We start from the raw sequence: 110664 nt of genomic DNA on the forward strand, positions 1-110664 counted from the left end.
CCGGCGGCCGGCGATATGGCCGGTCACGGACCGGCGTACCCGGGCACGCCCGCGGGACCGCCCCCGCCGCCACCCGTACCGCCGACCGTCCCCGCGTACGGCGCCGACGCCGGCGCGCAGGGCTGGGGCGCGCACCCGCAGGGCGCGGCGCAGGGGCCGGGAGCCTACGGCACCACCGTCATGGGGATGCCGCCCGCCGGCGTACCGGGCACGGCGACCACCGCCCAGCCCCGCAAGCGCTCCGGCGGCCTCATCGCCGCCGTCCTGGTCGCCGCCCTCCTCGCGGGCGGCGTCGGCGGCGGCATCGGCTACTGGGCGGCGGACCGGCAGGGCGGCCTGACCGGCAGCTCCACGGTGGCGGCGGCCGGAGAGGCCCCTGCCGGCTTCAAGCGCGACCCCGGCACGGTCGCCGCCGTGGCCGCCCAGGCGCTGCCGAGCGTCGTCACGATCGAGGCCAAGTCGAGCACGGAGGGGCAGGGCGGAGGCACCGGCACCGGCTTCGTCTACGACAAGGAAGGCCACGTCCTCACCAACAACCACGTGGTGGCCTCGGCGGCGGACGGCGGCCGGCTGCGCGTGACGTTCCCGGACGGCAAGAAGTACGAGGCGGAGGTCGTGGGCCGGGCGCAGGGCTACGACGTGGCGGTACTGAAGCTGCGCGACGCGCCCGCCGGGCTCGCCCCGCTGCCGCTCGGCGACTCCGACAAGGTCGCGGTGGGCGACTCGACGATCGCGATCGGTGCGCCGTTCGGCCTGTCCAACACGGTGACGACGGGCATCATCAGTGCGAAGAACCGCCCGGTCGCCTCCAGCGACGGTTCCGGCAGCCGCAGTTCGTACATGAGCGCCCTGCAGACGGACGCGTCGATCAACCCCGGCAACTCCGGCGGCCCGCTGCTGGACGCGCGTGGCGCGGTCATCGGCATCAACTCGGCGATCCAGTCGCCGGGCTCGGGCCCGCTCGGCCAGTCCCAGGCCGGGTCGGTCGGCCTGGGCTTCGCGATCCCGATCAACCAGGCGAAGAACGTGGCACAGCAACTGATCAGGACCGGCCAGCCGGTGTACCCGGTGATCGGCGCCACGGTGAACATGGCGGAGAAGGGACAGGGCGCCAGAATCGTCGAGGAAGGTGCGAGCGGCTCGCCGGCGATCAGCCCCGACGGCCCGGCGGCGAAGGCCGGCCTGCGGCCGGGCGACGTGATCGTCCGGTTCGGTGACCGGGAGATCGACAGCGGGCCGACGCTGATCAGCGAGATCTGGACGTACCAGCCGGGCGACACGGTGGCGCTGACCTACGAGCGCGACGGCAAGGAGCAGGAGGTCAAGGTCACCCTGGGCGAGCGCAAGGGCGACTGACGAACCGCCCCCGCCCGCAACCCCGCACCCCGCCCGGCGGCCACGCCGCCAGGCGGGGCTCTTGCGTCATGCCCGTCCCAACGGTTGGCCCGGCTCCCGCGTCGAGGCCGGCTCCCGCGAGAGGGCGCCCCAGGAAGAGCCGCCAGCCGGTAGGCTGTAGCCGCTCCGCGCCAGGTGAGGCGGGGCGCGGGTGGGTTGCCCGAGCGGCCTAAGGGAACGGTCTTGAAAACCGTCGTGGCGCGAGTCACCGTGGGTTCAAATCCCACACCCACCGCGCATGTCGAAGGCCTCTGACCAGGTGAAAAGGTCAGAGGCCTTCGTGTTGCGAGTTGTCCGTGACTACCCTGGGTTCCCCGATGTATCCCGCACGATCGGGCACGGGAGGGGCACGGCGCTGTCACAAGGCCATCCTCGATCTCAAGCCCTTCGATCCGCTTCACTGCGGTATCTCGGACGAATCTCCCCGCTTGGATCGCTCACCCTGTTACGGTCGCTCGATGGCCGATCTTGTGGGGATCCTGCAACTTCTTGGGGCGGGCAGCGTGGGTGCTGTCGTGACCCAGTACGTCGGCGCTGGACCCGAGCGTCGTCAGGCTCGTGCCGCCGTTCGAAGCGCGATGACTGAGCTGGACGAGGCCGTTTGGTCTCAAGGGGAGACGGATGAGTGGCCCCGACTCCGAAAGGGCCTTCACGCATTCGAGTCCGCCGCCATGGTTGCTGGCGTGCGTCGTGAAGTTTCGGACTGGTACGTGACGACCAGGATCGCCTTCTTCTACGAGAGCCGACGGAGCTACGAGCAGCATCCGGATACGGACTTTGGCGGTGGCATCGTCTCCCGGTACGTACGCGGCCTCAACGAGGCGAACTATGTGGTTTATCAAGCTCTCTGGCATCCACAACGCTCACGGTTTCTGTGGAGACGACGACTCAAGGCTGCCAAGACAGCTGCTCGTACGGCTGCAGCAGACTCGCCCTCGCTGCTTCGACGCCTGGACGAGAGCGAGAGACCCCTCTGACTTGTATGTACTGCGAGAGTTCCGGAAAGGGCGTTGTGGGCCTGAACATGCTCTACGCCTGCACAACGTCTACCCCCGACTCCCATCCCGTCTGCCGTCGACCCACACACCGTGGAGCAGGCGCGGTGCCGGGCGTCCAGGTGGAGCGCGCCACTGTACGAACGACCTGGACGCCCGGTGCCGTGTCTGCTCGGCTCTGCCTGGGTCGACGGCAGACGGGATGGGAGTTCCCCACCGCCACACCCCACGGCCGGCACCCGCGCACGGGCCCCCTCCATCCCGGAGCCTGAGCGCCCCCGCCGGAGGCATCGTCCTGAGCCGCACCCACGTACCGCCTCGGCCGCGTCGTGGTTCCCCACCCATCAACCCGAGCTGTCAGGCGTGCGGACGGCGCCCGGGCTGGAGCGGGGCGGAGACAGGAGCGCAGGCCCGGGCGACGGGCCGCGCGCGCCGCGCTGTGCGCGGCGGGTGCCTTGATGAGGTAGAGAAACCTGTAACAGCCAGCCTGGTCAGGTCTTCCGGCCGCTGGCGTCGTAGCTCCAAGTTCGGCCGGTGCCTCGGTACTCGGAGACGGAGATCGGGTCTACTCCGGGGCGCATGCGTGTGGTGTACAGGATGCCGTCGATGTGGTCGATCTCGTGGGCGACGAGACGGGCGACCCCGTACTCAAAGATTGTGATGCGCTGCTCGCCGCTGATGTCCGTGTGCTCCACCGTGATGCTCAACGGTCGGGGGACTTTTCCGCGTACGTCGAAGAAGCTCCAGCACCCCTCGTACTGCTCGTCCGTGTCCGCTGACTCCTCGATCACCCGCGGGTTGAGGAGAGTGATGGTCTCCCCATCCGGCGTTCGAACGATGGCGGCTGCTCGGTCGATCCCGATCTGTGGTGCTGCGCACCCCATCCCCTTGCTGAACAAGTGGATTCCTGCGGCTCGCTCCGATGCTGCGTTCAGCTCGGCCACCACCCGCCGCGCGTCCTCAGCCTCTGTCGGCAGATTGAACCGCCGGGCCTGCCCGGTCAGGATCGGGTCTCCCGCCTGGACGATGCCGATGGATCGCATCTTCTCGCTGGCGCTCTGGGGCATGGCTGGACTGCTCTCTTCCTGACTACTGCGGCTTCGGAACTTCCACTCCAGCCGGTATCGAGCGTGAAGCGGCGGGGCATCGGTGCTCCAGGAGAAGATCCGTCGATCGCTGGCCGCCTCCTGGTGGATCGCTGTGCGGAAGGGGAACGCCGCGGCGGTCATCGTCGTCTCGGTGCCCCACACTGCAGGGTCAAGTTCCACCGGGAAGTTCAGTCGGACGCTGAGCCGCTCAGTCGGAAGCCGGACTGCTCGCTGGAACCAAGTTCCCCACTTCTCGTCGCCGACCGTGTATGAGTACTCGATCCAGGTCGTCTCACCTGGGTACAGCGGGTATCGCCCATACTCGTTCTCGAACAGGAGCCACAGTTCCTTGAAGGCGTCGCGGTCGTGCTGGACGCGCCATCCGACCGGCTCGTTCCCGACTTGGGCGCTGAGCCCGATCTCATCCCAGGTGAGCGGATTCTCGCGATAGAGCTGGTTCGACCGCTCAGGACTTCCCGGGTAGCGATCGACCGAGATCCGGATGAGGTACTGCGTAACAGGGTTGGGGCTGGCGTTATAGATCTGTCGACGCTGAGTGGCTCGGTACGTCCGGCCGTCGTAGAACAGCTCCGCGTCATCGTGCTTCACGATCAGACTGTGTGCCTGAGACTCGGGCCCTGGCTGATCGGGTGTGTGCTGGTGCGGGAGAGTGGGCTCCGGCCGGCCGTTTGCCTCCAGCTCGGCGAAGGCGCGTCGTAAGGCACCGCCCGCCGAGAGTGCCCGGTCGGCTTGCTCCGCAAAGGCTTGGCTGGGGCGCTGCTGTCCACCTTCGACCTTGGAGACGTACGAAGGTGTGTATCCCACCCGCTTCGCCAGTGCCGACTGGGACATGCCCCGTACATCGCGCCAGCGCTTCAAGTCAGCGATGAACGCTTCTGCCGTGTGACCCTCGCTTGCCATCCCGACTCCCCGTGTGACTGTGCCTGTGAGTGAGCTATGAGTGATCGGCTCTCAGGCTGTAGTCATCGCCCTGATCTGCGGTGTGCTCTCCGTGCTGGGTCGGAAGCTACAGGAGCGGAGGCACTCTGGTGTCCCTCACACCGGATGAACTGGCGGAAGTCTTGAATCAGTTGGCTGGAATCACAGCACGGGTGCAAGACCTCTCCCGAGATGTGGACCGGGTTGTGGTCAGGCTGTGTCCCGAGCCTTCGACTGCTCTTCGAGCCGAGCGAGCCGTTCCGCGAGACTCTCGACCGTCGAACTAAGTTCGCTGAGGCGCTGGGTGAGAGCGATGAACTCGGCTGAAGGCGCGGCGTCAGTAGGAGCCTCAACCTGGTCGCGGACGAAGCTGCCTCGCCCTGGACTGGTGTAGATCAGGCCGTCTCCACGGAGAATCTCCACTGCGCTCTGCGCCGTCATGACGGCTACGGAGTACTGCTTTGCCAGGTCGCGAACGGACGGGACCTTGGCACCCGGCGCCAGGGCCCCCGAGAGGATCTCGGCTCGAATGGCGTCTGCCACCTGTCGAGAAGCGGGTCGGGGGTCCTCAGCGCTCAGCGTCATGGAGCGAGGGTATCGCTGAAACCCGTCCTAGGTCACCCAAGACTCTTGACGCAGCCAACCCAAGCTGTACTGTGACACCTAAGACACGCAATATGGCTTCCGGGGGTGGCGCCCTACCGCCAAGCAGATCGCCGCCCCCGGTCCCTCGAAGGGAGCTTCCATCATGCCTGCTCTGTCCTCGTCCGCACTGCTCTCCTGGTCCGAGCTGGAAGCTCGGGACCGGTGCCCGAAATGCTCGGCTCGGGTTCCTGCCTGGCGGTGGGTCCGCCTGGAGGGCCTGCGCGTCCTCACCCACGACGGTGACCTCATCTGCCCGAAGGACGCGACCCTCGGATACGAGCTGCTGCCCGCGCCGCTGTCCCGGACCGAGCACGCGGAGCTTGTCCCCTCCTCGTGCATGGGCTGCCGCCAGCACGTGAACGGCTGGCGCTGGGTCCAGGTCGACGGGGACGGCGTGCTCTCCCACGACACGCCCGACGGCCCCCGCGCCTGTCCCTCCGGCGCGCGTTTCGACTGGGCGACCGGTGCGACCCTGCCCGCTGCCGCCTCGGTGGTGGCCGCGTGACGGTCTTCCCCGTGGCCCCGGCCGCTGTCGCTGATATGGCGGCGGCCGTGGGCACCGACCCGCTCACCCTCGCCGACCTGCTGCGAGTGGCGAACGCCCCCGGCTTCGACCGGTGGCGCGAACAGGTCCGCAGTACCGGCGGCTGCTCCGACCCCATCCACCTCCAGGGCCAGACCGTCACCCGCGATGCCCGCACCGGTGAGGTCCTCTACTCCTACTCCACGGCTGACGAACCGGGCGGCCGGTTACGGGTGGCCTGCGGCAACCGGCGCGCCTCGCGCTGCCCCTCGTGCGCCTGGACCTACGCGGGCGACACCTACCACCTGATCCGCGCCGGGATCACCGGCGACGACCGCAAGAACGTTCCCGCCACCGTCCGCGACCACCCCCGCGTCTTCGCGACCCTGACCGCGCCGTCGTTCGGGCCGGTCCACAACCGCCCGGCCTCCGGCCGCTGCCGCTGCGGTACCACCCACCCGGACGGCGACCCGCTGTTGGGCACCGCGCTGGACCCCGAGCGCTACGACTATGCGGGCGCGGTGCTATGGAATAACCACGCGGGCCAACTCTGGCAGCGCTTCACCATCTACTTGCGCCGCGAGATCGCCCGCCGCGCCGGACTCTCCCAACGCGCCCTGGCCGACTCCTGCCGGGTGTCCTTCGGGAAGGTCGCCGAGTTCCAAAAGCGCGGCGCGATCCACTTCCACGCCGTGGTCCGCCTCGACGGACCCGACGGACCCACCACCGAACCCCCGGCCTGGGCGACGGTCCCGCTGCTCGACGACGCCATCCGCGCTGCCGCCGCCCGCGTCGCTGTAACCGTCCCGCCCGCAGGCACCTTCCCTCAGCACACCCTGCGGTGGGGCGACCAGGTCGACGTCCAGCCCATCGGCGGCCTGGCGGACGACGAGCTGACCGAACAGGCGGTTGCCGCCTACGTCGCCAAGTACGCCACCAAGGCCGCCGAGACCACCGGCACCATCGACCGCCGTATCGGCGAACCCGCCGAACTCGACCGGCTCGACCTCCCAGATCACACCCGCCGCCTCATCAAAGCTTGCTGGGACCTCGACGCCCACTACCCGGACCGGCTGCTCGCCCGCTGGTCCCACATGCTCGGCTTCCGCGGCCACTTCTCCACCAAATCCCGCGTCTACTCCACCACCCTCACCGCCCTACGCCAGACCCGCGCCGACTACCGCGCCGCCCAGGAACGCCGCGAACGGGGCCTGCCCGACCCGGACGACGACCCGGAGGGCTCCACGCTCGTCCTGGCGCACTGGACCTACGCGGGACACGGCCACAGCCCCGGCGAGTCCTGGCTCGCCGCCAGCATCGCCCGCGACATCCGAACCAACCGCGAAACCGCACGCGAGGCACTGCACGACCTCGACACCCAAGGGGAGGACCGAACATGGACCGACTGCTGACCGTTGGCCAGGTCGCGGAACTGCTGGGGACCACGGTGCGTTTCCCCCGTCGGCTGATTGAGGAACGGCGGATCGAGTTCGTCAAGGTCGGCCGACACGTCCGCATCCGGGAGAGCGCTGTCACCGCGTTCGTCGCGGCGAACACGGTCCAGCCGGTAGCCCTCCGTCCGTCCCGTCTTCGGTCGGTGGCCTGATGGCCGGGAAGCGCAAGGCACGCCGCAGCTTCGGACGGGTGCGCAAGCTGCCCTCGGGCCGGTACCAGGCTCGGTATCCGGGCCCGGACGGCATCCTGCGGCCTGCTGACCGGACCTTCGCCACCACGACCGACGCTGATCTGTGGCTCGTCAAGAAGCGCGTCGAGATCGAGGAAGGCCGCTGGCTCGACCCGGCCGAAGGGCAGACGACTGTTCGGGATTGGGCGGCACGCTGGTTGGCATCGGTCGCCCCGCAGCTCAAGCACAAGACGCAGGCGTCGTACCGCTCGCTGATCAAATCGCGCATCAACCCGGTGCTCGGGGACCGCGAGCTGGCCAGCCTGCGGCCCATCACGGTCGCGGAGTGGGTCGCTGCCATGAAGACGCAGGGGCTCAGCGCGTCGCGGATTCGCCAGGCGTACCGGGTCATGTCACAGATCATGGGCTCGGCGGTCGACAACGGTCTGATCGCTCAGACTCCGTGCCGTGGCGTGCGCCTGCCTCGTATGCCTCAGACAGAGCCGCACATCCTCACACCTGTGGAGGCATCCCGGATCGTCCGGAACGCCGACGCTCCGCATGACCTCCTGATCGCGCTCCTTGCCTTCGCGGGCCTACGGGTCGGGGAAGCCTTCGCGCTGCGTCGGAGGGACGTAGACGTTCCTGGCCGCCTCCTGGTGGTGGACGAGAACCTGGCGGAAGCGAATGGGGCTCTGGTCTTCGACACCCCGAAGTCCCACCAGCGACGGGTCCTCTCCCTGGCTCCGTCCCTGGCCAAGCGGCTCGGTGCCTACCTCGACGGCCTGCCCGGAGGGGATGACGCGCTCCTCTTCACGAACCGGTCCGGCCGACCGCTGCGCTACAACCAGTGGCGCAAGGCGTACTTCGACCCTGCGGTCTCGGCGGCCCGGCTGACGGACGTGACACCCCACGACCTTCGGGCTTCGCACGGGACCTGGGTAGCCGACCGATACGGCGTCATGACCGCCGCCCACCGCCTCGGGCACTCCAACGCGAGCGTCACCACCCGCCACTACGCTCGGCCCGTTGCAGGACGTGACGCAGAGGTGGCTACCGCTTCGGACGCCTGGCTCACGGGGCACGACGGGGTTCATGGGGCACGCAGAGGGCACGGCGAGGACGACGACGGCTCGGCTGGGGCCCTTGTGCCACTCTGACCAGCAGCGGAACCGGTAGTGGCCCGGAAGATCGAAAGGTCTTGAAAACCGTCGTGGCGCGAGTCACCGTGGGTTCAAATCCCACACCCACCGCTTGCAGGTCAGCGTCTGCGCTGGTCAGAAGGGGCGCCTCCGGTTCGGGGGCGCCCTTGTCGCGTGGTGCCTGTCTCGCCGGTGATCCATCGGCGACCAGTGGCCGACCCTCAGGCGTTCCCCAGCAATTGGGCAGCGGGGAACTGTGCCTGCGGCGCCCTTTGAGGTACAGCCGCTCCACAGGTTTCAAGGCGGCTCGCTCCGCTCACCGCGCCCGGCCCGGCCCCCGGGCCGGCGATCCTGTGTCCGGCCCCGCTCCGGCCCGGCCGGCGCCCATGCCGCGCACGAAGCATGCAGCCACCTGACGCTGCGGCATCGTATGGGAGTACTCCAGCGCCAAGGCCGCCGTCGGCAAGGGGCCCGAACCCGCGCTGCCTGCCGGTCAGGTGCCGGTGTCGGCGTCAGGCTCTCGACGCCTGGGTGCGGCGGGGGCGTAGGAGAGGAGGGCGGCGACCGTGCCGAGGGCCAGGGTGACGGGTGAGTACAGGGCCAGATCCCAGAAGCGGTACGCGGACGGACCCTGGCCGATCGCCCCGGACAGGAGCAGGCCCGCGACACCCCGGGTGAGGAGTACGGCGGCGGCGGTCGCGGTCGCGGCGTTCAGGAGGCGGTGGGGGAGGAAGCCGCGTACGTAGCCGGCTCTGGCCAACAGGAGCCACGCCGCTGCGGCGAGGAGGCACGCGACGGCCAGTGTCATCCACGGCGGAGGACTCTGGGCGGGCGAGGTCTGGCCGACGACCGTTTCGAGGAACTCCTCCCGTGTGGACAGCGGCCAGGGGGACCGCAACCAGACCAGGTGAAGGAGGGAGAAGGCGGCGAGGACGACGGCGGCTGTGGCCGCCGCGGTCCGGTACGGCGTGTGGGGCATGGGCCGTGCTCCTTTGGCGGGTCCCTGTCGTGGACGCAGGTCCGGATCGGTCGGGATGGGGTGGCGCTCTGGTGCCGCGGCCGCTTGGGCGGAAGGGCACGGTCCACTTGGGTGCTGGGTGCTGGGTGCTGGGTGCTGGGTGCTGGGTGCTGGGTGCTGGGTGCTGGGTGGTGCGGTGGTGCGGTGGTGCGGTGGGGCGTCGCGGGGGTGCGTGGCGGGTTTGTTGCGTGGTGGTTCCGCGTGGCCCGGCCTGGGCTCAGGGGGTCGGACGCAGCGGCGGGCGGTTTCGTCCCTTGCGGTGTCCGGTGTGGGGTGTCCCGTTGCGCGGGTGCGCCAGTGGGGTGTCGGTTCCGCTCTGGTGCGCACCGGGTGCCGGGCAGGCGGGAGGCGCGGGGCGGTTCAGGGTGTGCGCAGCAGGGCCAGGGCGGGCGCCACGAGTGCGCGGTGCTGCCGGCCGGCGGCGAAAGGCAGGCGCAGCGCCGTGTCGCGCAGCGCGCGGGCCGGGCGGTTGTGCCAGTGGGAGATGCTCCCGATGTGCCGGGAGGTGAGCTGCATGCGGCGGACGCGGCGGTGGCGCAGGGAGCGGTAGCGGGTGAGGGCGCCGTCGGCGCCGGGGCGCAGGCTGAGCGCGAGGGCGTAGGCGTCTTCGATGGCCATGGCTGCTCCCTGCCCCTGGTTGGGGGTGATGGCGTGGGCGGCGTCTCCGAGGAGCAGGACCCGTTCCGAGCCCCATACGGGGGCGTCGAGTTCCTCCAGGTCGTGGCGGAGCGGCGGCGCCGCGGTCAGGACGTCGAAGAGCCGCGAGGGCTCGCCGCGGTGCCGGCCGAAGACGCGGTGGAAGCCTTCGGGCCAGTCCGGCTCCGGAGCACGCCTGGGCGCGGTCGCGACGAGGTAGTAGTAGAGCTGTGCGCCGGGCAGGGGTACGGCTCCGATGCGGGTGCCGGGGCCCCAGGACTCCACGGCGCCGGTGAATCCGGGGTTGTCCGTGATCCCCCGCCAGCAGGTGGTGCCGCTGTAGCGCAGTGGCCGCGGACCGGTGAGCTGTTCCCGTACGGTCGAGCGCAGCCCGTCGGCACCGACGACGAGGTCGTGGACGTGGGCGGCGGTGTCCTCCGCGAAGCGGACCTCTACGGCCGTCCCGGTGTCCCGTACGGAGGTGACGGTTCGTCCCGGGAGGAGGCGGACCGCGTCGGGCAGGTGCTCGTGGAGGACGGTGTGCAGCGCTGGGCGGCTGAGCGACCGGGAGGCGTCGTGGTGCCCGGTGGGGTGCTGGGGGCGTAGGCGCTGCAGTACGGACCCGTCGGCGTTCACGAGGTCGAACGAGGCCAGCTGGTGGCTGCGTTCGGTCACGTCCACGTCCAGTGCGGCGAGGACGTGCAGCGCGTTGGGGGCGAGGATGATCCCGGCGCCGCTCGCGGGAGGGTGCGGGCTCCGCTCGGCGACGGTGACGTGGTGTCCCGCCCGGTGCAGGGCCAGGGCCGCGGTCAGCCCGCCTATGCCGCCACCCGCAACGAGGATGTCGAGCGGTTTCATACGGGCTCCTGGCGGGGTCGCGGGGTGAGGAACCGGCTCAGTGACTGTTCCAGCAGGCGCAGTTGGCTCGGGCGGTCCAGGTCTCCGCGCAGACCGGCGACGAGGATCCCGAAGTAGAGCGAGAAGAACACGGTGAACACCAGCTCAGGGTCCAGTGGGGCGACCGTGCCCGTGGATTCGGCTTCGTGCAGTTCCCGTGTCACCCAGCGGCGGAACTCGGCCATGCGTTGTTCCGCGGGGCCGTCGGGCCGGGTGGGGAAGAGCGAGGCGGACAGGTACTGCCGGGCGAGGTCGGGCTCGCGGTCGTAGCTGGCGTAGAGCTCTCCGGCCACGTGGACGAGTCGGGCGACGAGGTCGCCGGCCGGGGGCAGGGTGGGCATCGCGGTGTGGAGGGCGCGTCCGACGTGCTCGTCGAGAAGGGTCTCGATCAGCGTGTTCACGTCCGGGAAGTGCACGAAGAACGTCCCGGTGGCCACTCTCGCCTCGGTGGCCACTTCCCGGGTCGTCAATCCCGCGAGCCCTCGCCGTTCCAGCATACGGCGGGCTGCTGCGAGCAAGGCCTGCCGGGTCTCTTCCTTGCGCTGTGCGCGCAGGCCGCCGGAGGGCGGGCGCGCTGAGGTGTCGGGCATTTCAGTGAGCATACTCAGTGAGCGTGCTCAGTCAATCGGGCTGGGGGTGTTCCCCTCTCCGTGCGCCGCCGCGTCCGCTGTGCGGCAGGTGGCGGCAGGGTCGGCCCCGTGATGCGTTGGCCGTGCCCGGGTGAGGCGTTGGCCGTGCCCGGCGCCGTCCGCCCGGACGCGGGGTCGAGGGCGGGAGCGGGCGGCAGGCGCCAGGGGTAAGGGGGCAGGGGGCGGGGGCGTCACGGCCCTGGGGTGTCGGCGCGGGCGCCTCGGGAAGCGTCTTCCGCGGGCAGGCGTCCACCGCTTCGGCCGCTCGTGATGTCCGGTGCCTCAGGTCGGCAGGCAGTGCCGGAAGCGTCGCAGCAGGTCGAGGGCGGCTGGGCTGTCCCCGTCGAAGGGCTGGTCGCGATGACGCGCCGACATGTCCGCCTCCCCCACATGCGGGCACTGCGGCACCGGGAGCAGAATGCCACTTCGAAGAGGACGCCGGTCGGGCCGTGCGCGCGGATGCCCCGGCCGGGGAGGAGGCAGCGGTACGGCTCGCTGTCCGGCACCGCGGTGACGAGGGCCAGGGCCTGCTGTGCCGGGTCCCAGAGGGCGACGGTGTCCCCCGTCAGGGACGGTGACGACAAGTGGCGGACGGGGTCGGTGATCCGTACGGCCTCGACCAGTTCGGCGTCGGGGCGGGTGTCGGGTAGCAGTACGGGGGCCATCGTGGCCGATCCGGGACGCGCCGGGAAGGCGCGCGGGTATTCACGGGCGCGGCGCCCCGCGAGGGGGGCGATGTGATCGGCGTCACAGTGGAGGGGGGTGGGGTGGCGATGAGTTCCGGGCGCGGGGCTGGTCTTCTTCCTGTACGGACTGCTGCGGCAGAGGTGAGGAGAGGGCCGGAATGCGTGTGGTGATCAGTGAGTTCATCAGCCTGGACGGCGTCGTGCAGGCGCCAGGGGGGCCCGGGGAGGACACCGACGGCGGGTTCGACCACGGGGGGTGGACGCATCCGTTCTTCGACCCCGAGGTCGTGGGCGGCGCGTTCGACGAGGCACTCGGCGGCGCGGAGGCGCTGCTCTTCGGTCGGCGGACCTGGCAGACCATGGCCGCGGCGTGGCCCGAGCGCGCCGGCGACCCCTTCGCCGACCGCATGAACGCGCTCCCGAAGTATGTCGTGACCGACACCCTCCGCGACGACGAGCTGCACTGGAACAGCACGCGCATCGCGGGCGGGGATGTCGTCGCCCGGGTCCGCGCGCTGCGGGAGGCGCCCGGCGGTGACGTGCTCGTCATGGGCAGCTCCGCCCTCGTGCGCACGCTGCTGGGCGAGGGGCTCGTGGACGAGCTGCGGCTGATGGTCATGCCGGTCCTGCTCGGCGGAGGCAAGACGATCTTCCCCCGCGACGGGGGGCTGCGCACGCTCCGGTTGGTGTCGGCGGTCACGAGCGGCACCGGCGTTCAGGTGTGCACGTACCGGGTCGTCCGCGATGAGGAAGAGGGGGGCGGCGAGGGCTGAGAGTCGGCGGTTCACTCGCCCCGGGCGACGCGGGAATCGCCTGTCGCCGCCGCTGAGCGGCAGGGTGGGCGCGGTGCGCCGCGGTCCGGTGGCGGCTGCCCCGCTCGTCGCGTCGGCCGCCTCGGGACACCACCCCGCCCGCTCGTCGCGTCGGCCGTCGTGGGACGCGCCCGCCGCGGGGCGCGCCAGCCGTGGGACGCGCCTCGCAGTACCGCGCAGGCCCCGAGCGCTCCCGGTGCGAGTGGCTGCGCCGCCGGCCGGTCCGGAGCCGGCGTCGCCCCCCGAAGCGCTCCGTCCGCCGGGCGCCTTTCCCCGGGCGCTCGCCTGCCGTGCCCCTCCCGGGGGCGCTCCGTCCGCCTGGCCCTCTCCCGGGAGCCCCGCCCGAGGCGACGGTGTCACCCCGTCCGACTGCCCGGTGCCCCGGCTCATGCGCGGAGTCTCTCGGGCGGGGGCACCTCCCGGACCAGGCGGGATGTCCAGGGGCACCAGTGGCCGCCCGGGAGAAAGGCACCGCCGACCTCGGCCACGTGCTCCTCCACGTACGGGATGGTCGCGTCGCAGACTTCGACGGCGTAGTGGAAGAAGTTGATGGTGTCCGGTGCGAGGTGGTAGCTCCAACGGGCGTTGTACGGGGCGCGGCGCTTCACGATCCTGCCCATGACGTGTTTGTCCTCGCCGCTGCTCAGCAGGGCCCGTGCCTCCCCGATACGGGCGGGGTCGGTGAGTTTGATGACGAACCGCTGCCGGGACGTGTCGGTGAACTCGAAGTACGCGGCAGCCGCCTGCGCCCTGCTCTGTGCCGGGGATGACGACGTGAACGCCATGAGCGCGGTGGCTGTCAGAGTGCTGATCCTCTGGGTGATACGACGCATGAGCGGGCACCTCCGAATGCGGGTTCTCACGGAACGTAGGCGTTCGGCTGCGCTAGGTGTTGACGGTGGTGGCTAAACCGCACCATCGGTGGAAAGCGCCGAACCGGCGGCACTGCGCCCTCCGTGGAGGCCGTGCGCCCGCGCGCGCCGCGCCCTCGCTGGAGGCCGCGCACCGACCGCCGCGCCCTTGGTGGAAGTGCGCCGGCGGCACCGAGCCGGCAGGGGGAAGCCGTGCACCGGCGGCACCACACCGTCGGGGGGAAGCGCAAACCGCCGTCGTCCCGTTTGCGTCCTTCCCGTCGTCAGAGCGGGGGCGGGCGACCCGCGGAAGCTGGACGGGCGAGGGCGGCGGTGTCATGCGCGACGACGAGGTGGATGAGGGCGCACGGGTGCCGGGATGCCCGGTGCGTCCCGCGGTGGCTCCGGTACGAGGGCGGGTACCGGACCGGACAGGAGGCCGGGCACGGGACCGGCGTGGAAGCCGTGGTGCACGGCATCAGGTGCGGGGCTCGCTCCGCGCCCGTACGTGCCGTGGGGTGCGGGGCCGGTCACGGATGCGGGCGTGTGACCACGGGCGGGGCCGGGTCGGCGGTGGTGCCGAGGCGGGGTGGGGGTGCGGGCGGTGGCCTGGGAGCGTTCTCGCACGGCGCCGGCGGGCAGGGGCGAGGCATGGCTGAGCGCGGGCCGGTGGCCCGGGGGATCGCCGTGGCGTGGTGGCGACTCGTGCGGTTCGGTGTCGTGCAGCTGCGCTGCTGCGCTTTCGCCGTGGCGCTGGTCGCGGGGATCGGGGTGTCCCGGCTCCTGCCCGAAGGGCTTCCCGTGGCCCGCTACGACCTCGTCTTCCTCTACGGCGTGCTGCTGACCGTGCTCGCCCGGCGGGTGGGCTGGGACAGCGCCCGCGACACCGGTGTCATCGCGGTGTGCCACGTGGTCGGGCTGCTCTTCGAGCTCGTCAAGGTCTGGCTGGGCTCGTGGAGTTACCCCGAGGGGGCCGTCCTGAAGATCGCCGGGGTGCCGCTGTACGGCGGGTTCCTGTACGCGGCGGTCGGCAGCTACGTCTGCCGGGCCTGGCGGCTGTTCGGGCTGAGGTTGTCCGGCTACCGCGCAAGGGCCACCGCGCTCCTCGCAGCCGCCGTCTACGTCAACTTCTTCACCCACCACTGGCTGCCCGACGCGCGCTGGCTGCTCGCCGCGGGGCTGCTGGCCGCCACCGCGGGCACGTGGGTGTGGTTCACCGTCGGCGACCGGGACTACCGGATGCCGCTTGCGCTCTCCTTCGGCCTGATCGGCTTCTTCCTCTGGGTCGCCGAGAACGCCGCGACGTACGTCGGCGCCTGGAGCTACCCGCACCAGTTGGGCGGTTGGGAGCCCGTGGCGCTGTCGAAGTTCGGTGCCTGGGCGCTCCTGATCAGCGTGACCTTCGTCCTCGTCGAACGGGCCGCCCGGCGGGACGCCCCCACCGCTGCCGGGTAGGCGCGGGAGGAGACTCGGCTGGGGCGCCCCGGCCTCGGACCCCGTCCCGCCTCGGCCCCGCCCCGCCCGCCCCGGCCTCACCTTCGCCCAGCCCCTGGCCTTGCGAAGGTGAGCCGGCCGACCGTGTCCGGCCTGCCGTCGCCGCGTGGTGAGCCGGCCCCGGGCCCGGCCTGCCGTCCACCGTGACGAGGCGGACGGCCCTGGTCCCAGGAGCCCCAGCGCCGGCGCAGCACCCGCCGTGGGGGCGCGACGACGGCGGAGGCCCTACGGCCCCCGCGACCGTGCCGGCTGGTCGCGCCGCGCGGGCCTTACGCCCTGCATGGGGAGCTACGCCCCCGCCCTCCGGAGGAGCCGTCCCTGACCCCGCCCCGCCCCGCCCTCCACCTACAGGAGGTGGAGGGCGCTGCGCCCCTCCGACCTGAGGGGGACGCCGGTTCGGGACCTGGGGGCGATCCGGCGGGCCGGGCCCGCTCCTAGCGTTGATGCCATGACCGCGACTTCTGGGCCCGTCTGCGTCGGTGCCTCCGCACCCGTCACCGCCAGTGCCACCGGACACCCCTCGTTCTCCTCGTACGTACGAGCCCGGGGGCCCTACCTGCTGCGCACCGCCCGGTCGCTCACCGCGAACCCGTGCGACGCGGAGGATCTGCTGCAGACGGCCCTCACCAAGACGTTCGTCGCCTGGGAGCGCATCGAGGACCACCGGGCCGTGGACGGCTACGTGCGCCGCGCCCTGGTCAACACCCGCACGTCGCAGTGGCGCAAGCGCAAGGTCGACGAGTTCGCCTGCGAGGAACTCCCCGAGCCGGTCGGCCACCCGGGGCAGCCCGACCCCGCCGACCGGCAGGCCCTGCGCGACGCGATGTGGCGCGCGGTCATGCGCCTGCCCGACCGGCAGCGGGCCATGGTCGTCCTGCGCTACTACGAGGACCTCAGCGAGGCCCAGACCGCAGCGGTGCTCGGCGTCTCCGTCGGCACCGTGAAGAGCGCCGTGTCCCGCGCCCTCGGAAAGCTGCGCGACGACCCCGAGCTCGCTCCGACGCGGGGCTGACAGCGTATGGGCCGAGGGGCACGGGATGAGCGGTCCGGCAGCCGTTCGGCGCCCGAGCGGTAGGGCAGCAACTGCCCGGAGCCTGAGCCGCACGGCAGCCCGCCGGCACCTGAGCCGTACCGCAGGGAGGAAGGTGGCACATCGCGCCGCGCGGCCGGGCTGCGGCGCGTCCCCCGGCCCGGCAGGACGCGTATTCGCTGCGGCGAACTTACTCCCAGGTAGTGACATACCGCTCGGTATGGGCGCAGAATCTGCACACCCACCTGGCTACCGCCGCGTAGCGAGCCGCGCCCATTCGGGAGGACGCCGTGCTGAGCACCATGCAGGACGTACCGCTGACCGTGACCCGCATCCTGCACCACGGGATGACGATCCACGGGAAGTCGCAGATCACCACCTGGACCGGTGATCCGGACGCCCCGCGCCGCCGCAGCTTCGCCGAGGCCGGGGCCCGGGCGACCCGGCTCGCGGGCGCCCTGCGCGACGGCCTCGGAGTCGCCGAGGGCGACCGTGTGGCGACCCTCATGTGGAACAGGGTGTCCAAAACACGCGGGGGCCCCTTGGGCGCCTGACCTGGGGTGATGCGCGGTAGGGGCAGTAAGCGACCCCGGCGCTTGTGGTCATGGCGCCGGGGTCGCGTGTGTTGCGGACCGCGCCGCCCCCTCGGAGGGGGCGGCGCGGGGCCAGGGGGCGAGTAGGGCCTGCTTCTACGGGAGATGCTTGTTGGACAGCAACTCTCGGGCCTGTTCCATCAGGTTGGGGTCCTCAAAGGCGAAGCGCCCTGTAACCAGGGAGGAATAGCCGCCAAAGGTCGGAGAAGGGCCTTCGAGGGTTGCTGACCACTCGGTTTCTAGTTGCCACTTCGCGTTCACGTGCATGTGTCCTGGCTTGGGAATGATGCGAGAGGCGTGCCCCGTATTGATCAGCCAATACGCCGCTGCCGGCTTCCCCCACTCCCCTATCTTTCCGTGCCTTTCAGCAATCCGCCTCAGATCTGCGTCAGGGATCTCGGGATAGGGGACATACCCAATTACGGCTGTGCGGTTGCCGGCGCCAGTGGAAGCGTGAGCGAGAATGCAGACCGTCCGCTCTTGCCAGTCGTACAGTAAGGGGAGGGCGTTGACGCGCCCTTCGCCGGTAATGAGCTTACCCATGTGCTTCCTCTGCTGCGAAAGGGTCCGGGTACGCGTTCTGCGTACCCGGACCCTACCGGTACTGGGGGACGCCTACTTGGCGTCTGCCGCTACGTCAGCAGCCGCCGTCGCCGCAGCAGGCCGGGGGGTTGCACTCGCCAGCCGTGCCCCACATGGTCGGGACCACGGCGAAGCCAGCAGCCTTGATCTTGCCGACCACATCGGCCATGAGCCCCTTCGTCCGCACCGCGGCGCTCGGCCGGTGGTGGAGGAAGTAGCCGAAGTGCTCGTTGCACCAGTCGGCGTACTCCTCGCTGTGCAGCATGAACGTGTGCCATCCGGGGTCCACGACCTTGCTCGGGGACATGGTGTCGCCGGATCGGGTGGTGCCCATCACCCACAGGAGGGCAAGGGCCTGGTCCATGATGAGGGCGGCCGTGCCGCGCTCGTACTGGTACTCCTCGGCGCAGAAGTCCGTGAGTCGGTCGAACAGGGCGGCCGACACGAGGTCTCGGCCCTGGCGCAGCTTGGCCGGGCGTTCCAGGGTGACACTCATGGGATTCCCTTCGGTTGGGTTCCTTGCGTGCACTTGCAGGTCACCCCGGAGGAACGGAACTCCACCGTGGTGCAGGGGTGACCAGTGCCCTTGCCCGGAATCGAACCGGGCTCTCCGCGCGATGTGAAGAGAGCAGGTGCGCGGGCTCTACCTGGCTGAGCTACGAGGGCTTGGGCGGGCACGGTCAATGACTGGCACGCCCGACATTGGGCAGTCCGCTGGAAGACTGTCGCGCTGGTGGACAGCGAGGCGACCATGTCTATCGACATAAACCAGCCGCCTACAGAGCAGGCCCGGACACCGAAGTGAGACGACTGCGCCTGTCCAGAAGTCCCGATGTACCTGATGCAGCCACCCCAGGTCGGTAGGGCTGTTCGTGATCTCAATGAACCGGGCCATTGGTGTCCCTCGGTGGGGCCCGCCCCCTCCCTAGGGGGAACGAATTGGTGGGGGAAGCCAATTCGGGACTCGTCCAGGGAGGGGGCGGGAGCCTAGTACGGGCCGCGTGCGGCGACGCCAATGACGAATCCGCACGAGCCGCTGATCATGGCAATGAGAAGGGGGCCCGCGAAGGCGGCCACGGAGTGCCACGGCCGATGCCGGCGCGACTTATGGCGTCGTTTCGTGGTCTTGGATGTCTCGCATCGCTCGCACCCTCTGAGGCACGGGGGGTGCTTACTGCCAGGTGGCAGGTAGACAACGCCAGACTTCACGCTCATTGCTCCTCCGTACGAAGTCCACCACCCTTCGGGGCTCCCTTCATACGGCGTTCCTTCGAACGGGTCAGGCTCCATCACCACTCCGTCTGCCTGTAGGCCCGTGCCGCGGGCCCCAGCGCCGTCGACATGGGGACGGACTCCAGGTTGTCGGGACTGGCGTCCCACTCTCGCCCGCCGCCCGGCGGGCGGAGCTGGACGTAGCCGCCGATGCGACCCATGACGAGCCCTACACGCCCGGTGGACGTGTCGCGTACGGCTTCCCCCACTCCCCATGGCTGCGGGTACTTCTGCGTGGTCTCGGGGGCGCTCACGCCGCCCCCTCAGCGGGGGACCGGTGCGGGTGTGCCGCGGTGATCGCGCTGTAGCGTCGGACGCCTTCAACAGTTTGCTGAATGCGTGCCGATGTGCGGCCTCGGTGGGCCGCCCGGCAGATGCGACAGCCGGGATGCGCCACGGGCTCAAGGCTCGGCATGAACACGGCTGGTGCCGCCTCTCGTGCGGTCACCGGGCCACCTCCTTATGAAGATCTGTCCGCAGCGCCTTTGCGGTCCTGTCGAGCATCCACGCCGTGTGGTCCCGCATGAGGGCGGGGATGTCGAGCCAGTCCGGCCGCGTGGGTAGGGGCGGCACAGAACAGCACGAGGACGGGACGCCATCCGTCGGCGCGTGCGTGGTCGGTGCGGGTCTCATGGTCGGCCCTTTACTGCTGTCCGTAATTGCGTACTCACAGCATGGGCAGACGCGGCTACGCTCACTAGACCGGAGCTTTGGACATCGCCAACTGTCCAACGATCAAAGGGGGTTCGATCTGGTGAGCGTCGAAAACGAGAACGATCGCGTTGCTGACCCGTCCGCTTCACCCCTGGCGCACTTTGGCCATGAGGTGCGCATTGAGCGGGAGCGGCTAGGCATGTCCCGCAAGGAGCTGGGAGCCGAGGCGCACTGCGGGTACTCCCTTGTGGCGAAGATCGAGGCCGGGGAGCGTGTTCCGGGGTTGGACTTCGCGGAGGCATGCGACCGAGTGTTTCCGAACACTGGCGGCCGTTTCGTTCGGCTCTGGCCGTTGGCCCTGCGGTATGCCTTCCCGCCGTGGTTCCGGCACTACGTGGAACTTGAAGCGAAGGCGACCGTGGTGAAGATGTTCCACCCCACGTTGCTCCCGGGGCTCGTGCAGACGCGGCCGTACGCAGAGGCGGTCTTGCGTACCGGCCGGCCGACGAACCTTGAAGATCTGGTGACGGCCCGCATGGGGCGGCAGCGCATCCTCACCCGCGAGGAGAATCCGGCGCGCTTGTGGTTGGTGCTGAACGAAAGCGCCCTTCGCAACCCCGTTGGTGACGCTTCGATCATGCGTGCTCAGCTGAACCAACTACGTGACCTGGCCGAGACTCCGCGGCATCGGGTGCAGATCGTCCCCCAGCGCAAGGCGAACAACCTCGTGGTCAGCCCCTTCGGGCTGTTGGCGTTCAGGGAGGGGGCCGACGTAGTGCATGTGGACGGCTTCCCGCGGGGGTACATCCTGGCTGACGAAGGAGACGTTGCGGCGGCGCAGGATGCCTATGATCTTCTGACCGCCATGGCCGCGCCGCCGGATGAGACGGCAGACATGATCGACACCATTGCGAAGGACTTCCCATGACGCTCAACCACAGAGCCCCTGACCCCGACTGGACCAGTTCCAGCTACAGCCAGAGCAACGGCGGAGAGTGCATCGAGTGGGCGCCCGGCCACGCGCGGGCCACGGGTGAGTTCCTGGTGCGGGACAGCAAGAATCCGGGCGGCCCTCGGCTGAGGCTGACGCGTTCGGGCTTCGCTGGGCTGGTGGAGCTGGCCAAGCGCGCCGACGTGTAACGCCCTCTCTCGGGTGTCGCCGGTACCGTCCGGTGCAACGCACAAGAGCGCCCCCCGTACGGCCACCGAACGGCCTTACGGGGGGCGTTGCTTATGCGCGGGTGGCGAGCTGCCAGAGGGACAGGGCGAGGCCGGACACGGCGACCAGGGCGGCGACGGATGGGAGCGGCCATCGGCCGCGTTCGAGGGTGTCGAGCCGCTGCTCGTGGTCGGCGAGGGCGCGGTCGGTCTGGTCGCCGCGCTGGACAAGTAGAGCGAGACTGCCGTCGACTCTGGCGAAACCGGCAGTCATGGTGCCGCGCAGCTTCTCCAATTCGACGGCGACGGACTGGTCGGGCGGGGGCGGCTGGCTCACTGGTCACCGCCGGCGTCGTCGTCGACCAGGCCGAGGCCGACCCGGTCGAGCAGGGCCTCGACGACGGGCGAGGCCATGGCGCGGGCGGCGATGCCGGCGACGGCGGCGGCCGAGGCGGCGGCGCCGACCAGCCACGGGGCGGCGACGGCCAGGGCGTCGGAGTCGGCGACGACCGCGGCCAGGGCGGGTACGACGGTGACGACCGCGGCGGCCGTCTGAAGCGCGGTACGGATGGCGCGCTTGGTCTTCGGGGTCATGGGGGGTTCCTCTCGGAAGTTGGGTGCGCCGCGCCCGGCGCGGTGCTGAGCGGGCGCGGGGGTCAGGTGAACAGGCGGCGCCACGTCTGCGGGCCGGGGTAGCCGTCGGCGTCGGAGCCTCGCCACCCTTGGGAGCGCTGGAAGTCCTGGACGTTGCGACGGTCGGCTTCGCCCCAGCGGGGGCCGGGGCCGCGGTGGTAGTGGCGGCCGTAGCCCTTGGCGACCAGGCGCTCGCCGAGCATGGTCACGTACCGGTTGTTAGCGCCCGGCCGGAACTTGTCGCGGCCGGGGAACGCGGGCTCGGCCTTGGCCGGTGCCTTGCCCGGGAGGGCGCCGAGCAGGCGCCGCAGCGACGTTTCTCCGGGCACGCCGTCGGCGTCGGCTCCGGTGTAGCCGAGGGAGCGCTGATAGGCCGCGTACGCCGCGGTGTCGGCATCGGTCCACGTAGGCCCGGGGCCGACCCTGTAGGGGGCGCCGAATCCAGCGGCGACCAGGGCCTCGCCGACGCGGGTCACATGGGGGCCGTGCGCGCCGTAGCCGTACTGCACTCCATTGATGGTGGTGCGGTAGCGGGCGATGCTCGGCACGGTGCCGGACGTGCCGCCCTGCGGCGCGGTTCCGTCCGCGGGCTGCTCCGTGGCCTTGACCGGCATGCCAGCCCGCACCCATGCGTACAGCTTGTCGCCGGGGCACTGGGTAGCGATGCCGTCGCGGTGGCCACGCTGGGCGAGGGTGCGGCCGGTCTTGCGGCACGCTTCGTCGTACAGGGCACGGCACGCGGCGAGGGCGGCCTCGCTCGGCTCCTGGTCGCCGCCGACGGCGATCTGTACGCCAATCCCGGACACGTTGTGCCCGGGGCAGTGCGCGCCCTTGCGCTCCCACCCGCGGCCCTCGTAGACGGTGCCGGCCTGGTCGACGACGAAGTGATAGCCGATGCCGGCCCACCCCTGAGCGTGGTGCTGCGCGTCGATGGCGCGGGGGATGGCGTAGCCGGTGCGGCCGATGTGGTGCGCGCCGTCGTAGTGGACGAAGAATTCGCGGCGGTCGCTGAGTGGGACGTGGGCGGGGTCGCCGTTCCACGGCTTGGCGCCCCACGTGGCACGGCTGATGATCTCGACGGGCATAGGGGTGTCTCCAGACATGAAAAAGCGCCCGGCGCAGTGCGCTCGGGCGTGTGGAAGATGGGGCGGGCGGGGGTCAGACGATGGCGGCCCAATAGCAGGTCGTCGACTCAGCGAAGGCGCCGGCTGTGAGGGTGGCGGGCAGGCTCGTGAGGCTGGTGGAGGTGGTTTGCCGCCACCGGTGTACGCCGCTCGACGACGCGCCGACCGCGCCCGACGTTGTCGAGGTCGAGCCGCCCCAGTTCGTCGCCGCGAGGAAGGGCGTCGCTGTCGTGCTGCCCTTGATCAGGATTGCTACGTAGTAGTGGCCCGGGGCGAGGCTGACGGGTGCGGACATGGTGATGGGCGCGATCTGCCCGCCGACGTTGTGCACTTCCGGAAGCTGGGACAGGGCGGGGCCGGATGTGGCGAGGAGGGCGAGTTCCGCGCTGTAGATGCCGAACTCCGCGGCGGTGGTGGTCGTGTTCGGCTTGTCGTAGCCCATGACGTGCACGGCGATCTGCGACACCGTGCGCGCGGTGCGCAGGGGCACTCCGACAAGGTAGAGGCGGCCAGCCTGCGCGGGCATGTCACCGGGGGTGCGCGAGTGCGCGTGAAGGTCGTAGGCCCATGCACTCAGCCCGTAGTCCTGCGGAAGCCACGTTCCGGGGGCCGCCTCGACGGCGATCACGGACTCGTCCTTCTGGCGGATCTTGAGCCTTCCGCCCTCGCTGTAGAGGACGCAGCCGCTTGGCGTACTGGTGGGGATGGTGAGGGTGTCGGGGAAGGCCAGTACGCCCCCGCCGCCGCCGGCGAGGCTGGTGGACGACCCACCTAGCCGAACGTTGGGGAAAGAGCTGGTCGCCGTCGTGGCCATGCCGCCGTTGAGTACGCCGCCCGTGCTCGGGTACGCCCCGACGGCGGCGGCGTCGAGGACGATGTCGGCCGCGGACTGGCCGTTGACGGACTGAACGATGCCGGGGGCTCCGGCCGGCCCCGGTTCGCCCTGGGGTCCGGCGGGTCCCTGGGGTCCGGCGGGCCCTTCGGGGCCGGTAGGTCCCTGCTCGCCCTGGGGGCCCTGTGGCCCCGGGGCGCCCTGTGGTCCTGCGGGACCGGCCGGGCCGGTGTCGCCCGTGGCGCCCTGGGGGCCGACCAGGGACGCGAGCCACTGCTCGGCGGTGCCCTGATAACCGGCCTTCACCGCGACCTCGTACGCGCTGTCGCCGCGTACGGCGACGTAGGCGGGGGTCGTGGGGTCGGTCGGCGCGATGTCCGCGATATCGACCGCGGGCGTCTCCATAGGCAAGAGGATCTGATAGGTGCGGCCGGTGGCCACTCCTGCAAGCTGTTCGGCGACGCTGTATGACCAGCCGGCAGGGTTCATGCCGGGGGCGTCGGTGGCGGGCAAGCCGACGGCGAAGGCGCCTTGGGCGTCGAGCGGCGCGATGACCGGGCCGCCGAGGATGACGTCAGAATCGGGGAAACTGACCAGGGCGGGGGCCCGGAACACAACCTGCCCGGTGAGGGGTGTGCCGTCAGGTAGGAGGTACCGGCCCGTGACTTGGACCGTGGGTATCGACTCGGGAAGAGCCATCGGCGGATGCCTCCATCGTGGGCGGGAGCATGGTCAGGGGGTCGTCGCCGGGGGCGGGCATGGCGCCGCTTGACCCGGGGTCCGGTTCGGTGGGCGCGGTCACTGCGGCGCCTCCTCGGCGGTGAACGTGTTGCGCGTGTACATGCCGAGGAAGTTCGTTCGGATGGTTCCGGAGCCGCTGATCACGTTGTGCTTCACCCGGTAGTTGCGGTGCTGGAAAAAGCTGCTGCGAACGGGCTTGGTGATCTCGCGGTAGGTCCAGCCGTTCGAGGCGGCGGCGGTCCACTGCTCGATCACGCCGTCGTCGTCCTCGACCTGCACATTGGCGGTGACCCCGGCTGGGGTGTAGGTCTCGATGGCGCACCACAGGACCGGATTCATCAGCCGCGAGGCGCCGACCCATGCGGTTGAAAGCGTGGTGCTGCTGGTCTGCATGGCGCTCGTCGGCTGCATCGGGATCGGGATGGAAGGGCGGCCGAGGAAGTCGTCAGCGTACGCGTCATCCATGGCGATGACTTCGCCGCTGCGTGACCACATGCGGATCATCTGCGCGGTGCTGAGCACGTCGTCGCCGACGGTCAGAGCCGCGGTTCCTTGCTCGCGGCCCAACCCGACGCCCCAGTCGCCTTCGGGGGTCTGGCCGACAATGAACGTCTTCACGCCGCCGGGCGTCTTGGCGAATAGTTGCCCACCCTCGCCGATCACGACGTCGCCGCTGAGCACCTGATTGAGGGCGGGCCGTATCTGCGCGCGGCCTCGCAGCTGCTTGACCTCCCGTTCGAGGGCGTTGATGCGGTCAAGGAGGTCTTGCGGGACGTGCGGCACTAGGGGGCCTCCAAGTACAAGCGGGCCTGTTCGGGGCGGGTTCGGTCGGGTGGGGTCAGGGACATGCCGACGACTCGGTATCGGGCGTCGAGGGTGGTGGGGTGCCATAGGTCCCGAATGCGGACGCGCACCGTGGCGCCGAGCAGGGCGGGGCTGATCGCTCCGCCGGGGCGCACAGTGATTTCCGGGATCGTGACGGGGGCGCTTGCTGCGGCCTGGTCTGCGCGGGCGTACGCGTCGAGCGTCGCCTGTTTCTCAACGGTGGTGTAGTCGCTGGAGCCGTCGAGCCGTGGCCACCCGGCGTCGAGATCCGCCTCGTCGACGAGAACGGGACTGGTCAGGGGGAAGCTGTCGGCGGCCTGGTTGCGGTTGATGCTGGCGCCTCGTGACTGCCACGCGTTGGCCTTCACGGTGGCGTCCGTCGGCCACGTGTAGGACATGATCGGCCCCGGGTGGTCGAGCACCACGTCGGCGGCGCCGGCCCGGATGACCGGATGGCCTAGCTGAAGCTGTTTGATGCGGCGGCCGGTGGTGTCGCGGTAGGACGCGATGCGCCACTCGAAACCGTCCTCGACCGCGGCGAGGGCGTCGAGGAGATCGCCGATCGTGTGATGGTCGTAGCGAGAGAACGTGCGGTCGCGCAGGATGCCGGACGGGGTGGCGTCGTAGGTGATGCCGATGTCGCCGCCCGGGGCTGACTGGGCGTAGTCCACAAGTCCCCGCACGATGTCGAACTGGTCGACCTGCTGGGCTTCCTGCGTGTCGTACAGGATGCGCCGGTATAGATAGGACTCCCACCCGCCGGCCTGGATCTGCGCGCCGAGGAATCCGCGGGCGTCGCTGGCCACGTTGAGCGTCCACAGGATGCCGCCCCACCAGACGTCGCGGCCCCGCTCGACCCACAGGCCGGTACGCCCGGGGACCAGGACGCGGCGCGCGCGTTCGGCGATCTCGCGGTTCGGGACGGACACGGTTCCAGCGAGGCGGCCCACCTTGCCTATGTAGTCGTCGAGGCTGAGGTCGGTGACGGGCAGGGTGTCGAGCACCTGATCGGAGCGTAGATCGGTGAAGACGATCCGGTAGGCAGTCACGACTCACCCCCTGGCGCTGCGGGTCACGGGGTGGCGAATGCGGCCCATCCGACTTCGACGCCTGACCACGCCCCGGCGACGTCACGGAAGCACCAGAGCGTGAACGCGGTCGCGCTGATGTTGTAGGCGCGTACGTGCCACTGGCTCGTTTGCCCTGCCGCGGAGTTGATGTTGACGAACACGGTGGGCGGGGCTGCGAACGGCGTCGTGAACGTGATGGTCCGAAGGTGAGAGGTGGTGCTCGAAAAGGTGACGGTGGCCTTACCGGTCTCACCCGCGTACGTCTTGTGGGTCTTGACCACAAGCGAGCTGTCGGTCTTCAGCGTGGAGGCGGCGGAGCGGTAGAGGCGTGCGTCGCCGAGCTGCACCTGTCCAGCGTTGCCGAGCCGGATCGTTGGCTCCCACGCGGTCCCGGTGAACCGTTCAAGAATGCCGGTGTCGCGCCACTGCCCGGCGTGGGTGCCGTCGAGAGCGCCCGGGGCGATACCGCCCACGGCCACGGTGTACACCCGGCGGTCTGTAAGCGCCGTGGTCCAGTTGATACCGCCGGTACCGGCAGACGTCCCCGCGGGCACGGTGACGTCCCACAGTCGCAGCGTGGCCGGTGGGAGGGCCGGCGGGGTCGGTGTGGCGCTCGCTTCGCCCTGCACGATTTCGATCGTGGCGAGGGTCTGGCCGAAGGTGTCGAACAGTCCGTCGTACACCCGGGCGACGACGCTGTCGATGCGGCCGAACTGGGCGCTGCCGTCGGCGAACGTCAGCGTCTCCGGGGCGGTCACGGCGACGGGATAGGCGCCTTGCGCGGCGGTTCCCTGAACGACTGCCCGACCAATACCAATCTGAAGTTGCATGGCGGCGGTGCCGGTGGCGGCGAGGGGGTCACCACCGGGGATCACGCCGCTTCGGGTGGTCAGTTCGCCGGCGGGGGTCATGGTGCCGACGGGTACGGCGCGGGTGTCCTCGCGGGTCTGCCCGGTCGGCGTCAGCCATCCTGCGCGGACGGTCACGGTGGGTCTCCTTACCAGTAGGCGGCGCGGTAGCGCACGGTGGCGGACGCTGCCGGATCGGCGCTTCCGGGGGCGGCGCGGTAGAGCAGCGTCGAGGCACCGGGCGGCAGGGTGAACGTGTTCTCTGGGGCGCTGCGCGCGGTCGCGGTGTACAGCCGTGAGGCATGCCCGTTGAGGGTGACGGCGCCCGCGCGGGTGTCGATGGCGAGCACATCGCCGGCCGCGAGGGGCAGGTCGTATTCGAGGATGTCGCCCGTGGTGGTGTTGGTGATGCTCGGCAGGTCGACGGGGCCCCGTATCTCGATCACCGGGTGTGTGGCGCTGTTCCCGCCGTTGTGGACGGTCATGGCCCCGGTGCTGCCTGGGGCGCCGAAGGAGAGCGGGAAGGCGAGCGGGAAGGCGAGGCCCGGCTCGGGGGCGGGGAGAGTCGCCGTGGCGGTGTGCTCGACCAGGCCGTACCGGCGCGGGTCGCTCGCCTCCCACTCGATCGCCCCGCCCAGGATGGTCCCCAAGCCGTAACCGGCCTCGACGGGAAGGGCCCGGCGGGTGCAGCGGGCCCACACCAACCGGGGGCCGCGCTCGTCCAGCCACACGGCGAGGGGCTGCTCGTCGTCGACGGGCACGGTCGCGGCTTCCAGCGTCTCGACTACCTCGCCGATCCGCGACCGAGGTGCGCGCACGACCAGTCCCTCGACCCCGACCGTTCGGACCTGCGCGAAGAACTGGCCCGGGATGGCACCGTGGGCGGCTGGCCGCGGCACGGTCCCGGAGTCGAGCGCGGGCAGTGCGCCCCAGCCGGTCAGGGCGCGCCATCGGTAGGGCGTGTGGCGCCCCATGAGCAGGCGCCCGTACTGAAGCTGCCCGGGGGCGGTGAGCAGGTCACCAGGGGAAGCCATCGTCACCCCCTCGCCTTGGCGAGCCACTGAAGGGCACGCGCGTTGTCGTCGGGGCTGCCGTGGTCGGCGGCGTGCCAATGCTCGATCTGCACCAAGGCGCCGCTCCCCGAGGCTGGCGCGAAGGGGGAGCCGTAGGCGCCCGCGCCCGCGTACGCGGCGGTGAGCTGGGGCGCGGTGGGTGGGGCGACAAGGGTCCGCATGGCGCGGTCGACGGCGCCCCGGCCACCCTCGATGCCCTTGACCACGCCCGCGGGAATCCACCGGCCGATATCGCGCGCCATGACCTTGGACGGCGATGCGATACCGAGGGCCTTGGCGATCGGCCCCGGGATCATGTTCCGGGCGAAGCTCATCAGCTTGTCCTTCAGCCACCCGCCCATGCGGGTCACGCCGTCGGCCAAGCCGCGCACGATGTCCTTGCCCTTGTCGACCAGGAGGGACCCCAGGTCGCCGAGCGCTGAAACTGCCCGTCCGGGAAGCCCCTTCAGCCACGTAAGGAAGTCGCCGGCCTTACGCACGGCGGAGTCCTTGAAGTCGGACAGGGCGGTGCGCGCGCGGTCGGCGAGCTGCCGCGCAAGCGGAGACAGCGCGTCGTACGCCCGCCGCGGCAGGCCGGTAATCCAGTCGATAGCCGCGTCGATGCCGTCGCCGACCCACTCGGCGAGCTTGTCGACTGCCTTGCCGACTAGTTCGGCGGCGTTCTCGACGGCCGTGCGGGCAAGCTGCCATGCCTTGTCGAAGTCGCCTTGAAGGAGGGCGACGATGGCTTGGAGGATCGGCAGGACCACGGAGGTGATCACCTGCGCGAGGCCGTCGGCCAGGATCTCGGCGAGCTTGCCCACCAGGCCGATCAAGGGCTCGATGATCGGTATGAGCGCGTCGAGTGCGGCAAGCAGCAAGTCGCCGATGACCGGTACCAGCGGCGCCAGGGCGGTCATGATCTGTCCGAATGCCTCGCCAAGGGTGGTGAGGAGCGGCTGCACCGCGGTCAGGAGGTCCGCGAAGATCGGCAGGACCGCGGCGACCAGCTGCCCCAACACGGGCAGGAGCGGCGAGACGCCCTGAAGCACCAGGCCGAAGGTCTGCGCGAGGGCGGCCAGGACCGGGCCCAACTCGCCGATGATCGGCACCAGGGCATTACCAAGCGCGCCGATGAATGTCTGAAGCGGCGGGCCGAGTGCGGCAAGAGCGGGGCCGAGCGCGTCGGCGAGACCGGAGACGACCGGGACCAGGGCGCGGGCGACCGAGGTAAGGACCGGGCCGCCAGCCTCAGCGAGGGTGCCGATCAGGCCGCCCAGCGCGGGCAGGATCTCGCCGACCGCGCCGAGCAGACCGCCCAGTCCTTCGGCCGCGCCGTCGGAACCTTCAGCAACGCCTTCGAAGAATCCGCCGATGCCCTCGCCGACCGCGCCGAGGCCGGCCGACAGGGCATCGACGACGGGGCCTGCGGCCTCGACCGCGGCGACCAGTCCGGGCATGGCGCCCTTGGCCAATGCGCCGATGCCGTCGACCAGCGGCTCGACCAGCGGGGCGACGCCCTTGAACAGGGCACCGAGGTCGGGCGCGAGGTCGTCGAAGATGTCCCGGAGCTGACCCGCGGCGTCGACGAAAGGCTCGACCAGCGGCTCGGCGAGGTCCGCCGTCGTCGACTTGACGTGGTCGGCCAGACCAGAGAACGCGCTCTTAACCTGCTCGTTCTCGGCGAGGACTCTCGCGCCGAGGCCGATCACCGCCAGCGGCACGGCGGCGAGTGCACCGCCAGCGACCACCGCGGCCCCGGACAGGGCGAGCGTCGACGTCCGGGCGGCCCCGAGTGCGGAGCCGACACCCGCGAGGTTGCGCTCGGCGCCCTCCGCGCCGTTCCCGATGCCGTCGCCGAGGGCCGCGCCCATCGCTGCGCCTTCGGCGACGTAGCGTCCCCGAAGATCCCGCAGACGCCCCTCTGCGTCGCGCTGAAGGCCAGCGAGGGCGGCCTCGGCGCGGTCGACGCCCTGCTCGGCCCCGGACGCGTCGAGGTCGATGAAGCCGACCAACTCGCCGACGGTGAGGGACATGGGTCACCCCCCATCGGCGCCCCGCAGGCGCGCTATGTAGTTGTCGTGGTGCTGCTCACCTGCTGGTGAGTCGTGCGATCTCGTCGGGGTCCGTCACGACGCGCGGCGTCGACTGCCACGCCCGGGCGAACCGGGATTCGGCGGGCAGGCCGCCCAGGCACACCAGGAACTCGCGCACGGTGAGCCGTGCGACCTCTGCGGCGGTGAGTTTGTACTCGCGGCGTAGGTCGGCCTCGACGGCGCCCCAGTGGCGGACTACCGCCGACCAGAGTTCGGCCGCTTCCCCTTGCCCTTCGGCCGGCTCTTCGGCCTCGGCCTGGTCGTTGCCGCTCGCGCTTTTCCCTTGGCGGCCTCGCGCTTGTCGTACTCGGCGGCGGCCTGCTCCATGCTCAGGGACCCGGGCGAGGCGACGTTCGCCGTCGCCCACATCAGGACGATGCCGAGCTGTCGGTCGTCCATGCCGTTGTCTGCCCAGTGGTTGACGGCGTCGGGACCGAACAGGGCGGCGAGCAGGCGGCTTACGTCCTCTGGGTTGGTGCTGTGCATGACGCGGTGTAGCTGGAGCACGTACAGCGCGGGCAGGGACGGGGGGAGGATGTAGGTCCGGCCGAACAGGCGCAGCGGGACACCACGGGGGCGCGGCTGCGCCTGCTCAGCAAAGAACGCGTCGAAGTCGGCGACGTCGTCGCCCTGCTCGACGTCGAGGTCGAGGGCCTGGTCGTGGTTCTCGGTCACGATCACGCACCCCCGTCCGGCACGACGGCCTCAGTCGTCGGGGCGCCGCAACGGGTGAACGTCGCGCCCCAGCTCACTTTGGCGTTGTGCTCGCCACCGTTCTCACCCGGGCTCATCGTGCATTCCCACACGGTCCACTCGGTCTGTGTCCGGTGTCGGTAGCGCATTCGGCCGCGCGACTCACTGCCGAACCGGTACGCCCAAACGTTGTCGACGTAGTCCTGTCCGGGGTCGCGGAGGGTGCCTGTCACGGCGTACAGGCCGGACACCTCCAACGTCGCGCCCCGCTGCATCACGTCCTGTTCGTGATAGCCCTCGCTGTCGTTGGTCGTGGTGTCGGCCGTCTCCTCGTTCTCCGAAGGGTTGTAGGTCCAACTGTTGATGTTGGGCAGGCGGTGCCATACGGGCGTTGTCGGGGTCGTGTCCTCGACCTCGAAGTACCACCCGCGGGCGTCGATGGGGCGTCCCACGGTGGGGCCTCCTATGCGGTGCGGTGGGTGCTGGGGGACGACACGTCGAGGTCGAAGTTCACGACGTGTTCATGGCGGCCCTGGGCGTCTGCGCCCATCGGGCCGGGGGTGCCACGGGCGGCGGCGAGGATGAGCCACGTTCCGTCGGGGAGGTCGACCCCGGCGAGGCCGTGTAAGGCGCGGTAGATCGCCCACGCGCGGTCGCGCGAGGTGCGCGGGTCCGGGCCCCCGCGTACGCGCACCTGTAGCCGCACGACGTCGTAGGCGTTGCGCGCGTCGGGGGCGCCGGCGTCGTACAGGGACAGGCACACGGCGGCGGCCGGGTCGGCGGGCATGCGCTCAACGAACGTGTCGCCGGTCTTACCGGTCGGGTCGTAGTCGAGCAGGCCGAGGCCGTCGAGCAGGCGGGCGGCGCCGTCGGTGACATCAGCCACGGAGCGACCTCCGCACCTGTGCGGCGATGATCTCGGCGACCGTGGCGGCTTCCTCGGCGAGGGGCCTTTCGAGGTACTTTGCCGTGCGCCCGGCGTCGTGGCGGTAGGTCAGTTCCTCGTGTTGCCGGACGGCATACGGGGTGTCGTAGCTGACGGCGGCCGTCAGGGACGACTCGTCAACCGTGGCGACTCCGGACCGTTCGAGGGCCGCCTCTTCAATGGGGACGATCCGCCGGGACTCGGTGAGCACGTGCTCGGCTGCGAGGCGTAGGCCGCGGGCGCCGCCGGCCCGGGTGCCGCGGAGCGCGGCGGCCCCGTTCCAGCGGAGTCGGGTTCGCTGCGTCACGCGCACATCACCTCCGTACAGTCCGGGGTCGGCAGTCCGGGCGCGGTGTGCTGGGCGGTGCTGATCGCCTTCGTGATGCGGCCGGACGGGAGGGTGATACGGGATTCGGCCGGGCAGTCGAGGCCGGGCTCGGCGATGATCTGCGCCGTGCTGGTGACCTCGACGCCCTCGCGGTTGCGGGTGACCTTGGTCGTCTCGGCGACCAGGGCCCGGACCTCGACGGGCGGGCGGTAGGTCGGACCGTACGCGCTGTCGCCGTCGTACGGCTCGACGGTGACGCGGTGGCGCAGTAGCCACCCGGGGACTCTCACCAGATCACCCCCGGGAGCAGGCCGGACAGCATCAGGGCGCGGTGTGCGCGCGGTGCGAGGTCGACATCGCCCGGGGCCCGCGGGTCGTCGCGGCGGTCGCCGAGCGACACGGGGCCGATTGAGACGCTGCCCCATCGGACGGACGCCCCGGTGCCGTCGTCGCCCGTGGCGAGCTGGTACTCGACCTGGGCGCACGTCGCGTCGGCGAGGGCCTGCACGACGGTCGGGTCGGTCGGCATGCCGGCGGCGGTCGTCTCGTAGAACGCGCACAACAGGGCGGCGTCGACGTCTCCGGACGCGCGGGCGAGCAGGCGCTCGGCGTCGGCCGGGGCCGGCTGCCCGGTCCACGCGGCCAACTGCTCAGGGGTCGCGTAGACACGGAGCACGGTTACTCCTTCGGTGTCTCGGTCTTGGCCGGGGCCTTCCGCTTCGGCGCGGTGTCCTCGACGTCGTAGCCGTGCCGCTGCGCGTAGGCGATCACGGCCGGGTCGTCGGTCTCGGCCCGGCCGTCGACGAAAGGCAGGCCGGCTACGCCGCGCCCGGTGAATCCCTTCACAGGGGTGTGAATGACTGACATGGTCAGCTCACCTTCAGGTTGCGGAAGACGGTCGCCGCCTTCGTGGCCTTGAGCGCGACCGCGACGGGGCCGAGTTCGACCTCGCCGAACTTGACGGCGCCCGGGGTGTCGAACTGGGGGAGCCACTGACGGACGACGGTGCCGCCTATGCAGGCGACGCCGTGGAAGCCATCGAGGCCGACGCGGTACGCGTACAGGTCGGTAAGGCCGGTCACACCGGTCTGCGCCCCGACGTCGCGGGTCTCGATCGGAATGATGGGGTCGTTCGATCCGGCCTTGTCGCCCGGGTCCGCGAACACCACGTCGCCGTACTGCTCGCGGACGATCGGGCGGCCATTCGGTCCGAGCAGGCCGTCGACCGGGTTCCGGGTGTACATGCCGGCGCGGCGCGCGGCGGCCCGAACGCGGGCAAGTGCGCGCTGGTTGCCGAGGATGATCGTCGGCGATCCGTCGAGCAGGGAAAGCCACTCGTCGATGGCGTCGAGGGCCTTGTGTTCGGCGCGGGGGTCGGTGTCGAAGTCGGTCCAGTCGGTGACCTGGCTCGCGCGGAACTCGGTCGTGGAACCGGCGAGGGCCTTGTCGAGGCCGTCGAAACCGTCGGCGTCGACGGCGGTGTCGCCGTTGATGACGGTGTCCTGGAACTGAGTCCGGGTCGCCTTGATCTTCTGCTGCATGTTCAGCGTGACGGCGCCGGACGCGGCCGGACCGATTCGGGCGACGACGCGATCGACGCGGAAGCTACCGCCCATGACGGCGAGGTCGACCGTGTACCGCTGGGTCTGCACTTCGCTCGCGGTGTACTCCGAATTGATCGCCCGGAAACCGGCGGTCGGCTGGGTGATCAGACGGCGGTACCCGTAGGTGAGGGTGTCGCCGCCGTCGGCGGGGTTGACGACATCGGCGAAGGTGAGCGAGTCGAGGATCGCGGATTCCTTGCGGAACTCATCGATCACGGCGACGTCGACGTCGTCCTGTGCGTTGTTCTTCGCCTCGGCGAGGGTGACAGGCATGGGTGCTTACTCCTGGTTCAGGCGCCCAGACGGGCGGCGATGGCGTCGTGCAGCGATCCGGGCTTGCGCTCGGGCGGGGTGGCGCTGCCGAAGTCGGCGCCCCCGCGGGCGGGGCCGACGGCGGCGGCAAGGTGGGGCTGTGCCTGTACGGCGGCCTTGATCGCTTCCGTGACGGCGGCCTGGTCGGTCGGGTCGACCGCGTCGAGCGCGGTCATGGCGGACTGCGAATCGAGCAGGGCGGCCACGTTGGCGCCGGCGCCCGGTGCGGCCCGCAGGACGGCGGCCTGAACCGCGGCGGTTTTGGCCTGCTGCTGCGCCTGGGTGAGCTGCCGCTGCGCCCACTTGGGGAGCTTGGACAGGTCACCCTCGGCGGCCTGCTCGGGCGCGGCCGGGGTCTGCTGCGGCTGCTGGGGGGCCTGCTGCTGGGCGTCCGCGATGAGCCTCTGGGCCCACTCGGGAAGCGCGGACACGTCGCCCTCGGTCGGCTGTTCCGGCGGGGTCGGCGCGGAGGGGGCGGCCGGGGCCGGCGCGGGTGGCGGCGTGGTGGTCTGCGGCTGCTGCGGCGTCGAGCTGGTGCTCGGCGCGGGCGCGGCCGGGGTCTGCGAGGTGCCGGTCGAGGCCGGAGTCGAGGCGGGTGCGGGCGTCGGGGTCGACACGGTGTCCTCCTGGGACGCTTCGGGGCGGCGGGCTTCTGGTGGCGCCCGGCCGGATGTGGACATGCGAAAGGGGGCCCGCTCGGGCGGGCCCCCTTTGAGGTGGTGCTGCGGTGTTCGGCTGTCAGTCGTCGACGTCCTGGTCGGCGGTGGGGCGACGCTCGGCGTATCCGCGTATCCACGCGGTACTGAGCGTCGAGGTGAGCGGGTAGGGACACGCGGTCGGCGGGTCGCCTCGGTCGCCTGCCTCGCGGCCGGCCGTGACTGCCCTCACGATCTCCTCGCGCGTGCCCATGGGGATCACCTCTTGTTCTGCTGGTCCGACTCGTTCTTGCGGGCGCCGGCGGCCCATCGCTGCGCCTTGCCGGTCACCTGCTCGATGAACTCGGCCTGAGTGAGCCGACCGTGTTCCTTCCACCACTCTTTCAGTTCGTCCGACGCGCGCGCGTACGCGATGCGTGCGGGCCCGCTGAACAGGGTCTCGGGACGGATGCCCGCGGCCTCCGCCTTCTTGTTGAGCAGGTAGCCGCGGCATGCGTCCTCCGCGGCGAGGTACTGGCGATACACGTACTCGTCGTAGAGGGCGCGGGCCTCGGCGCGGGTGATCCTGTGCCGCTCGTCGTGGTCGTCGTCGTCCCCGTACAGCCTGGCGGCGGCCTGCTTCAGGTCGTCCCAGAATCCGGAGTCGGTGTCGTCGAGGGCCTGGTCGTCGGCGAGGGCTCCCCACGCGGCAGGGTCGGGCGTGGTGCCGCCCATGGCCTCGGCAAGGGCGTCGCGGTCGGCGAGCAGGTCGTCGACGGCGTTTCCCGTGGCGGCCGGGGCCGGTAGGGCGACGGCGTCGCGGCGGTCCATCTCGGCGGCGATCCGCAGTAGTTCGGCCTCGGTGGCGTACTGCATGGCCCATGCGAGGGCGTCGTCGCCGATGCCGGACAGGTCGTCGAGCAAACGGCCGGAGGGGAAGAGCGCGGCGAGCATGTCGCGGCGGTGCGCCTCGGCGGCGAGCTGGTCGACGTCGTCGAGGTCGTGCTCGATGGCGTGCCGTACGCGGGCGGCGAGGTCGTCGTCGGACAGGCCGACCAGATCCGGGCGGACGCCCGGGAGTCGGGCCGCGGCGTCGCGGCGGTCCATCTCGGCGGCGATCCGCAGGGCGGCGGCGTCGTCGACCAGGCCGAGCACGCGACCAAGTTCGTCGTCGCTGAAGGGCGTCAGATCGTCGGCGAGGATGCCGCCTGGTGCGGCGCGGTCGAGCAGGGCGGCGAGGTCGCGGCGGTCGGCCTCGGCCTCGATTCGGCGGCGGGCGCGGTCGTCGAGCAGGTTGGAGCGCATGGCGGCGGCGAGGTCGTCGTCGCTCATCGCTCGTACGCTGGCGTCGTCGCCGGACCACACACGGGCGGCCTCGACCTGCTCGGGTGTGGCTTCGGCCCGGCGCTCGGGAAGGTTCCCGGCCCCGGGCTGCTCGCGGGTGCGGTTGCGCCGTAGGTCGGGGTGGTCGGCGAGGTGCTGGCGCATGGCGCCCTGCCACTGGCGCACCTTGGCGCGGGCGGCCCGCTTCGCCTCGGGGGTGACGGCCGCGGCCTCGCGGCGCTTCCACTTTCGTATGGTCCGCTCGATCTCGCGCTGACGCTGCCCAGCGGCGTACCCGTCCGGGTCGCTGGTCGCCTGCTCGATCTGAGTAAGGCCGGGCGAGTAGAGGCTCACGGAGTGCCGGCAATTCGGGTGCTGCAACCCCCGGGCGCGGGCTTCTTCGAGGCTACCCGCGACGCGAACGGGCACCATACGGCCATCCTCGGTGGCGTGCTCGACCTCGACCGTACGCGCCCCCGCGGGCCCACTGATCGCCAATACGCGGCCTTCCCACGGACGGCACAGGGGGCACTCGCGGGGGGCGTCGCTGACGACAACCAGTTCAACCCCGGCGTCGGCGAGGGTGCGCATGTGTGCCTCGGTCGCGGCTCGGGCGGTCGCCGTCCTCACGGCCATCTCGGCGTAAGAGCTGAGCTGCCAACGGCGGCCGGCGCGGTCGACGAACGCCCGAATGCCGCGGTCGGCGAACGCCCGCATGGCGTCCTGCGTGGCCTGCCGGCGGGTGCCGATACCGAGCAGGGGTGTAGCGGCGACGGACGCAACGACGGCTCGGAACGTGTCCACGACGGCCCGCAGGATCGACCGATGGGTCGCGGTGACGACGTCGACCGCTTCCTGTGCGAGGCGGTCGACGGCTTGGGCGTTCGGGGTGCGTTCGTCGACCAGGGCGCGCGCTGCGTCGGACAGGGCACCCAACTCGGCAACCGCGGCGCGGTGCCCGACGTTGTACGCCTCGGCGACCGCGTCCCACACTTCGAGCTGTGTTGCGCGGCCCAACTCGTCGACGACGCTCTGTGCGGCTCGCTTGAGCTGCTGCACGGCGGCGAGCTTTGCCTCGACCCACCCGGGCGCGTCGAGGCCGGCGGCGAGCTGGCGCGCGATGATGCCGAGTAGGCGTTCCTCGGCGCCTGCGTACAGGTCCCGCGTCTGCTCGGCCAACGGCTCGACCATGCCCGGGTGAATCGGCATGCCGGATCACCCCCGAGTCCTCACGCAGCGAGCGGGTACGTACCGCCCGGGTCAGGTGCCTCGCCCATGCCGGTTTCCCGCAGGATTGCGGCGGCCTCGGCGGCGACTTCCGCGTCGTCCCACTCTGGGTGAAGGATCTTGACTCGGGTGGCGGTGGACACGGCTTGTGCCCGGTTCAGCAGGTCGAGGGTCTGGGCGACGTCCATTGGAGATTCTGCGACTCCGTCGGAAAACTCGACCCGCGGGCGCTCCGGGGTGAGTCCCGTACGAAAGTGCACGGCGTCGAGGCCGAGCATGGCGAGCAGGACGTCAGAGAGTCCCTGCCTCCAGTGGCCGACCTTCTTCCTGCGCGTAATCATGCTCTTGTCGTCGTCGCTGTCGACCTCGGTCGCCGTCCGGGCGGCACCCCCGTTCTGGTCGAGGCCGAAACTCCGGGCGGCGTAGCCGGCGGACTGGGCGGCCTGCCTGGTCAGCGCCTCCGCGGTGCGCTGGTGCTCCTCGACCCGGATCTCGAACTGACTCAACGTGATGCCGCCGTTCTCGGTCGGCGGCATGTTGAGCTGGGCGTATACCTCGGCGTCCTCGTCGAACGTTGCCCCGCGGCCGGGGCCGTTGCTCCGTAGGTAGCCATCGGGGACGATCAGCCGCGCACGGGCGAGCCGAATGTCGCGCATCCATGACGTCCACACCTCGTCGAGGCTGTCGAGCTGGTCATAGATAGGGGCGGCGTAGTCGCTGCGCCCGATAGGTGACCCGCGGTGCAGCCGGTTCGGGGTCATGTTCGGCACGTAGCAGGCCGTGAGCTGTCGGATTCCGGTCGTCGTCGACTCGCCGTCGCTCTCAATGCTGCCGACCAGGGGAGCCGTGTCGGGGTGCTCGGCGAGGGGGACGCGCCGACCGATGTTGTCGCCGCTGCCCTGGTAGAGGGCGTGCACGATGCGGCCGGGCTCGTGCCGCTCGACGTGCCTCCACACCTGCTGTGTGGTGCTGCCGGGCAACTCTCGCCAGAAGTTGACGGCGGAGAGCATCCCCCATCGGAACTCGGGTACGGCATTGTCCGGCTGCACGGCAGTGAGTAGCGGCCGGCCTACTAGCTCGCGGTCCCACGTCGTCCGGAGGTAGATCCCGGACAGGGCGGCGCACTGTTCGGCGGCAGACAAGAGCATCTGCTGAACGTGTCCGTCGGCGAGCAGGGTGTCGAGGCGGGCCTGTGTCCGGGCATCCCCGACGATCACGCGCGGCATGTCCGCGAACAGCATGTCGGCGGACGTCTGCGCGATATCGCCGGCGAGGGGGACGTGTAGGCGGGTGTCGCGGCCGGGGCGATGTGCGGTGCTGCGGCGGTTCCACAGCCGTCGCCGCGGTGCCTTCTGGTCGCGGCCGTAGATGCGGGCGAGGCGGGCCCGGTCACCGGAGTACCACGCGTCGTCAACGGCGATCCGGTCGTAGTACGCGGCCCACTCCGGGGGCGGCCACGCTGCGCCGTTCTCGGGCAGTGCCATTCGGGCTCACCTCCTGGTCGAGGGGTCGGGCGGGCGCGCGGTGAGCAGGTGGCGCCACTCGTGCGCGGTTGAGTGGATGGCGTAGCGCAACGCGTCGACGCTGTGGTCGTTGATCTTCAATGGGGCGTCCTCGCCCCGTTCGGTGGCCTTGGGGTCCCATGAGTAGCCGGGTAGTTCGCCGAGCAGGCCGTCGCATGACCGGTGCACGTACAGGCGGCCGGCGGCGAGCAGGGCGGCCACGGATCGGATGCCGTCGGCGACCGTGTTGTCGGCGCGGGCGACGCCCGGGTGCCCGTCCTGCCAAAGCTGGGTGCTGAACGACTTGGCCGAGGGGTCGACGAACGTCCACTCGGGCTCGACGTCCTGCTCGGCGAGCCACGCCCGGACGGCGGCGCTGTACTGGGCGTCGGTCATGGCGCGGTGGGCGGCGCGCGAGTCGAATCGCCACTCAGCGACGGCGTACAGCCGGTCGTCGTCGCCGAGGCCGAGCAGAACGGCGCTGAACGGGTTGGTGGTGCCGTAGTCGATGCCCAACCAGTGGCGCCGCATGGCGGGCAACTCGTCGACGGCGTGCCGGTCCTCGTCCCACTCGCTGTAGATGGCGCCCTCGGCGACGACCCATGCGCCGTCGATCATGCGCCGGCGCCACAGGCCGGTGTACTCCGCGGCGAGCGATGCGATGTACTCGGCCGACAGGCTGGGGTTATCGGCTAGGCGGAAGTGCCACGCCCTCATGTCCAACTCGCCGATACGGTCGAGGTATCCGACCTTCAACCAGTGGCGCGGCGAGTCGGGGTTCGTCGTGGCGTACAGGCGGGCGCCCGGGACGCTCAGCCTGGCGAGTAGCTGGGTCCAAAACGCTTCGGGCAACAGGGTTGCCTCGTCGACGTAGGCGAGCTGCGCGGTAAGGCCACGTAGCCGGCCCTCGGCGCGGGCGTCCGCGGCGCCGATCAGGTGGACCGTACGCCCCAGGATCGTTGCCGTGGTCGCCCCGCGGGTGTGCACGATGTGCCGCGCGAGGGGGCCGAACAGGGAGCGATCTTGAAGGGGTTCAAGAACGTTTCTCTCAATCGTTTGCAAGCTGCGCCCAACCACGATGATCAGGCCGGACGGCCCGGCCGTGGCGACGGCGATCACGAACGCGAGCAAGCTTGCAATCGTCTTCCCGCTGCGGACGCTGCCGTGCCACAGGTTGATACGGGCGGTTGCCTGCCCGATCGACAGGAGTTGTTTACGGGACAGGGGCAGACGGTCGAGGTCGAGCAACGCGGCTCACCCCCCGGCGTCGCCCCCGTCGTCGTGGGCCCGGTCGTCGTGAGCGGCCTCGACCAGTGCCTCGCCAAGTGCGCCGAGCATGCTGCGCACCTGTGCGGCGTCCTCTCCGCCTTCTGCTGGGGCGAGGCGTAGCGAGGTGCCGACGGCGGTCTGTACGGACGCGATGATCGCCCGTTGGTCGCCGAACCGCGGTTGGGGTAGGTGGGTCTCGTGCCATTCACCCTCGCGGCCGGCGAACTCGCCGTGCACGGTGGGGGCCCAAAGCTGCGCCCTCAGCCGCTCAGCGTCGGCCTGTAGGTCGAGGGCGAGGGCGGCGCGGCGGGCGGCGAGGTCGGCGCTTCGGGTGCGCGTGGCGGCCTCGACCTGCTCGGCGCGGTCGAAGGACAGGGGCGGGTCAAACGATCCGGCGATCTTCGACACGGTCGAGGGGGAACGTTTCAGCGTGCGGGCGATCTCGTTGCGGGACTTGCCCGCGGCGTGCAACTCGCGCACCTGGCAGCGGTCGGAGTCTGTGATGGGGCGTGCCATCGGCGGTCACCTCCTCGCGGGCATGCGCAACGCCCCGCCGGCCGAGGGGAGGCGGGCGGGGCGTTCGGTCTGCTTGCGGTGTCCGTTTCCGGGCACACCGGAGACGGCCCCCACTTTAGGTCACAGATCGATAACGGCGCAAGTGTGATCGCTGGCGGGGTGTACCTCCCGCGCGCAGCCAGGGGCGCGACCGGTCGGTTGGTGTCCGACGGCGGGGGTGTCGCGTGCTACGGCCGGTGGACGGGGACGCCCGGGAAGGGCCCGGAGCGTCGCACCTGGGGACTGCGGCCGGGGGCCGGTGCCGACGGGGGCGCGACGGACGCGGTCGGGCGTCCGACGGGCGGCGTCGCGGGTGTCCGACGGGCGTCATACGCGCTGGTCGGGGTCGGCCCGGGCGTCGGGCGGGGCGACAACATGGCCGGGTCCTGTTCGAGCTGGTAGGCGAGCAGAGTAGGCGCCGTGCCAACGGGGACGACGCCCTCGGCCCACGCGGTTCGGTACATGTCGGCGAGCTGTCGGACGGCGCGTCGCACGGCGTCGGACAGGTTGACGTCGGTGCGCATGATGACGGCGAGGTCGGCGGCGAGCTGGTCGTCGATGCGGACAGAGGGCCGGGTGCCCGGCTGGGGCGGGGTGGGCTTCTGGTGGGTACGCTTCTCGGTAGCCATCGGTTGGGGTCGCTCCTGTTCGGTGGTCAGGGCCCGCCCATACGGTTTGTGAGGAACCGGGCGGGCCCGCTGTGTGTGGGCTCACTTGGCGCTGTCGCCGCGGCGCTGCTTCTCCTCGCGGATGAACTGAGCGATCCGGCTTGCGGTGTAACCGGACTCAGCGGCGATCCGGTCGGGGCTCATCCCCTTCTCTCGGGCGGCGAGGGCAATGCGGCCCATTGCCTCGGCGGCGGCAACGGCTGCCATGCGCAGTGAGCGAACGTCGGCGAGGTCGAGGTCGCCGGCGAGGTCGTCGAGAAAACGTTCGAGCACGGTGGGATCTTCGTTCTCGCGGGCGTGCTCGAACTGCACGGCAAGATCAAGAATGTCTGAGTACGGGTCGACGTCGTAGGGCTTGGCGTCACCTTGAACCGCACGGGCGGCGGTCTCGCGCTCGTACCGTCCGAGCAGCATGCACATCTCGGTCACCAGGGCGGAGGCCGGACCGTTAGCCGGCGGTGCGTCCCGCCGGTTCAGGTCCTCGGCGATCCGCTCGAACGGACTCCGACGTTCGACGACGGCGGACTCAACGCCCTGGTCGTCCTCGTGGGACCTCTGCTCGTTGCTCATTCTGGGCTCTCCTGCCGGTTGAGGGCGGGGCCCGCCCCCGGGGCGAGGGCGGGCCGGCGGGGCGGTGGTCACTCGGTCGATGGGCGATGCGCGAACACGCACGCGGGCGACCTGAGCATCTTCTCGACGGTCCACCCGCGGCGCTGCAACCGGTCGGCGAGGCAGTCGAGGGCGGGCCCGTGCGGCATCTGGTCGCGGCGGACGGTGCGGCCACCTTCGAGCCAGTAGACGGCAATGCGGCCGTGCGTGCGCGGGTCGATCAGGTACCCGCGTATGTGCTGCTCGTCTTCGGTCGGCGCGGTCACGTCGTGGTGGTCGGTCATGGTGGCGACGGCGAGGCCATCGAGGGCGGCGCGGGCGGCGACGACGTCGGGGTGTGAGGCGTTGCTCGGGGTGCTGCCCTTGGCGGTGCCGGCGTGCTGGACGATGACGCCCTCGATCACGCGGCGGGTGGGGGCCTGCCCGGCAGTGCGGGCGGCGATCCGGTTCGCCACGCCCTGCGGCGGGGCCACGCCATGGGCGGCGCACTCCGCGGCAATCTGATCGTCGGTCTCAGCGCGGTACGCGGCGCGGTCGGCCTCGGCCTTCGCCTTGATCCGGGCGAGGTCGGCAGGGTGGAAGCTCGCACGGACGACGATCGGCTCGCGGACGGCCGGTACTGGCGCGGCGGCATTGGGGGTGAACAGGGCGCCTTGTTCGGACATGCCGTCGAGTGGGAACAGGGCGTCGGCGGTCGGCTGCTCACCGATCCACGCGCCCCGCCATGTGCCCTCGGTGGCCTCAACCTCGGTGACCAGGGCGACGGCGTACAGGGCTTCAGCGTTCTCGACGGCGGCCTCGACGGGTTCAGCGTCCTTGACAGCGTCGTCAACGCGGTCGGTGAGTAGGTCGGCGGCGCCCTGCTCGCACGCGTTCGTTGGCGCGGGCGCGGCCTGCACGGCGGCGGCTTTGACCTGCTCGGCGCGCTGCGCGGGTGTCAGTTCGGACATGTACAGGCGGCGGCGGCTAAAGCCCTTGTGCTTGCGGATGACGGCGCGCACCTCGGGCAGGGCCTCGGCGCGCGGGGTCATCTCCTGGTACGTCTCGCCGTAGACGCGGGCGACCTCTTCGTCGGTGGCGGGGTCCGTGATGGTCCACCAGTCGGACGGCTCGTCGCGGGCCGGGGCCGGGGCCTGCTGGGCGGCGGCGAGGGGGGCGTCAATGGCGTATGCGGCGTCGACGGCGGCGCGGACGGCCGGGCCAGTGCTGGCGTCGACCGTGCGGGGGTCGCCCTCGGCGCGGTGGAACTCGCCATGTGCGGTGGTGACGGCGACGGGGTGCGACTTCCACAGGAACGCGACGGCGGCCTCGGGCTCGACGACCAGAACGTCGCCGTTCCGAACCGTGTCGCTGCTCATGGCTACGTCGTATGCCTCTCGGGTGGAGGTGTGGCGGGTGGTGACGATCTGCGGGGCGCGGCCGGCGGCGGCAAGCCATCTGCGGGCGGCGCGCTTCTGCGCGTCGGTGGCGTAGGTGTTGCCGAGCAGGGACTCGGCGCGGCGGCTGATGACGTGCAAGGGGGTGACGTTCTTCGGCTCGATGACCAGGGTCCGGCCGCGGCCACGGCGGGCGGCGGCGAGGGCGGCGCGGGTGTCGAGGTCGAGCGGGGGTTCGGTGGTCAGGTGGTCGGCGAGGGCGCCGGGGATGACGGTTGCCACAGTGTCGCTCCTGTGTCGTTGTTGGGTGCCGGGTGAGGGCCGGCGGGGCCCGCCCGCGGCGGGCGGGCCCCCGGGGTGGTTAGCCGCGGGTGCGGTTGAGGTAGTCGGCGAGCTGCCGCGCGCCCACGAAGGTGAGACCGGTGTAGGTCTCGCCGGTGTGGGTGTTGATGACGTACGCGCCCCTGACGCGCTGAGCGCGGACGACGAAACGGGGCTGGTTGGTCTTGGTCATGGGGGTCGCTCCCTTTGTTGTGGTGTGCGCCGGGTGAGGGCCGGCGGCCTGTCGGGGTGAGGGCCCGTCAGGAGTTCCAACTATAGCCATTACTGGAGCGATTGCAACAGTGGTTGCAGTAATAATTGCATCCGACCTCGGCGGCCGGCCCCTGCGCCGTGCCGGGACGGCCGTCGGAACTCTGGCTACGCGGCCGGGACTGTACGCCCGGGGTCCAACGCGGCGAGCAGGCCAACCAGGGCGGGGCCACGCCACGCGCGACGGCCTCGCTCCGTGTCGACGGGGGCCGGGCATCCGGGGCCGGTTGAGCAGGTCGCCACGGCCCGCCGCAGGTCGCCCCCGCCGTTGTGCACGACGATCCGGCCGGCCTTGCAGAACGGGCACGCATCAACGAGCGTGATCGTCCTCGCCTCGCGGCCGAGGGCGCACTCGACCTGGCGGCGCGCGGTGCGGGCAACGTTGGCAATCTGGTCGACCAGAGGTGCCGGGGTGGGGGCGAACAGGGCGCGGTCGGCCGGGTCGTCGTCGAGGGCGCGGCCCTCCAGCCATACGGCGGCCCAGTGCAGGCCGAACACGCGCGACCCGGTCGAGGTGAGCGTCGTCGGGCCCGCGTCGCGGTACGTGGGGACGTGCCACAGACGCGGGTCGCTCGGGTCGTTGCCGAGTGTCCATCGGCCGTGCGCGTCGCGGCTGGGGCGCTGGACGCGTTCGGCAACGGTGTCGCACATATCGAACACCTCGCGCTCGATGTCGAGGGCGGCGTCGAGGGCCCGCAGGTTCGCGGGCGCGGGGTGCTCGCGGAGTATGAGCGGCAGACGGCCGACGGCGGCCTCAGCGAGGGCCTGCTCGTCGCCTTCTCGGTCGTCGGCGGCGAGCTGGTCGAGGAATCCGCGGCGCTCGTACGGCATCCAGTCGGCGCGGCTCGGGGGCTCTGCGATAGCGGCGAGCAGGTCGCCCCACTGCTCGCGGACGGCGGCGAGGTCGTCGGCGGCCTGCTGGCCGGGGGTGATCGTCATGTCGTGCTGCTCCTGGTGCTCAGTGCTGGCGGCGGCGAGGCGGCGGCCCGTAGGGGCTCTGCCATGCGGGGCGGGCGGGGCGGCCCTGGTCGTTGACGACGCGAGCCTCGCGTAGCTGCTCGGCGAGGCGGGCGAACTGCTCGGCGAGGGCGCGAACGGCGGGGGCGACGGCCTCGGCCCACGCCCGGAGCGCGGCGTGCACCTGCTCGGCGGCGGCGCGCACCTGCTTGGGGTCAACGTTCGGCGGGGTGGTCATAGCTGCGCCCGGTCGAGGGCGTCGCGTACGGCGTCGGCGAGGTCGTGCCGGCCGTGCGCGTACGCGAGGTCGTTCGGGAGGCCGAGGCGGGGCCGGGGCTCGTCGGGTAGCGCGTCCCGGACGGCGGCGAGGCGCTGCTCGGCGGCCTTGACGCGGTCGCGGTGGTGGTCGGCGGTGCGTTGCATGGTGACGCCGAGGTGGCGGGCTCGCTCCATGGCGGTGGCGAGGGCGATGTCGTGGTCGCGCTTCTGCTCGGCGAGGCGGGCCTCGGCCGAGTTGGCGCGGTCGAGGATGCGGGCGTGCACGCGGGCGGCGGCCGGAGGCAGTCCGTCATGCTCGGCGACCGCGGCGAGGGCGTCGCCGAGGGAATGGGCGTCGCGGACGCGGGCGAGGATGGCGAGCAACTGGTCGACGCGTTGGCACGCTGCGTGGTGGCGGCGACGGGTCTCGGCGAGGGCCGCCTCGACGGGTGCGAGGTGCTGCTCGGCGGCCTCGGCCCGCTGCTCGGCTTCGATGATCGCTGCGTCGGCGGCCTCGCGGTGTCGGGCGAGGGCGCGCGTGGTGCCGGCCATGGCGCGACGCGTTGCGTCGGCGAGGCGCTGTTCTTCGCGTACGTGCTCGGTGAGTAGGGCGCCCTCGGCGGTGGTGAGCGCGCCCCGCTGCGCCCTGGCGAGCAGGACGTCGACGACGGCGCGCCGGTCGGTGCGGTCGCGGGTGTGGCCCTTGGGGGCGCGTTGCTGGGGGCGGGGGCTCATGGTGCTGCTCCTGGGCGTCGTTGTTGGGGTGTCTGTGTGGGGCGTGGGCGGGTCACGGTTCGGCCCGCTCGTTGGCTGCGGATTCAGCGAGGGCCTGCTCGGCGGCGAGGCGATCGGCATAGGTGTGCAGGGCGCGGCGGGCGTTGTCGTAGCCGGTGAGTAGGCCGCGGCTTGAGCGGGTGAGTCCCCATCGGCTTCGGGCTTCGGCGAGGTCGGCCTCGACCAGGGCGGCGAGCTGGTGGGCGTGCGCGGCGAGGATGATGCGGGCGGCGGCGAGGGCCTGCTCGGGGTTGCGGGGCGGCTTGGTGTCGAGCAGGACGTCGCGGAGTGCGGCGAGTACCTGATCGGGCTCGTGGCTGGTGAAGTCGAGGGCGGCGCGGACGTTGGACGGGTCGAGCGGGGCCGGGGGCCGGCGGTCGGTGTCGAGGGCGTTGGCGAGCTGGCGCAGGGCGGACGCGGCGACTGGGCGGGGGAGGTTGCTTGACACCTCCGCGGGACCCTGCTTCGGGACAGCGACGATCAGGCAGTGCGTGTCGAGTGAGGCGACGGCGGTGCGGGTGCGGGCACGGGCCATGGTGGGGCGCTCCTGTGTCGGTAGCGAGGGATGGTCGCGTGCGCGCCCGCGCGTGAGCGGGCGCGCGTCCGGTCGCGGCGAGGGCTTAGAACGGGGGCTCGGCGGTGTATCCCTGGTGGGGTGGCTGCGATGTCCACGGGTCGCCCTGGGGGGCGCCGTAGGGCTGCTGGGCGTATCCCTGGGCGGGCTGCTGCTGGGCTTTCTGCTGGCCGTTCTTGGCGATCTGGGCGGTTGCACGGAGGAGGGACGGCGCAACGTCGTCGGCCTGGATTTCGTAAGAAGACTTCCGCTCGCCGTCCTTCTCGTACTGGCGCTGTCCGAGGCGGCCGACAACGATCACGCGGTCGCCGCGGCGGATGGATTCGGCGACGTTCTCGGCCTGCTGGCGCCACACGCTGACGGACAGAAACAGGGGGTCTCCGTCCTTCCATTCGTTCGTGGTGCGGTCGAACGTGCGCGGGGTGCTGGCTACGCGGAAGTTGGCGACGGCGGCACCTGACGGGGTGAATCGCAGCTCGGGGTTGGCAACGACGTTGCCAATCAGGGTGATCGGGGTCTCTCCGGCCATTACGCGGCGGTCCTCTCGGGCGTGATGTGGGTGGGAAGGGTGGTGACGGTGGCGAGCTGGTGCTCGCGGGCACGGCGGGTGCGCTCGCGGGTGCGGGCGCACGCGCGGCACTTACGCATTCCGTGCGGGTGTGATGGGGGGTAGCTGACGTGGACGTTCGTGGGGTCGGTGAGGTCGTGGCCGTTTGTGCACGTGGTGCGGCGGGCGTTGACGGCCGAGGGGCTGGTCGAGCGGAGCACGTTGGTTCGGTGGTCGACGGGTTCGAGGTGGTCGTCGGCGACGCATCGGCGGACGGTGCACAGGTGGTCGAGTTCGAGGCCGGTGGGTATGGGGCCGCGGGTTCGCTCGTACGACCAGCGGTGGGCGGGGACGACTCGGCCGTCGGTCCAGAAGCGGCCGTAGCCGTCGCGGTCGAGGCTTCCCTCGGGCCACAACAGGCATGGGGTGGCAGGGGCGTTGGGGCTACTGGGGATGGCCCCGGGGGTCGTCTTGGCGGCGAAGCGCTCGGCGGCTGTGGGCCTGCTCATGGACGTACCTCCGCGGGATGTGGTCGGCGACTGGATGTGCTTCCTGGGATGGCTTGAACCATCCATAGATGGAAGATACCGCGCGGGGGCGACCCTTGTTCGATCGGTGTCGCCCCCGTGTGCTGCGGCGTCAGGCTGCGTGCGGCTCGGGCTGTTCGAGCGGAGCGAGTGTCCACCCGTAGTGGCGTAGCTCCTTGGCGATCCGGTCGACAACGGCGGCCGGATGGTTGACGTGGTCGCGCTGGGCGTCCTCAACAGCGGCCCGTACCACGGCGAGGGCGGCCGGGGTCATCGCTGCGCCCCGCTGATGTGCCGGGCGCGCTGCCGATTCTCGGGCCGGACGATCGTGGGCGGTGACATGAGGGCACGGGCGTCGCGGGCGGCCTCGGCGGCAAGGCGCCGACGGCGGGCGCCGGCCTCGGCCTGCTCGCGGGCGGCCTGCTCTGCGGCGCGGTGGTCGGCCTCGGCGCGGGTGCTCATCCACGCGAGCCATGTGCGGTGTCGGTCGTCGGCTTCCGGCCGGTACGTGGGAGGGGGCAGCGGGTGTCCGGCGGTGGCGAGCTGCTGCTCGGCGGCGCGCTCGGCGAGCAGTGCGGCCCCGTCGACCTCGCGCACGGTGCGCCACCGGTCCCACCCCTCGTGTTCCTGAAAGATCACGTAAGCGCCCTTGTCGGCGAGTTCGGTCACCTTGCGTCGGGCCTGCCTCTTGTCGGAAGTCCGGATGACGACCGGTGCGTCGGGACGGTGGTCCCAACTGGCCTCGACGCGCCACGACGTGACGTTCTTTGTTCGGTCGCCGGTCGCGGCCTTGCGTCGGTGAGTGCGGGCCTGTTTCGGGGTCGGGCTCATGCTGCTGTCTCCTGCTTCTGACGGCGGGCGTAGTGGGCGGCGGCGTGGTCGAGGCGGGTCGGGTGGGGCTTGGCACGCTCCTGGCGGTGGGCGTTGCGGCACGGCTTGCCGACGGGGGCGAGGCAGTGCTCGTATGCGCACGGCACGTCGAGGGCGTCGGGGCGGCCCTCGACGGCGGCGCGCTCGCGTTCGGTCCGACGCGGTCGGTACTCGGCGAGCACCTGCTTGACGCTGCGGGGCATGTACTCGCCGAGGGCGGCGAGGCGGCGCTCGACCTCGGCGGCGGGCGGACCCGCGGTGATGGCCCGGTGCGTAACGGGCGCGATGTGGCCCGCGGCGACGGCCTGGCGCTCGGCGCGCAGTGCGGCGACATAGGCGTCGCCGGTCTCGTCGTCGGGGTTGATCTCCGGGTGCGCGGTGGGCTCGAACGTGCCCACGTGCCGGCTCATCACGTCGGCCTTGTGGGTGTGCCACGGTCGGGAGATGTCCGACGGTTGGATGTGGTACGGGTTGCGGGCGATGTAGTCGCGGGCGACGCGGGCGGCGTCCCACCCGTGCGCGGTGGCGGGCACGTCGTCGAGCAGGTCGCACCACTGGGCGAGGCGTTCGGCGGCGGCGGCCTGGTCGTCGAGGGCGAGGCGGGGGTCGAGGCGTACAACGTAGGCGATCAGGGCGGCGACTTCGCGGGGGGTCACTGCTGGGCCTCCATGGCGGCGAGGGCTTCGGCGAGGTAGTCGGCGGACTGGGCGACGCGTCCGCGGGGCTGGGCACGGTCGAGGGGAATCACGTTCGAGGCGGGCCGGGCCGGGGCGGCGGCCGGCACGGTGCCGGCCGCCGGCGCGGGCGGTAGGGCCTGCCACGCCCGGAGGAAGTAGCGGGCGTGGGCGACGCCGTTCCGGGCCCGCTGGGCGGCCTGCACGGCGGCGGCGGCGAGCATGTCGTCACCGGATCGCTTGATCAGTGCGTGCACGATGACCCACTCGGCCGGGGCGAGCGTCCACGCGGGGTAGATGCCGGCGGCGCTGATCCGGTCGACGATGGGACGGGCGAACTCCGGAATCACTGCAACCTCGCGCCCGTGCTCCCTCACTCCATCAATCACTCCCTCTATGGGTGAGTGATGGGGGCCGAGATTCGGCCCGGTAGGGGGCTCAACCTCGGCCCCGTATCGGGAGTCGAGGGTGTCGGCGAGGGGACCGGACTTCGGCCCGGTAAGGGGGCCGGGATTCGGCCCGGTAGCGGGGAGGGGGCCGGATTCCGGCCCGGGGGACGTCTCGGCTCTGGGGCCGGATGTCGGCCCGGTAGCGCGGTGGGCTCGGAGGTAGCCAACGGCCCCGGGGAGCTTGTAGAGGGTCGCGCGGCTGCCCTTGGCGGGCTCCTCCTCGACCAGTTCGCCACTGGCGAGGGCGGCGTCGACGGCGGCCCGCGCAGTCGAGCGCGACGCGGCAAGTCGGCGCATCACCTCGGCCGTACCCATGCGGGCGGTGGCCTCGGGGCCGGTGACGGCGTCGGCGATGGCGAGCAAGACTATGCGGGCGTTTCCACGGGATTTCGCGTGGCTCCACACCCAATCCATGGCGTCGAGGGTCACGGGGGTCGCTCCTGGTTCGGTACTTGGGGCCCGGGGCGAGGACGCGGTCGTCTCCTCGCCCCGGGCCCGGTCAGGGGGCCGGGCGGCGGCTGGTGCGGGACGGCTGGTGGGCGTCGCACTTCCAGCCGTTCGGGTAGAACCGGACGGGCACGGCTCCGCACCTGGGGTTGCCGTAGTCGCACACCTTCGGCCGCTCGTCTGTGCTGGCGAGGTCCACGGCGAGTTGACCGGGCACACTTTCGGGCGGTGGCTCGTCGAGGCGTCGGCGCAGGGCGGCCAAGCCTGCGGCGGTCGCCCGGGTCACTGCTCGGGCTCCGTGGCTGCTGTGCCGAGGGCGAGGGGCCCGTCGAGGTTGAGGGCGCCGGCCTTGATGGCGTCGACGACCAGGGTGCGGCCGTCGAGCGGCTGGCGCTTCGACTCGCGGGTGAACGTCCACCGGTAGTACCGGCTGCGCGTGGGCTTGATCATTACCCCTGGCACGTCATGCACCTCGCCTGACTGGGGGTCCGCGAATTGCGGCACTCCGGCCGCGTCCACGGCGGCGAGAACGTTCGCTGTGAACGTCTGATCGACAACGGCCTCGGTCCGGGCCGGGATGATCCGGTAGTCCCAGTGGTCGGGGTAGTGGTCGCGTACCCACGCGGCGAACACTTCGCGGTCGGTCACCTGGGCCTCGGCCTCGCCCCCGACGCGGGTCACGGTGGCGAACTTGGTGTCGTCGGTGAGGGTCACGTCGGTCTTGGTGCTGCGGGTCGCCCTGTACTGCTGGTCGAGCAGCTTGGCGGCTTCGCGGTTGACGTCCTCATACAGCGCTTCGGCCTGGTCGAGGCGGGCCCGCATGGCTTGACGGCGGCGCAGTACGGCGGCGAGGTACGCAGGGTCGGGCGCCTCGACCTTCTTTGCGACGTCGGTCACTGGACACCCCCGGCGGCTTCGATCTTGGCGCGGAACTGGTCGAGTTGAGCGGCGGTAGCCCGTTCAATCGGTAGGCCGTAAACCCGCTCGAAATCGGCGTCTAGGGTGGCGAGGTGGGCCCGGCTCGCGGCCAGCCTGAGTGCGTTCTCGGCCTCCTCTGCGGCCGTCTCCGGGTCCTTGACCGGGGTGGGCGGCGCCGGGGGCCGCTCGTCCTGCCCGGCGCCCTGCTGGGGCTGGCGCTTCTGTGTGTCGATCCGGTCGAGGCGTGCCAGGAAGTCGATCGGGGCGCCGGACTGCTCGGCGCGTGCGCGTACCGCGGCGAATGCCTCGGGCGAGGGAGCCGCCCACGCGTCGGCTATCAACTGCCGGGCCTGCGGCGACAGTTCCTCGACCTGCTTCTGTTGCGGCTGCTCCCACGGGCCGGGCTCGGCGCGGTTGCTGCGGCGCGGCTGCTGGCGCTGCTGCGCACGCTGCTGCTGGCGCTGCCGGTGTTCGGCGCGCTGCTCGGCCGTCGGCTCGACGGGGTGATCGCGGTCGCCGTCGTCGATGCTGCGGCCGTCCACGGGGATCATGAACAGGGTGAACAGCAGGTACTTGAGCGCGGCGGACTGGGCTTTGTTCGTGGCCTTGTCGGCGAAATCGCTAGCTTCGCCCGGAACTTCGGCGGTGAGGCAGTCACCCGCGGGCCCGTAGACGTGGTAACGCATGGTGATGTTGACGTGGGTCATCTTCTCTCCGCGGCGTTCGGCGCGGTGAGCGGCGATGCTGGGCAGGATGAACAGGCCGTGCGCGCGCATCGGGCCCGCCATAGCGGACATGGCGTCGTCGACTCCGCGGAACTTGTACCGCTGCTGCTGGTTCTCCTTGTCCTTCGCTACGGGCATCACGTCGCACATGACGGCGGCGATTGCGGCGAACACCCGCGGAATCGTGTCGGGGGTTCCGGCCGGGGCCGGCTGGTAGATGGGCGTTGCGACCGGCGCCGCGGGTGTCGGTGCGGCCGGGTGGTGCGGCAGGGGAAGAGCGGTCACGGTCACGGGTGGGCGGGTCCTTCCGGGGCGGTGCGGTGGCGTATGCGGGCGGCGAGTTTGGTGATTCGGCCGGCGAGGGCGATCGCGTCGTCGGGGCCGAGTAGGTCGTCGAGGTCGTCGGCGGTCGGCGCCTCGGCGGCCAGGGCTTCGCGGCTCCCGTCGGCGGCGGCGGCGCGCATGGCGCGCTCGTACTCGGGCACGTCGCGCCCGTGGATCGCGCGGCCGAGGGCGGCGACGTTCTCGCCGTGCTCGGCGAGCAGGGCGCCGAGAGTGTCCGGGTCCTCGAAGTAAGCGAGGGCGAGGTCGTCGAGCAGGCTCTCGGCGCGCGCGGCGATCGGCAGACGGACGGCGAGGCCGTCCGCGGTGAGCTGGGGCCGGATCACTGGTGCAGCTCCTCGGGCAGGGTCGGCTCGTCGAGGGCGAGGTCGCCGACCGCGGCGTCGTAGACGTGCGGCCGGGTCCAGTCGGCGGCGGGGAACGCCCGACGCAGCAGGCCGAGTGCGGCGCGGTGGGCGGCGCGGTCGGCCTTGATGGGGCTGCCGAGGGCGTCGTCGAGGGCGACCCACGTAGCGAGGCGCTGCTCGCCGTCGCGGTCGGTGTGCACGGGGACGATCCGCACACGGGCCGTTCCGGGGGCGATCTGGTCGAGCTGCCGGGCCAGTACGCCCGTGCGGGCGAGGTGCTTACGGGCGGCGAGGGCGCCCTCGATGGCCTGGGCTGCGCGGGGGCCGGCGGTACGCTCGGTGGTGTTCACGATCGGTACCTCTCAGGTTCGGTCGGAGCGAGGGCCGTCCGGGTCGCATCCGGGCGGCCCTCGCGTGCTTCAGGCGGCGGCGCGGTGCTCGACGGCTGGTGCCTGCTCGGCTCGCTTCTGCCGTTCGAGGCGGCGCAAGATCAGTTCGACCTCGGGGTCAAGGCGGCCGGTAGCGCGGTCGCGGTCACGGCGGTCGCGGGCGGCATCGAGGACTCTGCGGGCGTTGGCGAACGCCTGCTCGCGGGGGATGACTTCGCTGTTCATGCAGCGGCTCGCTTGACCAGTTGCCCGGCAGTCACCCCGTAGTGCTCTTCAACCGCGGCGGCAAGTGCGGCACTTGGCGCGGTGCGCCCATGCCACAAGCGCCACGCGGTGTTGCGTGCAACCTTCAACCTTCTTGCCGTGTCTGACGGAGTGCGGTCGCCTGCTGCTTGGGCGGCAGTGACCAAAGCGACACGGTCGTACATGACGGCACCGTCCTTCCGTGGATGGCTAATTCTATCCACGGATGGAACGTTACCACGATGGAAGGCTGTTCGGCCTCACGCATCCGTGTTGGGTCGACCTCGAACCGTGTTGACAGACGGCATATGCCAAACAACAATCGTTCACCTGTTCGAGGGTGTTGCCGCAGGTCGGGGGGGGGGTGAACCATGACAGAAGCGTGGATTACGGACCGCTTTGAGCGATCATGTGGTAGCCATGCCTCGCGCGCGGTATGTTCCATTCATGGATCGAACGAACTCCCCGCGGAACAACCGGGCCACGCCCGAAGACTTCGCCACATGGCTGAGAGGCCAACTGGAACGGCGCGGCTACGACCTACGACCTAGGGGCGGCGGACAGACACGGTTCGCCGCCGACTCGGGCATCGCACAGTCGTCCGTAAGCCGCATGCTCCGCGGCCAAGGCGCCCCAGAGACGCGCGTCCTCGAAACGCTCGCCAAGACCCTCGACGTCCCGCTCGCCGAGGTTCTGGTCGCCGCCGGCATCCTCACCCCCGACGTACTACTCGCCATCCGCTATCAAACACCACGAACCAACCCACTCACCCCCGAGGCGGCAGCCGAAGAACTGGGAATCACCGACCCCCAGAAAGTCGCGCTGTTCGTCTCCATGACCGAGACCCTGCGCAAGCAGCGAGCCGAGAACGGCGAGGGACACCACGTCGCCGAGAACTAACGCACGGAGGCATAGCAGTGACGCACCGGTACATGCCCGCTTTCGCATTCACCCTGCTCATCGCCGGGCTGACCGCCGGTATCACGGGCCTACTCGGCAACAATGACGACCTCTGGCGGGTAGGACTTTTCGCCGTCCTCACGGCCGCCCCACTGCTCGTCATCCGAACCGTGCACGCCTCGCTACGAGTCTCCGCCGCTGCCCTCGCCGACGCCGACCTCGCTGGCTACGCCCGCGCGCTCGACCACGTCGCGCGCGGCCTGCTCGATGTCCCCGCGCCGCCCTGCCCAGGCAACCGCGCCGACCGACACGTCGAGCAGGTCGCGGGCAACGTGATCCCACTGCGCCCGTCCACAGAAAACCGCATCGAACGGAAAGCACTGTGACGACCGCACCGATACCATCCACATTCAGGGCGGTAAAACTGACGCCCTACGTCGGCTATATCCGGGTGAGCACCTGGAAAGAGGAGAAAATCAGCCCTGAACTTCAGCGTGCGGCCATCCAGGATTGGGCCAAGCGCAACGAGGCCGAGATCACTGAATGGGTCGAAGACCTCGACACAACCGGCCGCAACTTCAAGCGCAAGATCATGCGGGCGATTGAGATCGTGGAAAAGGGGCGAGAAAAGGGCATTGCCGTTTGGCGATACTCACGCTTTGGCCGCGACCGTGCCGGAAACGCCATCAACCTCGCCCGCGTCGAAAGCATCGGCGGACAACTGATCAGCGCCACGGAACCGGTTGACGCCACCACGGCTATCGGTCGGTTTCAGCGCGGCATGATCTTGGAGTTTGCCGCTTTCGAATCCGACCGCATCGGCGAGGCGTGGGCAGAGACGCACCAGCACCGCCGCGCCCAGGGCCTACCAGCCACCGGCCGCCCTCGGTTCGGGTACATCTGGCACCGCCGATGGAACCCGCGAACCGAAACCCTGCAAGAGGAGAAGTACGAGCCTCACCCCGAACTCGGGCCCATTGTCGCCGAGCTGTACCGGCGATACATCCACCCGACCAAGGCTCAGGGATTTTCGGTCCTTTGCGGGTGGCTCAACTCTCTTGGGCACCTCACCACCCGCGAGACCCAGTGGACAACTCAGACGCTCACGCGCTACATGGACGGCGGCTTTGCGGCCGGTCTACTGCGCATCCACGACGACGGCTGCAAGTGCAACGGAAGGAAGACGAACGGGGGGTGCCCTAACTACTACTTCGCCCAAGGCGCACACGAGGAACTGATCGATTACGACCTCTGGCAGAAGTACCGCGCCAAGCGCGAGCAAATCAAGAACACGCCGCCCCGCGCACGGAATGCCCTATACATGCTGACCGGAACGGTTCGCTGTGGACAGTGCCGAGGGGGCACGAGCATGTCGTCGAACCGGTGGAGGAAGGCCACCGGCGAGGTGATCATGCTTAACGGGTGGGCGTACCGCTGTTCGCAGCGCGCGGCCTCGGGCGGCCACAAATGCGAGGGGGTGTGGATGCCGCGCCGCGACGTAGAACCAGCGGTCGAGAAGTGGCTCATGCGCGAGGCCGCAACGGGCATCGACGCCGCGCCGCCAACCGAGGGCACCGAGCAACCGCAGGTCGACGAGCGGGCCCTCGCCAAGCAGGCGCGGGGCAAGCTGCAAGGGGAGTACGACGCGATCGAGGCCGCACTCACCCGCTTGATCATGGACGCCAACGAGAACCCCGAGAAGTACCCGGCGGGGGCGTTCGAGCGAGCACGCGATATGTACCTCGAACGGCAAAGGAAGATCAAGCAGCAGCTTGAAGGGCTGGTTGACGTCGAGCAGACGCCCAAGCGGGCAGACTTCACAAGACTGATCGTCGGCGTTGCCGAAGAGTGGCGGACCCTCAACACCACCGAGCGGAACGCCATGCTCAAGCAGCTCGTACGCCGTGTCGCCCTTGTGCGACTCAAGGACGAGAACGGCGAACCCATCCGCGGCGCAGAGGGCGTCGAGGTGCAAGTACACCCCTTGTGGGAGCCGGACCCGTGGGCGCCGGCCCGTATCTGCCGAGGGCCGTTCGGCACCGCCACGGCTGGCTCGTGGCTGGCCGCGGACCTCTGGACTCAGCCTGAAACCCGGGAAGAGATCCCACAGAGGTAGTGACATACCGCGTGGTACGCCCCCAGAATCGCGGAACCAGCTACCGCCGCGTAACTCAATGGGGAGGACCCCACGGTGTACAGCACGATGCAAGATGTCCCGCTGACGGTCTCGCGGATACTGGAACACGGCCGCAAGATCCACGGTGCTTCGCGGGTCACCACATGGACCGGTGACCCTGAGAACCCGCGGCGTCGTAGCTTCGCCGAGATCGGCGACCGCGCCGCCCAGCTCGCTAACGCCCTCCGCGACAAGCTCGGAGTACGTCAGGCGGATGTTTTGGGCACACTCATGTGGAACAACTCTGAGCATATCGAGGCATATCTGGCCGTACCTTCCATGGGGGCCGTGCTCCACACGCTGAACCTGCGGCTGCCCGTCGAGCAGCTGGTCTGGATCGTCAACCACGCCGCCGACCGCGTCGTCATCGTCGACGGCTCGCTGCTGCCGCTGCTGGCCCCGGTCCTCCCGCACCTGCCCACCGTCGAGCACGTCGTCGTCTCCGGACCGGGGGACCGCTCCCTCCTCACGGACGTGGACACCGGGGCACGCGTCCACGACTACGAGGAGCTCCTCGCGGACCGGCCCGCCGCCTTCGCCTGGCCGGAGCTGGACGAACGCCAGGCCGCCGCCATGTGCTACACCTCGGGCACCACCGGCGACCCCAAGGGCGTCGTCTTCTCCCACCGCTCCATCTACCTGCATTCCATGCAGGTCAACATGGCCGAGTCGATGGGCCTGACCGACGCAGACACCTCCCTCGTCGTGGTGCCGCAGTTCCACGTGAACGCCTGGGGCCTGCCGCACGCCACCTTCATGACCGGCGTCAACATGCTCATGCCGGACCGCTTCCTCCAGCCGGTGCCGCTCGCCGAGATGATCGAACGCGAGCGCCCCACGCACGCCGCCGCCGTCCCCACCATCTGGCAGGGCCTGCTCGCCGAGGTCACCGCGAACCCCCGCGACCTGTCGTCGCTCGGCAGCGTCACCATCGGCGGCGCCGCCTGCCCGCCGTCCCTGATGGAGGCGTACGACAAGCTCGGGGTGCGGCTCTGCCACGCCTGGGGCATGACCGAGACGTCCCCCCTCGGCACGATGGCCCTGCCGCCCGCCGGGCTCACCGCGGAGCAGGAGTGGCCGTACCGCGTCACGCAGGGCCGCTTCCCCGCGAGCGTCGAGGCGCGGCTGGTCGGACCGGGCGGCGACGTGCTGCCCTGGGACGGCGAGTCGGCGGGCGAACTGGAGGTGCGCGGTCCCTGGATCGCGGGCGCCTACTACGGCGGGTCGTCCGGCGAGGCGCTGCGTCCCGACGACAAGTTCAGCGCGGACGGCTGGCTGAAGACGGGTGACGTCGGGGTCATCACCCCGGACGGCTACCTCACCCTCACCGACCGGGCCAAGGACGTCATCAAGTCGGGCGGCGAGTGGATCTCGTCCGTCGAGCTGGAGAACGCCCTGATGGGCCACCCGGACGTCGCGGAGGCCGCCGTGGTCGCCGTGCCGGACGACAGGTGGGGGGAGCGGCCGCTCGCCACCGTCGTCCTCAAGGAGGGCGCCGACGCCGACTACACCGCGCTGCGCGATTTCCTCGCCGGTGCCGGTATCGCCAAGTGGCAGCTCCCGGAGCGCTGGGCCCTCGTCCAGGCGGTGCCGAAGACCAGCGTCGGCAAGTTCGACAAGAAGGTGATCCGCCGTCAGTTCGTGCCGATCTTCGCCAGCAGGTCCACCAGCCGCTGCTGCACCTCCGCGTTCGTCGCCCGCTCGGCGAGGAACAGCACCGTCTCGCCCGACGCGAGCCGCGGCAGCTCGGCCTCGTCGAGGCCCGACGCCGTGTAGACGACCAGCGGGGTCCGGTTCAACTGCCCGTTCGCGCGCAGCCAGTCGATGATCCCGGCGCGGCGCCTGCGCACCTGCATCAGGTCCATCACGACGAGGTTCGGCCGCAGCTGCGCGGCGAGCACCACCGCGTCGGTGTCCGCCGCCGCGCGCTGCACGTGCATGCCGCGCCGCTCCAGGGCGGCCGTCAGCGCGTGCGCGATCTCGTCGTGCTCCTCGATGAGGAGGACCCGCGACGGGTGCTGTTCGCTGTCGCGCGGTGCCAGCGCCTTGAGCAGGACGGCGGGGTCGGCGCCGTACGCGGCTTCCCGCGTCGCCGAGGCCAGCCCGGCCGCCAGCAGCACCGGCACCTCCGCGGCGACCGCCGCCTGGCGCAGCGACTGCAGCGCGGTGCGCGTGATGGGCCCGGTCAGCGGGTCCACGAACAGCGCGGCCGGGAACGCCGCGATCTGCGCGTCCACCTCCTCGCGGGAGTGCACGATGACCGGGCGGTAGCCGCGTTCGCTCAGGGCCTGCTGCGTCGCGACGTCCGGGGCCGGCCATACGAGGAGGCGGCGCGGGTTGTCGAGCGGCTCGGGCGGCAGTTCGTCGTCGACGGGCTGCGGCTGCGGCTCGTTGGCGACCTCCACGGCACCGCCGGGGCCGTCCAGTGGCTCCGGGCCCTCGGCGGCGCCCTCGTCCGGTGCCCCTATCTCGTACGCGCGGCCGCGCCCTTCGCTCGGCGCCGGGCCCAGCAGCGGTTGCGGGTGCGGGGCCGGTGCGGCGTGGGCGGCGCCGGGGGCCGGCACCGGTGCGGGACGGGCGGGCGTCGCCGCTGCGGCACCGGGCTGGCGGTCGCCCTCCGGCGGGGTGGCCAGCTTGCGGCGGCGCCCCGAGCCGGATGCGGGGACGGCGGCAGACCCGGCGGGCGTACCCCCGGCGGGCGTACCGCCGGGCGGTGTCGTGGCCCCCGCGTCCGGGAGCTGCTGGGCGAACGGCACACCCTGGCCGAGCGTGCGGACGCTGAACGCCCGTCCCTGCGTGGACGACGACGCGTCGGGCTGACGGGTGCCGCCTGCCGGGGTGCCGGTCACGGCCGGTGCCGGGGCGTTGCCTCGCGCCGGGAGGGCGGCCGCGGGCAGCGGGTGCGGTTGCGGCGGTGTGTGGTCCGCACCCGGAGGGGTGCGCACGGGGTCGTGGCGACCGTCGCCCTCCGGCGGCTGCCGGTGCGCGGGCGGGGCCTGCCCCTCGGGGGTGCGGTCCGCTTCGGCGGGCGGCAGCGCGAAAGCAGCGCGGGCCTCCCCGCCCTGGGCGGCCGCGCCGGCGGCGGGCTCCGGACGGTCCTGGACCCCGGAGAGCGCCCGCCGTGCTCGCCGCCCGCCCGGCTGACCGGCCTGCTGCGCGGGCGGCACCGGGGAGGCGGGAGGGACCGGCTGCGGGTGTGCGGCCGGATGGGCGCTTTCGGGCGGTACGGCACCGGGCGCGTCACCCTGCCCGGGCGGTACGGGAGTGCTCGCGGGCGTGGGCGCGGGCGCAAGGGCCGGCGCGGGTGCCGGGGGCAGGGCCGCCACGGCGCCCTCCGGGGCGGAGGCGCGCCGCGCCCGCTTCCCCGTCCCCTGCGGCGGCACCGGAACGGGAGCTTCGCCCTGCGGCACACCCTGGGGCGGGACCGTGTCGCCGAGCCCCGCAGGGCGCGTCCGCGCGGTCTCCCCCGCCATGACGACCGCGCCCTCGGCCGGGACACCGGTCCGAGCGGCGGGCGCGAGCGGAGCCTGAGCCGGGGCCGGAGCCGGGGCGGCCTGCGGGGCGGGGGCGGGTCCGCTGCCGGCGGGCTCGGCGGGGCTGGGCCTGCCGCGGCGCCGACCGGTCGGCTCCGGCAGGGCGCCCTCCGCCGGCCGGTCCTGTGCCGGTGCCTGCGCGGGCACCCGCTGACCGCCCGCCCCGTCCGTGCCCTCCTCGGCGGCCCGCCGCGCGCGCCGCCGACCGGTCGGCTCGGCGGCCACGGGGTCCTCGGCCCGTACGGGGCTGTCCAGGAACGCGTCCGTCGACGCGCGCCGTGCCCGGCGCCGCCCGCCTCCTCCGGCGGTGTCGCCCGACTGCTGCGCGGGCAGAACGGCGGCTCCCGGCACCTCGGTGGCCCCGGCGGCCCCAGGGGCCCCGGAGGGCTCCGAGGCACCGGCAGACACGGGCGCAGCAGCAGTCCCGGGCGTACCGGCGGGCTCCGAAGCGTGGGAGCCAGGTGTGCCCGGGGCCGGGCTCTCTGAAGCCTCGCCTCCTGCGGCCGGAGTGCCGGCCGGAGGCACAGCGCCCGCGGGGGCACCGGGCCCGGGCACCCCGACCGCCGGGGTGCCCGCAGCCGGAACACCGGGCACGACGTGAGCCGGCGGCGCGGCGCTGACGGGCACCGCCCCCGAAACGTCACCGGCCGGGCCGGGGGACGGGGCCCCGACGACGGCCTCGCCCGCATCACCGGAACCAGCGGCGTCACCGGAGCCAGGGGCACCACCGGTACCAGCAGCACCACCAGAGCCAGCGAGACCGGGAGCACCGACTGTGCCGCCGGGCGCGGCCACCGCCGGGGAGCCCGCGGAGTCGGCGGACTTCCCGGGCGCGGCGGGCGCGGCCACACCGGCGGCCCCGTTCTCGACCGAGCCCACGGGCACCTCCAGCACGAACGCGCTACCGCCCGGCCCGGGCACCTCGTGGGTCTGCAGCACACCGCCGTGCGCCCGGACGATCCCGCGGACGATCGGCTGGTGGACCGGGTCGCCGCCGCCGTGGGGGCCGCGCACCTCGATCCGTACGACGTCACCGCGCTGGGCCGCGGCGACCACGACGGTCGAGTCCACGTACCCGCCGCCGCCGGCCACCCGGGACGTGCCGGTCGAGTCGACGCCGGCGACGTCCGCGATCAGATGGGCGAGGGCGGCGGCCAGCCGTGCGCCGTCCACCTCGGCCGCGACGGGCGGCGCGTGCACGGCGAACTGCACCCGCCCCGGCCCGATGAGCTCCACGGCCCCGTCGACGCCGGCCGCCACCACGCCGTCGAGCTGCACCGCGTCCTTGCGCAGCTCGTCCTCGCCGGAGTCCAGCCGCTGGAAGCAGAGGACGTTGTCGACCAGGGTGGTCATCCGCGCGTACCCGGCGGCCAGGTGGTGCAGGATCTGGTTCGCCTCGGGCCACAGCTGCCCCGCCGGGTCGGCGGCGAGGACCCCCAGCTCGCGCCGGAGCTCCTCCAGCGGCCCGCGCAGCGACGGGTCGAGCACGGCGGTGAGCTGGGCGTGCCGCACACCCAGCGCGTCGTACCGCCTGGCCGCCTCCGCCAGCCGTTCCTCGTACGCGGCCACCTCGCCCGCGTGCTCCTCCGCCGCGGCGGCCGCTTCCGCGGCGTGCTTCTCCTCCAGCGCCGCGAGCTCGGCGGCGTGGCGCTCGGCGAGCTGCTCGTACGGCCGCCGGTCAGCGAAGGTCATGACCGCCCCGACGAGCTGGTCCCCGTCACGGACCGGCGCCGTGGTCAGGTCGACGGGCACGGGGGAGCCGTCCTTGGCCCACACGACCTGCCCGCGCACCCGGTGCTTGCGCCCGGAGCGCAGGGTGTCGGCGAGCGGCGACTCGTCGTACGGGAACGGCTCGCCGTCCGCCTTGGGGTGCAGCATCAGGGCGTGCAGCTCCTTGCCGCCCAGGTCGCTGGCGCGCCACCCGAGGATATGCGCGGCGGCCGGGTTGACCAGGACGATGCGCCCGTCGGTGTCGGTGCCCACGACCCCCTCGGACGCGGCGCGCAGGATCATCTCGGTCTGCCGCTGCGAGCGGGCGAGCTCGGCCTCGGTGTCGAGGGTGCCCGACAGGTCGCGGACGACGAGCATGAGCAGCTCGTCGCCGCTGTAGCCGACGCCGCTGCCGTACGAGTCGTACGCCTCGCGGCCGTCCTCCAGGCTGGCGCTCGTCACCTCGACGGGGAACTCCCCGCCGTCGGTGCGGCGCGCGACCATGCGGGTGGGCTTGGTGCGGCCGTGCGGGTCCCTGCTGTCGGGCCGGCGCATCGACCCCGGGATGAGGCGCGAGTCGAAGGCGGGCAGCAGATCGAGCAGCCCCCGCCCCACCAGTGCCGTGCCGGGCGTCTCGAACATTTCGAGGGCGATGGTGTTGGCGTTGACGACCGTGCCGTTCGTGTTGACGAGGACGAGCCCGTCCGGCAGGGCGTCGAGTATGGCTGCGAGGCGAGCAGCGCCTCGGGATGGCCTGCTGCTCACGACGACGCTTCCTCCCAATGACCTACTGCCGCGCTTACGGGAGGGAGTCTAAGGGCTGGGGGTGCGGACGCGACCGCCGATGAGGGGGAGGTCTCCCCGAGAGCGTGTGCACGAGGCGCGCGCCCCCGGCGCGCGCCGGTGCATTCGGGGACGGCCCCGAGGCGCCTCGCGGCCGTGCCGGTCAGGGGGCAGGCCCTGTTCAGGACCGGGTCATGGGCAGGACCGGCCGGAGGTTCTCCCACCGGGCGATCTCGCATCCGTCGGTCCGGGAGAACACGGCGTCGACCGGTCGGCCGTGCCACGTGCCCTCGACCCGGGCGGTGGCGGGGCCGCCGTGCTGCTGGGTGCACACCCGGTCCTCGGGCAGCGGTGCGAAGGGGTCGCGGCCGCCCCTGGACAGCTCCTCCAGCCGGGTGCAGGCCCGCTGGGCGCGCGGATGCGTGCCGGTGGCCCGCTCGGGGCCGCACTCCAGGCGGAAGGTGCCGTCGGCGGCGGGATTGCCGGACCGCTCGACGGTGATCGTCAGCGTGTCGGAGCGGGACAGCAGCGGGATCGGCACGGGCAGGGGCCCGGCGGCGGCACCCGCGGCGGGCGCGGCGGCGCCGAGGGCGGCGAGGGAGGCGGCGGAGGTGACGGCGAGACGACGCAGCATGCGAACTCCCTGGGGGGTCGGTGTCACGGCGGGTGCGGTTTCCCGGCAGGTCGGTTTCACGGCCCGGGCGGCCGGGGGACGGCCCCGCGGACGGCCGGCGGCCCCCGCGGACGGCGCCCGCCCCGGCACCCTCACTCCTTTAACGCGGCACCGCCCGCCACGTTGCGCGGCGGAGCCCCGGGAAGCCTTTGCCCCGCGCCCCTCGTGCCTAGTACCGTGGACGGCGATTGGTGACGCACCCCTGGGCTGTGTCATCATCTGCACGCACCACTCGCGCACGCGGGTGGGGAGGAGGCGTCGCCTAGTCCGGTCTATGGCGCCGCACTGCTAATGCGGTTTGGGCCTTAAAGCCCATCGAGGGTTCAAATCCCTCCGCCTCCGCAGCAAGAACCGAAGCCCCGGCCCCAGCCGGGGCTTCGGTCATTCCCCGTACCTTGTCGCCGCTCCTGCGCCGGGCTCTCCCCGGCGCAGGCACACGGGGCGTCACTCGACCAGGACGAGAATCCTGGGAGCACTCCTGAGTCACCTCCGCGGGTCGTCCGCGGCTAGCGGATCCTTCGGCCGCCGCACCCGTACGGGCACAGCAGCGACCAGCGTCTCGGCCCCTGACCCATGGCCTCGACCCCTGCGCCCCGAACTCCGCCTCCATGCTCGGTCAGTCGACCTCGGGGGCCTCGTCTCCCGCCCCGGTGGCGCGCGACCTTCGCTCCGCCTCCTGGCGCCGATTCCGTCGGCGGCAGGCTCACCGCCCTTGGCCCCTCCCGGGCCCCGGTTCCGCCGACTGGCTCATGTGCGCTGTCGCGGGCAGCCTGCGGCCCCCGTCAGCGCACTCCCCGCCGAGGGCGGCTGCCGCCCCGCCGCTTCCGGCCCGCCGGGGCGCCCGCCCGCGCTCCCGGCTCCGTGCGTCAGGCTCCAGCCGGATGCCGCCCGCGCGGAGCGGGGCGCTTCGGACCCAGCGCTCCGGCCGCACGGGTCAGCTTCGCTGCGAATGCGGCCGCCGCAGCCGACCCACCCCTGCGTTCGTGCCGCATCGCCGCCGGGACCCCCTCCCGGCGCACGCGTTACGGCCACCGCCTGGGGCGCAGTCGCCGTGGCGTCCCCCAGCCAGTCCACTCCCCGGCGCCCGCTTTGTCCCGATCGATCATGCCCTGGCCAATGGATTTCGCATGGCGGCGGGGTTCATGTAATGTTGTTCCCGCAACGCCGACCGGGCCGAAAAGCCCGGGAGGAAAAGTCGGAGAGTAAGATCCCCGACACGCACTCGTAGCTTAACGGATAGAGCATCTGACTACGGATCAGAAGGTTGCAGGTTCGAATCCTGCCGAGTGCACAGCAGACCAGAGGCCCCGGAGGAATCCGGGGCCTCTGGCTTTCTCCTGGTGTCTCCCGTTCCCGTGATTCACACCCAGCGGCATCGAGGCAGTCCGCACGAGGTGCGGGACGGCCACGAAGCCCCGGAAGGCTTCCTTGGTCCAACGGCCGTCCCTGCCGCTGCCCCACCGGAGGCGACCCCCGCTCCTCAGCCGCGCGGTCACCCCTGTCGGTCGTGGCGGCCACCGTGGCCGTTCGGGGTCCGGGTGCGGGTCGGGCGGTGCGGGGGTGCAGGCGGCCGCTGAACAGGTGGAAGCGGTGGCCGGAGTGGTTCTGCCGCAAGTGGCATGCGGTGACGTGGTCGTTGAAGGAGCCCGCGGACCCCGCGCTGCCCTGTCCGGTGTCGTCTTCGCGGTGACGGCTGCACGCCGGCCTCGTGCGGCGGCGCGCGTTGCCGGAGCGCGGGGACGGCAGCGCGTCTGCCGCTGTCGTGCCCGCGCGGTGGACCGGCTCTCGGCACGGGTGTGGGAAAGTGGCCGTGTGTTCGTGTCGCCTGAGAACCGGCGCTTCCTGCCGGGTGTCCCGCCCGTTCTGCTGCCGGGCGGGGCCGCCCTCCGCGACGTGCTGGCCGCCCCGGACGGGACGGGCGGGCGGGTGCCGGTGTGCGATGGCCGGTCCATCGCGGTCATGACGACGCTCTGCGTGGTCGACGGGCCCGGCGACGCCGGGAGCGTGACGCAGGCGGCCCTGTCCGAAGCAGAGATCGGCGCCGCCGCCGGCCGGGCCCAGGCCGTCCGGGACGCGGGCAGGGCGCTCGTCGTGTCCTTGGAGGGGCAGCTCACCGAGGAGCATGGCCGCCAGGGGATCGCGCTGCTGCATGACGGGCGGGCCCGCGGGGGGTTCGTGCGTGCCCTCGGGTAGCGGTCGCGGGAGCGCCTGGCGGTGCCGGGGCGTGCGGTGGGTGTCCGGGCGGGCGGTGTGGGCCTGGGAGGGCGGGCGGCACAGCGATCTGCCCCACGGAAGCGCACTCGGCTTCGGCGTCGTCGGCGAGCGGCGGTGTCCCGGAGTGCGGGGCCATCCCTGTCCGGTACGAGGGGTCCTGGACCCGCGCACCACGGGGGGTCTGTGCGCCGAGTGCGGGCGGCTGGACCGGATGGCGTCCATCGCGGCCGACACGCTCAGCGACGATCTGCGGGTCTTCCGTGTGTACCTCGCCTGGTTCGGGCCCGGCCTGGTCAAGGTGGGGATCACGGCGGAGGAGAGGGGCGGCACCCGGCTGCTGGAGCAGGGGGCCGTGGCCTACACCTGGCTTGGGCGCGGGGCCCTCATGGCGGCGCGGCGGACGGAGGCCGTACTGGGCGCGGCCCTCGGGCTGCCGGACCGGATCCCGTACGCCGCCAAACGTGCCGCGCGCGTGCACCTGCCGGGGCCGGGGGCCCGGCGCAGCGCTGTCGAGGCGCTGTACGGGCATGCCGTCCGCGTGGGCGGCTGGGGCGAGACGCTGGAGCGGCTGCCGCTCGGCGTGCAGGACCACGGGGAGGTGTTCGGGCTCCTGCGACTGGGCCGCCTCGACGGCGTGGTGCGTGCCCTGGCCGCCGGGTGCGTGGTCCGCGGCACCCTCCTCGCCGTCGCCGGCCCCGACCTGCACCTGCGGTTGCCGGAAGGCGGGCAGCACGTGGTGCTGGACAGTCGGCTCGTGGCGGGCTGGGAGCTGGTCCGGGCGGGCGCCGGGGACGGGCCGGAACCGGCCGTGGAACCCGTCGGCACGGAGGAGCAGGACGGGTTGTTCTGAACCGGTGGCGCCGGGGATGCCCGGCCCCCCCGTCTCGCGGCCGGCTGCTTCCCGGGCCCGCCGCCGCGTGAACCGGTGGCCCGCTCGACGGTGGGCCGTCGTCCCTGCGGGGTGGTGGGCCGGTCTTCGCCGCGGAGTGGGCCGGCCCGCGTCCGTGGCGAGCTGCGCAGGGCCGCCGCTTCCCCCGTGAGCCGGCGGTCTGCCCTTCAGGGTGCTGCCGGTGGCGGGCCGACCGTCGTGCCGAGGGCCTCGGCGAGCAAGTCGTGTGCCGCACCAGGGGTGACCGTTCCGGGAGGGGACAGCCCGGCCACGAGCCGCCAGTAGCCGTCAAGGCGGGGCTCGCCCGCCAACTGGCGGTGCAGGGAGCGGCGGAACGCCGGTGTGTCACGGCTGCCTGCCGCGCCCGCGTACGCCGCGACGAAGCAGTCCAGGGCGTCGCCCGGTCCGGGCCTGGCGGCTTCCCGCACGGCGGTGGAGGCCAGGGTGAACGCCTCGGACAGCCCCCCGTACAGCACGGCCGGCCGACGGCCCGCCCCCCGGCGGTGTGCCGTCGGCTGGCTCTGCGGCTTCGCCGGGTTCAGCGCCGCCACCAGGCTGTGCAGGCGCGCGAACGCGAGCACCTGAGCGGGCGTCGGGTCCGGGGGCGGCTCGGGGACGGCCCGGTCCAGGACCAGCCCGACCACTCGGGACGGCAGCCCTGGCGGGAGCCAGCGGCGCCAGAACGACGCCAGCGCCGCCGTGCCGGGCGGGGCCAGCAGTGCCCCGACGAGGGCCAGCCGCTCGGCGCGCTCGGCGGGCGGGCCCTCGTGCAGCAGCCGCAGTGCCGCCTCCCGCCAGCGCAGCGCGGCCACCTCCCGGCCGAGTTCCCGCAGGTGCGCCGCGAGCACGTCCCGTACCGCTTCGTCGTCGGGGTGTTCGGCTGCCTCGATGTACCGGCCGACGTCCGGGACCGGCAGGCCGAGGCCGCGCAGTGCCCTGATCAGGCGGAGCCGCTCCAGAGCCTCGGGACCGTACCGGCGGTGGCCCCCGGTGCTGCGGGGCGCCTCCGGCAGCAGCCCCCGGTCCGAGTAGAAGCGGACCGTCGGACTCGACAGCCCCGTGTCCGGGGCCTCCTGGCGGGGCCGCTCCCGGGGTGGTGGCGGTGCCCGGCGGGCCGGGACCCCGCACGGGCGGCCGCCGCGCCGCACTGGGCGATTCTCAGGAGATTCACAGGAACGGGTAAGCCCGCTCTCAGGGCGCGCGGCGAGCGTGGCACCTATGACCGCCACCTCGCTTTCCCCGCGTACCGGGACGCGCCGCCCCGACGGCATGCTCGTCCGCGTCCTCGTCGTCGACGACGAGGCGTCGCTCGCCGAGCTGCTGTCCCTCGCCCTGCGCTACGAGGGCTGGGAGGTGCGCAGCGCGGAGGACGGCGCGGGCGCCCTCCGCACCGCCCGTGACTTCCGGCCCGACGCCGTCGTCCTCGACGTGATGCTGCCCGACATGGACGGGCTGAGTGTGCTCCGGCGGCTGCGCCAGGAGCACGCCGACGTGCCCGTGCTGTTCCTCACCGCGAAGGATTCCGTCGAGGACCGCATCGCCGGTCTGACGGCCGGCGGGGACGACTACGTCACCAAGCCCTTCAGCCTGGAGGAGGTCGTCGCCCGGCTGCGGGGGCTCATCCGGCGGTCGGGCGCCGCCGTCGCCCGCAGCGAGTCGCTGCTCGTGGTGGGGGACCTGACGCTGGACGAGGACAGCCACGAGGTGACCCGCGGCGGTGAGGGCATCCACCTCACCGCCACCGAGTTCGAGCTGCTGCGGTTCCTCATGCGCAACCCGCGCCGCGTCCTCAGCAAGGCCCAGATCCTCGACCGGGTCTGGTCCTACGACTTCGGCGGCCAGGCCAACGTGGTGGAGCTCTACATCTCCTACCTCCGGCGCAAGATCGACGCGGGGCGCTCGCCGATGATCCACACCAGGCGCGGCGCCGGATACCTGATCAAACCGGGTGAGTGACGGCGTGCGCGGACGGCCGGCCCGGTCGCGGCGCGGGTGGCTCCCGCGGTGCGCCGTGCCTCGGCGCACCCAGACCGTCCGGGACGCGGGGCCTCGGCGGGAGCCCGGTCCTCGGGCGGGCGCACTGCTCCCACGGGGGCGGCGTCCGTGGCGTGCACGGCTCGTGCCGCGACTCGGACGCCGTCGGCGGTGGTCGCTGCGGACCCGGCTCGTCGTGTCGGCCGTCACGCTGATCGCGGTCGTCGCCACGGTCATCGGCGCGGTCACCACCCTCGCGCTGCGGTCGTACCTCGTCGAGCAGAAGGACCAGAAGCTCGCCGAGGCGGTCCGGCGCAGCGACCGCGATCCCGGGTACGACCTGCGGTTCGTCGGTGCGCCCGGCAACCCTGCCGGGACCGTCGGCGGCCGGGCCGCGGACCGTGAGGCGCCGCTCGGCCTCGCCGGCCGCATCGACCGGCAGACCCCCGGCGCGCCCCTCGGCGGACTGGACGAGCGGCAGCTCGCCGCCCTGTCGGCGGCCCCGCGGGACGGCCGGCCGCACACGGTGGCCCTGCCGGGACTCGGGGACCACCGGATACAGGCGTCCGCCGACGGGCGGACCGTCCTCGGGTTCCCGCTCGCCGACGTCCAGGACACAGTCACCACGCTCATCTGGGTGGAGGTGTCCGTCACCGCGGCCGGACTCGTGGCCGCCTCCCTCGCGGGCGGCGCGCTGGTCGGCGTCGCCCTGCGGCCGCTGCGGCGGGTCGCGGCGACCGCCACCCGGGTCGCCGGACTCCGACTGCACAGGGGTGAGGTGGCGCCGCTGGAGCGGGTGCCCGACACCGAGGCGGACCCGCGCACGGAGGTGGGGCAGGTCGGTGCAGCCCTGAACCGCATGCTCGACCACGTCCATGCGGCGCTGCACGCCCGCCAGGAGAGCGAGACCCGCGTGCGGCAGTTCGTCGCCGACGCCAGCCACGAGCTGCGCACGCCGCTTGCCTCCATCCGCGGCTACGCGGAGCTCACCCGACGCGGCCGACAGGGGGCCCCGGGAGCCGGCCCGGTCGACACCGGGCACGCACTCGGCCGTATCGAGGCGGAGGCCACCCGCATGACCGGCCTCGTCGAGGACCTGCTGCTCCTCGCCCGACTCGACGCCGGGCGGCCCCTGTCGTACGAGGACACGGACCTGTCGGTGCTGGTCGTGGACGCCGTCAGCGACGCCCGTGCAGCGGGGCGGGAGCACGTCTGGCACCTCGACCTGCCGGCCGATCCGGTGGTCGTCCGCGGGGATCCGGCGCGGCTCCAGCAGGTCCTGGTCAACCTGCTCGCCAACGCCCGCACGCACACACCGCCCGGCACGACCGTGACCGCCCGCATCCGCAAGGACGGGCGGGACGCGGTCGTGGAGGTCCGCGACGACGGGCCCGGCATCGCGCGGGACGTGCTGCCGCACGTCTTCGAGAGGTTCGCACGCGGGGACACCTCGCGGTCCCGGCAGTCCGGGTCGACGGGGCTCGGACTCGCCATCGTGCACGCCGTCGTCACCGCGCACGGCGGCCGGGTGGACGTGACCAGCGCGCCGGGCCGCACGGTGTTCTCCGTGCGGTTGCCCGGTGGCGCGGCACCCGTCGACTCACAGGCCGGGCACAGGCTCGTCACACGGCCCTGACAGGGCGCTCGGCGAACGTCGGACGCATGCCGACCGACACCGAGACACCCACCGGCGCGGCCACCCTGCCGGCCCGGGAGCACCTGCCCGCGAGCGTCGCCGACCGGCCCGTGCTGGACGTCGTGATCCCCGTCCACAACGAGGAGAGAGACCTGGGGCCGTGCGTGCGCAGGGTGCACGCGCACCTGGCCCGGACCTTCCCGTACGGCTTCAGGATCACCGTCGCCGACAACGCAAGCACCGACCGCACCCCGGACATCGCCGCAGAGCTCGCGCGGACCGTTCCCGGTGTGCGGTCCGTGCGGCTCGACCAGAAGGGCCGGGGGCGGGCGCTGCGCGCCGTCTGGTCCGCCTCCGACGCCCACGTCCTGGCGTACATGGACGTCGACCTGTCGACGGACCTCAACGCGCTCCTGCCGCTGGTCGCGCCGCTGATCTCCGGGCACTCCGACCTGGCCATAGGATCCCGGCTCGCGCCCAGCGCGCGGGTGGTGCGCGGGCCGAAGCGGGAGTTCGTCTCCCGGGCCTACAACCTGATCCTGCGGGGCTCGCTCGCGGCCGGCTTCAGTGACGCCCAGTGCGGGTTCAAGGCCGTGCGGCGGGAGGTGGCGCAGCGGCTGCTGCCACTCGTGGAGGACACCGGCTGGTTCTTCGACACCGAGATGCTCGTGCTGGCGGAGCGGGCCGGGCTGCGCATCCACGAGGTACCGGTCGACTGGGTCGACGACCCCGACTCGACGGTGGACATCGTCAGGACCGCGGCGGACGACCTGAAAGGCGTCTGGCGGGTCGGCCGGGCGCTCGCCAGGGGCGCACTGCCGCTGGACCGGCTGGCCCGGCCCTTCGGTGACGATCCCCGCGACGGGCTGATCGGCGGAGTCCCCGACGGACTGGCCCGCCAACTCGTCGGCTTCTGTGTCGTCGGAGCGTTCTCCACGCTCTTCTACCTGGCGCTGTACGCGCTGTTCCGGCTCGGCGCGGGGCCGCAGCTCGCCAACGCGGCCGCCCTGCTGGTGGCGGCGGTCGCCAACACCGCCGCCAACCGCCGGCTCACCTTCGGCGTGCGGGGGCGCGGCGGAGCCGTTCGCCACCAGGCCCAGGGGCTGGTGGTGTTCGGGATCGGTCTGGCGCTCACGAGCGGCTCCTTGGCGGCTCTTGAGACCGCGACCGGCAACCCCTCCCAGGCCACCGAGGTGGCCGTGCTGATCGCGGCCAACCTCGCCGCGACGTTGCTCCGGTTCCTGCTCCTGCGCGCCTGGGTGTTCCCGGACCGGCATGCCCCCTCCGGGCGCCCGTGGGCTTCCCCCGCGGCCCCATCCGGCCCGGTGACGGCTCCTGCCGGCCACGGGGCGGCCCCCGCGGGGTACACGCCGGAATCTTCGGGCGGCACCGCGGCTCGCTCCGGACGGGAGCCGGCTGCCCCCTGTGGCACTGCGACGCCCTCCGGGCGAGTAGCCGTTCCTTCCGACGGGGTTGCGGCTCGCTCCGGGCGGGAGGCCGATCCCTTCAACGGTGCTTCGGCTGCCCACGAGCGGGGGGTGGTTGCTTCATGGGCCCCTCCGCCTTCCTCTCCGCCGCCTCCCCTCCCTTCCTCGTCTGCTTCTCCACCCACCCGTCCGTTCGCGGCCGGTCCTCACCCCAACTCCACCGCACAGCCCTCCTCGACTGATCAGGAAGAAGTCCGATGACCCCCATCCCTTCGGCTGCGCCCGGGTCGACCGGTGGTGTTTCACGTGAAACACCCTCAGGTGACACCTCCGGACCGCGGACCGTTTCACGTGAAACACGGGCCGCGGACCCCCGGTGGGTGCGTCCCGCTCTCGCAGGGCTGCTGGTCGCCACCGGTCTGCTCTACCTCTGGAACCTCGACGCGTCCGGCTACGCCAACTCCTTCTACTCGGCTGCCGTGCAAGCAGGCAGCGAGAGCTGGAAGGCGTTTTTCTTCGGTTCCTCCGACGCAGGGAACTCCATCACGGTCGACAAACCTCCGGCAGCGCTGTGGCCGATGGCCCTGTCGGTCAGGCTCTTCGGGCTCGGGTCATGGCAGATCCTCGTGCCCGAGGTGCTGATGGGCGTCGCGACGGTGGCCGTCGTATACGCGGCGGTGCGCCGGCGCTTCACTCCGGCGGCCGGACTGATCGCAGGAGCAGTGCTGGCACTGACCCCGGTGGCGGCCCTGATGTTCCGCTTCAACAATCCTGACGCACTGCTCGCCCTGCTGACGTCGGTCGCCGTGTACTGCGTACTGCGCGCCCTGGAGAGCGCACGCACGGCCTGGCTGCTGTGGGCCGGGGTGGCGCTCGGGTTCGCGTTCCTGACGAAGACCCTCCAGGCGTTCCTGGTCCTCCCCGCCCTGGTGGCGGTGTATGCGGTGTGCGCACCGACCCGGCCGGTGCGGCGGTTCGGTCAACTGGCCCTCGCAGCACTGGCCCTGGTGGTGTCGGGAGGCTGGTGGGTCGCGGCGGTCGAGCTGTGGCCCGCCGCTTCGCGGCCGTACATCGGCGGCTCGCAGACGAACAGCTTCCTGGAGCTGACCTTCGGCTACAACGGGCTGGGCCGGATCAACGGCAACGAGGTCGGGAGCGTCGGCGGCGGTGGCGGGCCCGGCGGGGGACCGGGCGGGCGCTGGGGCGAGACCGGCATCAGCCGGATGTTCGGCGACGCGGTCGGCGGGCAGATCTCCTGGCTCCTTCCCGCGGCGCTCCTCCTGCTGGCCGCCGGACTCGCGGTGACCTGGCGTGCGCCGCGCACGGACACGGCCCGGGCCGCGTTCCTGGTGTGGGGAGGTTCCCTGCTGTCGACCCTGGCGGTCTTCAGCTTCATGGCGGGCATCTTCCACGAGTACTACACGGTGGCGTTGGCTCCCTGTCTCGCGGCGCTGGTCGGCATGGGCGTGACGGTGCTGTGGGAGGAGCGGGCGCGGTTCGTGGCAGCGGCGACGCTGGCGATGACATCGGCCGTCACGGCGGTGTGGGCGTTCGTCCTCCTGGGCCGGACACCCGACTACCTGCCGTGGCTGCGGTGGGCGGTGCTGCTGGGCGGTCTGGTGGCGGCGCTGGGACTGCTGATGGCGTGCCGTGGGGGACGCCGGCTGGCGTGGGGTGCGGCCGGGCTCGCCCTGGTGGCGGCCCTGGCGGCACCGGCCGCGTACACCGTGAGCACCCTGGCCGCGGGCCACACGGGCTCCCTCGTCCTCGCCGGCCCCGCGGCGGCGAGGAACGGCGGCCCGGGCGGTCCCGGCGGTATGCGGGGCCCGGGCGCCGGTGGTGAGGCACCGGGGAGGGGGCTGCCAGGAGGCGGCCTCCCGGGCGGGACGGCTCCCGACGGCGCCGGGCAGCAGCCGGTCCGGGGATCCGGTCCGGGGCGCGCATCCGGTCAGGCACAGGGGCCCGGCCAGGGGCAGGCGCCCGGTCCCCGGCCCGACGGTCAGCCCGGGCAGGGCCGGCAGGGCCGGGACGGTGCGTCTCGGCAGGGGCCGGAGGGCGCGGGCCAGGAACGGCGCGGCGGCACGGGCGGTCTGCTCGACGGCCCGGAGGTCAGCGCTGCCGTCGAGGCGCGGCTCACGGAGGACGCCGACTCCTTCACCTGGGTCGCGGCGGCCATCGGCTCTCAGAACGCGGCCGGATACCAGCTCGCCACCCAGGAGCCGGTGATGCCGATCGGCGGCTTCAACGGCAGCGACCCGTCGCCGACGCTGGAGCAGTTCCAGCAGTACGTGGCGGACGGGAAGATCCACTACTTCATCGCCGGCGGCGGCACGGGCGGCCGGGGCGGCGGTCCCGGTGGTGCGGTGAGCTCGGCGGTCGCGGAGTGGGTCCAGTCCACGTTCCAGCAGGTCACGGTCGACGGTGTGACGCTCTACGACCTGACACGGGAAGCCTGAGAGACGAGCGGCCGGAGCCGGCCGCACCACCCGGTCCCGGGCAGAGACGGCGAGGTCACTTCTCCGGCGGCCCCCGGGCAGGCAGCGGGTGGGCTGCCACCTGACACCCGCCACCCTCAGCCTGAAGCCCGACCCCGACACCCGGCAACTGACCGCCGGCTCCTGAGCCTGTGCCCGACGAGACGGCGAGACGTCGGGTCAGCGAGGCGACGGGGCAGCGGGACAGCGCGACGACAGGGCAGCGGGACAGCGGGAGATCGGGGCAGCGGGGCAGCGGGACGACAGGGCAGCGGCATGGCGGCGGGAGTGCCGCGGGCAGCCCGCCGGCCGGTGAAGGAGAGCGTCACCGGCGGCCGGGCAGACGGCGAAGGGGCCGGTCCGAGCGGACCGGCCCCTTCACCTGGTCTGCTGTCGTCAGCCCTTGACGGGGTCCAGGCAGAGCACGAACTTCTCCGACTTCCACTGCTGGGCGAGCGCCGACTCCCCGCTCTCGCCGCACCGCTCGACGTCGAAGGTGTCGTCGACGACCTTCACGACCTTGTACAGGTCGGGGCCGCCCTCGGAGCACTCCTTCTTCTCCACCTCGGGGCTGTCGTCGGGACCGGTCACCTGGACGCAGTCACCGGCCTCGGCGTGGGTGGGCCCGGTCAGCACGTACGGGATGCCCAGCTTCACGACGAGGGCGACCACGATGAGCGCCAGCACACCGAGGATCTTCTTGCCGATGCTCTTCTTCTTCGGCTGCTCGGGCGCGCCGAACTGCCCCTCCGGGAACGGCTGGCCGGGCACCGGCTGTCCGGGCTCGGCGGGCTGCCCGGGCTGACCGGGGACGTTCTGCGGCGGCGTCGTCATGGGGGCTTCCTTCAAGGCGTCAGTGCGATGATGCGACTTGACGCGAACGCTACATCCCCCGGATGGGGCAAACCGGACGTCGGGAGGCGGCTCCTCCATGCGTTGCGGAGTCGTGACTCTGTCGGACCGTCAGCACCGCGCATCCAGCACGGGACAAGCGGGGTACGGACCGCGGGAAGCGGCGCGCGCCATGACGCCGGGTGCGGTACCCCGTGCCGGGATACGGGGCCCCGGGGCGGCGCGCGGGCGTCCCCTGCCCTGCGCCCGCCACCGGGGCCCTGTGTGCCGGGCCGCTGCCCTCCGCTCTGGGGCGGCGGCCCGGGGTCCGGGGAGTGTGGACGGCCTTACTACGAGGCGCCCTTCAGGGGGGCCTCCTTGATGAACAGCGTCACCAGGAACGCCAGCAGGGCGAACGGCGCCGAGTAGAGGAAGATGTCCCCCACGCCGTGGCCGTAGGCGGCCTCCACGACCGTCCGCACGGGCGCCGGCAGGGCGTCCAGGTCGGGGATGCCGCCGCCCGCCGTACCGCCGTGGCCGAGCGACGCGGCCCGCGGGCCCAGCTCCGCGAGGCCGTCCTTGACGTAGCCCGTCACCTTCGAGCCCATCACCGCGCCCAACGCGGAGACGCCCACGGCTCCGCCGAGGGAGCGGAAGAACGTCACGACGGAGGAGGCCGCGCCCAGGTCCTGGGGCGGCACCTGGTTCTGGGTGCACAGCACCAGGTTCTGCATCATCATGCCGAGCCCCAGTCCCAGCAGTGCCATGTACACCGCCACGTGCCAGTAGGCCGTGTCGTACCGGACCGTGCCCAGCAGCCCGAGGCCCGCCGTCACCAGGGCGCCGCCCGCGACCAGCCACGCCTTCCAACGGCCCGTCGCGGTGATGATCCGGCCGGAGACGGTGGAGGACACGAACAGGCCGGCGATCATGGGGATGGTGAGGACACCCGACATCGTGGGCGACTCGTTCCGCGCCAGCTGGAAGTACTGGCTGAAGAAGACGGTCCCCGCGAACATCGCCACACCCACGAACAGCGACGCCAGCGACGCCAGCGCGATCGTGCGGTTGCGGAAGAGGCGCAGCGGGATGACGGGGTCGGCGGCCCGGGTCTCCACCCGCACGAACAACGCCGCCAGGGCCAGTGAGCCGCCCGTCATCACGTACGTCTGCCACGACAGCCACGCGTACTTGTCGCCGGCGAACGTCACCCAGACCAGCAGCAGCGACACTGCCGCGCTGACCAGGGCCGCGCCCGTCCAGTCGACCTTCACGTCCCGCCTGACGACCGGTAGGCGGAGCGTCCGCTGGAGCACGACCAGGGCCAGCAGGGCGAACGGGACGCCGACGTAGAAGCACCAGCGCCAGCCGAGCCAGTCCGTGTCCGTGATGACTCCGCCGAGCAGCGGGCCGCCGACCGTCGCCACGGCGAACGTGGCGCCGAGGTAGCCGCTGTAGCGGCCGCGTTCCCGCGGCGCGATCATCGCGGCCATGACGATCTGGGCCAGCGCCGACAGTCCGCCCACGCCGACGCCCTGCACCACGCGGCAGGCGATCAGCATGCCCGGGCTCTGCGCCAGGCCCGCGACGAGGGAGCCGGCCACGTAGATCACCAGCGCGAGCTGGACGAGGAGCTTCTTCGAGAAGAGGTCGGCCAGCTTGCCCCACAGGGGTGTCGTCGCCGTCATGGCGAGCAGGGACGCGGTCACCACCCACGTGTACGCGCTCTGGCCTCCCCCGAGGTCGGAGATGATCTGCGGCAGGGCGTTGGAGACGATCGTCGACGACAGGATGGCGACGAACATGCCGAGCAGCAGCCCGGAGAGCGCCTTCATGATCTGTCGGTGCGTCATGGGGCCGCCGTGGGAGGCGGTGTCCCCCGCGTCGCCTCGCCGCGCGGCGACGGGTGTGGTCGATGTCGGCATGGTTCCTCTGCGTCTCTGCGTCTCTAGGTGTCTGCGTCTTCGTGTCCGTGTCCGGCTGCGTTTGCGCGGCTTCGTCCGTGCCTGCGCATCCCCCGTGCCCGCGTCTGCGTGCCTGCACGTCGCCTGTTCCGGGCCTGCGGGGCGTGTGCGTCCGCCTGCGCCTGCCCCCTCCCCGGGTCAGGGCGCCCACTGCCGGGCCCCCCGTCCCGGGCCTGCGGCCCTGCCGTCCGGGGGAGGTGGCACCGCCCGCCGCCGGCTACGACAGGTGCGCCGTGGCCCGGCAGTCCCCGAAGTCCGCGCGCAGGCGGGAAAGCAGGGTGACCAGCGCGCCGAGGTCCTCGTCCGTCCAGTCCGCCAGGCGCTCCGCGAACAGGTCGGCGGCGCGTCTCCCCAGGCCCTCCAGCACGGCCCGACCGGCCGCCGTCAGCCGCAGGATGCGGGAACGGCGGTCGCCCGGGTCGGGGGAGCGCTCGATCCAGCCCCGCTCCACGACGTGGGCCACATGGCGGCTGGTCACCGACATGTCGATGCCGAGCAGCTCGGCAAGGCGGCTCATCCGCATCTCGCCGTAGCGGTCCAGCAGGGCGAGCACGGCCGCGGCGCCGCCGGGGCACTCGGCCGGCAGGACGCGGGTGAGGCCCCGTTTCACGGCGCCGACGGCGCTGAGCTGGCGGGCCAGTTCCTCGTACTGGCTTCGGGCTGCCACGCACCCTCCTATTGGTTGCTTAGGGCAACGATAGAAGAGGATGGTTGCTACAGGCAAGCGAAATGGTGCCGGGTGGGTCAAAGCCTTGGCAAAGCGTGTGGGAGGGCCGGGCCGCAGCGGCGCGGGCAGGCGGCCTCCCGGGGTGGGGGAGTGGCTTCCGATTCGCTAGGGTCCTGCTCCATGGCACACAACCCGCACGCTCCTCAGGGCCCCCAGGGCAACGGTTCGCACGACCCCGCGGGCTCCACCCAGATGTTCCGCGCCTTCGTGGACGAGGGCGCCCCGCAGCGCCGGCAGGAGACGACCGCGACGTACTCCTCCGGCCCCCGCGTAGGGGTCATCGTCGGCGTCGTCGTGGCCATCGCGGTCGTCGCCGCCGTGGCCTGGCTCGCCCTGGCCTGACCGGCGGCCCGGGCCCGCGCCCCGGGCGCTCCGGAGGGGCCTTCGGTGCCCCCGCCGGTCGTCTCCCGCCCGTCCCGTTGGTTCCCGGGCGGCGTGCTGGTGGTTCCCGCGCGTACGGCTCGTCCCCGCGCCCGCCGGTCGGCGCCCGCCGTGCTGTCGGCCGACGCGACCCGCGTCCGATGGGTGCTCGCGGTCGGCCCGGTGGAGGCGGCGCGGCTGCGCGTGCGGCGGACGCACCGGCGGTGCTGCGGGCGCACAGGCAGGGGAGCCGGTCCGTCGGGTGACGGACCGGCTGTGCTTCCGCTACGGGCTCCCGCGCGGGGCCTGCCGGGGGCGGGGGCCGGCGTGCGGCGGACCGACGAAGCGTCAGTCGGAGATGAGGCCCTCCCGCAGCTGCGCGAGCGTGCGCGTGAGCAGCCGCGACACGTGCATCTGCGAGATGCCCACCTCCTCGCCGATCTGCGACTGCGTCATGTTGGCGAAGAAGCGCAGCATGATGATCTGCCGCTCCCGGGCGGGCAGTTTGGCCAGCAGCGGCTTCAGCGACTCCCGGTACTCCACGCCTTCGAGCGCGGTGTCCTCGTATCCCAGCCGGTCGGCGAGGGAGCCTTCGCCACCGTCGTCCTCGGGGGACGGGGAGTCGAGCGACGACGCCGTGTAGGCGTTCCCGACGGCGAGTCCGTCGACCACGTCCTCCTCCGAGACCCCCAGCACGGTGGCCAGTTCGGGCACGGTCGGAGAACGGTCCAGCTTCTGCGCCAGCTCGTCGCTGGCCTTGGTGAGCGCCAGTCGCAGCTCCTGCAGGCGGCGCGGCACCCGCACGGACCACGAGGTGTCGCGGAAGAAGCGCTTGATCTCACCGACGACCGTCGGCATCGCGAACGTCGGGAACTCGACGCCCCGTTCGCAGTCGAAGCGGTCGATCGCCTTGATCAGGCCGATGGTGCCGACCTGGACGATGTCCTCCATCGGCTCGTTGCGGGAGCGGAAGCGGGCGGCCGCGTAGCGCACGAGGGGCAGGTTGAGCTCGATCAGCGTGTCGCGCACGTAGGTGCGTTCCGGGCTGTCCGTGCCGGCTCCGGCGGCGTCGAGGGCACGGAGGCGGAGGAAGAGGGAGCGGGACAGCGTGCGCGTGTCGATGGCCTCCGCAGGGGCGCTCACCCCCGCTGCGGGGGTCGGCGCCGCGGTGGTCTGCTCCGCTCGGTCGCCCGGCTCCGCCTGGGCGGGGATCGCCGGAGCGGGATCCGCCGGGGCGGTAAGCGTGGCTGCCGGTGCACCCTTGGTGAGCGTGAGCACCTTCGAGCTGCCCTGTTCTACGGACATGCCACCCCCTTGAGGTCGCGGACGGTCGCGGAGCCGCGACCATCGGAGGAACGCAGCCTCCACCTGAATACCGGAGCCGAGACTGCGGCAAACGCAGTTCCAGCAGAATGTCACATGTCGGCAACACGCTGTAGTGACTTGTCGACATGTGGAGGGGCGGTCTGCGCTGGAAACTGGGGGTGTGCGGCTTTTGGAACGGCTGATTGTGGACCAAACAGGTCTACCCGATCCAGCTATGCATCGATCCTGTTTGCGGATCTCAGTCGGGCGAAGCTCCGCGCCAGCAGCCTTGACACGTGCATCTGCGAGACCCCGAGTTCCTGGCTGATCTGGGACTGCGTCAGGTTGTTGTAGTAGCGGAGCATCAGGATCCGCTGCTCGCGCTCAGGGAGTTGGACCAGCAGGTGCCGGACGAGGTCGCGGTGCTCGACCCCGGCGAGCGCCGGGTCCTCGTAGCCGAGCCGGTCCAGCAGCCCCGGCATCCCGTCGCCCTCCTGCGCGGCCTCCAGGGAGGTGGCGTGGTACGAGCGGCCGGCTTCGATGCAGGACAGGACCTCCTCTTCGGAGATCCTCAGCCGTTCGGCGATCTCGGCGGTCGTCGGCGACCTGCCGTGCAGCGTCGTCAGGTCCTCTGTGGCGCCGTTGACCTGCACCCACCGTTCGTGGAGGCGGCGCGGCACGTGCACGGTGCGGACGTTGTCCCGGAAGTAGCGCTTGATCTCGCCCACGACGGTGGGCATCGCGAAGGTGGGGAACTGCACGCCGCGGTCGGGGTCGAAGCGGTCGATGGCGTTGATCAGGCCGATGGTGCCGACCTGGATGACGTCCTCCATCGGCTCGTTGCGGGAGCGGAAGCGGGCGGCTGCGTACCGTACGAGGGGCAGGTTCGCCTCGATCAGGGCGGCGCGGACCCGGCCGTGCTCCGGCGTTCCGCGCTCCAGTTTCTTCAGCTCTCCGAAGAGGATCTGGGTGAGGGCTCTGGTGTCCGCCGCCCGGCTCGGGCGGGGCCGGCCGGGGGGCCTGTTGTCGTCGGACTCGTTCTGGGGTGGTACCTGCTGAGGCGTGGTACTGGCCGGCACGTTCACGCCACCCCTTCACGGTCAGGCGGTCAGGTTCGGTCAACTCGTCCCTCAAAAGCGGTCATAGCATCACAAGACATGTCCACTGTGTGCAAGCACCCCATAGCCCCGTGTTGAGGTGCGGAGCGGACATGCCGGAGGGGCCCCGCACCCTGCGGTGCGGAGCCCCTCCGTGGTCGCCGTGCGGCGGCGCGGCCCGGTCCGCGGCGTGGTCTGCTGCCCCCTCGCGGCGCGGGCCCGCTCAGAACTCGTAGTCGGCGATCACCCACGTGGCGAACTCGCGCCACTGCGCGGCGGCCGCCTGGTGCGCCGGGTGCTCCACGTACCGTCGCAGGGCCTCCGGGTCCTCGACGGCCGAGTTGATGGCGAAGTCGTAGGCGATGGGGCGGTCCGAGATGTTCCACTCGCACTCCCAGACCTTCAGCTCCGGGATGACGCCGTCCAGTGCCCGGAAGGCCCGCACGCCCGCCTCGACGCGCGGCTCGTCGCGCTGTACACCCTCGTTGAGCTTGAACAGGACCAGGTGGCGGATCACGGCGTACTCCTAGAGGGATGTCCTGGACGACCGGGCGGCTCGGTCCTGCCCGCCCTAGTTGATGAGTGCGGTCATGAACTGACCGACGGCTTGAGCAGCACTCGAAATGCCCTCGAAGCCTATCTGCACCAGGTCGGCGGAGCGCTCGGGGGACGTGACGATCGTGTAGAGCACGAAGACCGTGAGGGCATACAGCGTGAACTTCTTCGCCTGTGCCATCGGCCTGTCTCCCCGTCCCTCACCTGTGCTTCCTCGGCGGTCGGGTGAGTCTAACCGAGCCCTTCCGGGACCAAGGCCCCGCTGGTTCGGGCCCTTTGCCGCCCCCTGGAGACGCCGGGAAGGCGCAGGATGGTTCCGGGCCCGGGACCTGGCAGGAATCCCGGGACCCGGGACCGGTCCCGACTGCGGGGCCTGCGCCGTCGGGCTCTCCCCCGATGAGCGGCGCGGGCACGAGGACCGGTTCTCACCGGGGGAGCGGCGTGTGTGCCCCCGTCTTCGCCGCTCCCCCGTCCGACACGGGAAGCCCCGGGCCCTCACCCCGGGGCTTCTGCCGTGCGAGGCGCCCCCCGCGGGGCGTACGCCGCAACGCGAAGGGCCCCGGCGCTTTCGCACCGGGGCCCTTCGTCGAGAGCGGTAGCGGAGGGATTTGAACCCTCGGTGACTTGCGCCACACTCGCTTTCGAGGCGAGCTCCTTCGGCCGCTCGGACACGCTACCGAGAGAGAGCTTAGCCCAAAGGGGGCCCGACGCTGAAATCCATGGGCCGCGTCGCGCCGAGGCCGCGTCAGGGGCGCACGGTGCTGGTCCTGCCCGGCGCCTGGCCCGCGGTCGTTGCACCCGTGCGTCCCGCCGGTCGACGACGGATGCGCGCGGCCACCGCCGCCGCCCGCGGCGGCCGCAGGGCGGGAGAGCGGCCGGTCAGCAGGGCGAGTCCGGAGGAGGACAGCCGTGTCGGAAGGAGGCGGCGGAGGACGGCCGGCCAACGGGCGGGGCCGCGGGGAGGGCGGAGTGCGCGGGGCGGGACGGGTGGTCGGCCCGGCCGCGAGCCCGGCGTACCTGGCGGAGGGAGCCCGTTCAAGGGGGAGGACCGGGCGGGCTCGCGGCGGTCCAGCGGACGGAGGAGGAGCGGTCGGCGTGTGGAGCGCGTACTGGAAGCGGCTCGTCAGTGGGCGCGGGGGAGGTGTGTGGAGCGCGTACCGGAAGCGGCCCGTCAGCGGACGCGGAAGAAGCGTGTCAGCAGCGCGGAGCACTCGTCCGCCAGGACGCCCTGCACCACCTCCGGCCGGTGGTTGAGCCGGCGGTCCCGTACGAGGTCCCACAGCGAGCCCACCGCGCCCGCCTTCTCGTCCATCGCTCCGAAGACGACGCGGTCCACGCGTGACTGGACGAGCGCGCCCGCGCACATCACGCACGGCTCCAGGGTCACCACCAGGGTGCAGCCGGTGAGCCGCCACGCGCCCAACCGCTCCGCCGCGCGGCGCAGGGCCAGCACCTCGGCGTGCGCCGTGGGGTCGCCGGCGGCCTCCCGCTCGTTGTGGCCGGTCGCGAGGATGTCGCCGTCCGGGCCGAGCACCACCGCCCCGACCGGCACATCATCGCTCTGCGCGGCCCGTTCCGCCTCCGCCAGGGCACGCCGCATGGGCCCCCGCCACGGATCCCGTACGGGGTCGTGGACGGGGGCGGTCGCGGCGTCCCCGGCGGGGGTCGCGCGGGTCGGTTCCGGGTCCGGCAGGGCAGCGGGCACTAGCGAACGGCCTCCAGTACCTCCGCGGCGCCCAGGGCCTCGGCGATCTCGGACAGCACGTCGGTGTCGAGGTCCAGCAGTTCCTTCTCCGCCAGGCCCAGGTCGTCCAGGATCCGCCGGTCTCCCAGCGGTGCGGCGGGCACCGCTCCGGTCTCCGTGTCCTCCTCGGTCTCGTCGTCCGGTTCGCCGTCCTCGGTCCCGTCGAGGTCCAGCGCGTCCAGGTCGGGGGCGTCGGACGGGTCGTCCCCGAGCAGTTCCCTGGTGAGGATCTCCCCGTACGAGGAGCGCGCGGCGGCGGCGCCGTCCGAGACGTAGATGCGAGGGTCGTCCTCGCCCTCCACGCGGACGATGCCGAACCACGCGTCCTCCTGCTCGATGAAGACGAGCACCGTGTCGGCGTCCGGCGAGGCGTCGCGGGCCAGGTCGGTCAGATCCGCCAGGGTCTCCACATCGTCGAGCTCTGTGTCGCTCGCTACCCACCCGTCTTCGGTGAGCGTGAGCAGTGCGGCGAAGTACACCGTGACTCTCCCACTGATCAGAGGTGTGACGATCGCGGGCGGCGCGCTCCTGAATGGCCCGCCCACTCGGCATCGTGGCAGACGCGGGGCCTGAAGGAGGAGTGTTCCGCTCTTGCGTCGTGCACCAGTCTGAGGCCGGGCCCCCGGTCGGCGTCACCCGCCCCCCGCCCTCGACGAGCCGCGGCCCGGCCCGGCTCGGCGGGCCGTCACTGCTGGTCACAGCGGTCGAGCAACGATCACACGGGGTGAGCGGGCGTCACCACCGGAAGGTCCGCATCCGCAGGGCGTGGCGCATCCGCGCCGCTCGGGCGCGGCGTGGCTGGACCCGGTCGCGCAGGGCTTTCGCCTCGTTCAGCTCGCGCAGGAACTGTGCGCGGCGCCGCCTGCGCTCGGCGTCGTCGGCCGCCTGGCGTTCGGCCGCTTCCCGTTCGGCCGTCCGCCGATCCGTCGTCTGCCGTTCGGCCGTCCGCCGGTCGGGCTCGTCCTGGTCGGGCATCGCCACACCACCACCCCACGGCTGGGTTCCACCGTGTCCACCTTCCCGCGGCTGCGTGGGTTGATGCCAGTGCGGGCTACTGTTGTGGGCATGCGGATCCACGTCGTCGACCACCCGCTGGTGGCGCACAAACTCACCACGCTGCGCGACAGGCGCACCGACTCCCCCACCTTCCGGCGGCTCGCCGACGAGCTGGTCACCCTGCTCGCGTACGAGGCCACGCGCGACGTGCGCACCGAGCGGGTCGGCATCGAGACGCCCGTGACGGCCACCGAAGGTGTGAAGCTGTCCCACCCGCGTCCGCTGGTCGTGCCGATCCTGCGGGCCGGCCTCGGCATGCTCGACGGCATGGTGCGGCTGCTGCCGACCGCCGAGGTGGGCTTCCTCGGCATGATCCGCAACGAGGAGACCCTGGAGGCGTCGACGTACGCCACGCGGATGCCGGAGGACCTCTCCGGGCGGCAGGTGTACGTCCTCGACCCGATGCTGGCCACGGGCGGCACGCTGGTCGCGGCGATCCAGGAACTCATCAAGCGGGGCGCCGACGACGTCACGGCGGTGGTGCTGCTGGCCGCGCCGGAGGGCGTGCAGGTGATGGAGCGGGAGCTGGCGGGGACGCCGGTGACCGTGGTCACCGCTGCGGTGGACGAGCGGCTGAACGAGAGCGGCTACATCGTGCCCGGCCTCGGTGACGCGGGCGACCGCATGTACGGAACCGCCGAGTAGGCGACGCCGCCGGCGGGGTGCGCGGGGGCCCGGGTGCACGGGCCCGTGCGCGCCCTGAGCAGGCCCGGGCCAGTCCGTAGGGTCCGTGGGGCGGCGGGTACGGGGCCGGGGCCGGAGTCGGGCAGCGGGCGGTCGTCCTGGCCGCGTGGCGAGACCCGGGCGGGCCGCAGTTCCACGGCAAGGCCGCGGCGGCGGTGCCCCGACCGGGGGCGGCGGCGCGACCGGTCGTCTGAACGCGTCACGTACAGGTGGACGGCACCGGCTTGGGGCGGAGCAGGGCGGTCATCGCGGCGGTCGCGTCGGACGGGGTGGCGAGGGTGGTGAAACCGGAGCCGATGATCAGGTCCACGTCCGCGGTCTCCCGCGTGTCGGTCTTCGTCTCGACGCCCTTCAGTTGTGTGCCGAGCACCGGGAACGCGCCCTTGGCGGCCGGCGGGGCGCCGAGCAGTATGCCGGGCCCCGCGACCTTCTTGTCGTACACGGCCGGAGCGTTCCCGATCTTCCCGACGGTGAAGCCGCGCTTCTTCAGCTCGTCGGCGGTGGCCTTGGCCAGCCCGGAGCGGGGCGTGGCGTTGTAGACGTTGACGGTGATCTGGGCGGGACGCGGCAAGGCGACCGCCGCGACGGGCGACGGGCTCGCGGCCTTGCAGGTGGACCCGGCAGTGGGACGGCGCGCGGTGCCGGTGCTGTCGCCGCCGAAGACGTCGATGAGCTGGACCGTTCCCCAGCCGGCCAGGCCCAGCGCGGCCGCGGCGGCGATGCCGGCCACAGCGATGCGGCCACGGCGGCGAGGGCGTCGCATACGGGGGTACGTCGTGCCCGTCACGCGGTACTTACCGCCCATACCGGGGGGAGTGAGCATGCTCATGGGCGCAGCGTAATGCGGCCCGATGACTATGCCTACTAAACGATCAGCAGCTCAGGGCCGGACGAGTGGGAAAACGGCCCGGAAGGTGCAGCGGGCGGGATCGCGGGTCCCGCCGGTGCCTGTCGGCAGGGAGGCGTCCAGGGCCTCGGCGCGACGCGGCGTGGAGCGCCGCTGCGGGCCGGCGCGGCCGGGCGTGGCGCTAGTCGAGTTCGAGCACCCGGGCGTGCAGCACCTGGCGCTGCTGCAGGGCCGCGCGGACGGCGCGGTGCAGCCCGTCCTCCAGGTAGAGGTCGCCCTGCCACTTCACGACGTGTGCGAAGAGGTCGCCGTAGAAGGTGGAGTCCTCGGCGAGGAGCGTCTCCAGGTCCAGCTGGCCCTTGGTGGTGACGAGCTGATCGAGGCGGACCGGACGCGGCGCGACATCCGCCCACTGCCGGGTGCTGTCCCGGCCGTGGTCGGGATACGGCCGCCCGTTACCGATGCGCTTGAAGATCACACGGAAAGCCTACCGGGCAAGCCCCTCCCGGCGCAGCCGCGCGACACCGGCAGACTGTCCGGTGCCGCGCGGCAAATCGACGCATAGTGGCAGTTTCCGGTATGTGCCGCCGCACGGGTTCCGTACGGACCCCGTGCGGCGGCACACCCTCCCCGAAGGTACTGCCGGTCTCCGAGCCCCTTACCCGGAGACGACGCAGGTCCTTACTCGGTGGCCTCGTCGTGGTCGTGGTCGTCGTGCAGGCCGCCGCCGCTGCCCGCGTCGCCGTCCGTCGGGACGAACTCCACCGGGGTGCGCAGCGAGCTGAGGTCGTGCGCGTAGGTGCCGACCGCGTTGGCGATGACGTCGATGTTCGCGTCGAACGCCGCCATGCTGATGTTGTCGATGTCGTCGCACGCGGCGTGGTAGCACGGGTCGTACGCCTCGCCCGCGGTGCCGCCGAACTTCACGGCCTGCGCCTCGGTCTTGATGCCCTCCGCGCCGGTGAAGGTGCCGCCCGCCGGGATGCCCGCGGCGATGAACGGCCCGTAGTCGGAGCGGCCGGTGAAGTCCGTGCCCGCGTGCGGCAGGCCCTTCTCGTCCATGAACGCGAGGATGTCCCGCTCCAGCTGGGCGGAGCCCTCCGGTCCGGCCGGGGCGCCGACCTGGTCGGAGTCGTTGCCGTCGTACACGAACAGGCCGTAGTTCGGCGAAGCGATCATGTCGAAGTTGAGGTAGAGCTTGATCTCCTTCAGGCCGAGGTCGTCGAGGTTCTCGACGTAGTGCTCGGACCCGAGGAGACCGTTCTCCTCCGCGCCCCACCAGGCGAACCGCACCTTGTTGGTGGTCTTGTGCTTGTGCTTGGCGAACTTCAGCGCCACGTCCAGCAGACCGGCCGAGCCGGAACCGTTGTCGTTGATGCCGGGGCCCGCGGTCACCGAGTCCAGGTGGGAGCCCAGCATCACCGTGTTGGCGGCGTTGCCCCGCTGCGTCTCGGCGATGACGTTGCGGGTGGTCCGCTGCTCCTGGAGCTGGCGGATGTCGAGGGTGACCTCCACCGGCCCGGCGGCCAGGTCGGCGGCGAGCTGCTCGCCGTCCGCCAGCGAGATGCCGCCCGTCGGGATCTTGCCCTCTCCGGGACCGCCGAGGGTGCCGCTGAGGGTGCCCTCGGTGTTGTTGTAGATGACCGCGCCGACGGCGCCCGCGGCGGCGGCGTTCGCCTGCTTGGCGGCGAAGGTGCAGCCGCCGCGCTTGATCAGGGCGATCTTGCCGCTGAAGGCGTCGGTCGCGAAGTCGGTCGGCTCGCAGCCGTTGGAACCGTCCGCGTCCACCGGGGCGGCGACGAGGGCGGCCGTCGTGCCGCCGACCGGCGTGGACTTGGTGTACGTCATCGCGCGGATGGAGACGTCGCGGGACGCGGGCGAGACCACGGAGAGCTTCTCCGCCTGCGTCTCGGTGTAGAAGAACTCGAACTCCTGGTACGACACGTCGTACCCGGCCTTCTTCAGCTGCTGGTAGACGTACGCCGCGGAGGCGTCGTAGCCCAGCGTGCCGGCGGCGCGGTTGCCTCCGGCGGTGTCGGCTATCTGCTGGAACTTTCGCAGGTGCTTGTGTGCGCTCTCGGCGGAGGCCGCCTTCACCAGGCGGTCGGCCAGCTTCGCGGCGTTCTTCGCCGGGTCGTGCTTGCCGGCGGAAGCCGGTGAGGCGGAGGCCAGCAGAAGCGGGGTCGCGAGTGCGGCTGCGGCCAGAGCGGCCACGGCTCTGCGATGGGATGAGTTCACAGAGGTCCTTCCCGTGCGGACAGGGTTGAAGGGAAGCTAGCGATCAACTCGGCCGCTGTGAACAGATGTGCCACAACTCGCGTCATTCTTCGTACGAATCGCCGTCGCTGTGGATAGCTGGCCGAGAACTTCCGCAGGGATGGGCATAGTTGAACTGCTTGCGGCGATTGGGCCGGTTTCGCGGAAGGAGGTGCGGGTCGTGGTCGGCTGGTTCGTGATGGCGGGGCCGCTCGGCTACTTCGTCCCCTTGGCGTCCTTTGCCGCCTTGCCCCCCTGGCTGCTCTTGGCCGTTCTGGCGGCACGTTTGGCCTCCTGTTTGTACGCGCGCACCTTGGCCAGCGACTCGGGCCCGGTGATGTCTGCTGCGGACCGGTGCGCCCCGGCTTCCCCGTACGGGCCCGCGGCCTCACGCCAGCCGTCGGGGCGGACGCCGTACTGCTTGCCGAGCAGCGCCAGGAAGATCTGGGCCTTCTGCTTTCCGAAGCCCGGCAGCGCCTGGAGCCTGGCCAGCAGATCCTTCCCGCTGCTCGCACCGGTCCACACGGCTGCTGCGTCACCGTCGTACTCGTCCACCAGGTACTGGCACAGCTGTTGGATACGGCCCGCCATCGAGCCCGGATAGCGGTGCACGGCGGGCTTGGCGGACAGCAGTCCGGCGAAGCCCTCCGGGTCGTGCGCGGCGATGGTGTGCGCGTCCAGGTCGTCGGTGCCCAGGCGCTGGGCGATCGTGTACGGACCGGCGAACGCCCACTCCATGGGGACCTGCTGGTCCAGCAGCATCCCGACGAGTGCGGCCAGGGGACTTCGGGACAGGAGCGCGTCGGCTTCCGGCTGCTGGGCCAGGCGGATGGCGGGACTGGGGGTGTTCATGGGGCGATGATCGTGCCCCGGCGGACGCCCCGCACGACGGGGTCAGCCGTACGGCTGTCGCCGCACCCCGGGACCACCCGGGCGCACGGCACGCGCCCAGTGCCTGGAGGGGGCCCGCACGAAGGGTGGTCCTGCTCGGAGGGTGGTCCCACGCGAAGGGACGGGCAACGGATGGGCGGTGGGCCGGGGAACGGCGCAGCGGTGGGCAGCCCGAGGGGGTCACTGTGCGGTCGCCAAGCGTGCGAGGGCCTCCTTCACGTGACCGCGCGTCGTCTCCGTCCCGAGGTGTCCGGCGCCGTCGGTGACGATCAGCTCGGCGTCCGGCCACGCCTTGGCCAGCTCCCAGGCCGTGGTGAGGGGGGCGGCCACGTCGAACCGCCCGTGGACCAGGACACCGGGGATGCCGGCCAGCCGGTGGGCGCTCCGCAGAAGGGCGCCTTCCTCCAACCAGGCACCGTGGGAGAAGTAGTGCGCGCAGATCCGGACGAAGGCGAGCTGCGCCGCGCCGGGACGGTCCCCGTACGGGGTGCCGGCTCCCTCCTGGGAGACGACGGCGTCCTCCCACGCGCACCAGTCGGCGGTGGCCTTCTCCCGCACGGAACGGTCCGGATCGCCGGTCAGGCGTGCGTAGGCGGAAACCAGCTCGGCGGCGGTACGGGCGCCCGTACCGGAACCGGCCCGGAACCGGTCCCACGCCTCCGGGAACAGCGCTCCCGCACCCTCGTACAGCCAGGCGATCTCGGAGCGCCGGGTCGTGGTCACGCCGTGGACGACGATGCCGGACACCCTCTCCGGGTGCCGCTCGGCATAGGCGAGAAGCAGCGTGGACCCCCAGGAGCCGCCGTACAGCAGCCAGCGGTCGATGCCGAGGTGGACGCGGAGGCGCTCCATATCGGCGAGGAGGTGGGAGGTGGTGTTGGTGCCGAGGTCCACCGTCGGGTCGGCGGCGTGCGGGGTGCTGCGGCCACAACCGCGCTGATCGAACAAGATCGTGCGGTGGCGGGCGGGATCGAAGTAACGGGTGGCGCCCGAGGCCGACCCCGACCCGGGGCCGCCGTGGACGACCAGGGCCGGTCTGCCGAGGGGGTTGCCGTGGGCTTCCCAATGGACGCGGTGGCCGTCACCGACATCGAGCATGCCCTCGTCGTACGGCTGGCTCTCCGGGTACATGACGTGCGTGCCCCCAAGGTTTGGGTGGTGCGGGCTGGGTGTCGGGGGTCTTCGGGTGGTGCGGGCTGGGTGTCGGGGGTGCTGTGGTCGGTCGGTGGGAGGTGGGTGTCGGGGAGGTGGCGTGTTCGGTCGGTGCGTGGCGGCAGCGGGGCCCGCTTCGCGGGAGGGGAGGGGCGGCGGGTCGGAGGGGCCGGTCAACGGGGGGTGCTGCGGCCCACCACCGTGCCGGCGCGGTCGATGCAGACGACGTCGACCACGACGGGTGCCCCCCGCAGGACCTCCAGTGCCTGGTCCCGGGCCGTCTCCGCGACCCGGTCGCCCAGCGGGACGCCCTGATCGGCGCACAGGTGCAGGGCCGCCAGGCCCGTGTTGGCGGCGGCCACCGCGGAGGCCAGGGCCTCGCCCGCGCCAGCGGACCGGGCCAGGTCCGCCAAGAAGCCCTTGTCCACCTGGGACCGTGCCGAGTGCAGGTCCAGATGGCCCGCCGCCAGCTTCGACAGCTTCGCGAAGCCGCCGCAGATGGTGAGGCGGTCCACGGGGTGGCGGCGCACGTACTTGAGGACCGCGCCCGCGAAGTCGCCCATGTCCAGCAGGGCGTCCTCGGGCAGGGAGTAGAGGGAGGTGACCGTCTTCTCGGACGTCGAGCCGGTGCAGCCGGCGACGTGGGTGCGGCCCGCGGCCCGCGCCACGTCCACGCCGCGGCGGATCGAGTCGATCCACGCCGAGCAGGAGTAGGGCACGACGACGCCCGTCGTGCCGAGGATGGACAGGCCGCCCAGAATGCCCAGGCGCGGGTTCCACGTGGAGCGGGCGATCTCCTCCCCGTCGTCGACGGACACCGTCACCTCGACGTCCCCGGTGCCGCCGTGTTCCGCCGCGACCCTCGCCACGTGGTCGCGGATCATCTGGCGCGGGACCGGGTTGATCGCGGGTTCGCCGACGGGCAGGGGCAGCCCCGGGCGGGTGACGGTGCCGACGCCCGGCCCGGCGCGGAACAGGACGCCCGAGCCCGGTGGCAGCAGCCGTACCGTGGACCTGACCAGCGCGCCGTGGGTGACGTCCGGATCGTCGCCCGCGTCCTTCACCACGGCCGCCATGACGAAGGACCCGCCGTGCTCCTCCCGCGCCAGGGCGAACGACGGGGTCTGGCCCTTGGGCAGGGTGATCGTCACCGGGTCGGGGAAGTCCCCGGTCAGCAGCGCCGTGTACGCCGCGGTCGTCGCCGCCGTCGCGCAGGCACCGGTCGTCCAGCCGGGGCGCAGGCCGGTGTGCTTGAGTTGGGCGCTGCGCCCACCGCTCGTACTCATGGACGGCTTCCCGGACGGTTACGGATGACGATGCAGCATGTGTTGATCCTCGGCGGCACCACCGAGGGCCGCCGGCTCGCCGAGACCCTGCACGCGGCCGGCGTGCGGGTCACCAGCTCGCTCGCCGGGCGGGTGGCGAACCCCAGGCTGCCCCCGGGAGAGGTCCGCGTGGGCGGGTTCGGCGGGGCCGAGGGCTTGGCGTGCTGGCTGCGCGAGCACCAGGTGGACGCGGTCATCGACGCCACTCACCCCTTCGCCGGGACGATCAGTTTCCACGCGGCGCGGGCCGCCGCCACCTCCCATGTTCCCCTGCTCGCGTTGCGGCGCCCCGGGTGGTCCCCTGTCGAGGGGGACGACTGGCACGAGGTGGAGTCCCTGGAGCAGGCGGCCCGGGTGGTTCCGGCACTGGGGCGGCGGGCGTTCCTCACGACCGGGCGCATGGGCCTCGCCGCTTTCGCGGAGGTCGCGGACATCTGGTTCCTGGTCCGGTCCGTGGACCCGCCGGAGCCGCCGTGTCCCCGGCGGAGCGAGGTACTGCTGGACCGGGGGCCCTTCACGCTCGATGGGGAGCGCGAGGTGCTGCGCACGTACGGCATCGACGTGCTGGTCACCAAGGACAGCGGCGGCGCGGCGACGGCGCCGAAGCTGGCGGCGGCCCGGGAGGCAGGCGTCCCGGTGGTGATCGTCCGCCGCCCCCCGGTCCCGGCCGGGGTGCCGGTCGCGGCGACCGTGGAGGAGGCCGCGGCGTGGGCCGGGGGCAGGGCAGCCGCCGCCGGTGCTGAGGATGATCGCGTGCGGTGAATCCGCTGTGCGCGCGGAACGTTCCGTCCTACGGTGCCCGTATGACTGACCACGATGCCCTGAGCACCCCGTTCGACCTCCTCGACGCCTACCACACCCGTCTCGGTCACACCGCCGAGGTGCGGCCCGACGGGGACACGCTCCGGGCCCTGCACCTGGCGCACATCCTCACCATCCCGTTCGAGAACCTGGACGCCCTGGGCGGCACCGTGCCGTCGCTCGCCGCCGCGGACCTGGCGGCCAAGCTGCTCGGCGGGCGGCGCGGCGGCTACTGCTACGAGCACAACACCCTGTTCGCCCTGGCGCTGGAGGCCGCGGGCTTCGAGGTGACCCGGCTGACGGCCCGCGTGGTCCTGGGCGTCGAGCGGTTCGCCTCGCGGCCGCGCACCCATATGGCCCTGCTCGTCCGGATACCGGGAGAGGCCGAGCCGTACCTGGCCGACGTGGGCTTCGGCGCCTCCACCGGGCTCCTGCAGCCCCTGCCGCTGGTCACCGGCTCCGAGGCCGAGGCTGCCGGGCGGCGCCACCGGCTCGTGCACGCGCCGCACCCGGGGCCCCTGGACCTGTGGGTCCTGGAGGCTTACGACGCGGGGAAGGAGGAGTGGCAGGCGCAGTACGCCTTCACCGTCGAGCCCTTCGAACACGCCGACTTCGAGATGATCAACTTCTACATCGCGGCCAGTCCGCGCTCGCCGTTCTCGCGCCGGCTCTACGCCCTGCGCACCGGTGAGGACCGCCATCTGGTGCTCGACGACCGGCGGTTGACCGTGACGGCCGCCGACGGCACCGCCACCACACGGGAGCTCGCCGACGAGGCGGAGGCCCGGACGGTCCTGGCGGAGGACTTCGGGATCACGGCGCCCGACGGCATGACGCTGCTGAAGCCCCGGGTGCCCGGGGCGAGTGTCTGAACCGCCCTGAACGGGCGCCCGACGCCCCGGCGTTCTTGCAGACCCGGGTGCCCTGCGCGGGCTGCTGAGTCGCCCTGCGTGCGGGCTGACGTCGGCGGACCGCCTCGGACCGCTGCCGGGGAGGCGGGGCGCCGCGGTCGCCGGTTGCCGGTCGCCGAGGATGCGGGCCGGGACGTCCGGTTCCGGCCGGTGCCCGGGCGGGCCGCCCGGCAGGGTGGACGCGAGCCCCCTCCGGTACGGGAGACCCCAGGCGAGAGCCCTCTGTAGGCGCTGGCCTCCCGCGGGCGCGAGCCCCCGGTGTGGTCCTCTCCGGGGCTCCGCTGGGCTTGTGGTCCTCTCCGGGGCTCCGCCGGGTTCCGCCGGGCTCCACGGGTGTGAGCACCCTTCGGGCACGCTCCTCCCTCCTGCGGCACCCTTCTCGGGCCACCCCACCGGAACCGGCCCGCGCAGCGACGGCACGCGGGTCCCGCGCCCCGGGGCGCGGGCCGCCCGGCCGGGCGCTCGCCCGCGCACCGCGACGGCTCACGCCGGTCCGGCGGCCCGTTCACCCCCGGCCGCCGCACGGAACCGGGGACCTGCGCGGCAGCCCAGGCAGCCGACGGGGCCCCGGCCCGTCCGCAGGCCCCGAGGTCCCGGGCCCCGAGGGTGCGTGCGGTTTCCCGGCCCCAGCCGGCCCTGCTGCGCCCGCGGGGCCCGCGGGGTCAGGAGCCGGACCCGGGCCCCTCCGGATACCGGCGCGGCGTCCACGCGACCGTGGTGCCGTCGCCGCGCCGTACCGCCTGCGTCTGTGACGAGCCGATCAGCAGCAGGGTGCGCATGTCGACCTCCGACGGGTCCAGGTCCGCCAGCGCCAGGACGCGCACCGACTCCTCGGGCCCGCCCACGTCCCGTGCCACGACCACGGGGGTGTCCGCGGCGCGGTGCTCCAGCAGCAGGTCCCTGGCCTGCCCGACCTGCCAGGTGCGGCTGCGGGAGCCGGGGTTGTACAGGGCGAGCACGAGGTCGGCGGCCGCCGCCGCGCGCAGCCGCTCCGCGATGACCTCCCAGGGCTTCAGACGGTCCGACAGGGAGATCGTGGCGTAGTCGTGGCCCAGCGGGGCCCCCGCCTTCGCCGCGGCCGCGTTGGCGGCGGTGACGCCCGGCAGCACGCGGACCGGCACGTTCGTGTACGCCTCCTGCGCCGCGGCCTCCAGGACGGCGGTCGCCATGGCGAAGACGCCGGGGTCGCCGCCCGACACCACCGCGACGCGGTGGCCGCGCACCGCCAGGTCGAGGGCGAACTCGGCGCGCTCCGCCTCCACCTTGTTGTCGGAGCCGTGCCGCCGCTGGCCCGGCCGTACCGGCACCCGGTCCAGGTACGTCGTGTAGCCCACCAGATCCGTCGCCGAGGCCAGCGCGCCCCGCGTCTCCGGGGTGAGCCACGGCGCGCCCGCCGGTCCGGTGCCGACCACCAGGACCTCGCCCCGCTCGGGGGCGGCCGGGCCCGTGTCGACGCGGGAGGGCAGCACCGCGACGGAGAAGTACGGCACCGAGTCCGCGGGCACCTCGGCGAGCGGCGCCGTGCGCTGGCCCTCCATGGTGGCCCGCTCCACGTAGTGGGCGTCCGCCAGCCGGTCCGTGCGGGCCAGGGCGCGCCGTACCGCCGGGAAGGTGCGGCCCAGCTTCATCACGACCGCCGAGTCCGCGGCCGCCAGGCGGGCCGTCAGCTCGTCCTCGGGCAGCGTGCCCGGAATGATCGTCAGGGTCTCCTCGGCCTCCACGAGCGGCTTGCCGATCGTGGCCGCCGCGGCGCTGATCGAGGTGACGCCGGGGATGACCTCCGTGTCGTAGCGGTCCGCCAGCCGCTTGTGCATGTGCTGGTAGGAGCCGTAGAAGAGCGGGTCGCCCTCGGCGAGGACCGCCACCGTGCGGCCTGCGTCCAGGTGCGCGGCCAGTCGGGCCGACGCCTCCTCGTAGAAGTCGTTCAGCGCGCCCCGGTAGCCGCCCGGGTGGTCCGTGGTCTCCACGGTCAGCGGGTACATCAGGCGCTCTTCGACGTGGTCGGTGCGGATGTGCTTCGCCGCGATGGAGCGGGCGATGGACCGGCCGTGGCGGGCGCAGTGGTACGCCACGACGTCGGCTTCCGCGATGGCCTCGGCGGCCCGCAGCGTCATCAGGGACGGGTCCCCGGGGCCGAGCCCGACCCCGTACAGCTTGCCCCGCCCGCCGGGCGTGGTTTCACGTGAAACGTGCGTGCTCATTCCGCCTCGCTCGCGATCGCGTTGATCGCGGCGGCCGTCATGGCGCTGCCGCCGCGCCTGCCCCGTACGACGATGTGCTCCAGGTCCGAGGCCGCCAGGGCCTCCTTGGACTCGGCGGCTCCGATGAAGCCCACCGGTATGCCGAGTACGGCCGCCGGACGCGGGGCCCCCTTGGCGATCATCTCCAGGAGGTGGAACAGGGCCGTGGGGGCGTTGCCGATCGCCACGACGGAGCCCTCCAGCCGGTCCCGCCACAGCTCCAGGGCGGCGGCGCTGCGGGTGGTGCCCAGTTCCGCCGCGAGGCCGGGGACGGACGGGTCCGAGAGGGTGCAGACCACGTCGTTGCCGGCGGGGAGCCGCTTGCGGGTGACACCGCTGGCCACCATTTGCGCGTCGCACAGGATCGGCGCGCCGGAGCGCAGGGCGGCGCGGGCGCGGGAGACGACCTGCGGGGAGTACGCGAGGTCGCGGACCAGGTCGACCATGCCGCAGGCGTGGATCATCCGCACGGCGACCTGGCTGACGTCGGCGGGCAGTCCCGCGAGATCCGCTTCGGCGCGGATCGTGGCAAAGGACTGGCGGTAGATCTCCGCGCCGTCCTTCTCGTAGTCGAACACTGTGCTCTCGCTCATCTCTGCGCGCTCATCTCTGTGCGCTGTTGTCTCGGACCGTGATGTCGTACGTGCCGTCGCCGGTGGCCAGGACGTCCACCCAGGCTCCCTGCGGGTGGCCGCAGCGGCGCTCGCAGCCCGACCAGTGCACCGGCAGCCCGCCGTACCGCTCGGGCTCCGGCGGCCGGACGTCCGCCCGCACGTCGGCCAGGGACTTGGCGCATCCCGGCCTGCCCGTGCAGGCGCCGACCCGGAGCCAGGGGGAGTCGGGCCGTGTCAGGAAGCCGGCTTCCGCCAGCGCGGCCAGCCGGGCTGCGGCGGCCGCGCGGTCGGGCAGCCCGGTCACGACGAATCCGCGCCACGGGGTGACGCGGACCTCGCCGGCGGGCAGGAGCGCCCTGAACTGGCTGCTGCTGACCCGCCCCAGCCGGGCCGTCACCGACAGGGCCCGGCCGCCCGCCACCACGCCCGGCTCCGGTGGCCCGCTCCGCGGGAGCGGCTCCGGCGCGGTGCGCTCGGCGGGTACGGCCGCGCGGTGCAGGCAGGCGTCAGCGGCCTCCCCGAGGTCCCTCAGGGCGTCCGCGGGGCCCGTGGTCCGGTCGGCGCCCGGGTCCGCGGCGGCGTCCCGGCCGCGGCCGGTCTCCGTGGCACCGGCGGCGGGGGCCGTGCCGGTCGCCGCGAGGTCGGCGACCCGCCAGGCGCCCGAGTCCCGCGCCCCGACGACCGCCAGGAACGCCTCGGCCAACGCCAGTGCGGCGCGCGGGGCGTCGGGCGCCGCGACCCGCCACGTGTGGCCTCCGATCCGTACCAGAGCGCGGCCCCCCGGCTCTGCGAGCAACGTCACATCGCCGCCCAGCCCGGCCACGTCGCCCCGCCCGTCGTCCAGGGCGAACAGGAAGCGTCCCGAGAGCGCCGTCGCCCACGCCTCCGCGCACAGCAGCGCGTCCAGTTCGCGTGCCCACGCCGGCGCGTGCCCGTGCCCCCGCCCGTCGACGCCCGCCAGTGGCGACACCACCGTGTTCCGGACGCGCTCGTGCGCCGGGGAGGGCAGCAGGCCGGCTGCCGACAGGCGCTCCGCCAGCGCGCCGCCGCAGCCCTCGTCCAGGCCGCGCAGGTCGAGGTTGCCGCGCGAGGTGACGCCGAGGTGGCCGTCGCCCAGCAGGTCGGCGGCGTCGGCGAGGGCTTCGACCTGAGCGGGGGTCAGGGAGCCGGTGGGGAGCCGCAGACGGGCCAGTCCGCCGTCATCGGCGCGGTGCAGCCGCAGGGCGCCCGGGCAGGCGTCACCGCGATCCCTGGCGCGGGTCCGGACGAGGTCCCCTGCACGGTCCTGTATGTGTGGATCGCCCCCGTTCCGGGGCTTTGAGGGGCTGGGCGGCATGGCGGCGAGCATACGCGCAGCCTCTACTATGCAACCGGCACAGGGTCCCAGGACCCTAGGGAGGAAGCCCGGTGCGAATCCGGCGCGGTCCCGCCACTGTGATCCGGCCCCTTGCGGGTCCGGTGAGTCAGGAACTCCCGCCACCCACGACCACCCGGGGCGAGGACACCCCGAGGAAGGCTTGCGCACGCCGTGATTCTGCTGCTGTCGCACTCCGACACCGACCTGCTCAGCGCCCGTGCCGCCACCGCCGCCGGCGGCCCGGTCCCCTACCGGTACGCAAACCCCTCCCGCCTGCCCCTGGACGACCTGCCCGGGCTGCTCGACGGCACCGACCTCGTCGTCGTGCGCCTCCTCGGCGGCGTCCGCGCCTGGGAGGAGGGCATCGCGGCCCTGCGCGCCCAGGACCGCCCCGTGGTCGTCCTCACCGGCGAACAGGCGCCCGACGCCCAGCTGATGGAGGCGTCCACCGTCCCCATCGGCGTCGCCACCGAGGCGCACGCCTACCTCGCGCACGGCGGCGCCGCCAACCTGGAGCAGCTCGCCCGGTTCCTGTCCGACACGGTCCTGCTGACCGGTCACGGCTTCGAACCCCCGGCGCCCGCACCGACCTGGGGCCCGCTGGAGCGCGAGTCGCGCGGCGGCGACGGCCCGGTCATCGCGGTGCTCTACTACCGCGCGCACCACATGAGCGGCAACACCGGCTTCGTGTCGGTCCTCTGCGACGCCGTCGAGGACGCCGGCGGCCGGGCGCTCCCCCTGTACGTGGCCTCCCTGCGCGCCCCCGAGGCCGAGCTGCTGGAGCAGCTGCGGTCCGCGGACGCCGTGGTCACCACCGTCCTCGCCGCGGGCGGCACCAAGCCCGCCGACGCGCAGGCGGGCGGCGACGAGGAGGCGTGGGACGCCGGCGCCCTCGCGCAGCTCGACGTGCCGGTCCTCCAGGCCCTGGCCCTCACCGGCCCGCGCAGCGCCTGGGAGGAGAACGACGAGGGCCTGTCCCCGCTGGACGCCGCCAGCCAGGTCGCCGTTCCCGAGTTCGACGGCCGGCTCATCACCGTCCCGTTCTCCTTCAAGGAGATCGACGAGGACGGCCTCCCCGCCTACGTCGCGGACCCCGAGCGCGCCGCCCGCGTCGCCGGGATCGCCGTCCGGCACGCCCGGCTGCGCCACATCCCGAACGCCGAGAAGAAGCTGGCGCTGGTCCTCTCCGCGTACCCGACGAAGCACTCCCGCATCGGCAACGCCGTCGGCCTCGACACCCCGGCGTCCGCGGTGGCGCTGCTGCGCCGGCTGCGCGCCGAGGGCTACGACTTCGGACCCGAGCAGGACATACCGGGTCTGGTGTCCGGGGACGGCGACGAGCTGATCCGGGCGCTGATCGAGGCCGGCGGCCACGACAAGGACTGGCTGACGGAGGAGCAGCTCGCCCGGAACCCGGTCCGCATCCCGGCGGCCGACTACAAGCGCTGGTTCGCGACACTGCCGGAGGAGCTGCGCACCGAGGTCGAGGAGAAGTGGGGCCCGGCGCCCGGCGAGATGTTCCTCGACCGGTCCCGCAACCCCGAGGGCGACATCGTCCTCGCGGCGCTGCGGCGCGGGAACCTGCTGATCGTGATCCAGCCGCCGCGCGGCTTCGGCGAGAACCCGATCGCGATCTACCACGACCCGGACCTGCCGCCGTCCCACCACTACCTGGCGGCCTACCGCTGGATCGCCGCGCCCGCCGAGGACGGCGGCTTCGGCGCGGACGCCATGGTGCACCTCGGCAAGCACGGCAACCTGGAGTGGCTGCCCGGCAAGAACGCCGGCCTGTCCGCGGCGTGCGCGCCCGACGCGGCCCTCGGCGACCTGCCGCTGGTCTACCCGTTCCTGGTCAACGACCCGGGTGAGGGCACGCAGGCCAAGCGCCGCGTGCACGCCACCCTGATCGACCACCTCGTGCCGCCGATGGCCCGCGCCGACTCGTACGGCGACATCGCGCGTCTGGAGCAGCTGCTCGACGAGTACGCGCAGATCTCCTCCATGGACCCGGCGAAGCTCCCGGCGATCCGCGCCCAGATCTGGACCCTCATCCAGGCCGCGAAGCTCGACCACGACCTGGGCATGGAGGAGCGCCCGGACGACGACGGCTTCGACGACTTCCTGCTCCACGTCGACGGCTGGCTGTGCGAGGTGAAGGACGCCCAGATCCGCGACGGCCTGCACGTCCTCGGCTCGGCTCCGGCCGGCCCCGAGCGGGTGAACCTCGTCCTGTCCATCCTGCGCGCCCGACAGATCTGGGGCGGCACCGCCGCTCTGCCCGGTCTGCGGGAGGCCCTGGGGCTCGACGAGTCCGCGGCGACCCGCACCGCGGCCGACGAGGCCGAGGCCGAGGCGCGCGCCCTGGTGGAGGCTATGGAGGCCGCCGGCTGGGACCCGGCGGCGGTGGCCTCGGCCGCCGAGGGGCACGGCGAGCAGGTGGCCGCGGTGCTGGACTTCGCCGCCCGGCAGGTCGTGCCGCGCCTCGACGCGACGACGGCGGAGCTCGACCACTCGGTGCACGCGCTGAACGGCGGGTTCGTCCCGGCCGGCCCGTCCGGCTCCCCGCTGCGCGGCCTGGTGAACGTGCTGCCGACCGGCCGCAACTTCTACTCCGTCGACCCCAAGGCCGTGCCGTCCCGTCTGGCGTGGGAGACGGGCCAGGCCCTGGCGGACTCGCTGCTGGAGCGGTACCGCACCGACAACGGCGAGTGGCCCACGTCCGTCGGCCTGTCCCTGTGGGGGACGAGCGCGATGCGCACCAGCGGCGACGACGTCGCCGAGGCGCTGGCGCTGCTGGGCGTCCGCCCGGTGTGGGACGAGGCGTCCCGCCGGGTGAAGGGCCTGGAGGCGGTGCCGCTGGAGGAGCTGGGCCGTCCCCGCATCGACGTGACGCTGCGCATCTCCGGGTTCTTCCGGGACGCGTTCCCGCACACCGTGGCCCTGCTCGACGACGCGGTGCGGCTCGCCGCCGGGCTGGACGAGCCCGCCGAGTCCAACCACGTCCGGGCGCACACGCAGGCCGACCTGGCCGTGCACGGGGACGAGCGGCGCGCCACGACCCGCATCTTCGGTTCCCGGCCGGGCACGTACGGGGCGGGGCTGCTCCAGCTCATCGACTCCCGCGACTGGCGCACCGACGCCGACCTGGCCGAGGTGTACACGGTGTGGGGCGGTTACGCCTACGGCCGCGGCCTGGACGGCCGTCCGGCGCGCGACGAGATGGAGACGGCGTACAAGCGGATCGCGGTCGCCGCGAAGAACACGGACACCCGTGAGCACGACATCGCCGACTCCGACGACTACTTCCAGTACCACGGCGGCATGGTCGCCACCGTGCGCGCGCTGCGGGGCACGGCCCCGGAGGCGTACATCGGCGACTCGACCCGCCCGGAGACGGTCCGCACCCGCACGCTCGTCGAGGAGACGTCCCGCGTCTTCCGCGCCCGCGTGGTGAACCCGCGCTGGATCGAGGCGATGCGCCGGCACGGCTACAAGGGCGCCTTCGAGCTGGCGGCGACCGTCGACTACCTCTTCGGGTACGACGCGACGACGGGCGTGGTGGCCGACTGGATGTACGACAAGCTCACCGAGGCGTACGTCCTGGACCCGCAGAACCGGGCGTTCCTCCAGGAAGCGAACCCGTGGGCGCTGCACGGCATCGCGGAGCGGCTGCTGGAGGCGGAGTCCCGCGGCATGTGGGCGAAGCCGGACCCGGCGGTGCTGGAGCAGCTCCGGCAGGTCTTCCTGGAGACCGAGGGCGACCTTGAGGGAGAGAGGGACGAATGAGGCTGACGACGGGCGGCGAGGACAAGGACTTAGCCGGCCTGCTGGACGAGGCGCTGACCGCGTTCAACGCCGAGGCCACCGGCGCGCACGACGGCGAGGAGCTGTCGGTGCGCGCCGAGGACGGCGACGGGACGGTGGCCGGCGGGCTCACGGGCTGGACGTGGGGCGACAGCTGCGAGGTCCACATGCTGTGGGTACGGGCCGACCGGCGCGGCTCCGGGCTCGGCACCCGGCTGATGCGGGAGGCCGAGGCGGAGGCCCGCCGGCGGGGCTGCCGCCACATGGCGGTGTCGTCGTACACGTTCCAGGCGCCGGGCTTCTACGAGAAGCTCGGTTACACCGTGACCGGCCGGACGCCGGGCGTGCCGGGCGGCCACGAGGACGTGCACCTGTACCGGAGGCTGGAGCCGTAGGGCGGCCGGTTCACGGGGCGGCGGCCGGGCGCCACGCCTCCTCGGCCGCGTCGAGCGCCGCCTCCCACGGGAAGGCGGCGTCCGGCCCGTGCAGCACGTGCACCCCGGCGCCGCGCAGGGTCTCCACCGACCGGTCGTACTGCGGGTGCCGGACGTGCGCGGCGTTGACGCACGGGGCAGCGACGAGCGGGACGCCCCACCCGAGGGCCTCGGCGGCCACGCTGACGACGAACGTGCCGGTCAGGCCCAGCGCCCACTGGTTGACCGTGTTGAAGGTGGCGGGCGCGAACAGGACGACGTCCGGCGCGGGCCACGGGTCGGGCTCGCCGGGCCGCTCGTAGGCGTGCCGCACGGGGTGGCCGGTGAGCGCGGCGAGCCCGTCGAGGTTGGGCTCCAGCCAGAGGGCCGCGGTCGGGGTCAGTCCGAGGCACACGTCCCAGCCGCGTGCCTGCGCGTCCTCGACCACCCGGGCCACGTCGAACACCGGCGGAGCGGCGGCGCAGAACAGGTAGAGGGTCCTCGTCATGGCCCCATCTGATCACACATGATCACTGTCGATCGTCGGGTGGCGGAGAGATCGCGCCACCCCGGCGGGTGCCCTCGGGCGCCGGGCAGGAACGCGCGTGACCCCGCGCCCGGGGCGCCCGTCGGTGCGGGCGCGCGGGGGCGGGGTCGGCTGCGGTGGGTGAGTCAGCGGAGGCGGACGAGGACGGCGAGGATCCCGTCGTCGTACGGGCTCGGACCGGCTCGTAAGGCCGGCCGTTCCTCCACCGCCTGCCGCAGTCGCCGGGCGCGGGCGGCGCGGCGCGCCGCGTCCTGCCGGGCCCTGCTGCGTGACGTGATCATGATGCTCCCTTCGGAGGGCCCCGCACGCCATGACCGTAGGACCTCAACTTCGGGTGAGGTCAAGGCGGATGGCGGGGGTGGTGGGGTTCGTGGGCGAACCTACGTGGGTGCTGCAGGCACCTCAACCGGATTTCCGGCCCACTCGCGCGGGCAGGTCCCGCGGGCTCGGCGGGGACCCGGCAGCCCCGGCAGGCCCCGCAGGGACCCCCGGCCCCGCAGGCCCGCCGGGCCCGGCGGACCCCACCGGCCCCGCATGTCTGCCCAGGCCGGACAGGCCCCCACGTCCGCCAGGCCGCGCCGGCCCCGCACGTCTGCCCAGACCGGGCAGGCCCCGTATGCCTGCCAGGCTGCACAGGCCGTGCACGTCCGCCAGAGCACACGGACCCCAGGTCCCGCGGGTTCAACAGACCCGGCAGACCCGGCAGACCCGGCAGAATCCGGCAGCCCGGTGGCCCGCCAGGTCCGCCGTCCCCGCGGTCCCGGCCCGGGTGGCCGGCCGTACGGTCGGCCGCACCGCGCAGGGCACGGCGTTCGGGCGGCCGACGGGTGCCGACGGACCGGTCGGCTCGCGGGGCCGGCCCGTGCGTCGCTCCCGATCGGACCGGCTCCGGGTGACGGCCGCCCCGGGGTGGCCGAGACTGCGGGAATGAGCGCACCGACAGGAGTCATCGCCGTCACCGGGGCCGGTGGGCGCGTCGGAGGGCGGGTCGCACGGCGGCTCGCCGACAAGGGGGTCCCCCTGCGGCTCCTCGGGAGGGACCCCGCCCGGCTCCCCGATCTCCCGGGCGCCGTCAAGGCGGCGCCCGCCGCGTACGGGGACGGTGAGGCCGTGCGGGCGGCACTCGACGGCGCGGACACCCTCTTCCTGGTGTCCGCGCACGAGTCACCCGACCGGGCCGGCGAACACCGCACCGCCGTCGACGCCGCCGTCGCGGCGGGCGTCCACCGGATCGTGTACCTGTCGTTCCAGGGCGCGGCGCCCGACGCCACATTCACGTTCGCCCGCGATCACTGGCACACCGAGCAGTACCTGCGGGCCCACGGGGGCCTGGAGTGCACGTTTCTGCGGGACAACTGGTACTTGGCCGGTATCCCCGCCATGACCGGCCGCGACGGGGTCCTGCGTGGCCCGGCGGGAAACGGGCGCGTCGCCGCCGTCGCCCACGACGACGTCGCGGACGTCGCCGCGGCCGTCCTCCTCGCGCCCGGAGCGCACGACGGCATGACGTACGACGTCACGGGGGGCGAGGCGTTCACCCTGGCGGAGGCCGCCGAGGAACTGTCCCGCGCCACCGGCCGCACCATCCGCTACCTCCCCGAGACCCGCGACGAGGCGTACGCCTCCCGCTCCGGCTTCGGAGCGCCCGAGTGGCAGGTCGCCGGCTGGGTCACCTCGTACGAGGCGATCGCCCGGGGCGAGTTGGGCGCGGTCTCCGACACCGTCCGGCGGCTGACGGGGCACGCGCCCATGACGCTGCGGGACTACCTGGTGGAACACCCCGGGAGCCTGGCCCACCTGACGGACTGAGCCCCCGGTCCGGGCCGTCGCGCGCGGTCAGTCCTCGCCCAGCACGATGTTCCACTCCTGCGCCGGGTCCTCCGGCTCCCGGTCCGTGCGTGCGGGTCTGCAGGTGCGCACGCGTCCCTGCACCTCGCGGGCGAGGGAGACGGGCCGCGACGACCCCTGGTCCTGGCTGTGGCCGCCCGGGGCGGCTGTCTGGGTACTCATGGCGACCGAGTACCCACGCAGCGCGGACCAAACGGGTAATCGGATGCACCCTGCACGAACCTCCCGTACGGTGCCCTCACGTGGACCCCTTGACCGAGAAACAGATCCGCGGCTCCTTCGTCAACTGCACCAAGGGCGAGGCCGCCCGCATGCGGCTGCCGGCCGACTTCGGCGAACTCCCCTGGGACGATCTCGACTTCCTGGGCTGGCGGGATCCGGGCGCCCCGCTCCGCGCGCACCTGGTGGTGCCGGCCGCGGCGCCCGGCGGTACGCCCGTCGGCATCACCCTGCGCGTGCCGGAGAGGTCCCGCACGAGTGCGGTGCAGTCCAGCCTGTGCCGCATCTGCCTGACGGGGCACGCCGCGTCCGGGGTGACGCTCTTCTCCGCGCCGCGCGCGGGCGCCGCGGGCCGCGGCGGCAACACCGTCGGCCTCTACGTGTGCGCCGACCTCGCCTGCCCGCTGTACGTCCGCGGAAAGCGGCAGCCCGCCCTGCGCAGCGCCCGCTACGAGGAGTCCCTGACGGTGGAGGAGCGGATCGACCGGATGCGGCTCAACCTGTTCGCGTTCGTCGAGAACGTCCGGCTACCGTCGGGCACATGACAGCCGAGGGGGCGGTTGAGGGGGGACCCGCGGGGCCTGCGGCCGGTGCAGCACCGGCATCTGCGCGGGAGCCGGAGCCGGAGCCGGGACCTGCGACCGCGCATGCACCCGAGGCCCCGCCCGCCCCCGTGCCGGGACCGGCGTCCGGCCCCGCGTCCGGAGCCGCGCCGATGCCGGCCCCCCACCCTGCGTCCGCGGCTTCCCTCGGACTTCGGCCGGGTCCCACGTCCGGAGCGGCCGCCGGCGGGTGGGCGGTCGGGGCGGCGTGGGCGGGCCGGCGGACGTGGCGGCGGGCCCGCGGGTTCGCCGGGCGGCCGTACCGTGAGCCGACCGACCCCCGGCGGATCGTCCGCCGCTGGCCCGACCTGTGCGGCCTGTGCGTGGCCACCGTCTTCTTCTGGCTGTCGCTCACGCCCTCCCTCGTCCCCCGCCCGTGGTTCCTCCAGGGTGTCGTCGGCGGGATCACCGCCGCCGTCGGGTACGCCGCCGGGGCGACCGCCGGCGGCCTCGCCCGAGCGGTGGCCGCCCGCCTCCCGGCCCTGCGTCCCCACCGGCCGGTGCGGGACGCCGTGCGAGTGTGCGGCTGGCAGGCGTACTGGCTGCTCGGGCCCGCCGCCACCGTCCTGTTCCTGTCGGGGAGCGCCGACATGCAGCGCCGGCTGCGCCATCTCCAGGACCTGCCGCCCGCCCTCACCTGGCACACCTGGGGGATCGCGCTGATCTCCTGCGCCCTGTGCGCCCTGCTGGTGGCGGCGGCCCGGTCCGTTCGGCTCGGGGCGCGTCGCCTCATCCGGGCCCTGGACACCCGCCTGCCCCGCCCCGCGGCCGTCGCCACGGGACTGCTGCTCACCGCCCTCGCGGTCACCGTCGGCCTGCGGAACGTCGTCTTCGAGCGGGGTGTGGTCGACGTCGCCGACCGGATCGCCGCGGCGGCCAACCGCGCCACCAAGGACGGCGTGCACCGCCCCGCCTCCCCGTACGTCTCCGGAGGCCCGGGGTCCCTGGTCCGCTGGGAGGACCTCGGCTACCAGGGCCGCAACTTCACCGGCACCGCGTCCACCCGGCGGGAGATCGCCGCCCACACGGGCCGCCCCGCCAAGGACCCGGTCCGCGTGTACGTCAGCGCTGAGGTGCCCCGCGCCTTCGACGGCCGCGGCGGCGAGAACGAGCCGTTCCGCGGGCAGGCCGAGCTCGCGGTGAGGGAGCTGGAGCGCACCGGGGCGTTCACGCGCGAGGTGCTCGCGGTCGCGGGCACCACCGGCAGCGGCTGGATCGACCCGGTGGCCGCCCAGGCACTGGAGTACCTGCACGGCGGCGACACCGCGATCGTCGCCGTCCAGTACTCCTACCTGCCGTCGTGGGTGTCGCTCCTCGTCGACGAGGAGAAGGCGGGTCAGGCGACGCGCGCCCTCGTCGACGCCGTACGGGAGCGGTGGGCCGCGCTGCCGGAGGCGTCCCGGCCCAAGCTGGTGGTCACCGGCGAGAGCCTCGGCGCGTACGCCGTCGAGCGGTCCTTCGACGGGTACGGCGACCTGCTGGCCTCCACGGACGGGGCGCTGCTGATCGGCAGCCCCGGCTTCTCGCCGATCTCCCGGGAACTGCGCGAGAGCCGTGACCCCGGCAGTCCCGTGTGGCGGCCCGTGCACGACGGCGGCCGACACGTGCGCTGGGCGCAGTTCCCGGCCGCGGACCTGCGCCGCCCGGAGGGGGCGCGGTGGGCGTTCCCGCGGGTGGTGTACCTGCAGAACGCCTCCGATCCCGTGGTGTGGTGGTCGACGGACCTGCTGGTCGAGCGGCCCGAGTGGATGGCGCGGCCGCTCGGCCCCGACATCACGCCGGAGATCAGCTGGTTCCCGGTGGTGGCGTTCTGGCAGACCACCGTCGACATGGCCGTCAGTTACGGCGTGCAGGCCCCGCACGGCCACCGGTACGGCACGGCCTCCGTGGACGGCTGGGCCGCGGTCGTCCCCCCGGACGGCTGGTCCGCCGACGACACGCGGCGGTTGAGGGAGCACCTGGGGGCCGTGAGGGCCCCGTACTGAGCTTCCTGGCGGAGCCGAGCCGGTGTCACTGCATCCTTTGACGGAGCGGCAGTTCCTCCTCCGTCAGGACGATGACGGCGGGCGCCGCGCCGACGATGGGACGCATGACCACGACGACGGGGGCGGGTACCGGACCGACGGACCCGGGAGATGCGGCGGGCCCGACGGGACCGGTGGGGGAACGGACGGCGGAGGCGCGGGCGGAACGGGCAGGACCGCGCGGGCGCGCGCCCGCAGGGCCGGCCGGGCCGTCGCAGCGGCTGGCGCTGCTCGACGTGGTGCGTGGGGTGGCGATCCTCGGCACCCTGATGACGAACGTGTGGATCTTCACCGCGCCAGGTGGCGAGTGGGGGGTGCTCAGCGGCTCCGGCGGCGCCCCCGGCTTCGCGTCGGGCTCGGTCGGGGACGCTGCGGAGACCGTCTTCCGGGCGGTCGCGGACGGCAAGTTCCTGTCGCTGCTGACCATCCTGTTCGGCGCGGGCATCGCCCTCCAGTACGCGGCGGCCGAGCGGCGCGGGCTGCCCTGGCCCGGGCGGTACCGGTGGAGGGCACTGTTCCTGTTCGCGGAGGGCACGGTGCACTTCGTGCTGGTCTTCGCGTGGGACGTGCTCATGGGGTACGCGGTGACCGCGCTGTACGTCGCCTGGTTGCTGTCCCGGTCGGAGCGGGCCCGGCGGCGCGCGATGTGGTGGGCGGGCGGGCTGCATCTGGCGCTGATGCTCCTGCTGACGGCCGCACTGGCGCTGGGCGGTTCGGCGGCCGGTGCGGGCGGGGTGCCGCCGCGGGTCGTGGACCTGTACGCGCACGGCAGCTGGCCCGACCAGATCGCGTTCCGGCTGGAGAACGCCGTCGTCCTGCGCGTCGAGCCGGTGCTGACGTTCGGGCTGCTGGTGTTCCTCTTCCTGCTGGGGGTGCGGCTGCTGAGGGCCGGCGCGTTCGGCGCGGACGCCGCGGGGCGGCGGCTGCGGGTGCGGATGCTGGCCTGGGGCCTCGGCCTGGGCGTGCCGCTGAACGCGGCCTGCGTGCTGGCAGGCGAGGCGGGCTTCCTGCCGGGACGGTACGTGGCGGCGCCCCTGGTGGCGGTCGGCTACGCGGGACTGATCGGGCTGCTCGTGGACCGGGTCCGGCGGCCCGGCCTCCTCATGGGCGCGTGCACCTCGCTGGGGCGGGCCGCCCTGTCCGGGTACGTGCTGCAGAACGTACTGTGCGTCCTCGTCGCGTACGGCGTGGGCCTCGGGCTGGCGGCCCGGCTCGGCGACGCGTGGCGGCCCTGGTGGGTGATGGGCCTGTGGGTCGCGGTGAGCCTGGTGCTGCTGGTGGGTTCCTCCCTGTGGCTGCGCCGCTTCGGCTCGGGCCCCCTGGAGGCCCTCCAGCGGCGCGCCCTGCGCCACTGACACCCCTCGGCCCCTGCCCGGTCGGGCGCGCGGGCGGCGGCGGGCCGGCTCGCCCCTGCCCGGACGGCGGTCGGCCTTTCCCGGCTCCGGGCCGGGCGGCGGCTCAGCCGGCCCCCGCGCGGCGTCGGGACAGCCACAGGGCTCCGGCGGCGACGCAGGCCGAGCCGACGAGCAGGACCGGGAGGACGGGGCTCGGGGGCGTGCCCGCGGCGCCCGCCTGCACGGGCGGGCGGCCCTGCCCCGCACCGGGCTGCGCGGCGGCCCCGGGAGCTGGCCCGCCCGCCCCCGGGGCCGCCGTCGGTTCCGGCGCGGGACGCGGGGCGGACGGCCGCGTGCCCGCGGTCGCCGCGCCCTGCGCCGCCCCGGCTGAGGGGCCGGCGGAGGGAGCGGTGGAGGGGCCGGCGGAGGCGGGGGAAGCGGCGTCCGAGGCCCGGCCCGCGCCCCCGGCGGACGCGGAAGCGCCCACCGAAGCGTCCGGGGAGGGCGCCGCGGAGCGGGACCGCGCCCGCGGGCCGGGCGGCAGCAGCGAGCCCACCGGCCGCACCTTCGCGCCGGGGCCGAACCCCCAGTCGAGGAGGTCCCTGGCCTCCTCGTACACCGCGCGGAACCCGCCGGACTGCGGGTTCATCACCGACACGACCAGCGTCCGCCCGCCCCGCCGGGCCGCCGCGATCAGGGTGTGCCCGGCCTTGCTGGTGTAGCCGTTCTTCACGCCGAGGATCCCGGGGTAGCGGCGCACCCCGTCCTCGCCCGTGAGCAGCCGGTTCGTGCTGCGGATGCCGTACTCCCAGCCGCCCGCGGGGAACGTGGCGTACGGCAGTGCGCAGTAGCGCGCGAAGTCGGGGTCGCGCAGTCCCTCGCGGCCGAAGACCGCCAGGTCGTACGCCGAGGAGACCTGGCCCGGCGCGTCGTACCCGTCCGGGGAGACCACCTTCGTGTCGCGGGCGCCCAGCGAGCGGGCCACCGCCTCCATTTCGCGGGCGGTCCGCTGCCAGCCACCGTTCATGCCCGCCAGGACCCGTACGGCGTCGTTGCCGGAATGCAGGAACACGCCCCTCCACAGGTCCGCCACCTCGTACGTGACGTCCTCCTTCACGCCGACGAGGCTGCTGCCGGGGCCGATGCCGGTCAGCTCCTCCTCACGGACCGTGTGCCGGGCGTCCTGCGCCAGTCGCGGCAGCACGGTCAGGGCGAAGAGCGCCTTCAGGGTGGAGGCGGGCGGCAGCCGCCGGTGCGCGTCGTGCGCGGCCAGCACGTCGCCGGTGGCCGCGTCGGCGACCAGCCAGGACAGTGCGGACAGCTCCGGCGGCTCCGCCACCCCGGGGGGCAGCCGCACCTGGGTGCCCGGCCGGTGCAGGTAGGAGGGGTCCACGCGGGCCGCGGGCCGCGGCGGCATCGGCTCGCCGGGGCGCGCGTCGCCCTCCGCCACCCGGTCGGCGGACGGGGCCGCGGAGGCGGCCGACGACAGGACCAGCAGGGGAAGCAGCAGGCACAGCAGCAGGAGGGCCGACGCGCCGGCCGCGATCCGGGCCGAAGAGCTGACGATCATTCAGCCACGGTAGGAAGCAGCGGCCCGGTTCGCCCGCGCAGTGCGCCGACCGGCCTACGCGTATGCGCGCGTACGGACGTTCAGGACGCCGTCCGGAGGTGTACGACGTGCGCCCGGAGCGCCGTGCTGCTCGTTATGGGAACGTCGGCCCGGTGCTCCGCCCGACCGCGGACGGTCCTCCTCGTCACGTCCGCGGGCCGGAACGGAGCCGGGGCCGGCGCCGTCTTCCCCCTTGACCGCTCATCGCGCACACCGGGAGTCCCCATGACCGAGACCGTCGTCGGTGTCATCGTGGCAGCCGTGCTGGTCGGCTACCTCGCTCTGGCCGTCGCCTACCCGAAGCGCTTCTGACGCGCGGGGCAGCCCCCCGACGGGGACGGGAGCCCGCCCCCACCTGCGGCTCCCGTCCCCCTGTCCGGCACGCCCGGCACCGGGGGCGGGAGCCGGCCGCGCAGATTCCGGGGGGCGGGATGGTAGCCACGGGGTTCGCGGGGCACTGGGGAGGCGTACTGCACCTCATCCGACGCGGCTCAGGGAGGCCCCTGTGAACACTGTCCTGCACGACAAGCTCTTCATGCGGCTGCGCGACCTGCCGGTGCTGGCCCACGTCTCGTACGACGAGGACGACCCCTACGCGGTGCGCATGGCCTTCACCGACGGAACACGGGTGTACGCGGAGTGGCGCCTTGACCGGGGCATGCTGCGCGAGGGCATACGGCACGAGGTCGGCGAGGGCGACGTACGGGTGTGGCCGGAGGACGGAGTGCACATAGAGCTCTGCGGTGAGGCGGACTTCACCGTCGGCAGGGCGGCACTGGAGCACTTCCTCGCCCGGACGTACGAGGCGGTGCCGGAGGGTGACGAACACGTGGACGTCGACGCTCTGGTGTCCCGGCTCCTCGCCACCAGCTGAGCGCCGTGCACCCGCGCGCCGCCACCGGTCCGCGTGCGCCCGCGTCAGCGGCCGTGCCCGTGCGCCGACGTCCCCGGGACCACCGGCGGGTCGCCCATCCGCGGGCATCCGCCCGACACCCCGCCACCTGCCGCCCGGCCGCTTGTCCGCCTTCCCTGAGCCCGGGCTCGCGGAGGGCCGTTCCTGAAGCCCGGGCCCCGGAGGGGCGGCGGGGGGAGCCGCTCAGCCGAGCGAGCCGCTGAGCTCGTTGCAGGCCGCCTCGCACCGCCGGCAGGCGTCGGCGCAGACCCGGCAGTGCTCGTGCCGGTCGGCGTGCCGCTCGCACTCGTCGGCGCAGGTGGAGCACGCGACGGCGCAGGCGTTCAGCACCGCGCGGGTGAGGTTCGCGTCGTAGCCGGTGTGCCGCGACAGCACCGCGCCGGTGGCCGCGCAGACGTCGGCGCAGTCCATGTTGGTGCGTATGCACTTGGCGAGCCGTTCGAGGTCCTGGGTCTCGGACAGGCACGCGTCGGCGCAGGCGCTACATGCCTGGGCGCAGGCGGCGCACTCCTCGATGCACCGGATCAGCTTCTGGCGGTCGACCTGTCCGAGGTCGGCCGGGTAGGTGCGCAGCATGTCCTCGACGACGAGGGAAGCAGTCATGACGGGTCGCCTCCAGTAGTCCGTTCTGTCGGTTTCAGTCGTTCATGTCCAGTCTCCGCCGGTCGGGGGTGCTCCGCACGGCCCGGCCGTGGAGGCGCGGCCTAGGCTGACGTGCCATGAGAGGCAGGGACTGGCCGGTGCTGGGCGCGGTGGCGCTCGGCGGCGGCACGGGGGCGCTGGCACGCTACGGCGTCTCCGTGGCGTGGCCCACCGCGCCGGGCGGTTTCCCCTGGGCGACACTGTGGACGAACGTGCTGGGGTGCGCGGTGATCGGAGTGCTCCTGGTGCTGCTGGACGCGGCGGTGCGCCCGCGCCGGCTGGTGCGCCCGTTCTTCGGGACGGGGGTGCTGGGCGGGTTCACGACGTTCTCGACGTTCGCGGTGGACGTGCGGACGCTGGTCGGCGAGGGCGCGCCGCTGCGCGCGGCGGTCTACCTGGTGGCCACGCCGGCGGCGGCCCTCACGGCGGTGGCGCTCGGGGCGTGGACGACGGGCCGGGTTCTGGAGCGGAGGGCACCGGGGCGATGACGGGACGGACGGGCAGGGCGCTGCGGCTGACGGTGTACGTCGGCGAGTCGGACCAGTGGCACCACCGCCCCCTGTACGCGGAGATCGTGCACCGCGCGCACCGGGCGGGCCTCGCGGGTGCGAGCGTGTTCCGGGGCGTCGAGGGCTTCGGCGCCTCGTCCGTGGTCCATACGTCCCGCCTGCTGTCGCTGAGCGAGGACCTGCCGGTGGCGGTGGTGGTCGTGGACGACGAGCCGCGGGTGCGGGCGTTCCTGCCGGAGCTGGACGAGGTGCTGACCGGGGGGCTGGCCACGCTCGACCCGTGCGAGGTGGTCCGCTACGGCGACCGGGGGGCCGCCGGGTGATCTGGCTGCTCGTCTTCCTGGGCGGCGCGGCGGGCGCCCCCCTGCGGTACCTGGCGGACCGCGCCGTGCAGGCCCGCCACGACACGGTCTTCCCGTGGGGCACGCTGGGCGTCAACGTGTCGGGCTCCCTGCTGCTGGGCGCCCTGACGGGCGCGGCCCTGTCCGCGGAGCCGTACGCACTGCTCGGCACGGGCCTGTGCGGCGCGCTCACGACGTACTCGACGTTCTC

The 110664-nt window shown here is 72.7% G+C and carries 115 protein-coding genes, 5 tRNA genes, 3 pseudogenes and 1 riboswitch (1 of these 124 only partly in view); of the genes and pseudogenes, 40 read left to right on the plus strand and 83 right to left on the minus strand.

The features are described from left to right. The 3 genes from BJP40_RS25440 to BJP40_RS33780 form a co-directional block, all read left to right on the plus strand. Window positions 1-1356, plus strand: a 1356-nt coding sequence (locus BJP40_RS25440; RefSeq protein ID WP_371258693.1) for a S1C family serine protease, incomplete at its 5' end; no start/stop codon positions are given. A gap of 189 nt (window positions 1357-1545) precedes the next feature. Continuing rightward, window positions 1546-1630, plus strand: a tRNA-Ser gene (locus BJP40_RS25445). Window positions 1631-1853: 223 nt separating this feature from the next. Then, on the plus strand, window positions 1854-2372 hold the full coding sequence (locus tag BJP40_RS33780; protein WP_143066027.1) for a hypothetical protein: 519 nt from the start codon (window positions 1854-1856) through the stop codon (window positions 2370-2372). Between the two features lie 509 nt (window positions 2373-2881). On the opposite strand, the gene BJP40_RS25450 is transcribed toward BJP40_RS33780, so the two are convergent. From BJP40_RS25450 to BJP40_RS25455, 3 genes and pseudogenes are all read right to left on the minus strand, one after another. Beyond that, window positions 2882-4087, minus strand: coding sequence for a peptide deformylase (locus BJP40_RS25450; RefSeq protein ID WP_256220824.1), 1206 nt, complete (start codon window positions 4085-4087; stop codon window positions 2882-2884). A gap of 108 nt (window positions 4088-4195) precedes the next feature. After that, window positions 4196-4399 (minus strand): annotated as a pseudogene (locus BJP40_RS35925) (helix-turn-helix domain-containing protein); the annotation flags it as partial. A 228-nt stretch (window positions 4400-4627) separates the two neighbouring features. Beyond that, the gene (locus BJP40_RS25455; protein ID WP_071282660.1) at window positions 4628-5002 is read right to left on the minus strand and encodes a GntR family transcriptional regulator; all 375 of its coding nucleotides are present in this window, start codon (window positions 5000-5002) and stop codon (window positions 4628-4630) included. 163 nt (window positions 5003-5165) lie between these two features. Here BJP40_RS25455 and BJP40_RS25460 point away from each other — a divergent pair, with 163 nt between their 5' ends. Genes BJP40_RS25460 through BJP40_RS25475 form a run of 4 tightly spaced genes read left to right on the plus strand, consistent with a single transcriptional unit; the run spans window position 5166 to window position 8369 of the window. Next, window positions 5166-5567: a hypothetical protein gene (locus BJP40_RS25460; protein ID WP_071282662.1), complete on the plus strand. Its 402-nt coding sequence runs from the start codon at window positions 5166-5168 to the stop codon at window positions 5565-5567. Between the two features lie 35 nt (window positions 5568-5602). After that, window positions 5603-6997 carry a replication initiator protein RepSA gene (gene repSA / locus BJP40_RS25465; protein WP_071282664.1) on the plus strand — a complete coding sequence of 465 codons (1395 nt, stop codon included), beginning with the start codon at window positions 5603-5605 and terminating at the stop codon, window positions 6995-6997. Then, a complete protein-coding gene (locus tag BJP40_RS25470; protein WP_071282666.1) occupies window positions 6982-7191 on the plus strand; it encodes an excisionase family DNA-binding protein in 210 nt (69 codons plus the stop codon). The genes repSA and BJP40_RS25470 overlap by 16 nt, the downstream gene beginning before the upstream one ends. Further along, complete coding sequence (locus BJP40_RS25475) at window positions 7191-8369, plus strand: site-specific integrase (RefSeq protein ID WP_071282668.1); 1179 nt, start codon at window positions 7191-7193, stop codon at window positions 8367-8369. Before BJP40_RS25470 ends, BJP40_RS25475 begins: the two co-directional genes overlap by 1 nt. A 475-nt stretch (window positions 8370-8844) precedes the next feature. On the opposite strand, the gene BJP40_RS25480 is transcribed toward BJP40_RS25475, so the two are convergent. The 3 genes from BJP40_RS25480 to BJP40_RS25490 form a co-directional block, all read right to left on the minus strand. Beyond that, entirely contained in the window at window positions 8845-9330 is a 486-nt protein-coding gene (locus BJP40_RS25480; RefSeq protein ID WP_071282669.1) for a DUF3995 domain-containing protein, read from the minus strand. Between the two features lie 399 nt (window positions 9331-9729). Beyond that, window positions 9730-10863, minus strand: coding sequence for an FAD-dependent monooxygenase (locus BJP40_RS25485; protein WP_071282672.1), 1134 nt, complete (start codon window positions 10861-10863; stop codon window positions 9730-9732). Beyond that, window positions 10860-11492, minus strand: coding sequence for a TetR/AcrR family transcriptional regulator (locus tag BJP40_RS25490; RefSeq protein WP_177204479.1), 633 nt, complete (start codon window positions 11490-11492; stop codon window positions 10860-10862). Before BJP40_RS25490 ends, BJP40_RS25485 begins: the two co-directional genes overlap by 4 nt. Before the next feature lie 883 nt (window positions 11493-12375). Between BJP40_RS25490 and BJP40_RS25500 the strand changes: the two genes are divergently transcribed. Beyond that, window positions 12376-12990 (plus strand): dihydrofolate reductase family protein, encoded by a 615-nt coding sequence (locus BJP40_RS25500; protein ID WP_071282677.1) that lies wholly within the window; start codon window positions 12376-12378, stop codon window positions 12988-12990. A 425-nt stretch (window positions 12991-13415) separates the two neighbouring features. Here BJP40_RS25500 and BJP40_RS25505 read toward each other — a convergent pair whose 3' ends face one another. Next, window positions 13416-13862: a calmodulin-binding protein gene (locus BJP40_RS25505; protein WP_071282679.1), complete on the minus strand. Its 447-nt coding sequence runs from the start codon at window positions 13860-13862 to the stop codon at window positions 13416-13418. A 669-nt stretch (window positions 13863-14531) separates the two neighbouring features. Between BJP40_RS25505 and BJP40_RS25510 the strand changes: the two genes are divergently transcribed. The 3 genes and pseudogenes from BJP40_RS25510 to BJP40_RS25520 form a co-directional block, all read left to right on the plus strand. Then, entirely contained in the window at window positions 14532-15335 is an 804-nt protein-coding gene (locus BJP40_RS25510; protein ID WP_071282681.1) for a DUF817 domain-containing protein, read from the plus strand. A gap of 487 nt (window positions 15336-15822) precedes the next feature. Further along, on the plus strand, window positions 15823-16386 hold the full coding sequence (locus BJP40_RS25515) for a SigE family RNA polymerase sigma factor (protein WP_071282683.1): 564 nt from the start codon (window positions 15823-15825) through the stop codon (window positions 16384-16386). 308 nt (window positions 16387-16694) lie between these two features. Beyond that, window positions 16695-16919 (plus strand): annotated as a pseudogene (locus BJP40_RS25520) (fatty acid--CoA ligase); the annotation flags it as partial. Between the two features lie 174 nt (window positions 16920-17093). Here BJP40_RS25520 and BJP40_RS33785 read toward each other — a convergent pair. From BJP40_RS33785 to BJP40_RS25530, 4 genes are all read right to left on the minus strand, one after another. Continuing rightward, window positions 17094-17540: a hypothetical protein gene (locus BJP40_RS33785; RefSeq protein WP_143066028.1), complete on the minus strand. Its 447-nt coding sequence runs from the start codon at window positions 17538-17540 to the stop codon at window positions 17094-17096. 94 nt (window positions 17541-17634) lie between these two features. Beyond that, on the minus strand, window positions 17635-18075 hold the full coding sequence (locus BJP40_RS25525; RefSeq protein WP_177204480.1) for a hypothetical protein: 441 nt from the start codon (window positions 18073-18075) through the stop codon (window positions 17635-17637). 85 nt (window positions 18076-18160) lie between these two features. Further along, window positions 18161-18245: transfer RNA gene (locus BJP40_RS34605), tRNA-OTHER, on the minus strand. Between the two features lie 623 nt (window positions 18246-18868). After that, window positions 18869-19105, minus strand: a complete 237-nt coding sequence (locus tag BJP40_RS25530) for a hypothetical protein (protein WP_071282686.1) — start codon at window positions 19103-19105, stop codon at window positions 18869-18871. Window positions 19106-19605: 500 nt separating this feature from the next. Between BJP40_RS25530 and BJP40_RS25535 the strand changes: the two genes are divergently transcribed. Further along, on the plus strand, window positions 19606-20433 hold the full coding sequence (locus BJP40_RS25535; protein WP_071282878.1) for a helix-turn-helix transcriptional regulator: 828 nt from the start codon (window positions 19606-19608) through the stop codon (window positions 20431-20433). Then, complete coding sequence (locus BJP40_RS25540) at window positions 20430-20645, plus strand: DUF397 domain-containing protein (protein ID WP_071282688.1); 216 nt, start codon at window positions 20430-20432, stop codon at window positions 20643-20645. The genes BJP40_RS25535 and BJP40_RS25540 overlap by 4 nt, the downstream gene beginning before the upstream one ends. 91 nt (window positions 20646-20736) lie before the next feature. Here BJP40_RS25540 and BJP40_RS25545 read toward each other — a convergent pair whose 3' ends face one another. The 44 genes from BJP40_RS25545 to BJP40_RS33300 form a co-directional block, all read right to left on the minus strand. Beyond that, a complete protein-coding gene (locus BJP40_RS25545; RefSeq protein WP_071282689.1) occupies window positions 20737-21000 on the minus strand; it encodes a hypothetical protein in 264 nt (87 codons plus the stop codon). Further along, a complete protein-coding gene (locus tag BJP40_RS25550; protein ID WP_071282691.1) occupies window positions 20997-21257 on the minus strand; it encodes a hypothetical protein in 261 nt (86 codons plus the stop codon). Before BJP40_RS25550 ends, BJP40_RS25545 begins: the two co-directional genes overlap by 4 nt. 62 nt (window positions 21258-21319) lie before the next feature. Continuing rightward, the gene (locus BJP40_RS25555; RefSeq protein WP_071282692.1) at window positions 21320-22381 is read right to left on the minus strand and encodes a peptidoglycan-binding protein; all 1062 of its coding nucleotides are present in this window, start codon (window positions 22379-22381) and stop codon (window positions 21320-21322) included. 73 nt (window positions 22382-22454) lie between these two features. Continuing rightward, window positions 22455-23951, minus strand: a complete 1497-nt coding sequence (locus BJP40_RS36125) for a collagen-like protein (protein ID WP_071282694.1) — start codon at window positions 23949-23951, stop codon at window positions 22455-22457. Window positions 23952-24050: 99 nt separating this feature from the next. Next, window positions 24051-24776: a hypothetical protein gene (locus BJP40_RS25565; protein ID WP_071282696.1), complete on the minus strand. Its 726-nt coding sequence runs from the start codon at window positions 24774-24776 to the stop codon at window positions 24051-24053. Beyond that, window positions 24776-25867, minus strand: coding sequence for a hypothetical protein (locus BJP40_RS25570; protein ID WP_071282698.1), 1092 nt, complete (start codon window positions 25865-25867; stop codon window positions 24776-24778). Before BJP40_RS25570 ends, BJP40_RS25565 begins: the two co-directional genes overlap by 1 nt. A gap of 23 nt (window positions 25868-25890) precedes the next feature. Then, on the minus strand, window positions 25891-26874 hold the full coding sequence (locus BJP40_RS25575) for an H-type lectin domain-containing protein (RefSeq protein ID WP_071282700.1): 984 nt from the start codon (window positions 26872-26874) through the stop codon (window positions 25891-25893). Window positions 26875-26885: 11 nt separating this feature from the next. Next, window positions 26886-27770, minus strand: coding sequence for a phage tail domain-containing protein (locus BJP40_RS25580; protein WP_071282702.1), 885 nt, complete (start codon window positions 27768-27770; stop codon window positions 26886-26888). A gap of 2 nt (window positions 27771-27772) precedes the next feature. Then, window positions 27773-29824 (minus strand): hypothetical protein, encoded by a 2052-nt coding sequence (locus BJP40_RS25585; RefSeq protein WP_071282704.1) that lies wholly within the window; start codon window positions 29822-29824, stop codon window positions 27773-27775. 55 nt (window positions 29825-29879) lie between these two features. Continuing rightward, the gene (locus BJP40_RS35935; RefSeq protein WP_256220821.1) at window positions 29880-30002 is read right to left on the minus strand and encodes a hypothetical protein; all 123 of its coding nucleotides are present in this window, start codon (window positions 30000-30002) and stop codon (window positions 29880-29882) included. A gap of 77 nt (window positions 30003-30079) precedes the next feature. Further along, a complete protein-coding gene (locus tag BJP40_RS25590; RefSeq protein ID WP_143066029.1) occupies window positions 30080-30559 on the minus strand; it encodes a hypothetical protein in 480 nt (159 codons plus the stop codon). 2 nt (window positions 30560-30561) lie between these two features. Continuing rightward, the gene (locus tag BJP40_RS25595) at window positions 30562-31029 is read right to left on the minus strand and encodes a phage tail tube protein (RefSeq protein WP_079171459.1); all 468 of its coding nucleotides are present in this window, start codon (window positions 31027-31029) and stop codon (window positions 30562-30564) included. An 11-nt stretch (window positions 31030-31040) separates the two neighbouring features. Continuing rightward, window positions 31041-31463, minus strand: a complete 423-nt coding sequence (locus BJP40_RS25600; protein ID WP_071282710.1) for a minor capsid protein — start codon at window positions 31461-31463, stop codon at window positions 31041-31043. After that, window positions 31456-31809, minus strand: a complete 354-nt coding sequence (locus BJP40_RS25605) for a minor capsid protein (protein ID WP_071282880.1) — start codon at window positions 31807-31809, stop codon at window positions 31456-31458. The genes BJP40_RS25600 and BJP40_RS25605 overlap by 8 nt, the downstream gene beginning before the upstream one ends. Then, window positions 31806-32120 carry a hypothetical protein gene (locus BJP40_RS25610; RefSeq protein WP_177204481.1) on the minus strand — a complete coding sequence of 105 codons (315 nt, stop codon included), beginning with the start codon at window positions 32118-32120 and terminating at the stop codon, window positions 31806-31808. The genes BJP40_RS25605 and BJP40_RS25610 overlap by 4 nt, the downstream gene beginning before the upstream one ends. Then, window positions 32117-32506, minus strand: a complete 390-nt coding sequence (locus BJP40_RS25615; protein WP_071282712.1) for a hypothetical protein — start codon at window positions 32504-32506, stop codon at window positions 32117-32119. The genes BJP40_RS25610 and BJP40_RS25615 overlap by 4 nt, the downstream gene beginning before the upstream one ends. 2 nt (window positions 32507-32508) lie before the next feature. Beyond that, a complete protein-coding gene (locus BJP40_RS33790) occupies window positions 32509-32697 on the minus strand; it encodes a hypothetical protein (protein WP_071282714.1) in 189 nt (62 codons plus the stop codon). Window positions 32698-32699: 2 nt separating this feature from the next. Beyond that, window positions 32700-33707, minus strand: a complete 1008-nt coding sequence (locus BJP40_RS25625) for a major capsid protein (protein WP_071282716.1) — start codon at window positions 33705-33707, stop codon at window positions 32700-32702. Window positions 33708-33724: 17 nt separating this feature from the next. Then, the gene (locus BJP40_RS25630) at window positions 33725-34363 is read right to left on the minus strand and encodes a hypothetical protein (RefSeq protein WP_071282718.1); all 639 of its coding nucleotides are present in this window, start codon (window positions 34361-34363) and stop codon (window positions 33725-33727) included. Window positions 34364-34484: 121 nt separating this feature from the next. Beyond that, entirely contained in the window at window positions 34485-34655 is a 171-nt protein-coding gene (locus BJP40_RS34610; RefSeq protein WP_177204482.1) for an Rmf/CrpP fold protein, read from the minus strand. 5 nt (window positions 34656-34660) lie between these two features. Further along, window positions 34661-36913: a phage minor capsid protein gene (locus tag BJP40_RS25635; RefSeq protein WP_079171460.1), complete on the minus strand. Its 2253-nt coding sequence runs from the start codon at window positions 36911-36913 to the stop codon at window positions 34661-34663. A gap of 20 nt (window positions 36914-36933) precedes the next feature. Continuing rightward, a complete protein-coding gene (locus BJP40_RS25640; RefSeq protein ID WP_071282722.1) occupies window positions 36934-38415 on the minus strand; it encodes a phage portal protein in 1482 nt (493 codons plus the stop codon). 6 nt (window positions 38416-38421) lie between these two features. Then, a complete protein-coding gene (locus tag BJP40_RS25645) occupies window positions 38422-39681 on the minus strand; it encodes a PBSX family phage terminase large subunit (protein WP_071282724.1) in 1260 nt (419 codons plus the stop codon). Window positions 39682-39687: 6 nt separating this feature from the next. Further along, window positions 39688-40218 carry a helix-turn-helix domain-containing protein gene (locus tag BJP40_RS25650; protein ID WP_071282726.1) on the minus strand — a complete coding sequence of 177 codons (531 nt, stop codon included), beginning with the start codon at window positions 40216-40218 and terminating at the stop codon, window positions 39688-39690. Window positions 40219-40445: 227 nt separating this feature from the next. Continuing rightward, complete coding sequence (locus BJP40_RS33295; RefSeq protein WP_071282728.1) at window positions 40446-40886, minus strand: hypothetical protein; 441 nt, start codon at window positions 40884-40886, stop codon at window positions 40446-40448. Between the two features lie 81 nt (window positions 40887-40967). Continuing rightward, on the minus strand, window positions 40968-41495 hold the full coding sequence (locus tag BJP40_RS25660; protein ID WP_071282730.1) for a hypothetical protein: 528 nt from the start codon (window positions 41493-41495) through the stop codon (window positions 40968-40970). 68 nt (window positions 41496-41563) lie between these two features. Next, on the minus strand, window positions 41564-43192 hold the full coding sequence (locus tag BJP40_RS25665; RefSeq protein ID WP_071282732.1) for a hypothetical protein: 1629 nt from the start codon (window positions 43190-43192) through the stop codon (window positions 41564-41566). A gap of 79 nt (window positions 43193-43271) precedes the next feature. Continuing rightward, a complete protein-coding gene (locus BJP40_RS34615) occupies window positions 43272-43424 on the minus strand; it encodes a hypothetical protein (protein WP_177204483.1) in 153 nt (50 codons plus the stop codon). A 185-nt stretch (window positions 43425-43609) separates the two neighbouring features. Continuing rightward, entirely contained in the window at window positions 43610-44440 is an 831-nt protein-coding gene (locus tag BJP40_RS25670) for a hypothetical protein (protein ID WP_071282735.1), read from the minus strand. A 19-nt stretch (window positions 44441-44459) separates the two neighbouring features. Next, complete coding sequence (locus tag BJP40_RS25675; protein ID WP_071282737.1) at window positions 44460-44696, minus strand: hypothetical protein; 237 nt, start codon at window positions 44694-44696, stop codon at window positions 44460-44462. After that, the gene (locus BJP40_RS25680) at window positions 44693-45451 is read right to left on the minus strand and encodes a hypothetical protein (RefSeq protein ID WP_071282739.1); all 759 of its coding nucleotides are present in this window, start codon (window positions 45449-45451) and stop codon (window positions 44693-44695) included. Before BJP40_RS25680 ends, BJP40_RS25675 begins: the two co-directional genes overlap by 4 nt. A 52-nt stretch (window positions 45452-45503) precedes the next feature. Further along, a complete protein-coding gene (locus tag BJP40_RS25685; RefSeq protein WP_071282741.1) occupies window positions 45504-46025 on the minus strand; it encodes a hypothetical protein in 522 nt (173 codons plus the stop codon). 85 nt (window positions 46026-46110) lie between these two features. Next, window positions 46111-46593 (minus strand): single-stranded DNA-binding protein, encoded by a 483-nt coding sequence (locus BJP40_RS25690; protein WP_071282742.1) that lies wholly within the window; start codon window positions 46591-46593, stop codon window positions 46111-46113. After that, entirely contained in the window at window positions 46593-47120 is a 528-nt protein-coding gene (locus tag BJP40_RS25695; protein ID WP_071282744.1) for an HNH endonuclease signature motif containing protein, read from the minus strand. The genes BJP40_RS25690 and BJP40_RS25695 overlap by 1 nt, the downstream gene beginning before the upstream one ends. Before the next feature lie 130 nt (window positions 47121-47250). Continuing rightward, window positions 47251-47412 carry a hypothetical protein gene (locus BJP40_RS34620; protein ID WP_177204484.1) on the minus strand — a complete coding sequence of 54 codons (162 nt, stop codon included), beginning with the start codon at window positions 47410-47412 and terminating at the stop codon, window positions 47251-47253. Further along, entirely contained in the window at window positions 47409-47969 is a 561-nt protein-coding gene (locus BJP40_RS25700) for a hypothetical protein (RefSeq protein WP_071282745.1), read from the minus strand. Before BJP40_RS25700 ends, BJP40_RS34620 begins: the two co-directional genes overlap by 4 nt. Beyond that, window positions 47966-48664 carry a hypothetical protein gene (locus tag BJP40_RS25705; RefSeq protein WP_071282747.1) on the minus strand — a complete coding sequence of 233 codons (699 nt, stop codon included), beginning with the start codon at window positions 48662-48664 and terminating at the stop codon, window positions 47966-47968. Before BJP40_RS25705 ends, BJP40_RS25700 begins: the two co-directional genes overlap by 4 nt. Then, window positions 48661-49560 carry a hypothetical protein gene (locus tag BJP40_RS36130; protein WP_071282749.1) on the minus strand — a complete coding sequence of 300 codons (900 nt, stop codon included), beginning with the start codon at window positions 49558-49560 and terminating at the stop codon, window positions 48661-48663. The genes BJP40_RS25705 and BJP40_RS36130 overlap by 4 nt, the downstream gene beginning before the upstream one ends. A gap of 70 nt (window positions 49561-49630) precedes the next feature. Continuing rightward, complete coding sequence (locus BJP40_RS25715; protein WP_071282750.1) at window positions 49631-49864, minus strand: aromatic ring-opening dioxygenase LigA; 234 nt, start codon at window positions 49862-49864, stop codon at window positions 49631-49633. Beyond that, window positions 49861-50475 carry a hypothetical protein gene (locus BJP40_RS25720; protein ID WP_071282752.1) on the minus strand — a complete coding sequence of 205 codons (615 nt, stop codon included), beginning with the start codon at window positions 50473-50475 and terminating at the stop codon, window positions 49861-49863. Before BJP40_RS25720 ends, BJP40_RS25715 begins: the two co-directional genes overlap by 4 nt. Then, complete coding sequence (locus BJP40_RS25725; protein WP_071282754.1) at window positions 50472-51512, minus strand: ERF family protein; 1041 nt, start codon at window positions 51510-51512, stop codon at window positions 50472-50474. Before BJP40_RS25725 ends, BJP40_RS25720 begins: the two co-directional genes overlap by 4 nt. After that, complete coding sequence (locus BJP40_RS25730) at window positions 51509-51889, minus strand: hypothetical protein (RefSeq protein WP_071282756.1); 381 nt, start codon at window positions 51887-51889, stop codon at window positions 51509-51511. Before BJP40_RS25730 ends, BJP40_RS25725 begins: the two co-directional genes overlap by 4 nt. Continuing rightward, window positions 51886-52260 carry a hypothetical protein gene (locus tag BJP40_RS25735; RefSeq protein ID WP_071282757.1) on the minus strand — a complete coding sequence of 125 codons (375 nt, stop codon included), beginning with the start codon at window positions 52258-52260 and terminating at the stop codon, window positions 51886-51888. Before BJP40_RS25735 ends, BJP40_RS25730 begins: the two co-directional genes overlap by 4 nt. 69 nt (window positions 52261-52329) lie before the next feature. Continuing rightward, complete coding sequence (locus tag BJP40_RS33300; protein ID WP_071282759.1) at window positions 52330-52524, minus strand: hypothetical protein; 195 nt, start codon at window positions 52522-52524, stop codon at window positions 52330-52332. A gap of 465 nt (window positions 52525-52989) precedes the next feature. Between BJP40_RS33300 and BJP40_RS25745 the strand changes: the two genes are divergently transcribed. From BJP40_RS25745 to BJP40_RS32330, 4 genes and pseudogenes are all read left to right on the plus strand, one after another. Then, on the plus strand, window positions 52990-53442 hold the full coding sequence (locus BJP40_RS25745; protein ID WP_071282761.1) for a helix-turn-helix domain-containing protein: 453 nt from the start codon (window positions 52990-52992) through the stop codon (window positions 53440-53442). A 32-nt stretch (window positions 53443-53474) separates the two neighbouring features. After that, entirely contained in the window at window positions 53475-53828 is a 354-nt protein-coding gene (locus BJP40_RS25750; protein WP_071282884.1) for a hypothetical protein, read from the plus strand. Then, window positions 53825-55558, plus strand: coding sequence for a recombinase family protein (locus BJP40_RS25755; RefSeq protein WP_071282763.1), 1734 nt, complete (start codon window positions 53825-53827; stop codon window positions 55556-55558). Before BJP40_RS25750 ends, BJP40_RS25755 begins: the two co-directional genes overlap by 4 nt. 75 nt (window positions 55559-55633) lie before the next feature. Continuing rightward, window positions 55634-57259: pseudogene (locus BJP40_RS32330) on the plus strand (long-chain fatty acid--CoA ligase); the annotation flags it as partial. On the opposite strand, the gene BJP40_RS25760 reads toward BJP40_RS32330, so the two are convergent. Further along, window positions 57253-61626 carry a PAS domain-containing protein gene (locus tag BJP40_RS25760; protein ID WP_071282764.1) on the minus strand — a complete coding sequence of 1458 codons (4374 nt, stop codon included), beginning with the start codon at window positions 61624-61626 and terminating at the stop codon, window positions 57253-57255. The pseudogene BJP40_RS32330 and the gene BJP40_RS25760 overlap by 7 nt on opposite strands. Before the next feature lie 199 nt (window positions 61627-61825). Beyond that, complete coding sequence (locus BJP40_RS25765) at window positions 61826-62278, minus strand: SSI family serine proteinase inhibitor (RefSeq protein ID WP_071282766.1); 453 nt, start codon at window positions 62276-62278, stop codon at window positions 61826-61828. A gap of 290 nt (window positions 62279-62568) precedes the next feature. Here BJP40_RS25765 and BJP40_RS25770 point away from each other — a divergent pair. The 4 genes from BJP40_RS25770 (at window position 62569) to BJP40_RS25785 (ending at window position 65381) form a co-directional block, all read left to right on the plus strand. Continuing rightward, window positions 62569-62659, plus strand: a tRNA-Ser gene (locus tag BJP40_RS25770). Window positions 62660-63535: 876 nt separating this feature from the next. After that, window positions 63536-63608, plus strand: a tRNA-Arg gene (locus BJP40_RS25775). Between the two features lie 521 nt (window positions 63609-64129). Next, a complete protein-coding gene (locus tag BJP40_RS25780) occupies window positions 64130-64510 on the plus strand; it encodes a hypothetical protein (protein ID WP_071282768.1) in 381 nt (126 codons plus the stop codon). Next, entirely contained in the window at window positions 64467-65381 is a 915-nt protein-coding gene (locus BJP40_RS25785) for a DUF2797 domain-containing protein (RefSeq protein WP_079171463.1), read from the plus strand. Before BJP40_RS25780 ends, BJP40_RS25785 begins: the two co-directional genes overlap by 44 nt. 206 nt (window positions 65382-65587) lie before the next feature. Here the strand turns inward: BJP40_RS25785 and BJP40_RS25790 are convergent, their stop codons facing one another. Then, window positions 65588-66568: a MerR family transcriptional regulator gene (locus BJP40_RS25790; RefSeq protein ID WP_079171479.1), complete on the minus strand. Its 981-nt coding sequence runs from the start codon at window positions 66566-66568 to the stop codon at window positions 65588-65590. A 70-nt stretch (window positions 66569-66638) separates the two neighbouring features. Between BJP40_RS25790 and BJP40_RS25795 the strand changes: the two genes are divergently transcribed. The 4 genes from BJP40_RS25795 (at window position 66639) to BJP40_RS25810 (ending at window position 72913) form a co-directional block, all read left to right on the plus strand. After that, a complete protein-coding gene (locus BJP40_RS25795; protein ID WP_071282771.1) occupies window positions 66639-67376 on the plus strand; it encodes a response regulator transcription factor in 738 nt (245 codons plus the stop codon). Between the two features lie 163 nt (window positions 67377-67539). Beyond that, window positions 67540-69030, plus strand: coding sequence for a cell wall metabolism sensor histidine kinase WalK (locus BJP40_RS25800; protein WP_071282773.1), 1491 nt, complete (start codon window positions 67540-67542; stop codon window positions 69028-69030). 26 nt (window positions 69031-69056) lie between these two features. Further along, the gene (locus BJP40_RS25805) at window positions 69057-70718 is read left to right on the plus strand and encodes a bifunctional glycosyltransferase family 2/GtrA family protein (protein ID WP_079171465.1); all 1662 of its coding nucleotides are present in this window, start codon (window positions 69057-69059) and stop codon (window positions 70716-70718) included. After that, a complete protein-coding gene (locus BJP40_RS25810) occupies window positions 70715-72913 on the plus strand; it encodes a glycosyltransferase family 39 protein (RefSeq protein ID WP_071282775.1) in 2199 nt (732 codons plus the stop codon). Before BJP40_RS25805 ends, BJP40_RS25810 begins: the two co-directional genes overlap by 4 nt. Window positions 72914-73327: 414 nt before the next feature. Here BJP40_RS25810 and BJP40_RS25815 read toward each other — a convergent pair whose 3' ends face one another. The 3 genes from BJP40_RS25815 to BJP40_RS25825 form a co-directional block, all read right to left on the minus strand. After that, window positions 73328-73765, minus strand: a complete 438-nt coding sequence (locus BJP40_RS25815; protein WP_071282777.1) for a hypothetical protein — start codon at window positions 73763-73765, stop codon at window positions 73328-73330. Between the two features lie 347 nt (window positions 73766-74112). Next, window positions 74113-75687, minus strand: coding sequence for an MDR family MFS transporter (locus tag BJP40_RS25820; RefSeq protein WP_071282779.1), 1575 nt, complete (start codon window positions 75685-75687; stop codon window positions 74113-74115). 256 nt (window positions 75688-75943) lie between these two features. Then, entirely contained in the window at window positions 75944-76393 is a 450-nt protein-coding gene (locus BJP40_RS25825; protein WP_071282781.1) for a MarR family winged helix-turn-helix transcriptional regulator, read from the minus strand. A 180-nt stretch (window positions 76394-76573) separates the two neighbouring features. Between BJP40_RS25825 and BJP40_RS25830 the strand changes: the two genes are divergently transcribed. Continuing rightward, window positions 76574-76795 (plus strand): hypothetical protein, encoded by a 222-nt coding sequence (locus BJP40_RS25830; protein ID WP_071267320.1) that lies wholly within the window; start codon window positions 76574-76576, stop codon window positions 76793-76795. Window positions 76796-77161: 366 nt separating this feature from the next. Here BJP40_RS25830 and BJP40_RS25835 read toward each other — a convergent pair whose 3' ends face one another. From BJP40_RS25835 to BJP40_RS25865, 8 genes are all read right to left on the minus strand, one after another. Then, window positions 77162-78118, minus strand: a complete 957-nt coding sequence (locus tag BJP40_RS25835; RefSeq protein WP_071282783.1) for an RNA polymerase sigma factor SigF — start codon at window positions 78116-78118, stop codon at window positions 77162-77164. A gap of 233 nt (window positions 78119-78351) precedes the next feature. Then, window positions 78352-79197 (minus strand): RNA polymerase sigma factor SigF, encoded by an 846-nt coding sequence (locus BJP40_RS25840; protein ID WP_071282889.1) that lies wholly within the window; start codon window positions 79195-79197, stop codon window positions 78352-78354. 241 nt (window positions 79198-79438) lie between these two features. Continuing rightward, complete coding sequence (locus BJP40_RS25845) at window positions 79439-79732, minus strand: Dabb family protein (RefSeq protein WP_071267324.1); 294 nt, start codon at window positions 79730-79732, stop codon at window positions 79439-79441. A gap of 54 nt (window positions 79733-79786) precedes the next feature. Further along, a complete protein-coding gene (locus tag BJP40_RS34630; RefSeq protein WP_175499873.1) occupies window positions 79787-79951 on the minus strand; it encodes a hypothetical protein in 165 nt (54 codons plus the stop codon). A gap of 412 nt (window positions 79952-80363) precedes the next feature. Beyond that, window positions 80364-80448 (minus strand) — tRNA-Ser (locus tag BJP40_RS25850). Window positions 80449-80941: 493 nt separating this feature from the next. Further along, complete coding sequence (gene tadA / locus BJP40_RS25855; protein ID WP_107416866.1) at window positions 80942-81370, minus strand: tRNA adenosine(34) deaminase TadA; 429 nt, start codon at window positions 81368-81370, stop codon at window positions 80942-80944. 104 nt (window positions 81371-81474) lie between these two features. Beyond that, the gene (locus BJP40_RS25860) at window positions 81475-81993 is read right to left on the minus strand and encodes a hypothetical protein (RefSeq protein ID WP_071268368.1); all 519 of its coding nucleotides are present in this window, start codon (window positions 81991-81993) and stop codon (window positions 81475-81477) included. A gap of 256 nt (window positions 81994-82249) precedes the next feature. After that, on the minus strand, window positions 82250-82489 hold the full coding sequence (locus BJP40_RS25865; RefSeq protein WP_071268377.1) for a hypothetical protein: 240 nt from the start codon (window positions 82487-82489) through the stop codon (window positions 82250-82252). Window positions 82490-82579: 90 nt separating this feature from the next. Between BJP40_RS25865 and upp the strand changes: the two genes are divergently transcribed. Next, on the plus strand, window positions 82580-83215 hold the full coding sequence (upp, locus tag BJP40_RS25870) for a uracil phosphoribosyltransferase (protein WP_071268379.1): 636 nt from the start codon (window positions 82580-82582) through the stop codon (window positions 83213-83215). A gap of 238 nt (window positions 83216-83453) precedes the next feature. On the opposite strand, the gene BJP40_RS25875 is transcribed toward upp, so the two are convergent. From BJP40_RS25875 to BJP40_RS25900, 6 genes are all read right to left on the minus strand, one after another. Continuing rightward, complete coding sequence (locus tag BJP40_RS25875; RefSeq protein WP_071268370.1) at window positions 83454-84083, minus strand: LytR C-terminal domain-containing protein; 630 nt, start codon at window positions 84081-84083, stop codon at window positions 83454-83456. Window positions 84084-84282: 199 nt separating this feature from the next. Beyond that, window positions 84283-84579 (minus strand): type II toxin-antitoxin system VapB family antitoxin, encoded by a 297-nt coding sequence (locus BJP40_RS25880; protein ID WP_071268372.1) that lies wholly within the window; start codon window positions 84577-84579, stop codon window positions 84283-84285. A 203-nt stretch (window positions 84580-84782) separates the two neighbouring features. Beyond that, window positions 84783-86339, minus strand: coding sequence for a M28 family metallopeptidase (locus BJP40_RS25885; protein WP_226962554.1), 1557 nt, complete (start codon window positions 86337-86339; stop codon window positions 84783-84785). Between the two features lie 234 nt (window positions 86340-86573). Next, window positions 86574-87209: an HhH-GPD-type base excision DNA repair protein gene (locus tag BJP40_RS25890; RefSeq protein WP_071282786.1), complete on the minus strand. Its 636-nt coding sequence runs from the start codon at window positions 87207-87209 to the stop codon at window positions 86574-86576. A gap of 219 nt (window positions 87210-87428) precedes the next feature. After that, window positions 87429-88379: a prolyl aminopeptidase gene (pip, locus tag BJP40_RS25895; RefSeq protein WP_071282788.1), complete on the minus strand. Its 951-nt coding sequence runs from the start codon at window positions 88377-88379 to the stop codon at window positions 87429-87431. A 194-nt stretch (window positions 88380-88573) separates the two neighbouring features. Next, window positions 88574-89686, minus strand: coding sequence for a cobalt-precorrin-5B (C(1))-methyltransferase (locus BJP40_RS25900; RefSeq protein ID WP_071265176.1), 1113 nt, complete (start codon window positions 89684-89686; stop codon window positions 88574-88576). Window positions 89687-89710: 24 nt separating this feature from the next. Between BJP40_RS25900 and BJP40_RS25905 the strand changes: the two genes are divergently transcribed. Continuing rightward, window positions 89711-90487: a cobalt-precorrin-6A reductase gene (locus BJP40_RS25905; protein ID WP_256220823.1), complete on the plus strand. Its 777-nt coding sequence runs from the start codon at window positions 89711-89713 to the stop codon at window positions 90485-90487. A gap of 41 nt (window positions 90488-90528) precedes the next feature. Beyond that, window positions 90529-91398: an arylamine N-acetyltransferase gene (locus BJP40_RS25910; protein WP_071282790.1), complete on the plus strand. Its 870-nt coding sequence runs from the start codon at window positions 90529-90531 to the stop codon at window positions 91396-91398. Window positions 91399-92099: 701 nt separating this feature from the next. On the opposite strand, the gene BJP40_RS25915 is transcribed toward BJP40_RS25910, so the two are convergent. The 3 genes from BJP40_RS25915 to BJP40_RS25925 are packed head-to-tail and all read right to left on the minus strand — an operon-like array spanning window position 92100 to window position 95627. After that, the gene (locus BJP40_RS25915; protein ID WP_071282792.1) at window positions 92100-93638 is read right to left on the minus strand and encodes a precorrin-2 C(20)-methyltransferase; all 1539 of its coding nucleotides are present in this window, start codon (window positions 93636-93638) and stop codon (window positions 92100-92102) included. Next, entirely contained in the window at window positions 93635-94270 is a 636-nt protein-coding gene (locus BJP40_RS25920; protein ID WP_071282794.1) for a precorrin-8X methylmutase, read from the minus strand. Before BJP40_RS25920 ends, BJP40_RS25915 begins: the two co-directional genes overlap by 4 nt. Window positions 94271-94280: 10 nt before the next feature. Then, entirely contained in the window at window positions 94281-95627 is a 1347-nt protein-coding gene (locus tag BJP40_RS25925; protein WP_226962553.1) for a cobalamin biosynthesis protein CobG, read from the minus strand. Window positions 95628-95651: 24 nt separating this feature from the next. Beyond that, a riboswitch (cobalamin riboswitch) is annotated at window positions 95652-95783 on the plus strand. Between the two features lie 36 nt (window positions 95784-95819). Between BJP40_RS25925 and cobN the strand changes: the two genes are divergently transcribed. Beyond that, on the plus strand, window positions 95820-99434 hold the full coding sequence (cobN, locus tag BJP40_RS25930; protein ID WP_071282798.1) for a cobaltochelatase subunit CobN: 3615 nt from the start codon (window positions 95820-95822) through the stop codon (window positions 99432-99434). Further along, window positions 99431-99847, plus strand: coding sequence for a GNAT family N-acetyltransferase (locus BJP40_RS25935; protein ID WP_071282800.1), 417 nt, complete (start codon window positions 99431-99433; stop codon window positions 99845-99847). Before cobN ends, BJP40_RS25935 begins: the two co-directional genes overlap by 4 nt. Window positions 99848-99857: 10 nt before the next feature. Here the strand turns inward: BJP40_RS25935 and BJP40_RS25940 are convergent, their stop codons facing one another. Together BJP40_RS25940 and BJP40_RS34635 are read right to left on the minus strand one after the other, a co-directional pair. Further along, a complete protein-coding gene (locus BJP40_RS25940; RefSeq protein WP_071282801.1) occupies window positions 99858-100373 on the minus strand; it encodes a flavoprotein in 516 nt (171 codons plus the stop codon). Window positions 100374-100537: 164 nt separating this feature from the next. After that, window positions 100538-100693 carry a hypothetical protein gene (locus tag BJP40_RS34635; RefSeq protein WP_177204486.1) on the minus strand — a complete coding sequence of 52 codons (156 nt, stop codon included), beginning with the start codon at window positions 100691-100693 and terminating at the stop codon, window positions 100538-100540. 646 nt (window positions 100694-101339) lie between these two features. Between BJP40_RS34635 and BJP40_RS25945 the strand changes: the two genes are divergently transcribed. Beyond that, on the plus strand, window positions 101340-102221 hold the full coding sequence (locus tag BJP40_RS25945) for an NAD(P)H-binding protein (protein WP_071282803.1): 882 nt from the start codon (window positions 101340-101342) through the stop codon (window positions 102219-102221). Between the two features lie 27 nt (window positions 102222-102248). Here BJP40_RS25945 and BJP40_RS34640 read toward each other — a convergent pair whose 3' ends face one another. Continuing rightward, window positions 102249-102422: a hypothetical protein gene (locus BJP40_RS34640; protein WP_175500039.1), complete on the minus strand. Its 174-nt coding sequence runs from the start codon at window positions 102420-102422 to the stop codon at window positions 102249-102251. A gap of 80 nt (window positions 102423-102502) precedes the next feature. Between BJP40_RS34640 and BJP40_RS25950 the strand changes: the two genes are divergently transcribed. The 3 genes from BJP40_RS25950 to BJP40_RS25960 all read left to right on the plus strand — a co-directional run bounded on the left by BJP40_RS25950 (window position 102503) and on the right by BJP40_RS25960 (window position 106460). Then, window positions 102503-103024 carry an FBP domain-containing protein gene (locus BJP40_RS25950; RefSeq protein ID WP_071282805.1) on the plus strand — a complete coding sequence of 174 codons (522 nt, stop codon included), beginning with the start codon at window positions 102503-102505 and terminating at the stop codon, window positions 103022-103024. 170 nt (window positions 103025-103194) lie between these two features. Further along, window positions 103195-105066, plus strand: a complete 1872-nt coding sequence (locus BJP40_RS25955) for an alpha/beta-hydrolase family protein (RefSeq protein WP_079171471.1) — start codon at window positions 103195-103197, stop codon at window positions 105064-105066. Window positions 105067-105170: 104 nt separating this feature from the next. Next, the gene (locus BJP40_RS25960) at window positions 105171-106460 is read left to right on the plus strand and encodes a DUF418 domain-containing protein (RefSeq protein ID WP_079171480.1); all 1290 of its coding nucleotides are present in this window, start codon (window positions 105171-105173) and stop codon (window positions 106458-106460) included. Window positions 106461-106563: 103 nt separating this feature from the next. Here BJP40_RS25960 and BJP40_RS25965 read toward each other — a convergent pair whose 3' ends face one another. Then, on the minus strand, window positions 106564-108009 hold the full coding sequence (locus BJP40_RS25965; protein WP_071282810.1) for a D-alanyl-D-alanine carboxypeptidase family protein: 1446 nt from the start codon (window positions 108007-108009) through the stop codon (window positions 106564-106566). A 123-nt stretch (window positions 108010-108132) separates the two neighbouring features. Between BJP40_RS25965 and BJP40_RS35030 the strand changes: the two genes are divergently transcribed. Beyond that, complete coding sequence (locus BJP40_RS35030; protein WP_143066030.1) at window positions 108133-108360, plus strand: hypothetical protein; 228 nt, start codon at window positions 108133-108135, stop codon at window positions 108358-108360. Between the two features lie 193 nt (window positions 108361-108553). Next, window positions 108554-108922, plus strand: coding sequence for an SsgA family sporulation/cell division regulator (locus tag BJP40_RS25975; protein ID WP_071282812.1), 369 nt, complete (start codon window positions 108554-108556; stop codon window positions 108920-108922). 222 nt (window positions 108923-109144) lie between these two features. Here the strand turns inward: BJP40_RS25975 and BJP40_RS25980 are convergent, their stop codons facing one another. Beyond that, the gene (locus BJP40_RS25980; RefSeq protein WP_071269166.1) at window positions 109145-109564 is read right to left on the minus strand and encodes a four-helix bundle copper-binding protein; all 420 of its coding nucleotides are present in this window, start codon (window positions 109562-109564) and stop codon (window positions 109145-109147) included. A 116-nt stretch (window positions 109565-109680) separates the two neighbouring features. Between BJP40_RS25980 and BJP40_RS25985 the strand changes: the two genes are divergently transcribed. The 3 genes in view from BJP40_RS25985 to BJP40_RS25995 are tightly spaced (each overlapping or abutting the next) and all read left to right on the plus strand, a layout consistent with a single transcriptional unit that may run on beyond the window. Further along, entirely contained in the window at window positions 109681-110091 is a 411-nt protein-coding gene (locus BJP40_RS25985) for a CrcB family protein (RefSeq protein ID WP_071282813.1), read from the plus strand. Continuing rightward, complete coding sequence (locus tag BJP40_RS25990) at window positions 110088-110435, plus strand: DUF190 domain-containing protein (protein ID WP_071282815.1); 348 nt, start codon at window positions 110088-110090, stop codon at window positions 110433-110435. Before BJP40_RS25985 ends, BJP40_RS25990 begins: the two co-directional genes overlap by 4 nt. Then, window positions 110432-110664, plus strand: the 5' portion of a protein-coding gene (locus BJP40_RS25995; protein ID WP_071282817.1) for a CrcB family protein. The gene runs 127 nt beyond the window's last position; only the first 233 of its 360 coding nucleotides appear in the window; its start codon is at window positions 110432-110434; the stop codon falls past the right edge of the window. Before BJP40_RS25990 ends, BJP40_RS25995 begins: the two co-directional genes overlap by 4 nt.

Source organism: Streptomyces sp. CC53, from assembly GCF_001865245.1.
Classification (GTDB): Bacteria; Actinomycetota; Actinomycetes; order Streptomycetales; family Streptomycetaceae; genus Streptomyces.

Coding starts and splice junctions, on each gene's coding strand:
- BJP40_RS25555 (WP_071282692.1), bottom strand. CDS start 22,381: ATGCCCGTCGAGATCATCAGCCGTGCCACGTGGGGCGCCAAGCCGTGG.
- BJP40_RS34610 (WP_177204482.1), bottom strand. CDS start 34,655: ATGGGCACGCGCGAGGAGATCGTGAGGGCAGTCACGGCCGGCCGCGAG.
- BJP40_RS25785 (WP_079171463.1), top strand. CDS start 64,467: ATGACGGGCGGGCCCGCGGGGGGTTCGTGCGTGCCCTCGGGTAGCGGT.
- BJP40_RS25920 (WP_071282794.1), bottom strand. CDS start 94,270: ATGAGCGAGAGCACAGTGTTCGACTACGAGAAGGACGGCGCGGAGATC.
- pip (WP_071282788.1), bottom strand. CDS start 88,379: ATGTACCCGGAGAGCCAGCCGTACGACGAGGGCATGCTCGATGTCGGT.
- BJP40_RS33785 (WP_143066028.1), bottom strand. CDS start 17,540: ATGGGTAAGCTCATTACCGGCGAAGGGCGCGTCAACGCCCTCCCCTTA.
- BJP40_RS25865 (WP_071268377.1), bottom strand. CDS start 82,489: ATGCCCGACCAGGACGAGCCCGACCGGCGGACGGCCGAACGGCAGACG.
- BJP40_RS25905 (WP_256220823.1), top strand. CDS start 89,711: ATGACGATGCAGCATGTGTTGATCCTCGGCGGCACCACCGAGGGCCGC.
- BJP40_RS25480 (WP_071282669.1), bottom strand. CDS start 9,330: ATGCCCCACACGCCGTACCGGACCGCGGCGGCCACAGCCGCCGTCGTC.
- BJP40_RS25765 (WP_071282766.1), bottom strand. CDS start 62,278: ATGCTGCGTCGTCTCGCCGTCACCTCCGCCGCCTCCCTCGCCGCCCTC.
- BJP40_RS25680 (WP_071282739.1), bottom strand. CDS start 45,451: ATGAGCCCCCGCCCCCAGCAACGCGCCCCCAAGGGCCACACCCGCGAC.
- BJP40_RS25925 (WP_226962553.1), bottom strand. CDS start 95,627: ATGCCGCCCAGCCCCTCAAAGCCCCGGAACGGGGGCGATCCACACATA.
- BJP40_RS25505 (WP_071282679.1), bottom strand. CDS start 13,862: ATGCGTCGTATCACCCAGAGGATCAGCACTCTGACAGCCACCGCGCTC.
- BJP40_RS25625 (WP_071282716.1), bottom strand. CDS start 33,707: ATGCCTGTCACCCTCGCCGAGGCGAAGAACAACGCACAGGACGACGTC.
- BJP40_RS33300 (WP_071282759.1), bottom strand. CDS start 52,524: ATGAACAGCGAAGTCATCCCCCGCGAGCAGGCGTTCGCCAACGCCCGC.
- BJP40_RS25830 (WP_071267320.1), top strand. CDS start 76,574: ATGGCACACAACCCGCACGCTCCTCAGGGCCCCCAGGGCAACGGTTCG.
- BJP40_RS25670 (WP_071282735.1), bottom strand. CDS start 44,440: ATGACGATCACCCCCGGCCAGCAGGCCGCCGACGACCTCGCCGCCGTC.
- BJP40_RS25890 (WP_071282786.1), bottom strand. CDS start 87,209: ATGAACACCCCCAGTCCCGCCATCCGCCTGGCCCAGCAGCCGGAAGCC.
- BJP40_RS25690 (WP_071282742.1), bottom strand. CDS start 46,593: ATGGCCGGAGAGACCCCGATCACCCTGATTGGCAACGTCGTTGCCAAC.
- repSA (WP_071282664.1), top strand. CDS start 5,603: ATGGCGGCGGCCGTGGGCACCGACCCGCTCACCCTCGCCGACCTGCTG.
- BJP40_RS25580 (WP_071282702.1), bottom strand. CDS start 27,770: ATGGCTTCCCCTGGTGACCTGCTCACCGCCCCCGGGCAGCTTCAGTAC.
- BJP40_RS25960 (WP_079171480.1), top strand. CDS start 105,171: ATGACCACGACGACGGGGGCGGGTACCGGACCGACGGACCCGGGAGAT.
- BJP40_RS25470 (WP_071282666.1), top strand. CDS start 6,982: ATGGACCGACTGCTGACCGTTGGCCAGGTCGCGGAACTGCTGGGGACC.
- BJP40_RS34640 (WP_175500039.1), bottom strand. CDS start 102,422: ATGAGTACCCAGACAGCCGCCCCGGGCGGCCACAGCCAGGACCAGGGG.
- BJP40_RS25875 (WP_071268370.1), bottom strand. CDS start 84,083: ATGAGCATGCTCACTCCCCCCGGTATGGGCGGTAAGTACCGCGTGACG.
- BJP40_RS25700 (WP_071282745.1), bottom strand. CDS start 47,969: ATGAGCCCGACCCCGAAACAGGCCCGCACTCACCGACGCAAGGCCGCG.
- BJP40_RS25510 (WP_071282681.1), top strand. CDS start 14,532: ATGGCTGAGCGCGGGCCGGTGGCCCGGGGGATCGCCGTGGCGTGGTGG.
- BJP40_RS34615 (WP_177204483.1), bottom strand. CDS start 43,424: ATGACCAAGACCAACCAGCCCCGTTTCGTCGTCCGCGCTCAGCGCGTC.
- BJP40_RS25940 (WP_071282801.1), bottom strand. CDS start 100,373: ATGACGAGGACCCTCTACCTGTTCTGCGCCGCCGCTCCGCCGGTGTTC.
- BJP40_RS25955 (WP_079171471.1), top strand. CDS start 103,195: ATGCCGGCCCCCCACCCTGCGTCCGCGGCTTCCCTCGGACTTCGGCCG.
- BJP40_RS25990 (WP_071282815.1), top strand. CDS start 110,088: ATGACGGGACGGACGGGCAGGGCGCTGCGGCTGACGGTGTACGTCGGC.
- BJP40_RS25550 (WP_071282691.1), bottom strand. CDS start 21,257: ATGACCCCGAAGACCAAGCGCGCCATCCGTACCGCGCTTCAGACGGCC.
- BJP40_RS25980 (WP_071269166.1), bottom strand. CDS start 109,564: ATGACTGCTTCCCTCGTCGTCGAGGACATGCTGCGCACCTACCCGGCC.
- BJP40_RS25485 (WP_071282672.1), bottom strand. CDS start 10,863: ATGAAACCGCTCGACATCCTCGTTGCGGGTGGCGGCATAGGCGGGCTG.
- BJP40_RS25945 (WP_071282803.1), top strand. CDS start 101,340: ATGAGCGCACCGACAGGAGTCATCGCCGTCACCGGGGCCGGTGGGCGC.
- BJP40_RS25815 (WP_071282777.1), bottom strand. CDS start 73,765: ATGACGACGCCGCCGCAGAACGTCCCCGGTCAGCCCGGGCAGCCCGCC.
- BJP40_RS25455 (WP_071282660.1), bottom strand. CDS start 5,002: ATGACGCTGAGCGCTGAGGACCCCCGACCCGCTTCTCGACAGGTGGCA.
- BJP40_RS25810 (WP_071282775.1), top strand. CDS start 70,715: ATGACCCCCATCCCTTCGGCTGCGCCCGGGTCGACCGGTGGTGTTTCA.
- BJP40_RS25525 (WP_177204480.1), bottom strand. CDS start 18,075: ATGAGTGTCACCCTGGAACGCCCGGCCAAGCTGCGCCAGGGCCGAGAC.
- BJP40_RS34635 (WP_177204486.1), bottom strand. CDS start 100,693: ATGATCACGTCACGCAGCAGGGCCCGGCAGGACGCGGCGCGCCGCGCC.
- upp (WP_071268379.1), top strand. CDS start 82,580: ATGCGGATCCACGTCGTCGACCACCCGCTGGTGGCGCACAAACTCACC.
- BJP40_RS25685 (WP_071282741.1), bottom strand. CDS start 46,025: ATGGCCCGTGCCCGCACCCGCACCGCCGTCGCCTCACTCGACACGCAC.
- BJP40_RS25675 (WP_071282737.1), bottom strand. CDS start 44,696: ATGACCACCCCGCCGAACGTTGACCCCAAGCAGGTGCGCGCCGCCGCC.
- BJP40_RS25585 (WP_071282704.1), bottom strand. CDS start 29,824: ATGTCCCTCACCGTCGGCGAGTTGGTCGGCTTCATCGACCTCGACGCG.
- BJP40_RS25490 (WP_177204479.1), bottom strand. CDS start 11,492: ATGCCCGACACCTCAGCGCGCCCGCCCTCCGGCGGCCTGCGCGCACAG.
- BJP40_RS34620 (WP_177204484.1), bottom strand. CDS start 47,412: ATGACCCCGGCCGCCCTCGCCGTGGTACGGGCCGCTGTTGAGGACGCC.
- BJP40_RS33295 (WP_071282728.1), bottom strand. CDS start 40,886: ATGGCTACCGAGAAGCGTACCCACCAGAAGCCCACCCCGCCCCAGCCG.
- BJP40_RS25935 (WP_071282800.1), top strand. CDS start 99,431: ATGAGGCTGACGACGGGCGGCGAGGACAAGGACTTAGCCGGCCTGCTG.
- BJP40_RS25805 (WP_079171465.1), top strand. CDS start 69,057: ATGCCGACCGACACCGAGACACCCACCGGCGCGGCCACCCTGCCGGCC.
- BJP40_RS25750 (WP_071282884.1), top strand. CDS start 53,475: ATGCCCGCTTTCGCATTCACCCTGCTCATCGCCGGGCTGACCGCCGGT.
- BJP40_RS25475 (WP_071282668.1), top strand. CDS start 7,191: ATGGCCGGGAAGCGCAAGGCACGCCGCAGCTTCGGACGGGTGCGCAAG.
- BJP40_RS25900 (WP_071265176.1), bottom strand. CDS start 89,686: ATGAGTACGAGCGGTGGGCGCAGCGCCCAACTCAAGCACACCGGCCTG.
- BJP40_RS25460 (WP_071282662.1), top strand. CDS start 5,166: ATGCCTGCTCTGTCCTCGTCCGCACTGCTCTCCTGGTCCGAGCTGGAA.
- BJP40_RS25500 (WP_071282677.1), top strand. CDS start 12,376: ATGCGTGTGGTGATCAGTGAGTTCATCAGCCTGGACGGCGTCGTGCAG.
- BJP40_RS25515 (WP_071282683.1), top strand. CDS start 15,823: ATGACCGCGACTTCTGGGCCCGTCTGCGTCGGTGCCTCCGCACCCGTC.
- BJP40_RS25795 (WP_071282771.1), top strand. CDS start 66,639: ATGACCGCCACCTCGCTTTCCCCGCGTACCGGGACGCGCCGCCCCGAC.
- BJP40_RS25820 (WP_071282779.1), bottom strand. CDS start 75,687: ATGCCGACATCGACCACACCCGTCGCCGCGCGGCGAGGCGACGCGGGG.
- BJP40_RS25640 (WP_071282722.1), bottom strand. CDS start 38,415: ATGGCACTGCCCGAGAACGGCGCAGCGTGGCCGCCCCCGGAGTGGGCC.
- BJP40_RS34630 (WP_175499873.1), bottom strand. CDS start 79,951: ATGGCACAGGCGAAGAAGTTCACGCTGTATGCCCTCACGGTCTTCGTG.
- BJP40_RS25965 (WP_071282810.1), bottom strand. CDS start 108,009: ATGATCGTCAGCTCTTCGGCCCGGATCGCGGCCGGCGCGTCGGCCCTC.
- BJP40_RS25635 (WP_079171460.1), bottom strand. CDS start 36,913: ATGCCGATTCACCCGGGCATGGTCGAGCCGTTGGCCGAGCAGACGCGG.
- BJP40_RS25910 (WP_071282790.1), top strand. CDS start 90,529: ATGACTGACCACGATGCCCTGAGCACCCCGTTCGACCTCCTCGACGCC.
- BJP40_RS25650 (WP_071282726.1), bottom strand. CDS start 40,218: ATGGCACGCCCCATCACAGACTCCGACCGCTGCCAGGTGCGCGAGTTG.
- BJP40_RS33780 (WP_143066027.1), top strand. CDS start 1,854: ATGGCCGATCTTGTGGGGATCCTGCAACTTCTTGGGGCGGGCAGCGTG.
- BJP40_RS25695 (WP_071282744.1), bottom strand. CDS start 47,120: ATGAGCAGGCCCACAGCCGCCGAGCGCTTCGCCGCCAAGACGACCCCC.
- BJP40_RS25915 (WP_071282792.1), bottom strand. CDS start 93,638: ATGAGCACGCACGTTTCACGTGAAACCACGCCCGGCGGGCGGGGCAAG.
- BJP40_RS33790 (WP_071282714.1), bottom strand. CDS start 32,697: ATGTCAGTCATTCACACCCCTGTGAAGGGATTCACCGGGCGCGGCGTA.
- tadA (WP_107416866.1), bottom strand. CDS start 81,370: ATGCGGCGTGCCCTGGCGGAGGCGGAACGGGCCGCGCAGAGCGATGAT.
- BJP40_RS25835 (WP_071282783.1), bottom strand. CDS start 78,118: ATGTCCGTAGAACAGGGCAGCTCGAAGGTGCTCACGCTCACCAAGGGT.
- BJP40_RS25985 (WP_071282813.1), top strand. CDS start 109,681: ATGAGAGGCAGGGACTGGCCGGTGCTGGGCGCGGTGGCGCTCGGCGGC.
- BJP40_RS36125 (WP_071282694.1), bottom strand. CDS start 23,951: ATGGCTCTTCCCGAGTCGATACCCACGGTCCAAGTCACGGGCCGGTAC.
- BJP40_RS25540 (WP_071282688.1), top strand. CDS start 20,430: ATGACGCTCAACCACAGAGCCCCTGACCCCGACTGGACCAGTTCCAGC.
- BJP40_RS25745 (WP_071282761.1), top strand. CDS start 52,990: ATGGATCGAACGAACTCCCCGCGGAACAACCGGGCCACGCCCGAAGAC.
- BJP40_RS25660 (WP_071282730.1), bottom strand. CDS start 41,495: ATGAGCAACGAGCAGAGGTCCCACGAGGACGACCAGGGCGTTGAGTCC.